Raw genomic sequence first — 112,184 nt, 5'->3', positions numbered from 1 at the left:
GCCCCGGCCCGGGCCGCTGTCGCGTCCCGTCCGGGGCTTCACCTGCACGCGCACCCCACCCGCCGAAGCGCGATCGAATTCTCCCCTCTCCCGCTTGCGGGAGAGGGGCCGGGGGAGAGGGCAGCCGAGGCATGCGCCGGCCTGCGTCGAAACGCCACACAGCCGAGTGAGCCAGGCCTCAGCATTGGTGACCGCTGCCGCGGCCGGGTTGAGAAGTGTCCCACGTTAGATCCTTCGGCCCGCGACGTACAGCGGAGAGGCGAGTACGGCGCGCCTGGGCCTCAGGATGACAGGCTATCGTGTGGCGGGAAATTGGGGACGCGCGCCGGACTAGCTCCCTTCCCCCGCGCAGTTTGCGGGGGAAGGGCTGGGGATGGGGGGCGGCCGAGGCATGGGCCAACCACGTCGAAATGCAACACAGCCTTGATGACAGGCGGTGGTGTGGCGGGAAATTGGGGACGCGCACCGGACTGGCTCCCTTCCCCCGCGCGGTTTGCGGGGGAAGGGCTGGGGATGGGGGGCGGCCGAGGCATGCGCCAGACCCACCCTCACGCGATCTCAGTTCTCCCCTCTCCGCACAGCAGTATCGTGCGGGGAGGGGCCGGGGGGTGGGGCGCCCTACAACGGCGGCTCGCGGTGCACCCGCGGCGCCTCCTTGGGCGGAACGCCGAGGAGAAAGTGAAGCTCGCGGCGCAGCCGGCGGGCCCAGGCGCGCTCGTTGTGCCTGCCCCCCATCTCCACCACGAACATCAGGTCGCGCCCCTCCACGTATCCCTTGCGGGTGAGCAGGTCCTTCATCCGCCGCACGTCGTGCATCTCCTCGCCGCCCTCGGCGGTGCCCACGTCCAGGTACAGCCGCCCGGGCACGTACTGCCGGTCCTGCATCCAGCCGTACACCTGCCGTCCGCCGAACCACAGCGCCGGGCTCATCACCCCCGCGAAGCCGAACACGTGGGAGTGCTTGAAGAACGCGTACAGGCTGATCAATCCTCCCATCGACGAGCCCGCGATGCCCGTGGACTCGCGCCCGGGGCGCGTGCGGAAATCGCGGTCGATGATGGGCTTGATGGTGTCGATGACGAAGCGCAGGTACGAATCGCCCTTGCCCCCCGCCTGGTGCTTGTGCTCGTGCCAGGGGCCGTACTCGTTCAATCGCTCCGGGCCGATGTTGGGGATGCCCACCACGATGGCCTCCAGCCCCTCGTCCGCCGCCTGCTCCAGCGTCTGGTCCACCTCCCACTCGTCGCCGAAGCTCGTGGCGCGGTCGAACAGGTTCTGCCCGTCGTGCATGTAGATGACGGGATAGCGCCGGGCGGACTCGTGGTAGCGGGGCGGCAGGTACACCAGGATGTCGCGCGCATTGCCCAGCTGCGGGCTGTGCAGGCCGTGCAGCACCTTGATGGTGCCCACGGCCGTGTGCTGCTGGCCGTCGTCGGTGAAGTAGTCCTTCCAGTCGCCCCCCTCCGGTGCCGCCTGGTCCGGGGCGTGCTCCGCCGCCGCCGTCTGCTCGTCCGTCATCCCGATCGCCGCTTCCGTCTGCTGTGTAGTGTGCGCGCCAAGCGCCCCGCCGTTGCGGAACTCGTGCCGCCGGGGGTGCGCAAAGTTATCCCGCCGACAGGCCAAAGACTACGGGGCGGTGGCGCGTTGTGCTTGCCACCGCCGCCCGCTAGCGTTCGAATGTCGAAGACCGGGCGAGCGGCCCGCGCCTCGCGGGTTCACGGCCTCGCCTCCCACGTTCTCTCGGACACCCACATGCTGACGAATCCACATTCCGTCGCCACTCTTCTCATCGTGCTTGCCGCCTGTGCTCCCACGGGCACGCAGGGCGGAGCACCGCAGGTACTTCCAGCGCCCGGCGGACGTGCGGAAGCTGAAGAGCTGCTGGACCTCGGACGCCGGGACCAAGGGATCCGGGATGAGTTGTCGGCAGCGTTTCAGGTGGCGGGGGGGCAGGTAGACACGGTGGCTATGTCGCGCCTCGTGGCCCGGATGGACTCCGCCGACCGGGTGCACTCCGCCCGCCTCAGGGAACTTGTCCAGCGCCATGGATGGCCCACCGCCCGGCGCGTGGGAGCAGAGGCCGCCGAGGCCGCTTTTCTCGTCGTACAGCACGCGAGCCACGACCGTCCCCTGCAGCGCGATTTTCTGGCGCACCTCGAACGGAGCTACGCCGAGGGAGAGGGTGATGGCCAGGCCGTGGCGCTCCTGACGGACCGGCTGCGCCTGGCTGACGGGCGGCCGCAGTTGTACGGCACGCAAGCCAGCATCGAGAACGGGCAGGTGGTGATCGAGCCGATCGAGGACGAAGCCGGGGTGGACGCCCGGCGCGCGCGGCTGGGCATGCCGCCCATGGCCGAGTACATCCGCATGATGCGACAGCACTACGGCCTTCCCGAGTGAATCGTCCCGCGCCAGCCGGGGCGCGCAAGCCCATCCAGCCGAGGCGCTGACTGCTGGAACGAGAAAGGCCCCGCGCGCGGCGGGGCCTTTCTACTGCGACGTGCGTCACGTCCCCGTCACGGGCTGCGCGGATCGCCGATCAGGCCCACGAACAGGATGGTGCCGCTGTGCCGCTCGCGGATGGCCACCAGGAAGGGCCGGTTGGCGATGAAGGTGGGCGGCCCGCTGGTCACCCCCATTTCCACCGAGGTGGCCGCCGCGGCCTCGGTGCCCTTCTCGTTCACCTCGAGGAAGGTCTTCTGCTTGACGTTGGTGATGAACAGGTCTGCCCCCAGGGGCGACATCCCGCCGAAGTCCGCCGCCCCCTCGTCGAACGCCGTGCCCATCCCCAGCGCCTGGAGCGTCTTGTTCAGCACCTCGTCGTACTCCAGGCGAAAGCGCGGCAGCAGAACATCCATCTCCGTGTCGCGCAGCTGGGCCACCCACGTCTGCCACTTCTCGTCTGTCACCCCCGCCGCCCACTGCCGCAGGGGCTGCCCGTTGGGGGGCAGAACCAGCGTCATGGAAAAGGCGCCGCGTCCGTAGGCCAGGTCCACCATCTGCACCTGGTCGTTCATTACGCTGCGCACCTTGGCGTCGCGCAAGAACATCATCTGCACCGAGTGCTGCCCGCCGTCCGCGCGGTGGAACGGGGCCGGGCTGGTGCGCGCCGGATCGAACTCCTGCGTCCAGCTTCCCTTGAAGTACACGGCGTTGATCAGGTACATCACCACTCCGGCGTCGATGCCATCGATGATCGTCTTGATCTTGCCGTTGGTGCCCTGGTCCACCCACCCGTTGATGGTGTTCGCCGAGGCGGGGTTGGCGAAGTCGAGCGCGGTGACGCGCGCGTCGAAATGCTGCAGGCTCGACTCGACGAACGCGGGGTGCAGCGGAAAGCGCTGGTCCACCCAGATGCTGTTGGCCAGGCGCATGTCGACGTTGCCGTCCAGCCCCAGCAGCAGGTCGATCAGGCTGCGGTACGAGGCGTTGATCTGCGCCGGCTCCATGGCGCCGAAGCCCAGCGTGGAGCGCATGCCCGTGAAGGTTTCGCCGCGTGCCCCGTTCATCGTCATCCCCAGCGCCATCGATGCGCTCAGCGGGGAGAGGAAGATGTTGGACGACGAGTCGCGCGCGCTCACCTCGCGAAGCAGGTTGAACCCGAATCGGTTGCTGGCGACGATCAGGTCCTGCTCAGACTGGGTGAGGGCGCGCGGCAGGCGGGTGATGGGCTCCTCGTCTCCGCTTCCGAAGATGGATTCGCATCCGGCCAGCGTCGTCGCGAGGGCGAGTGGTGTGAGCGGCTTCGACCAGCGCATGGGGATTCTCCTGGAGGAACAGGTCGCGGACAGGTTCGCGGGAGAACGCACGAGCCGGCCCGGTTCGGACGGCCATGGGAGCGGGATGCAGGCACGGCATCGCTTCGCGCTACGGCGCCGATGGGTGCGCCGACGCTTTGTAGACGTTGAACTTGATTCCTGTTACAGTGTTCAAAATGGGGAACGCGTTGCATTTTGAACGTGGGTGGCAAATTCACGTCCTTCTGAGAGACGACTAGGTATGTTCAAGGATCGCATCACGATCGATCAAGGCATCTGCCACGGATCGCCAACCGTGCGTGGGCTCCGGTACCCGGTCGATATGATTCTCGACCTGCTCAGCTCCGGAATGACGGTGCCTGAGATACTGGCCGACTACGAAGATCTGGAGCACGATGACATTCTGGCCGTACTGGCGTACGCAGCTCGGCTGAGTCGGGTGAAACGGCTCGAGCCGCTGACGGCATGAAGTTCCTCGTAGACGCGCAACTCCCCCGACGCATCGCCGTGTGGCTGTGCGAGCACGGCCACGATGCGCTTCATACGCTCGATCTGCCGGATGCAAACCGGACGAGTGACGCCGAAATTATCAGGAGGGCTGATCAGGAAGGGCGGGTGGTTGTAACCAAGGACGCAGACTTCGTCGACTCGTTCACGCTGCATCACAAACCCGAAAAGCTGTTGCTGATCTCCACCGGTAACATCTCGAACCGGGAGCTGGAGCGGATTCTCCTGCCTAACATCGGCGTCATCGTCCGTGCATTCGAAACCACAGACTATATTGAGGTCACCCGGTTCGGGGTCATGGCGCACGAGTGACCGACAGCGTGCCACGCGATCTGTCGATTGACGGGGAGCCGGAAGTGGTTTAGGATTACGGCCGGGAGTCGCGTCCCTTGGAACGGCGGATGCCGGGTGAAACCTTCACCCGTGCCCGTACGTCGATCCGGGGTGGCGACTCCTTTTTTCGTGCGCCGCATGGCGCAAAGGCCGACCACACAGTTGCGGCGAGGTGCATCATGAACCAGAACGCGCCCCGCTGAGCGCCGCCCTCCGGGGTGCCGCGCCGGCGGAGACGACATCGTCCACCCAACGGCAATCAGCACCCAGGAGAACCCATGAGCAGCACCGGACGGTACTTCATCCGAGACCACAGGTCGGGCCGCGTGTTCTGCGTGGAGCCCATCAACCGCCGAGACCAGAAGCTCGACGAGCAGACCTGGTCCAATGGCGGCATCGACCAGGTTCGCGGCGGCGCCATTCCCGAGGAGGAGTCCATCATCACTCCCGAGAACGGCTTTCGCGACATCACCTGGCTGCCGCCCGGCACCAGCCCCGACGGCTTCATCGATATGCTGCTGAAGCGGGAGGAGTTGGGGGGCCAGGGCTGATGACAATGGCGCCGCGGGGATCGTGTCCCGCGGCGCCGGTTCGTCGTTCGTCCTATCGGGCCACGCCCATGGACCGGGTCAGCTTACCTCGGTCGGGGGCGGGTTGAACTTCGTCGACATGAACGTGCCGGTCACGGTGATGCGGGGCGTGCCCTCGACGTCCTGCCAACGCCGGGCGCACTCCGGCGCCTCGTCGTGGGTGCGCTCCTGCCTCATGCAGTACCGAAAGGCGGTGATGGTGAACGTGCCCGAGACTTCGTTTTCATCCGAGCGTGTAATCTCCACGAAGCCGCTGTCGGCCACGAACTGCTCCATCCGCCCGTTCACCTGGCGGAAGTACTGGATGGTGAGCCCCTTGATGAAGCGGTAGTCATGCTGGTCGCCCAGGTCTACCAGGGCCACGGGGTAGCGCCCCTCGGTCATACGGCCGCCGTCCCACCGCGTCATTGCGAACTGGTCGGCGTCGCTGTCCGTAGCCATCCCGACCGAAACCATCTGGAACGACTGCTGGCCCGGGCCGGGGCCGCCCACGTGCCACTCGGCGTTTCCGCGGTACTCTTCGGCGACGGCGCCGCTCAGCGAGGCGCGCAGGTACGAGGGGCCGCCGTCCGGCTCTTCGCAGGCGGCGAGCGGCAGGGCGAGAAGTGCGACGTAGACGGCGAGCTTGCGGTTCATGATCAGGTCCTCGAAATCATCGGGAGATCGTGGGTGGTTCCGTCCCGTAAACGCACGATTCCTCCGCACCGTGACACCCGCCGCCACCACCGGTCCACCCCCCAGCCCCCCCCGGCCTGGGCCTGACGATGTTCTCCGCGTGCACGGCGAGCACAGCGGCGACGGCCACTCCACCGATCCCGCGCCGCGCGCTCATCCACCCCTCAGAGCTGGCGCGCCCGGGCAGACTCGTCCGTCCACAGCGCGGTCCGGAAGACCACCGGGCGCGCGCCGGCCTCGTCCAGCAGCGCCAGCGCCTCCCGTGTGAACACCGTGCCCACCGCCAGGATGCCGTCCGGCGCCGGGTTTTCCAGCCGGCGCAGCGCCTTGCGGACGGGCGGCGAGGGCACCACGTCGCGCTCCGCGTGGTCGAACAGGAGCAGCGAGTATTCCCCGTCGGGCCGCGTGTCCTTTACTACGGCGTCGCGGTAGGCCGGCGGCACCATGTCGCGCAGCCGGGCGCCCGGCACCCGGCCGTGGATGGTGGCTTTCATTGTGTGCCGCTACCGGAGGACGTAGGAGGCGAGCACGGTCTGCAGCTCGTAGATGCTCAGCTTCTTGTTGAAGCGCTTGGCGATGTGGGCTCCGCCCGTGATGAAGATCTTGAGCTCGGCGTCGAGGTCGAAGGTGCCGGACGTTTCGATGCTGAAGTGGGTGATCGCCCGGTAGGGGATGGAGTGGTACTCGGTCTTGGAGCCCGTCATCCCCTGCACGTCCGTCAGGATCAGGCGCTTGTCCGTGAACACGAACGAGTCGCGGATCAGCTGATACGCCTTTTCCACGCGCTCCCCGGGAATGAGCAGCTGCGCGAAATCTGCCTGCGCCTTGCCTGCCTCGATCTCCGAGGCGTTGCCGAGCACTCCGCTGAGCAGTCCCATTTCTTCGTATCCTGTGGCGAGGGGCGAGTGCAATCGTGTTCGTCCCGAAGCTACTCGGACGGCGTGGTTCCGCGCCATGGCCTGCCGCTGATTGGGGCAAGTGAAGCGGATTGACCCGCACGGAATCCCACAATATCTTGCCGGGATAAGCGCTCCGCCCTTTGATGTGCTCCACCTTTGATCGCGAGACCCCTTCATGCGCACCCCCTCCCAGGCCGTGGCACGGCTGTGGGCCGTCCTGGCCCTCGTCCTCAGCTTCGCCGCTCCACTCGCCAGCCAGTCGGGCACCCGCTACACCACCACCACGCTGCGGCTGCGCGCCCAGGCGTCGACCGATGCCGCGCCCCTGCTCACCATGCCGCGCGGGGCCACCGTCGCCGTCGCACGCTGCGCGGACCGATGGTGCCAGGTGGAGTACCGCGGCCGCAGCGGCTACGCGGCCCGGCGCTACCTCTCGCAGACGCGCCCCTCCGCCCGTTCCACCCCGAACGTCTCGCGTAACCGTCCGTCCGCGCGCTCCAACTCGGATTGCGGCTCGGGGGGATACGTGAACTCGCGTGGACGGTGGGTGCCCTCGCCCTGCAGCAGCCCGAGCGGTCCGCCCGCCGGCGCATCGGCCCGGTGCCGCGACGGCACCTACAGCTTCAGCCAGTCCCGCCGCGGGACGTGTTCGAGGCATGGCGGGGTGTCGCGATGGCTTTGATGTATGAGCGCGAGCGCAGTCGCAGAGTCCCCGGGCCAACGCGAAAACGAGAGCGCCCCCCACCAATGATGAACAGCGCGCTTCTTGTGAAAAGCTTCGGACAGAAGTCGCGGGTTATTGCACAGTCTGTCGACCGATGCTTCCCGGTCTGTCCCAAGCGAGCAGCATCGTTATCAACCACATTTCAGGCCGTAGACGCACACGGGGCGCGGCCTCTACAATAGGCGCCTATTGTCGCGCCTGTGTTGGGCCGCGACGTGTACCCCGCGCCGCGCCTCCCATGTCCCCCGTCCGACACCGCAGCCGCGCCGAGCTGCCCTCCTCCCCCATCGAGTTCGCCTACCCGATCGCCGTTCCCGACGGGACCGTTTTCGGTACGGTAATCGTTCAGGAGGTTCCTCACACCTTTGCGCTCCAGGTCTTTCAGGCGCTACGGATGACGATGGCCTGGGCCGCGGGCCCGGAGGCGTCGGGAATCGAGTTCGACACGATGAACCTGACGGAGTGGGAGCTCGAGGTTCTGCAGACGAAGGGTGTCGACGAAGCATTGTGGGCTCCCGTCGCGGTGATCGCCGGCGAGTTGACGCGTCCCGCGATGCTGGAGCCGGAGCGCCTTTCGCACGCCTGCCTCGCGGTGATGGACTGGGCCCTCGGCGCCGATGCGCACGGCACGGCGCTGCTCTTCGCCGAGGCCGCGGCCGTGGTGTGGCCCAGCAACGCACGCCTGGCCTGGATCTGCGGCAAGGCGCATCGCGAACGCCACGACTTCGCCCGGGCCGAGACGTGGCTGCGGCGGGCGAAGCGGGTGGCCGTGTGGACGGGAGATTGGGAGATGCAGTCCTTGGCAATCAACAGCCTGGGCAACATCAGGATGTGGATGGGCGACCTGGAGGCCGCACGGGAACTGCTCCTCCAGGCAGGGCGTATCGCGAAGGCGCGGCGGCTTCGTGAGCGGCACGCGAAGGTGCTTCACGACCTGTTCCTGGTCTGCATCTACTCCGGGGAATGGAAAGAAGCCGAACGCTACGCGGAGCAGGCTTTCGCGGCGTACGGTCCGGATCACCCGAACATCACGGCTCTGACCTTCGACTTGGCGCTCCTTGCCACTCACCAGGGCCAGTTCGCCCGGGCGCTCGAGGTGCTCAACCAACTCCGCGACCAATTCACGGATGATGATCGGCGCTTGCGCGTATACGCGATGATCGGGCGTGCGGCCGGCGCGGCGGGCGATGCCGAGACGTTTCAGAGTGCATGGACTGAATCGTGGGCCCTGATCGACGGGAACACGGTGGACCACCTGCGTGCGGATGCCGCGCTGGAACTCGGGTTGGGCGCGATTGGCCTTGGATTTCGCGACCACGCGATCCATGCTCTTGTGATTGCAAAGGAAGCGGCGGAGGAACTGGGCGAGCGGGATACGCTCCAGAACGCGGAATCCGCGCTCGGCAAGCTGGAGTACCACGAGGCTGCCGCCGTCGCGGCGCGCAACCGGCCCGCGGTGCGCACCCGTGCCGCGGAACTTGCTGCGAAGTACATCCTGGTGGTGCAGGCGCCCACCGGAGGAAACGCCGCCAACTAGGACCCTCGTGGATGTGACGCTCCCATCAAAACAAGCATCGAGGCAGGCTCACCCCCAGCGCACGCTGCTCGTGCTGGCATCGGACTTTCCCGGGGCGCCGGAGGCCGTGGATGGATACGCGGTGCAGGCGGCCGAGGGCTGGGCGGAGCTGGCGGAGCGCGTGCGGACCGCGGCGCCTTCCAGCGTGGCCGTGGTGCGGGTGGAAGCCGGCGGGGACGCGGAGGAGATGCGCGGGCTGATGCGCAGGACGCCGTCCGTGCCGGTGATCGCGGCCGTGAGCTTCCGCCAGGCGGGCGCCGCGCAGGTGGGCGCGCTGCTGGCGGCCGGCATCGCGGAAATCGTGAACCTGGATATGCTGCCGGTGCTGGCGGGAATGGTCCCCACGCTGCGCCGCGCGCACGCCCGTCCGCTCAAGCGGCGCCTGGAGGCGGGACTGCCGGTGTTGGTGCCGGAAGAAGCACGCACGCTTCTGCGCGCGGCGGCGGAAACGGTGGTAGATCGGGGCGGGCGCCCGAGGTTCGCGGGAATCTTCGGCGTCTACGTGCGCACGGTGGCCATCAAGAGCCGGGAGCTGAACCTGCCCCCGCCGCGGCGGCTTCTGGCGTGGGTGCGCGTGCTGCTGGCGCTGTCGCTGCTGGAAGAAGCGGAGCGGACGGTGATCAACGTGGCGCACGTCTGCGGATACCGCGACAACAGCTCGCTCAAGCGCGCGATCGAGAACTTCACCGGCACCCCCGCCCTCACCTCCATCCGCGACCAGAGCTTCGCCGCCGCCTTCGACCGCTTTGCCGGCGAGCTGCGCGACCTGCGGCTGGGCACCCACAGCCGCGGAGCCGCCGCGCGCCCCTGACGCCAGCGCCCTCCGCGTCGTCGTCACGCACCCGGGAGAACGCAGGTTGACGTACAGCAGCGGCGTTGCTCGAAGGAGCCACGCCGCTTTCAGTTACGGTTGGCCCGCGCGATGGCCGGCCAGCCCGTGTCACCGGCTGCGCCGCGGCTCCGGGAGCGGCTTGGCGCACGACGGGTCGGAGGGGAACCGCTCCCTGCACCAGCCTAGTACCTCGGCCGCGTCGGCGGCGAGGCCGTCGCCCGCCAGCTTCTCCGCGAGCGCGCGCAGCGACTGCGGCCACAGTGTGAACGCCTCGGGGCGAGCGGCCATCTCGGCTGTCGACGAGCGGTACGTGGCGCGCGCGGAATCCATTCCCCCGGCGGCGTGCGCCTGCAGCACCAGCCCCGGAATGCCCCGCGGATACTTCCACGTCGTGCCGTTCACGGCCGCGGCAATCTTCCGGAAGGGGAAGTCCTGCTCGTTGGAGTTGGCGAGTTGAACGATGATGGTGCGCGTGGACGGCTGAACGTAGATGCGCTGGCCCAGCGAGCCGTCGGCGTAGAAGTCGCCCTGTGGCGCCACCATGGGATGCCACCAGTACAGCGTGTGCTGCATTCCCCACCACGTCACCACTTCGGGAGCGGAGCGCGTGGGATCGTAGCCCACCGATGCGGCTACCCATTCGGCGGGGACGATCTGCCGCCCGTTCCAGCGTCCTCCCTCCAGGAAGAGCCTGCCGAACTTGGCGAAGTCACGCGCCGACGCGTTCCATCCGGTGGACGTCTTCTCCTGTCCGCCGCGGTGGTCGAGGCTCCAGGAGGCGTCGTGCTCGGCGCCGATGGGCTTCCACAGCACCTCCTCCATGTACTCGGCCACGGTACGCCCGGTGGCGCTCGCCAGAACCCATCCCAGCACCTCGGTATCGGTGTCCTTGTAGCGCCAGCGCGTTCCCGCCGGCTCCTCCCTGCCCACGCTCCGCAGCAGCCCGCGAAGGTCCGGCGTGTAGTAGGTGCGCGCCTCGGTGGAAGTCGCCTGCTGCAGGAAGTTGCCCCGCGCGTCGCCCCACGCGGTGCCGGAGCTCATCTGCAGCAGTTGGCGGATGGTTACGCCGCCGTACGCTCGCCCGCGGAGCTCAGGCACGTACACGCCCACCGAATCGTCGAGCGCGCGGATCTCCCCCCTCGCCAGGGCGATGCCCACCAGCGCGGAGGTGGCGGACTTGGCCATGGAGAAGGAGCTGGACGTCTTCGCCGAGTCGTGCCCAAAGGCGTAGCGCTCGTACACGATGGTGTCGTTGCGGATCACCAGGAACGCATGGGCGCGCACATCCACCAGGTGCTGGGAAAGCGGAACCAGCCGGCCGGTGCGCGGGTCGCGGACGCTCACCGTATCCACGTCGGTGCGCTGCCGTTCCGCCTTCCAGAAGCGGAAGGGCGTGGCGGAGGCCCGCATTGCGCGGTGCGCGAACATCGACAGGTCGCGCGCGTCCGGCTGGCCGTAGCGCACGGTGCGGGCAAGGGTGCACCCCGCCGCCGAGACGGCGAGCACGGCGGCGGCGAGCACGACGGCGGCCGCCGTGCGGCGGGGGAACGGGTGGCGAGAGTTACGCTTGGCCATGGCACTCGGGTGTGGCGGGTTCGGTGTCGCGTTGCACCGGGGGGTTCGCTCCCCGGGCCGCGCCACCAAGAAAACCCCTGCCCGTTACCATCGAGTGCAGCCAGCGTTATCATTGTGCTGCACGCCAACCATTTTGCCTTGCCGCTGCATCCTGCTCCCAGGCCAGGCCCGGCGCCGACCCGTTTCCCCGCCCGCCGACCAATGCTCAAACTCACCACACTGGGCACCATCTGCGTGGAGCGCGACGGGGTGCCCGTGCCGGTTCCGCAGCCCAAGCGCGTTGCGCTGCTTGCGTACCTGGCACTGGCGCGCCCGCGGGGACTGCACCGGCGCGACACCCTGCTCGCGATGTTCTGGCCGGAGCTGCCGCAGGAGCGTGCCCGCAACGCGCTGCGCCAGGCGCTGCACCAGCTTCGCTCCGCGTGCGGCGACGGAGTGATCGTGACGCGTGGGATGCACGAGGTGGGCATAGACCCCGCGCACCTTTCCTGCGACGCACACCTGGTGGACGCCGCGGCCGCGCGCGGAGACGCGGCCGAGGTCGCGGAGGCGTACGCGGGCGACCTGCTGCCTGGGCTGCACGCCGCGGGGGCGGGCGACTGGGAAGACTGGCTGGCGCGCGAGCGCATGCGGCTGCGCGCCGCCGCATGCGCCGCGGGAAGGGCGCTGGCGCTCGCCGCGCGCGAGGCGGGCGACCCGGCCGCGGCCGCACGCTGGGCGCGCTGGACGTGCGCGGTGGATCCGCTCGACGAAACGTCGGTTTGCTGGGCGATGAAGCTCCTCGTGGAGTGCGGCCTGCGCGGCGCGGCGCTGGAGCTGTTCGAACAATTCTCCGCGCAGTTGCGCCGCGAACTGGGAGTGGAGCCCGGCAGCGAGGCCGCCGCCCTGGCACGGGCGGCGCGCTCTGCCGAGCCACACGCGGGCTCCGCGGCACCCCTCGTGGCGCCGGCGCAACCCGTCGCCATCGCATCGCCTGCGCCCGGCCCGGCGCCGACTGGCTTCCGTCCGGATGTGGGGCGAGCCGCCCCGCGCCAGCGGCTGCGGTGGGTCGTCGCGGCGTGCCTGATGGTGGTCGGCGGGGTAATCGCCGCCGCACCTAGGGCGCACGGCACCCAGCCGCGGCGCGACCGCGTGGCCGTGCTGGCGTTCCGTGCGGGCGACGGCGCAGCCGCGAGCGCCGCCCTCGCCCGGGAGACGACGGAGCGGGTCCGGGCGGCCCTGGCCGCCTCCGGGATGGAGGTCGCCTCGCCGGGCGCGGTGGGCCGCATCGCCGCGGGGGCGGGAACCGTGGTGACCGGCGCACTCTACCCTCGCGGCGATGCGGTAGAAGTGCGCGTGGTCGTGTCGGATGAAGTCGCGGAACGGGAGGTGGCGTCGCTGTCCGCGGTGCTCCTCCCGAGTGACACGGCGGCCGCCGCCGCCCTCACCGATCGCGTGCTCGCCGCCGTCGCCAGCCACGCCGATCCCGCGTTCGGCTGGGTAGGCTCCACAAGCCGGCCAACGGGGTCCCCGGGACACCGCCTGTTCGTGGAGGGGCTGCGCGCGTTGCGCGACGAGCGGGCCGACGCCGCCGCGGCAGCCTTTCGCGACGCGGCCAGGGCAGACACCGGGTTCACGCTGGCGTGGCTGATGGGCGCCGCAATCGACGCCGAACAGGGCCGCACGGCGGCGGCAGACACGGTGGCACGCCGGCTCGCGGCGCGGCAGTCCACGCTGGCGCCCGCGGACCGGCTGCTGCTCCTGTGGCTGCAGCGCTCGGTGTCGGGCGACCGCGCGGGCGCCCTCGCCGCGATGGAGGAGCTCACGGCCAGCGCGCCGGAGCTGGAGATGGGGCACTTTCAAGCGGCGCTCGAGGCGGTCCGCTACAACCGGCCGGCAGACGCGCTGCGCCACCTCGAGGTGATCCACCCGGAGCGCGGGTTCAGCCGGGGATGGGCCTCGTATTGGGCAACCCGCGCCGATGCGCTCCACATGCTCGGCCGCCACGCCGACGAGCTCGCGCACATCCGGCGCGGGCTGACGCTGTACCCCCACCTGGGAGTGCTTCGCGACTACGAGCTGCGCGCGCTCGCCGCGCTGGGCCGCACGGGCGAGGTGCTGCGCCGGATGGAGGCCTATGCCGTGATCCCCGCCAGCGGGGGGTGGGAGCCTCTGGCGGCCACCCTTCACGGCGCGTACGAGCTGCAGGCGCACGGCCACGCCTCTGCGGCGCGGGTGTCGTTCACCCGGGCGGTCGATCTCGCACGCGCTCGCTTCGCTCGAAACCCCGAGGATGCCAGCTCACGCGCAGTGCTCGCAACGACGCTATACGCGGCGGGAATGGACGCGGAGGCGCGGCGCGTGCTCGGCCAGTGGGCGGAGGAGCGCCCCCGCTGCCGAGGGTGCGTGGGGGCGCTGGGCGTGCTTTCCGCCCGCGGCGGCGACCGCCCCGCCGCGGTCGCGGCCGATCGGGCACTGGCCGCGGGGCCACGCACCGTCCTCGTGCTCCTGTGGCGCGCGCGCATCGCCAGCACGCTCGGCGACGGCGCCGGTGCCGCCAGCCTGGTGCGGGAAGCGGTCGCGCTGGGCTATGCCTACGACGGAACGACGCACACCGACCGGGAGCTGGGCCCCCTGTTCCCCTGACGCCCGCTCAGTACCCGGCGGAATCGGTCCCGGCCGAGTCCGCGGGCGGCGCCGTCGCGCGGGTGGTGTCGCGCAGGCCCGGGAGCTTGGGGCGCCCGTCGGTGCAGTACGTCTGGATCACCGGCACCACGAGTCCGCAGTTCGTGTCGCCGCTGCAGCGGGCCGTCTGCCACGTGACCGAGCGGCGGATGGCGGTCGGCGGCGGCACGTTGTCGCAGTAGCCCGGCGATTCGCGGCTGGATTCCAGGCAGGCGCGGAAAAAGGCCCCGATCTCCATCTGCCCGCCGAACGAGCGGGCCTCGCCGGCGCGCCGCTTGGCTTCCGTCTCGCACCCGGCCTCGTCGGTGCCGGGGCCGAATCGCTGTCCCTCGGCTTTGCCCTTGTGCACCCCGGCGCTCAGCTCTTCCTTGTTGCCGTTCAGCCAGAAGAACGAAGCCACCATCCCGAGGACCACCAGCACCACCAGCGCGCCGCACCCGATGCCCGCGAACTTCAGGCACCCGCTGCGAGACGTGGACGAGGGAGGCGGAGGAGGAAGATTGATGCTCACGGGCGGATCAGGGCCAGGGTGACGAAAGGGGCGACGGCGGACAAAAGGCGAGATGCCGGGCCGTTTGTCCAGCCCGGGAAACGGATCGGTGTCGGCGCGCTACTCCTCGTACGACTGGAGCATGCGCTTTTCTTCGCGCCGGGCGATGTCGCGCAGGGCGGCCTCCCAGCTGATGCGCTCCATCATGGCGGCGGCCTGCGCCTCGATCCAGATCTCGCGGAGGACCACGTCGCTCAGCCCCACGGCCTGTCCCTCGCGGGTGCGGCGCAGCTCGGCGGCGCGCCGGGCCAGGACGATCAGGTCGTCGGGGATGTCGGATTCGGGATCCAGGTACGCGCGGCCGGCCGTCTCGTCGCTGCGGCCGTCCGTGGGGTCGTCCGGCTTGGGCGGGCGCGGCTGCCACCGGCGCGGGTCCGACGACACGCGCACGGCCAGGCTTCCCTCGGCGAACGGCTGCCACCACTCGATCAGGCCGCCCTTCAGCTCATCGAGCAGCTTTTCCATCGCGGCGCGGATGGGGCCCTTTCGCCCGCCCACGCGGCGGGCGCGCTCCACGATCAGCAGCAGGTCGGCGCCAGGCTGCTCGTGGGCGTGGCTCTGGATCCAGCGCAGCGCCCGCTGCCGCGCCGTCTCGGGGCCCTCGTTCTGAAGGTCCAGCCGGCGCATGGGCGGGTACCGCTGCGCCTCGTACTGCCGGGCAAGCTCGTTCAGCCGCATCGCCCCTGCGTCCCTCCGTAAAGGTGGCTCCGGGCGCGGGTTACGCATGGACGGGGCCGCAGGGCGATCAGTGTCTGGGCTGTCGGCGGCGGGAACAACGCGGCGCGCCAGCGCGTTGACGATGGCGCGCGTGGTCATGTGGCGCGCGTCCGGCTATCGCAGGTGGCGGCCGAAGTGGGCCGTGGTCCGCACCCAGGCATCGCCGGCCACGTCGGCCTTGTAGGACTGGCCCGACGGGTTGGCGAAAGCATGGCCGGCGCCGGGATAGATCTGGATGATGGCGTCCTTGCCCAGGTCGCGCAGCGTCGCCTCCATCTGCCGCACCTGGGCCACGGGAATGCCCTGGTCCGCCTCGCCGAACAGGCCCAGGAGGGGTGCGCGCAGGCGGTCCAGCTGCTCGCGGTCGGTCACCATGCGGCCGTAGTACATCACGGCCGCGTCGAACTTGTCGGGCAGGTTCAGCGCGCCCTGCAGTGCCCACGCCCCGCCGAAGCACCACCCCATGATGCCGATGCGCTGCGCCCCGGTGCGCTCCTCGAGCGAGCGGACGGCGCCCGCCAGGTGGGCGATACCGCGCGCGGGGTTCTGCATCACCCCCTGCGTCAGCGTGCGCGCCTGCTCCGGCGACTGCGCCACCTGCCCCTCGTACATGTCGACGGCGAACACGCGATAGCCCTCGCCCGCCAGCCGCCGCGCCATCATGCGGACGTTGTCGTTCAGCCCCCACCACTCGTGGATGACGACGACGGACGGCAGGGACGCGTTCGCCGCGGCGCCGGCGGGTCGCGCCTCGTAGCCGCGGACGCGCGTGCCATCCACCGAGTACTCCACCTCCTGCGCCACCACGGGGGTCCGCGGGTCCATGGTGGCCTCGTTGGCCACGGGCGTGTGCCCGGCGTGCTCGCGCGCCATGGCATCCACGTGCGCCTGGCCGCCCGCGGTGCCTTCCGTCGCCTGCCGGGTAGCGCACGCGCTCAGCACCACGGCCGAAACCAGGATCGAAAACCTGCCCAGCATCGCATTCCTCCCAAGGATCGGTCTCACGACATCACGCCGCACCTGCCTCGCGAGAATCATACGAGACTTGCGTCGCGAGAAACGTACGGGGCCGGCTCGGCAGCGGCTGTCATCCTGAGGCCCGGGCGCACCGTGCTGGCCCGCAGTACACGCGTCGCGGGCCGAAGGATCTAGCCCGGGGCGCGTACAAGCTTGGGCGCGGCAGCGGTCTCCGTAGCCGAGGCCTCGGCTGCCGTGCGGCCCTCACCCGGCCGCGCTGACACGCGTGCCACCCTCTCCCACAAACAGCGTGGGAGAGGGGATACACACCATACTTCCGAACATGGGCCAGGCGAGACGCAATCGAATTCTCCCCTCTCCCGCTTGCGGGAGAGGGGCCGGGGGAGAGGGCAGCCGCGGCATGCGCCGGCCTCTCTCCAAACGCACCGGAGCTCGTGCGGGTGTGCGGGGGAAGGGCTGGGGATGCGGCGCGCGCGTCGCATGCGCCCGAGCCGGCCCCACCACGATCGAAGTTCTCCCCTCTCCGCACGCAGTTTGTGCGGGGAGGGGCCGGGGGAGGGGCACCCGAGGCCCAAGGCTCCGTGCCGCTGCCGCGCCCAGGCTGAGATGCGTCCGAAGTTAGATCCCACGGCGCGCACGGTTTGGCGTGCGGGCGGGTTCGGTGCGCTCGCGCCTCTGGATGACAGACCGCGCCCGCCCCGGCTGCCGACCCGCACTCCCGCACTCCCGCACTCCCGCACTCCCGCACTCCCGCACTAACGCACTAACGCACTCCCCACCCTCCCCGCACTGGCCGGGAGATTGCGACTGGCTGCCTGCAAACACCGGGCACCGCCCCGGCACGGATGATGAAGGACTCGCAACGTCTATGGAATACGCACGCGACGACTACCTGTTTCCGCTCTGGACGGAGCCTCACTCCCGGTGGGAGCGGTCCGGCCTCAAGCCACAGCAGGAGCGGCTCTTCAACCGCGTCGCCACGCTGCTGGTGGGGCTGTTCCTGACCGGGTGGGTGTACACCATCGGCTTTGCGCCGCGCGCGGACCTAGACCTGAACCAGCCCGCGGTGGCCAGCATCACCTCGCAGATCCTGCGGAGCCCGCTGGCCTCGGATGCCGCGCCCGAGCCCGCGTTCCTGGTGGACGAGTTCGTCCGCTCCTTCGAGGCGGACTTCCAGGAACAGGTGGGCGGCCTGAGCGGCGCGGTGAAGGTGGAGATCCTGGCCCCCGGCGAAACGCTGCAGGTGCCCGGGGCCGACACCCTTCCGGAAGGCGCCCAGATCGTGCTTCGTCCCACCGACGGCGCGGGAGGAACGGGCGCCGCGTCGGAGGTGCCGGCCAGCCAGGCGCCCGGCGAGTCCGGCATCTGGAACCTGGCGCTGCGGGTGCGCGACGCCATCCGCCCCGCTTCCACCGTGAGCGTCATCACGCTGGTGCCCCTGTCGCGCAAGCAGGGCGGGCGCATCGGCAACTACCGCATCGGCAACTGGCCCAACGAGCAGGGGGGCGCCACCAACCCCATCTACCGCCCGCCGGCGGGGATGATCGAGGTGACGCAGGCGAACAAGGAAACCTGGCTTTCGGAGCACATCCAGCTCAAGGACTTCATCACCAAGGGCCAGGAAGGGGTGTGGCCCAAGTACGTGGTGGTGCAGCCGCCCATCCTCGACAAGATCGAGCTGGTGGTGCAGGAGCTGGAAAGCATGGGGCACCCGGTGAAGAACATCTTCGCCGTCAGCGGCTTCCGCACGCCGGCGTACAACGCGGGCGGCGGCAACACGGCGGGGCGCGGCAAGCTTTCGCGCCACATGTACGGCGACGCCATGGACATCGCCATCGACAACGACGAAAACGGCATCATGGACGACCTGAACGGCGACGGCCGCATCAACCTGGCCGACGCACGGGTGATCGGGCAGGCCGTCGACCGGGTGGAGCGCAAGTACCCCAACCTGGTGGGAGGGATGCACTACTATCCGCCCACCGGGGGGCACCAGGGCATGGTGCACATCGACACGCGGGGCTATCGCGCCCGCTGGTGAACGGGCGACCGGCGCCCGGATCCTCGTGACCTCAGGAGCCAACGGTGGTGGACGACGGACGTAACGCGGGACTCCACACGGAGCGGCGCGATGCGCGCGATGAAGACGAGGGCGCGCGCACGCCTCAGATGGACGTGCGCGATGAAGACCTGGAGCCGCATGCCGGGCTCCGGTACATCGCGCGGATGTTCAAGATCCTGGCGCTGCTGCTGATCCTGCTGCTGGCGGCGGAGGTCGTCATCGGCCTGGTGCAGCAGGGCAACGCCGCCATCCCGCGGCTGCTGATCGAGGCCACCCGGCTGATCGTGTTCGCCGGCCTGCTCTGGGGCGCGGCCGACATGGGGCTGATGCTCATCGAGAGCAACCACGACCTGCGCGCCACCCGCATCCTGGTGGGGCGGCTGAACAACCGGGTGCAGAAGATGGAGCAGATCGCCCACACGCTGCAGCGCGGCATGGGCCCGCAGACCCCGCCGCCGGGCGGCCAGCGCCCGCCGCCGCCGCCACCAGCACCGCGCGGTGACCCGCGTCTCTGACGGAACGCTTCCAGCGGCGCACGCTCCGCAACAAGCGGACATGCTTGACGGAGACGGCTGATCAGATTAGTATTCAGGCACACGTTGAAGCGCAGCCGGGAGTGGGCACCGCACTGGTGGAGCCCCAAGCGAAAGCCCCGGCTGCGCACGTGTATTCTAGGGCCAGATGCGGCCCCTCCAGACCTGCTTCTCCACCGTGGCCCAGAGGCGCTTCACTGCGAGCGCCTGCTGGGCATTCTTGTCTTTGTCCCGCTGGTACCGCTGGCAAAGGAACGCGCAATTGTCCGCGAGTTGCAGCAGGCGGCTGTTGTGCGATTTCACCCAGTGCACGTTGTCGATGATCCGGGTGAGGTCGACGGGCTGATAGCCGAAGCCGGTACCCAGCTGCTTGTATCTCGGCAGGTCCTCGATCACCTGCTGTTCCACCGACTTCTCCTCGTCCGAGACCAACAGGCCGTACTTGCGCTTGACGCGGAGGAAGCGCTCCACGTCCTCCGCAAAGAAGAGGAACGCCAGCTTGTGCGGGTGAATAGGCTTGGGATACCGAGCCGCCAGCGCGGGCTTGTGGATGCCGTGCCAGATCACCTGCACACCGAAGCGCGGCAGCAGATCGACCATGCACTGGTACAGCGCGATCCGATCGGCCGGCTTCATCGCCGCGCAGGGGCCCTCGCCGCGATACATGTCACTGCCCTTGCACTCGAAGCCGGACGCGTGGCACGCAGAGCCGAACCGCTCTTCAAGAGTTGCGGTCACGGCATCTTCGAGAGGGCGCGCATGGTCGCTGTGGATCGCGAGCCCGACCAGGTAGTTGATCGTAATCGTGGGGTGCGTCAGGTCCGCCCCGGTGTTACCACTTCCGTCGAAGAAGAACAGGTACATGGCGCCCTCGTCTGGTTACGCGGGCGCACACGATAGCTCGAGGAAATGGCATGGCGCAAAGGGCGCTTAAGCCGCCAACACGCGGAGCGGTAGAGCCGCGGAGAGCACGAATGCCCTCCGCGGCTCTCTCTTTCCCCAAGTCCGGCGGGTGACGTTCTACCGCGCTCCGTGCGCGATCAGGCGCATGATGGCGGCTTCGGCGACGCGATCCACGTCGCGGGAGCTGAGGGTGTGGTGGTTCATCAGGATGGAGAACACCATGGGCTCGCCGGCGGCGGTGGTGACGTAGCCGGATAGAGCGCGGACGCCAGACAGGGTGCCCGTCTTGGCGCGGAGATTCCCCTCCGCCGGGGTGCCGCGCATGCGGCTGGACAGGGTGCCGTCGCGCCCTGCGACCGGGAGCGAGGCCGTGAATATCTGCGCGTGCGGGCTGCGCGACTCGCGCTCCAGCAGCGTGACCAGAAAGGCGGGTGCCACCAGGTTGTAGCGCGACAGCCCCGAGCCGTCCGCCTGCGCAAGCAGCCGCGGCGGCATTCCCCACGCGCGGGCCAGGCTGTCGACCACCGCCACCCCCGCCCGCGCCGATCCGGTCCCCCGCAGCTCCGCGCCCAGCGTCTTCAGCAGCACCTCGCCGATCTGGTTCTGGCTGGGCTTCATGAACGCTGCCAGGATCTCCGCCATCGGCGGGGAGGTGTGGGTGAAGAGCACGGTGTGCGTGGGCGCCGCCCCTTCCCGCTGGTCCGCGTCGTACGCGCCGCCGTCCACGCGAATGCCCGCCTCCACCAGCGCCTGACGCAGCGCCGCCGCGAAGAACGCCGTGTTGTTGCGGATGGCGATCGCTTCTTCCACGAACGCCGTGTCCGCGGGGATGGAGCCCGACACCGTCAGCGCGCCGCCGTCCGCGCGAACGACGCCGAAGGTGGCCGGCGAGTCCGCCGCGCCGACCGCCACCGTTCCCGCCACGTCCACCCATCCCTGCGCCGCCGGGCGAACCGTCACCCGCGCCGTCTGCCCACCGGCGGGCTCTGCGCGCACCGTGACGAAGCCCTCGTTCATCATCAGGCCGCCGACCTCGGCCGAGTAGGGCGCGTCCATGTCGTCCCAGGCCCACCCCCGGCCGTAGGGCACGTCGTCGAACACGTCGTCGTTGCCCAGCACGCTTCCCGTCACCCGCGTGACGCCGTGCGCGCGCAGCGAATCGGCCCAGGCACGGAAGACCGTGCGCACGTCGCCCATCATGTGCTCCGAAATGCTGGGATCGCCCGCGCCCAGCACCACCAGGTCGCCGCGAAGCACGCCGCCGCTCACCGGGCCCGCCGCGGCCACCCGCGTGCGGTAGCGGTACTCGGGGCCCAGCGCCTCCAGCGCGGCCGCGGCGGTGACGATCTTCATGTTGGACGCCGGAACGAACATCCGCCCCGCGTTGCGCGCGTACACCGTCTCGCCGGTGCGCAGGGACTTCACCAGCACGCCCCAGTGCGCATTGGCGAACAGCGCGTCGTCGAAGATGCTGTCCAGCGCCGCGGCGATGGGCGTCTGCGCGCGAACGGCGGTCGAGCTCGCCGCGGGGGTCGGGGCCAGCGCCGGCTGGGCGGGCGCGCAGGCGGCGGCCAGAAGCGCGAGAACGACGGCAGCGGAACGGCGGATGGGCATCATCGGCGAAGGTGCTGAGGGTTGTGCGGCGCGGATCGACGTACCCGGCACGCCGTCAGAGCATGGATTCCAGGCGCGCCTTCACCGACGGCCAGTCGTCGTCCACGATGCCGAAGTAGACGGTGTCGCGGATGCGGCCGGTCTCGGTGATGGCGTGTTTCCGCAAGATCCCCTCCTCCCGCGCGCCGATGCGCAGGATGGCGCGCCGCGACCGCTCGTTCAGCACGTCGGTCTTCAGCTCCACGCGAATGCAGCCCAGCGTCTCGAACGCGTGGCGCAGCATCAGGTACTTGGCCTCGGTGTTCACCGCGGTGCGCTGCCAGGGCGCGGCGATCCACGTCCAGCCGATCTCCACGCGCCGGTGCGCCGCCTCGATGTTGCCGAACCGCGTGCTGCCGATCACCCGCTCGCCCAACGCGTCCAGGGTGACGAAGGGCAGCGCCGTGCCTCGAGCCTGCGCGTCGAGCGCCGCCTGCACGTACCGGCGCATGTCGGCTTCCGCGTGCACCTGCGACGTCGTGAGCCGCCACAGCTCGGGGTCGCTCGCCTCCCACAGCGCGGGGACGTGGTCCAGCGTCATCGGCACCAGGCGCACGTGCCGGCCCTGCAGCACCACGGGCTCCAGTTTCACGATCTTGAACGGGTTCGGGGATACCGTGAACGCGAACCCTCTCCCGCGGCGGCGCGGAAGAGGGCGCTGCGGATCGTCGCAGCGGACGCCCCTTGCCTACTCCGCCCGTACCGGCGCGGGGTCCGACTGGCGGAGCTTGTCCAGGTACGCGCGGATGCGCCTGGCGTTGGCGCCCACGTCGCTCCCCCCCACCCGCGACTTGCTGCGCACGTCCACCCGCGAGATGCCGGACGCGGAGCTGACGCGGATCACCACGTCGTCCTTGAAGCCCATGAACGGCGTGGTGGCCGTGGCCTCGATGCGGCCGTCGCGCCGGTTCTGGTCCACCAGCTCCCATCCCATGTCGCGGGCCGTCGTCAGCGCCGCTGTGAACGCCGAGTCCACGGGCATGGCCAGCATCAGCGGCTTGATGTCGGGATAGGCCTTCAGCTGCTGCCGCGCGATGGAGTCGCCCGCGTACTCGGGGGGGTTCGGCGCGTCCTTCCGCAGCGGGGCAATGGCCACGAAGGCGGGCGGGTTCTGCGTGTCGGTGGTGATGTCGTGGATCGGTGGCACCGAGTACGCCTGGTTTCGCCAGCTCCACGGCAGGTACAGCATCAGCGCCCCGATCACCAGCCCCGCCGCGGCCAGCGCGCGCCCCCGCCCGCGCGCCAGCGCCAGGCCGGCGATGGAGACGAGCGCCGCCGCACCCCCGGCGTAGGCCGCCCAGCCCATCATCTTGAACGCCGTGCGGAAGTGCCAGAACCCCATCCGCGTCCCGGGGCCGCTCAGGAACAGCAGGAGGGCGGCGAGGAGCGCCAGCATCAGCCCGGCCAGGGCTACGGGGTGCACGCGGCGATGAGTGGGGCGGTCCAGGTCAACCATTCTTTTCCTTGGGTTTACGGGTGCGCCGCCGCTTCCACGCGATGGGCGCCAGGCTCAGCACGCCGAGCATCGCCAGCGCCATCAGCGTCTGTCCGCTGACCAGGTCGCGGGCGCTCTCGATTTCGGCCAGTGACTCGCCCACGTTCACGAACACGAAGCTGCCGGGAAGGATACCGATCGCCGTCGCCGCGAAAAAGGTGCGCACCTTCACCGGGGTGAACGCGGGCACCAGGTTCATCAGCCAGAAGGGAAAGGCGGGGACCAGCCGGGTGAAGAGGATGTAGTTGAAGCCGTCCTCCTCGAACCTGCGCGCCATCCGCTTCAGCCGCGGCCCCATCCGGCGCCGCACCGCGTCGGCGAACAGGTAGCGGGCGGAGAGAAAGGCCAGCGTGGCGCCGATGCTGGCCGCCACCACCACCAGCGCCGTGCCGATCCACCGGCCGAAGAGGAAGCCGACGGCGAACGACATCAGGATGCCGCCGGGAAAGCTGAGCGCCGTCGCCACCACGTACACCACGAACGCCAGCAGCAGCATGGTGGCGAAGTTCCGCTCGGTGTACGCCAGGAGGATCGCGCGGTTCTCCTTGAGCGACTCCAGCGTCAGGTAGCGGTGGCCGCCCAGAGCGATGAACGCCGCCAGGCTGCCCAGCATCACCGTGGCCAGGACGACCTTCTTCCACCGGCTCCCACGCCGGCGGCGGGGGGGCGGTGGTGAGGAGGCGGGTACGGGGGCGGCGTTCACCCCTGCGCCGCCGGGCCGCGGGCCAGGTCCACCACGCGCGGCCGCTCATCCAGCGCGGGGCCCTGCACGCTGTCGGCCCGCAGCAGCTCGAACATCCGGCTGCCCAAGGTGGAAAGCTCGCGCACGCTGGCGGCCACGCTTTCCAGCGAGGCCAACTGCTGCTCCGTGGCGGCCGCCGTCTCCTCGGCCGCGGCGGCGTTCTGCTCGCTGATCTCCGTGGCGCGCGTCACCGCCTGGGCGATGGTCTCGTTCTGCCCCTGCGCCCCGTCCATCAGCGCCGCCACCCCGGCGATCTCCTCGCGCAGCCGCGCCACGCCGGTGATGCTTTCATCCAGCGCCACCGACGCGCGGTCGGCCCCCTCGGCGCCCTGGGCAATGTCGCCCTGCGCGCCGGCGATGGCCTCGGCCACACGGGCGATTTCGCCGCGCACCTGCTGCACCAGGTCGCTGATGCGCTCGGCCGACGCGGCGCTGCTTTCCGCCAGCTTGCGCACCTCGTCGGCGACCACGGCGAAGCCGCGCCCGTGCTCCCCTGCCCGGGCCGCCTCGATGGCGGCGTTCAGCGCCAGCAGGTTGGTCTGCTCGGCCACCTCGCCGATGGCGGTGGAGATGGAGCCGATCTCCACGCTTCGCTCGCGAAGCGAGGCCACCTCGTCCGTCACCGTCCCCAGCCGCGCCGCGCCCTCCTTCACCCGGGCGACCAGCATCCCCACGTCCTCGCCTGCCCGCCGCGACCGCTCCAGGGTTTCGCCCCCGAAGCGGTCGGCGCTGGCCAGCCGCTCGGCCACTTCGCGGCTGGCGGCGCGCAGCCGCTGGATGGAATCGGCCACGCGGCGGAAGTCCTCCGTCTGCTGCATGGACCCCTCGCTGACCTCCTGCACCGCGGCGGTCACGCTCTCGCCCGTCACGCGCAGCTCGGCGGCGACGGTGTCCACCTCGCGGGCCAGCGCGGTGAGCTCCTCGGCCGAAACCCGCACCCGGTCGTCCACGCGGCGCAGGTGAAGCGCCATCGCCAGCTGCCGGTGGATACGGCCCAGGTATCCCAGGTGCCCTTCCTCGAACGGCTCGGCCTCGTCCCGTTCCAGCCACAGGACGGCTTCCACCGCGTCGCCGTACCGCAGGGGAAAGACGAGCACGTGCGGGGGCGTGTCGTAGGATTGGTCGTTCAGCGCCCGCTCCAGCAGCTCGGGGCCGCCCGCGCCCGCGTCGCCGCCCATCTGCACGGGAAGCCCGGCATCGTCCAGCGCCCACACGGCGGCGGCGCGCAGGTCGAAGTCGTGATGCAGGGCCTCCACCGCCAGCCGCACCACCTGGTCCACGTTGCCGGCCTGCAGCAGCGCCAGCGAAATCTCCTGGGCGCGGGCGTTCAGCCGGCCCGTGTCGAACAGGTTGTAGCGGATGATGGCGAACGCGAACCCCGCCGGCATCAGCAGCCAGAAGAGCGCCGACGCGGGAAGGCCGGGGATGGCCTCGGTGCGGAGCGCGTCACCGACGCCGGGGAGGGCGGAGAGCCAGCCCGGCCCCATCCCCAGCGCCACGCCCGCCGCGGCCCAGCCCAGCTGCGTCCTCATCCGCGCGGACCGCGTCAGGGCGATCCCCAGCGCCAGGATCACGAGCGAGCCGGCGAAGGCGGCAAAGTCCAGCACGTCGTCGCGGATCACCCCGTCCAGCAGCCCGGGGATGGACGTGTTGCCGGCGAACGCGGCCGCCACCGAGGCCAGCCACATCCCCAGCATCACCGTGTAGAAAACGGCGAACGCGGGGAGCAGCGCGTGGCTGCGGCGGGGAAAGGCCAGCGCCGTGGCGAAGTGGAGCAGCGACGGCGCGTGGAGGAAGGCGCCCAGCGCGAACAGCGCGTAGGCAAGCGTCGGCTCGGCGCGCCCGCCGGTGACCGCGTACACGGGCAGGTACAGCGCCCACGAGCAGGCGTGGATCATGAACGCCGGCCCCGCGGCCACGGTGCTGGCGCGGCGGTAGGCCCAGAAGCCCACCCACCAGAAGCCGTACGCCATTGCCGCGTAGGCCATCACCGCCGGCCGCTGCTGCTCGCCCGCATCCAGGAACGCCCAGACGGCCAGGCCCACCAGCGCCACCAGGCTCAGGGCGGCCAGCGTCTTGGCGGCGGCGTTGAAGAAGGCTTTCATGCTGCGCACGGTACTGGAAAGGCCGGGGGTGCCCTCAATCTACCGCCCCCCGAACGCGCCGCAACGTTCGCCGTGCCAGGATGCGGATGCGGTGGCGCCACGATTGCCACAGTGGCGCGCCCATGACGGCCTGACCTGAACGGACTCTGACGATGACGACGGAAAGCAGCGAGCGGCACCACCGGCTGGCGGACGATCGCGGGCCGGTGCCGGTGGGGATCGTGACAGTGAGCGATTCGCGGACGGAGGAAACCGATACCAACGGCGCCTGGCTCAAGGAGGCCATCGCGGCGGGGGGCCACACCCTGGCGGACTACCGGCTGATCCGCGACGATCCCGACGAGGTGGATGCGGCGCTGCTCGCGATGGCGTTCGGGGGCTCGCGCATCATCGTGTTCAACGGCGGCACCGGCATCGCGCCGCGCGACACGACGTACGACGTGCTGGCGGGCCGGATGGAGAAGCCGATCCCCGGCTTCGGCGAGCTGTTCCGGATGTTGAGCTGGGACCAGGTGGGTGCCGCCGCCATGCTTTCGCGCGCGACGGCGGGGGTGTACCGCGGGAGGGTGGTGTTTTCGCTTCCCGGCTCGCCCGCCGCAGTGCGGCTCGCCTGGGAAAAGCTGATCGAGCCGGAGATCCGGCACCTGGCGTGGCTGGTGGAGGGATAGAGAAGTGCGTGAGTGCGTGAGTGCGTGAGTGCGTGTCGGCAGCCGGAGCGCGCGCGCTGTCATCCTGAGGCCCAGGCGCACGGAACCCGCTCGCAGCACACCCCCCGCGGGCCGAAGGATCTAGCAGAGGACACTTCTCAGCCCGGGCGCGGCAGCGTCACCGGAGCAGAGGCCTCGGCTGGTCTGGAGCGTGTGGCGTTTCGAAGGCGGCGGGGCAGTCCCCCAGCTGCCCTCCCCCGGCCCCTCTCCCGCAAGCGGGCGAGGGGAGAATTCGATCGCGCTTCGGCTGGCCGGGCGCACTCGGCTTCGCGTGCAGTCCGCGAAGGCGGACCTTGGGCCTTTGTTGCCGCGACTTCAGTCGCCCCAGCGGGGCTGAGGCGTCCCCCTCACGAAACCGCGCCCGCAATCTCCTGCAGTTGCTCGGCGTTCAGCCGATAGGTGTACCACTCGGTCATCCGGCGGGCGCCCAGCTTGTCGTAGAACCCGATCGCGAGCTCGTTCCAGTCCAGCACCACCCACTCCATCCGCCCGCATCCGCGACGCACCGCCTCACCCGCCAGGAAGCGGAAGAACGCGCCCCCGATGCCGTGGCGCCGCGCGTCGGGCGTCACGAACAGGTCTTCCAGGTACAGCGTGGGGAGCGCCAGGAACGACGAGTACGTCTCCAGCACGATCGCGTACGACACCGCCGTCCCGTCCAGCTCGCCCAGAAAGACGCTGATCCGCTGCCGCGGCCCGAACGCGTCGGCCACCAGCCGGCCGCGCGCCTCGGGCGAGGGGCGGTCGAGCTTCTCGTAGTCGGCCAGCTGGTCCACCAGGCCCAGGAACGTGTCCGCGTCGTCCGGCGTGGCGGAGCGGATAGTGATGCGGTCGCTCATTCGGCGGCGGCGGACGCGTCCTGCGGGAAGGGCCGCGCACGGTAAAAGGTGAGCGCGGTGTTGTCGTCGATCTCCACCCGCTTGCCCCCGGCGGGCAGCTCGTGGTCGATCGCGTGCTCCACGGCCAGGATCGAGGCGAACGGCGTCTGCTGCCACGTCTCGATCAGCCGATCCAGCATCTTGGACCCGTACGGCGGATCGGCGAACGCGATGTCGTAGGCGAACGGCTCCAGCGCCTCGGCGAAGGGCAGCGCGTCCTTCTTGAACAGCCGGCTGCGCTCGCGCACGTGAAGCGCGGCGATGTTGGCCTTGAGGGCGTGGACGCTGGCGGGCCGCGTCTCCACGAAGTCGGCGGTCGCGGCGCCGCGCGACATGGCCTCCAGCCCCAGCGCGCCGGTGCCGGCGAACAGGTCGATCACGCGGGCGCCCTTCAGCTTGGGCTCCAGCAGCCGAAGCCACTCCTGCCGCACGTGTTCCGCCGTGGGGCGAACACGCTTGTCCGGCGGCGACATCAGGTGACGCCCCGCCCACTTTCCCCCGATGATCCTCATCCGGCGCTCACGGCGTGGTCCACTGCTTCCATTTCGCTTCGTCCCAGCCCACGGTCAATTGGTTGCCGGCGCGCACCAGCGGCGTCACCAGCAGCATCGGGTCGTCCACCAGCAGAGGCAGGATCCTGGCCTCGGGCACGTGCGCCACGTGCAGCCCGCGCTCGCGAAAGCGCTTGCCCTGCCGGTCCAGCAGCGCCTCCGCGCCGAAGCGCTCCGCGAAGCGCTTGAGCTCGCCGGTTGCCGCCGCGCGCTCCTTCAGGTCGACGAAGTGCGTCTTGATGCGGCGCTCCTTGAAGAAGCGCAGCGCCTTCTTGCTCTCGTTGCAGCTCTTGGTGCCGAATACCTGTACTTCCATCGTGATCCACGAACTCGGTTTTTCCGGAATCGGGAGGCCGACCACGCGCGGGCCGCGGCAACCCTGGCGAGCCCTGGTGCGGCTCGATCGCTCCGGCGCATTCCCCGGCTGCCCTCTCCCCCGGCCCCTCTCCCGCAAGCAGGAGAGGGGAGAATTCGATTGCACTTCGGCTGGCTTCGTGCACTCGACCGGCCCGCCCAGTCCGGCGCAGGCGGACTTCGTGCCGTTGTAGCCGCGACTTCAGTCGCCCCAGCGGGGGCAGCGGCCGCCTACCGAACCGCGTGCCCGCTCCGCGTCAGCCTGCGCACCGTCCACGCCAGCGCCAGGTTGATGGGCATCGCCAGCGCGATCATCTGCGCGTTGCGCTGGTCCAGCCAGGGAAGCACCTGCGCCACGAACCCGAACACCGAGAGCGCCGCCACCGCCGCAGTCAGCACCCACGCCGGGCGCGCCGCCCATCGTACGCCATACGCCACGCACGGCACCAGCAGGATCAGCGGCAGCGCCAGCGGCGAAAGCTGCAGCATGTTCTCGTTGCCGTAGGCGATGCGGTGGTTGGTGAACGACCACAGGTACACCAGCACGAACCCGCCTACGCCCGCGAACAGCAGCCACAGCGCGCTCACCGCGCCAAAGCCCATCCGCGCCAGCCCCGAGCGCGGCGCCGCGCGGCCCATGGCCACCAGCGCACCCCCGATCAGCAACCCCGCCACCAGGAACCACGGCGTCCACGTCGGCGGCTTGGGCAGCGGGGCGGGGCGGCCCTGCGCCTCTACCAGCGTCCACTCGCGCTTCACCAGCGGCACCTCGCGCCCGGCCTCGTCCAGCACCGTCGCCTCGCGGAACCGCTCCTGCACCTTGAAGGGCAGGAACATCTCTTCCCACCGGGAGATCCTGTGGTCGGCCGCGGGCCCCAGCCCTCCCGTGATGCCGGTGTACGAGACCGGGTCGCCCGCGATCAGCCGCTCGCTGTGCCACCGGTACGTCGTGTTGGTGGGCACCTTTTCCGTCGCCGCCCGCAGCCGCCCGCCGATCACCCTGTCGACCACGTCGCGGATGCGCGTGGAGCAGTTGTCGCGGTAATAGTCGTACAGGTAGTCCTTGTTCTGCGGCAGCGCGTTCACCTCCAGCAGCCGCTGCAGTTCGCGCTTCTGCGCGGCCGTCAGGTTCAGCTCCTGTCCCCACACGGCGCGGTTGAAGTACTGGTACTGGAACAGCGTGTTCTGGATGTCGGACACGCCCAGCTCGTACAGCAGGTTGCCCGCGATGAACCGGCTCATGAACCCCGGCGAGGCGAAGTCGAACACCCCGTAGTTGTACACGCGGTCCGTTCCCGCCGCCGGATCGTGGATCCAGATGGCGTCGTGGCCGAACTTTTCCCACACCATCTTTCCCTGCCCCATCACCAGGTGCACCACCGTGAGTCCCGTGTCGGGGACCATGGTGGCCTGGGCGCGCAGGGCGGGGGCGGCGAAAACGGCCAGCAGGGCGGCCAGCAGCGGGGCGCGCCAGGAACGGGGGATGGGCATCGGTGCTCGGGATGTGCCGTGAAAGCGGTTGCCGGGGCGAAATTTAGCGCCCCCGCACGCCGCCGCGCCATGCCGGGCGGGCTTTCGCGCCGTAACGCCGGGGGATAGTGTCACCCCAGGCAGCGAGGGCGGCACGCACACCACGGCGAGCGAGGGCACGTGTTCCGGGACGATCTCTTGGCGGGCAAGACGGTGCTGGTGACGGGTGGCGGGTCGGGGCTGGGGCTTTCGATGTCCCGCAAGTTCGCCGCGCTGGGCGCCAACGTGGCGATCACCGGCCGCAGCGCCGAGCGGCTGGCGGACGCCGCGGGGCAGATCAGCCCCGGCGGCGAGCGCATCTTCACGCAGCCCTGCGACGTGCGCGACTTCGCCCAGGTAGAGGCGATGGCCGCGGCGGTGGCCGAGCGGTTCGGCGGCATCGACGTGCTGGTGAACAACGCCGCGGGCAACTTCCTTTCCGCCACGGAAGACCTTTCGCCCAACGGCTTCAACGCCATCGTACAGACGGTGCTGAACGGAACGTTTCACGCCACGCTCGCCGTCGGCCGCAGGATGATCGAGGCCGGCCGCGGGGGAAGCATCCTGAACATCGTCACCACCTACGCGTGGACCGGGTCGGCGTTCGTCGTTCCCTCCGCGGCGGCAAAGGCGGGCGTGCTGGCGATGACGCGGTCGCTGGCCGTGGAGTGGGCCACCTACAAGATCCGCAGCAACGCCATCGCCCCCGGCCCGTTCCCGACAGAGGGCGCATGGAACGCGCTGATGCCCACGCCTGAGCTGGAGGCCGAGGCGAAGGCGCGCATCCCCATGAACCGCTTCGGCGAGCACGATGAGTTGGCGAACCTGGCCGCGTTCCTGGTTTCGGACGGGGCGCCGTTCATCAACGGCGAGGTGGTGACCATCGACGGGGGCGAGTGGATCGGCTCCGGCGGCGAGTTCAACGGGCTCACCCGCATGCCCCGCGACATGGTCAAGGGCGCCCTCAAGGCGATGCGCGGCAAGTGAGGGCCGCCTTTCTCGCCATCGGCGACGAGATCGTCGGCGGGCTCACGACGGACACCAATTCCGGCTTCCTGGCCACGGAGCTGAAGCCGCTGGGCGTGCAGCCCGTCGCGGGCTTCTCGGTGGCGGACGACGAAGACGACATCATCCGCGCACTCCGCCGCGCGCTGGAAGAGGCCGAGCTGGTGGTGTGCACCGGCGGGCTGGGCCCCACCGCCGACGACCTGACGACGGCGTGCGTGGCCAAGCTCGCCGGGCGCGCGCTGGTGCTGGACGAGCCGTCGCTGCGGGCCATCGAGGAGCGGTTCCGGGCGCGCGCGCTGGAGATGTCGCCCAACAACCGGAAGCAGGCCCTCTTCCCCGAGGGCTCCACCATCTTTCCCAACCCCAACGGCACCGCGGCCGGCTTCGTCTGTCCGGTGGAGGTGAACGGCGCCACCCGCCACGTCGCGTGCTTTCCCGGCGTGCCGCGCGAAACGCGGGAGATGGTGCCCGCGTCGCTCGTGCCGTGGGTGGCGGCCCGCACGCCGGACCAGAAGTTCGCCTCGCGCTCCTTCAGCACCTTCGGCCTGGCGGAGAGCAAGCTCGACGAGCTGCTGGAGGGCGCCATCGATCCATCCGAGGCGCGGCTGGCGTTCCGAGCGGCGTTCCCGCGCATGCAGGTGCGGGTGACGGTCTTTGGACGGCCCGACGAAGACCTGGAGCCGCGCCTGGACGAGCTGGAGGCGCGCATCCGCGAGCGGCTGGGCAGCGCCATCTACGCCGTGGGCGACGAGGGGATGGAGGAAACGGTCGGCCGGCTGCTGCGCGAGCGCGGGCTGACGCTGGCGGTCGCCGAGTCGTGCACGGGCGGCAAGATCGGCGACCGGGTGACGGACGTGCCGGGGAGCTCCGAATATTTCCTGCTCGGCGTGGCCACGTACGCCAACGCGGCCAAGGTGCGTGTGCTCGGCGTGTCGGAACGCACCATTGCGGAGCACGGCGCCGTGAGCACTCAGACCGCCGAGGAGATGGCGGTGGGCGTGCGCAAGCTGGCGGGTGCGGACCTGGGAATCGCCACGACGGGAATCGCCGGCCCGGGCGGCGGCACGCCCGACAAGCCGGTGGGTACGCTGTGCATCGGGCTGGCGTGGGAAGGCGGGCAGTGGTCGCGCCGCTACGACGTGGGCAACCGCGGCCGCGAGTGGCTGAAGGGAATGGCCGCCCAGATCGCGCTCGACCGCGTCCGCCAGTGGTTGCTGGGCGTGGCGGATTGAGTTTGGGGCTTGAACCAGTTGTTCTGTTCGTCTAACTTGATGGGCGGGTGCCCGAGCAGGAGAACGCCGATGAGCGCGGATCGAATGGATGTTTCGCAGGTGCGCGAGAAGTTGGCCGAGGTGCTGAAGCGCGTTGAAGAGACACGCCGGCCCGTGGTGCTTGAATGCGCCGGCCGCGAGGTTGGCGCGCTCGTGCCCATGCACACGTATCGCGTCCTGATCGAGGCCCGTGAGGCGCGCTTTGACGCGCTCGCCGCGGCCGTTGCTCAGCAGCCCCAATATCCCGAAGAAGAACTCGAACGCGAGATCGCCGAAGTTCTCGCCGAGATACGAGGGAGACGTGCGACGAGTCGTATTTGATTCATCGGTTCTCGTCAGCGTTGCGCTGTCGGAACATGGAGTGCCCGCTCAGGCCTGGAAGGCTGGGCGGGCACTTCGATTTTATCCTTTCACGACACAGGCGATTATCGACGAGGTCAGAACTACGTTGGATTCTCCACGCATACGGAAGCGGCACGACTGCGCCCGGGCCGCCGCAGCTTTGATCGACAGCCTGACGTTCGATGTTTTCCATGTGGCTGGCATAGCATTCGTCGAAGTATTCGTTCGCGATCCCAACGACTACATGATCCTAGCCGCCGCCGCCGATGCAGAGGCAGATGTGCTGGTGACGAGCGACCACGATCTTCTCGTGCTTCGGTCCTTTCGCAGCACGCTCATTCTCACTCCACGGCAGTTCCTCGACTGGCTGGACGAGACGGAACCTGATCAAGGAGAGCGCTGATGAACGCGGAGCGGCTGGACATCTCACGCGCGCATCTACCCGAGGTGCTGAGGCGGGTCGAGACAAGTGGCCGCCCCGTCGTATTGGAGGATGGAGCTCGCGAGGTCGGCGCGCTTGTCCCAATGCATACCTACCACACGCTGATCGAGGAGCGCGAAGCCCTGTTCGAGGTTTTCGAACGTGGTGGGCAGAGGATGCCGGACTATTCAGAGGAGGAGTTGGAACCGATCATCGCCCGTGCTGTCGCCGAGGCGCGGGGGAAACGCTCCCCATCCTGATTGTCTCTGCGCGTATGCACCCGTGGGGAGCCTTCGGACCGTTGCTTGCGCGTAGGTGCTCCCGAACCGTGGACTGGAGACGACGATGGCGGGTGGCGACGGGTTGGTGGAGCAGGCGCTGAACGCGGCACGCGAAGAGTTCGGGGTGCGCGCGGAGTTTCCGCGGGAGGTGACGGATGCCGCGGCCGACGCGGCCAGTCGAGTCGCGTCCCCCGGGAACGGCCGTGAAGACCGGCGCGACCTGCCGCTGGTGACCATCGACCCGCCTGGCAGCCGCGACCTGGACCAGGCCGTGGGGATCCGCGCCGAGCCGGACGGCGGATTTCGCCTGTGGTACGCCATCGCCGATGTCGGCTTCTTCGTAGATCGTGGCGGCCCCATCGAGGCCGAGGCGTTCAAGCGTGGCGTGACGTTCTACGCGCCGGACCACAAGGTGTCGCTCTATCCTCCCGCCATCAGCGAGAACGCGGGCAGCCTGCTTCCCGGCGTGGATCGCCCGTGCATCCTCTTCGACTTTGCGCTCGACGACCGCGCGGAGGTCAGGGAGCTCACCGTCGCGCCCGCGGTGGTGCGCAGCCGCGCGCAACTGACGTATGCGCAGGTGGTGGAGCACGTGTGCGAGGGCGGAACGGCGTTCCGCGGTGAGGAATGGGTGGGAACGCTGGACGGCATGCGCCGCTTCGGGGAGCTACGCGAAAAGATCGAGGCGGAGCGCGGCGGCGTGTCGCTGCCGCTGGTGTCGCAGCACGTAACGCAGATGGCCGCGCGAAACCTGGGGTACACGCTGGAGTTCGAGCAGCCGATGCCCTCGGAAGAGTGGAACGAGCAGGTGTCGCTGCTGGTGGGGCACTGGGCCGCGCGGCGAATGCTGGAGGCCGGTGTCGGCATGCTGCGGACCATGCCGGGGCCCAATCCCGAGGCCCTCGCGGACTTCCGGCAGTCCGCCCGCGCGCTGGGCTTCCAGTGGCCGGACGGGATGAGCTACCCGAATTTCATCCGCTCGCTGGACGTGAAGCATCCCCGCATTACGCCACTGGTGTGGCAGGCGCGGCCAGTGATGCGCGGCGCGGACTACGTATCGTTCGACGGGGAGCCGCCCGAAAACCCGCTGCACCACGCGTTGGCGATGCCGTACGCGCATGCCACGGCGCCGCTCCGCCGCCTGGGTGACCGCTACGTGCTGGACCTCCTCGTCACGCTCGCCGCCGGCGCCCGTCCCACGCCGGAAGAGGTGGACACGCTCAAGCGCCTGCCCACGGTGATGAACGACGCCGATTCGCGCGCGGCCAAGCTGGAGCGACGAGCTGTCGACGTCGCCGAAGCGTGGATGCTTCGCGACCGCGTGGGCGAGTCGTTCTCGGCGACGGTGCTGGGCGTGCGCGGGGGCGACGTCGAGTTGCAGATCGAGGATCCGCCCATCCGCGCCGCCGCCAACAAGGGCGGCGCCCGTTACGATCCCGGCCAGCCGCTGACCGTAGTCCTGGAGAGCGTGTCGGTGCAGGATGGACGCGTGGAGTTTCGCGCGGGCAGTTGAGGGCAGCGCCGTCGCACGGAGTCGGGCGGACCGACGAGAAAGTCGGGGCCGTTTCAACTTGGCCCGGTGCATCCGCGGCCGCCCCCCATCCCCAACCCTTCCCCCGCAAACCCCGCGGGGGAAGGGAGCCAGTGCCGTGCGTCAGACCCGCCTCATCGCGAGATCTGTCAGCGAGGAAGCCTGCCGAAGCGCAGTTCAGGTCTCCCCCTCCCCTGCGCAGCGGGGGACGGGGGCCAGGGGGAGGGGGCTCCCGCGGCATGCATCAGCCGCCCAGTCGAACCCCGATTGAAGTTCTCCCCTCTCCCGGCGCAGTTTGCCGGGGGAGGGGCCACCCGCGGCCTTGCGCCCGCAGCCAGCTCATCCGGTGTGAAGTCCCCCGCCAGCGTGCAGCGGCTCGGGTTGCCGTGCCGCTGCCGCACCCACGCTGAAAGGCGTCCGCGGCTGGATCCGACGGCGCGCGCCGTATGGCGTACGGGCCAGTGCGGCGCGCTCGCGCCTCTGGATGACAGATGAGCGCGCGTCGGCTGTGGTACGCACCCCGGCACTCCGCCCCCCGCACTCCCGCACTCCCGCACTCCCGCACTCCCGCACCCGGCCTACCCCGCGCATGGCCCACCGCTTGCTGCCCGCGCGGCGAAACGAACGCCACCCGACCACCAAGAGAGACTGATGCCGGAGAGGATCGACGCCAGCCGCAAGGTCGTCATCGAACACGTGTATCCCGAGCTGGACTGCGGGCGCTACGCCGTCAAGCGCGAGGTGGGCGACACCGTTTCGGTAGAGGCCGACATCTTCAAGGAAGGCCACGACGCCCTCTCCGCCGCCATCTGGTACCGCCCCGAGGACGACGAGACGTGGCGGGAGTCGCGCATGAAGTTCTGGGACAACGACCGCTGGCGCGGCTCGTTCACCCCCGACCGCAACTGCCGCTGGTACTTCACCGTGGTCGCGTGGACCGACGTCTTCGGCACCTGGCAGAGCGATCTGCGCAAGAAGTACGACGCGGGGCAGGAGGTGCTGCTGGAACTGTTCGAGGGCGCCCAGCTGATCGCCAGCGCCGCCGCCCCGCTGGCCGACGGCCCGGACCGCGCGCGGATGATGGAGTACCTGGCCGAGGTGGTGGGCGACGAGAAGCTGGCGTCGGGCGGGCTGATCCCCACGTCGGCGTGGGAAACGTTCCGCGACGACGTGGAATCGGGCTCGCACCTGACGGTGGCGGAACGGGTGGCGGCCGCGCTGGACCCCGGGCTGCTGGAACTGATGGAGCGCTATCCGTTGCGCGAAGACCTGACGCGGTACGAGCACGTGCTTCCCGTGCAGGTGGACCGCGTGGCCGCCCGCTTCGCCGCCTGGTACGAGCTGTTCCCGCGCTCCATGAGCGACGACGAGAGCCGCCACGGCACCTTCGACGACGTGATCGCCAAGCTGCCGTACGTGCGCGACATGGGCTTCGACGTGCTGTACTTTCCGCCCATCCACCCCATCGGCTTCAAGTTCCGCAAGGGCAAGAACAACACGCTGAACCCCGGCCCCGACGAGCCGGGCGTGCCCTACGCCGTAGGGTCGGACGCGGGCGGGCACAAGGACGTGCATCCGGACCTGGGCACGCTCGAGGACTTCCGCCGGCTGGTGGAGGCCGCGCGCGAGCACGGGCTGGAGATCGCCCTGGACTTCGCCATCCAGGTGTCGCCCGACCACCCGTACGCAAAGGAGCACCCGGGCTGGTTCTACATCCGCCCGGACGGCACCATCATGTACGCTGAGAACCCGCCCAAGAAGTACCAGGACATCTATCCGCTGAACTTTTACGGAGATGACTGGGAAGCGCAGTGGGCCGAGTGGCGCGACGTGATCCTGCACTGGGTGGAGCAGGGCGTGAACATCTTCCGCGTCGACAACCCGCACACCAAGCCCGTGCAGTTCTGGCAGTGGATGATCCGCGAGGTGCAGCAGCAGCACCCGCAGGTGATCTTTCTCTCGGAGGCGTTCACGCGGCCCAAGATGATGCGCGCGCTGGCCAAGGCGGGCTTTACGCAGGGCTACACGTACTTCACCTGGCGCAACTTCAAGGGCGAGCTCACGGAATACTTCACGGAGCTCACGCAGGGCCCCATGAACGAGTACTTCCGGGGCAACCTGTTCCCCAACACGCCCGACATCAACCCCGAGTTCCTTCAGCGTGGCGGGCGTCCAGCGCACATGATCCGCGCGGTGCTGGCCACCACGCTGTCGTCGGTCTACGGCATCTACAGCGGCTTCGAACTGTGCGAGGCCACGCCGCTGGCGCCCGGCAAGGAAGAGTACCTGGACAGCGAGAAGTACCAGCTGAAGGCGTGGGATTGGGACCGCCCCGGCAACATCCGCCCGCTGATCACGCGGCTGAACGAGATCCGCCGGCAGAACCGCGCGCTGCACGGGTACGACAACCTGCGCTTCTACCCGGCTGACAACGACAACGTGCTGTTCTACGGCAAGATGACGCCGGACCGCACGTCGATGGTGTTCGTGGCCGTGAACCTGGACCCGTTCGCTGGCCATGAAACCATGCTCCACTTTCCGCTCCCCGACATGGGCATCGGCTGGCACGACCCGTGGGAGGTGGAGGAGCTGCTCACCGGCCAGCGCTTCTTCTGGCACGGCGGCTCACAGTCGCTGCGCCTGGAGCCCGACGCCCCCGCGCGCATCTTCCGCATCCGTGCGTGGCGGAGTTCGGAGCACGGGTTCGATTATTTCATGGAACCGACGATCGTGTGACGAGCGCGTGCGTGCTGATGGTGAGCGGGGCCCCGGGCGCAAATGCGTCCGGGGCCTTGTCGTGCCTGGCCGAGGCGGCCCCCGCACGGCTGCTGGCGCAATGGTAACGTTCGTCCAGATCCTTGTGTGGGCGGGGCCATAAGTATACATTGTGAACAGCCGCCAACCAGCCGAGGAGAACCTATGCCGAAGCCCACGCGCAAGCCGCGCCTGCGCACCATCCAGCCGCCGCACCCGAGCGACAAGTTCACGCTTGAAGAAGTGATGGAAGCGTGGCGCCAGGTGGAAGAACGCCTTGCGGCCCGTAAGAGAGCCGAGGAGACCGGGCCGTCCCACCAGGCGCGCGATGGAGCGGTGGGCGAATGACGCGTACCTACGAGAACAGCGTTTTCATCAACTGCCCGTTCGACCCCGCGTACCGGCCTCTCCTGGAGGCCGCCGCGTTTGCGACCTACGACTGTGGGTTCTTCCCGCGCGCCTCGCTGGAGGTCGACGACAGCAGCCAGGTGCGGATAGAAAAGATCACGACGATCATCCGGGAATGCCGCCTGGCCATCCACGACATCTCGCGCACCGAACTTGATGCGGCGACGCAGCTTCCGAGGTTCAACATGCCACTGGAGCTGGGGATCTTCCTGGGCGCGAAGTCGTTCGGAGCGAAGCTGCACCGGCGCAAGGCGGCCATCGTCCTCGATACCGAGCCGTATCGGTACCAGAAGTTCATCTCGGACATCGCCGGACAGGACATCCGGTCGCACGGCAGCCAAACCACGGAGGTGATCCGGCAGGTGCGCGACTTCCTGGCGACGCACTGCGACCCGGAGATCGTGCTCCCCGGCGGGGACAAGATCGCGGAACGGTACACGGCGTTCCGGGAAGGCGCGCGGCTCACGTGCTCGAAATTCCACCTGGATGCCGATCACCTCACGTTCCGGGATCTCACCATGGTGATCGTCGGGTGGCTGCGCCGGCACCCGCTCTCCATGCCCCCCGCAATCCCGTCGGAGGTAGCCGCATAAACCGTGTTCTCGCAGTGACTTGCAAATGCCGCGGCCCGGTCCCTGCATAGGAGGCGGAAACACGAGCGACGACAACCCGGACTGGATGACGGAAAAGATGCGGAACTATCGATTGATCCCGACCCTCGCGCTGATGGCCGCGATGTCGGTGCTGGCTTGCGGGGAAAGCGGCGGCGGAACGAAGGCGCAGGGCGGCGACGCCGACAACCAGGCGGCGGGCTACGCGCCCGAGCAGGAGCAGGGGACGGCGGTGAACGACACCTCGCCCCACCGCCCCGCCACGCCCGGCCAGCAGCCCTGACCCACGCGGCACGCCTCCGTCCTGACGCATCCACCCCCTGGCACGTTGCCCGTGCCAGGGGGTGGCGAGCGTCTGGCGGTGATGCGCCACAGCCTTTGCGGCGGGGGAGCACAGCCCGTATAATCCGCCGCGACGGAGCGTTAGTTCACCTCATATCGCCAGAAGAACCATGGCCGACGCCGCACGCGGGACCGTTCTCCCCGTCCGCCACCAGCCCCCGCTGCCGCGCGAGCGGCTGATCGTTTCCGACGCCCCCGACGCCGAGGCGATCGAGATGGACGTCGTCATCGTCGGCGGCGGGCCGGCCGGGCTGGCGTGCGCCATCGAGCTGGCGCGGCTGGTTCAAAAGGACGGCGAAACGGGCGGCAGCCTGGGCGAAACGCAGATCGCCGTGCTCGACAAGGCCTCGGCGCTGGGCGAGCACAACCTGTCGGGCGCCGTCATCAATCCGCGCGCCTTCCGCGAGCTCTTTCCCGACCTGAAGGATGAGGACTTTCCCTTCCGCGACGCGGTGAGTAACGAGGCGGTGTACCTGCTGACGGAAACGGGGCAGTTCCGCATCCCCACGCCCCCGCCCATGCACAACCAGGGGAACTACACGGCCTCCATCTCCGAGGTCTGCCGCTGGCTGGGCGAGCAGGCCGAGGGGCTGGGCGTGAACATGCTCCCCGGCTTTCCCGTGGATTCGCTGCTGGTCGAGGGGCAGGCCGTCCGCGGCGTGCGCACCACGCCGGCGGGGCTCAAGCGCGACGGCACCCCCGGCCCCGGCGCGGAGCCCCCTACCGACGTCACGGCGCGCGTCACCGTGCTGGCCGAGGGCACGCGCGGGCCGCTGGGCCAGGCCTGGCGCGAGTGGCAGGGCGTGGCGTCCGAGAACCCTCAGATTTTTGCGCTCGGCGTAAAGGAGCTGTGGGAAACCAAGGTTCCGCTGGATCGCATCGTCCACACGCTGGGCTGGCCGCTGCCGCGCGACGCGTTCGGCGGCAGCTTCATGTATCCGCTGGAGCCCAACCTCGTGGCCATCGGCCTTGTGGTGGGGCTGGACTACAAGCAGACCACGCTCGACGTGCACGAGATGCTGCAGCGGATGAAGCTTCACCCGTTCTTCCGGAAGTACCTGGAAGGAGGCGAGATGGTGGAGTGGGGCGCCAAGACCATCCCCGAAGGTGGCTTCTTCGGGCTGCCGGGGCGGCTGCACGGCGACGGGCTGGTGGTGGTGGGCGACACGGCGGGCTTCGTGGACGTGCCCTCGCTGAAGGGCATCCACTACGCCATGCAGACCGGCATGTTCGCCGCGCGCGCCATCTTCGAGGGGCTGAAGAAGGGAGACACGTCGTCGTCCGCGCTGTCGTCGTACGACACGATGGTGCATGGCAGCTACGTGCGCGACGACCTGTACAAGAGCCGCAACCAGCGGCTGGCGTTCAAGGACGGCTTCTTCGTCGGCGGCGCCAAGGCGGCGCTGATGACGGTGACCGGCGGGCGCTTCCCCGGCGGCAAGATCAGCATGCACTCCGACGCTGAGGCGCCGCGCCAGGTGACGCCCGAGCAGCCGTTCACCCCCGACGGCAAGCTTACGTTCAGCAAGGTGGACGCGGTGTTCAAGGCGGGAAACCAGACCCGCGACGACATCCCCTCGCACCTGATCGTGGGGCAGGACATCAGCCCCGAGGTGGCGCAGCTGTACGTGCACCTGTGCCCCGCGGGCGTGTACGAGCTGAACGGCGACAAGCTGGTGGTGAACGCCCCCAACTGCATCGACTGCAAGGCCACCGACGTCATCGGCCCGCGCTGGACGCCGCGCGAGGGCGGAAGCGGCCCGGCGTACAAGAAGATGTGACCGTGGCGCCCAGTCGGTAGAGGAGCAAGCAGGCCGGAGTCTCTTCGCGAGACTCCGGCCTGCGTCGTCAGGGGAGCCACGTTCCGATCCGGGGACGCGCCACCCAGTCATCCCGCGACACCACAAGCCAGGGTCCGCGAAGGCGGATTTCGTGTGGTTGTTGCAGCGACTTCAGTCGCCCTCGCCCACGAGCCCGACCTCCATGCCCGACTCTCTCTCCAGTTCGATCCGCGGCGAGTACGACGGCGCCGCAACGGAGTACGACCGGCGCTGGGCCCGCTACAACCGCGCGAGCCTGGCATTGCTGCGCCCGTGGATTGCAGGACGCAAGCTCGGGCGGGTGCTGGACGTCGGCTGTGGGACGGGAAACCTGGCGGGCGCGCTCGCCGAGTGGGGCGCAGCAGTGGATGCGTACGTGGGGGTAGACCTGTCGCCAGCGATGCTGGACATCGCGGCGCCGAAGCTCGGGGCGGGCGGATGGCCGGGCGCCGCCGCCGCGGGAAGTGCGCTCGCCCTGCCGGTCGCGACGGCGTCGTTCGACACGGCCGTGTGCGCGTCGAACCTGCACTACTGGCCCGGTACCGGCGCTGGGCTTTCGGAAATCCGGCGAGTGCTCAGGCCAGGCGGCCGCCTGCTGCTGGTGGACTGGGACCGCGCGCCGCTCCGGATGCGCGTCTTGAACCTGTGGATGCGCCGGGCACTCCGGGTCGAGTACCAGCGCATGTACTCACGCCAGGAGATCCGCGCGTTGCTGCACGACACAGGCTTCCGGGTAGATCACGAAGCGCGCGGCGCGGCAGGGGTGATCTGGCGCCTTGCCGCGTTCGAAGCCGCGTCCATCCACTGAACGGCGAAAGCCTAAGACCTCACGCCGCTGACTTCCCGGGCTCACCCGGCTTCTGTGCCGCCAAGGCCTGCTGTTCGGGGGTCAGAATCAGTCGATCCGCAAATTGCTTCTCGTACCCGCTCAGGTACGCCCCGAGCTTCACGGGATCGTTGTCGAATTCTGCCCATAGCTGGCGGCGAATCGCGCGGACCTCCTCGAGCGCGTCGTCGACTTCCGTCCCCTCGTCAGACATCGTCCTCTCTCAGCATCAGGTGCTTCGGCGTTACAAGCTCAGGCACGTGCAATGTAAGGATCGTGTTGATTCGTCGAATGTGCAAGGCCTTTCTCGGATTGGCCAAGTGCCGCAAATCCCAAGTCACCATGAAGTCGCACCCGTGGTATGATGCCGCCGCGAGATGATAGGCGTCATCGGGGGGATTGGCCGGCATGAGCCTGTGCCGGATGTAGAACGACACGATCGCGGGTACGGGCGGACCGACGGACAGCAGGGGAAGATCCTTCAACAGCGACTTGCGCCGCGCTACCCGATCTCCAGTACCCCGGTCCAGTTCGGCTAGCACCTTGCTGCTCGTCACCAGTTGGTACTTGTCTGCCGCATCTGCCCACCACGCGTGCGTCCATGCCTGCCGCTCCACCATCTCGGGCGAGGTCCTGGTTTCGTAGTAGACGTTGGGAATCGTCGTTTCGACGTAGACGCGCGGCTTCGGCATGGCGCGAAGCTAACAGCGTCCAGATTGCCTCCGGAAGACCAAGCATGAAAGCGGCCACGTGGGTAGCGCGGTGTCCACCTGTGGCGCAAAACGGGCAGTATCGGCCAGCCCGCGACCTTTTTGGCGGAGCCGGGGTATGGAGCAATCGTAACGGACGGCGGGACTCTTCCCGAGCCCCGCCGTCTTCTTTGCCGTCCGGCACCATCGGGCGGCCTGACCGGATCCACGGAACGCATGTCCTTCGACAATCTCGGCCTTCACGCGACCCTTCTCCGCGCCGTCTCGGAGCTGGGCTACACTCGCGCCACACCCATCCAGGAACAGTCCATCCCATCCGCCCTGCAGGGGCGCGACGTGCTGGCCTGCGCCATGACGGGGAGCGGCAAGACGGCCGCGTTTGCTCTTCCGGTGATCCAGCGCCTGATGGACGGCCCGCGCCGCAAGACCCGCGCGCTGGTGCTGAGCCCCACGCGCGAGCTGGCGGCGCAGATCCACGAGCAGTTCGTGGCCCTGGGCAAGCACACCGGCATCCGCGCGGCCGCCGTGTTCGGCGGCGTGGGGATGAAGCCGCAGGAGCAGGCCTTTCGCGACGGCGTAGAAGTGATCGTCGCCACGCCGGGGCGCCTGCTTGACCACCTTCAGTACCCCTACGCGCGGCTGGACGGCGTGGAGATCCTGGTGCTGGACGAGGCCGACCGCATGCTGGACATGGGGTTCCTTCCCGACATCCGCCGCGTCCTGAAGCACGTGCCCACGCAGCGGCAGACGCTGTTCTTCAGCGCCACCATGCCGCCGCCCATCCACGCGCTTTCGCGTGACATGCTCAAGCAGCCCGCCACGGTGGACCTGCAGCGCAAGGCGGCGCCGGCCACGGGCATCAAGCAGGCCGTGTACCCCGTCTCGCAGGAGATGAAGGCGCACCTGTTCCTCGAGCTTCTGAAGCGCGGCGAGGTGGGCAGCGTGATCGTGTTCTGCCGCACCAAGCACCGCTCCAACCGGCTGTCGGACTTCCTGGACAAGCATGGCGTGCCCAACGCCCGCATCCACGGAAACCGCAGCCAGACGGCGCGTACCGACGCGCTGGCGGGCTTCAAGCAGGGCCGCTACCGCGTGCTGGTGGCCACCGACATCGTGGCCCGCGGCATCGACGTCGAGGCGCTGGAGCACGTGGTGAACTTCGACGTGCCGCACGTGCCCGAAGACTACGTGCACCGCGTGGGCCGCACCGCCCGCGCCGACGCCACGGGCGATGCGTACACCTTCGTCTCGCCCGAGGAGGAGAGCGACCTGCGCGACATCGAGCGCGCCATCGGCAAGCAGCTGCCGCGCTTCACGGTCGAGGGCTTCGACTACCGCGCCAAGCCGGCCGAGCGCTTCGAGGTGCCCATCGCCGAGCGCATCGCCGAGATCCGCAAGCGCAAGTCCGAAGAGCGTGCCCGCGCCAAGGAAAAGGCCGAGCGCAAGGCGCAGCGCGAAGTGCAGGAAGCGTCGCGCGGGCCGGCCAGGAGCCCCGCCCGCCCCTCCGGCGACCGTGCCCCCCGCTCCGAGGGTGGACGCCCGTCGCAGCCGTCGCGCGGCGGAATGGCCGGCGTAGGCGGAGGCGGGGGCCGTCCCCAGGGCGGCCGCTCGCAGGGCGGACGCGGCGGCGGGCCTGGCCGTGGCGCACCTCGCCAGGGCTGAACTTCAGTGCGTTAGTGCGTGGAGTGCGTGAGTGCGGAATTTCTAACTGCATTTCACGCAGAGGACGCAGAGAACAGAAGGAGGACGCAGAGAAAAGATGGTTTTTTCTCTGCGTCCTCTATTTTTACTCTGCGACCTCTGCGTGAAACTCTTTCAGGTCTTACGGCTGCAGCACACCCTGGTACAGCTCCAGGTCTTCCAGCACGCGGGCGGCGCCGCGGACCACGCAGGTGAGGGGCTGCTCGTCCAGGTGGATGGGCAGCCCCGTTTCGCGCTGCAGCAGCCGGCCCAGGCCGCGCAGCTGCGCGCCGCCACCCGTCATCACGATTCCCGCGTCGATGATGTCGGACGACAGCTCAGGGGGCGTGCTTTCCAGCGCGCGGCGTACCGCGGCGACGATGGCGGCGACGGGCTCCTGGATGCACTCGCGGATTTCCACCGAGTTCACCCGCACCGACTTGGGGATGCCGTTCACCAGGTCGCGCCCGGTGACGTCCATCTCGCGCTCCTCGTCCAGCGGGAACGCCGAGCCGATCTGGATCTTCACACCTTCCGCCGTGGCCTCGCCGATCAGCAGGTTCCGGCTCTTGCGCACGTAGCCCATGATGGCTTCGTCCAGCTCGTTGCCGGCCACGCGGATGGACGCGTCGGCGACGATGCCCGAAAGGGCGATCACCCCGATCTCGCTGGTGCCGCCGCCCACGTTCACCACCATCGACCCGCGCGGCGACGTTACCGGCAGCCCCACGCCGATCGCCGCCGCCATGGGCTCGGAGATCAGGTTCACCTGGCGCGCTCCCGCCGCCAGCACCGCGGCCCGCACGGCGCGCTTTTCCATCTCGGTGATGCCGGACGGCACGCCGATCACCACGCGCGGCTTTACCCGGAAGAACCCGCGCGGCAGCACGCGCTCCAAAAAGTGGCGCAGCATCAGGTCGGCCATGTTCACGTCGGCGATCACGCCGTCGCGCATCGGCCGCACGGCCACGATGCCCTCCGGCGTGCGCCCCAGCATGCGCTTGGCCTCGAGCCCGATGGCGCGCACCTTTCGGGTGTCGCGGTCCACCGCCACCACCGAAGGCTCGTTCACCACCAGCCCCACGCCCTTCACCTCGATCAGCGTGTTCGCCGTTCCAAGGTCGATCGCGATGTCCGCCACTGCTGCTCCCCTGTGCGTCCCCGAACCGGGCGCGGCTCCCGCGCGGCCCCCTCCTCCGTACAATGTACCACGCGGAGAACGCTGGGGCGATAAGCTGCACCCGCATCAGTGCATATCCGGCACAATCCGGCGTGCGGCTTGCAACGAAGGTGGCGCCCTGGGATCGATGGTGGACGGATTCTCACGCGGGAGATGCACGATGACGGCGACGATGGAGCGGGTGTCGGGGAAGGAGCTGGAAAGGACGGAGTACCCGTCGTCGGGCAGGGCGCGCGAGGTGACGCCCGACCTGGCGTACCTGCGCACCGCGATCGTCAACGTGTTCCTGGCCGGCCCGCGCGGCGCGGGCGACCGCGGATGGACGCTGGTGGATACGGGCATCTACGGCTCGGCATCCGCCATTGCTACGGCGGCGGCGGAGCGCTTTGGACCCGACGCCCGGCCGCGCGCCATCATCCTTACGCACGGCCACTTCGACCACGTGGGCGCCGTTCGCGAGCTGGCGGAAACGTGGGACTGCGTCGTCTACGCGCATCCGCTGGAGATGCCCTACCTGACGGGCGACTCGCCGTATCCGCCGCCCGATCCCACGGTGGGCGGCGGCGCCATGGCGGCCATGTCGTTCCTGTATCCGCGCAAGCCCATCGACCTGGGTGGGCGGGTGCGCACGCTGCCGGCGGACGGGTCGGTGCCCGGGATGCCCGGCTGGCGATGTATCCACACGCCGGGGCACACCGCCGGCCACGTGTCGCTCTTCCGCGACGCCGACCGCACGCTGATCGCCGGCGACGCCTTCGTCACCACGCGGCAGGAGGCGCTGACGTACGTGATGGAGCAGACGCCCGAGGTGAACGGCCCCCCGATGTACTACACGCCCGACTGGCCGCGGGCGGAGCATTCCGTGCGCCTGCTGGCGGCGCTGGAGCCGGAGATCGCCGCGACGGGGCACGGCATTCCCCTGGGTGGGGCGCAGCTTCGCGACGAGCTGCGCACCCTGGCCGCCGACTTCCGCAACCGCGCCATGCCGGCCCGGGGCCGCTACGTAAACGAGCCGGCGGTGACGGACGAGCGCGGCCTGGTGTCGGTGCCGCCCCGGGCGATCGACGCGGACAAGGTGATGATCGCCGCGGGCGTGGCGTTCGGCCTGGGCATCCTGCTGGCCCGCGCCGCCCGCTCGCGCCGTGGCCGTCCGCGGCCCGCCGAGTACGACGGGTACGACGGGTACGAGGAGCCGGTGATCCTGTAGCGCGTCGGCAGATGTGACGATGCCCGCCTGCTCGGCCGAGCGGGCGGGCATCTCGCTTTCGTCTGGACGGCCGCTATCTTCAGCCCCTCGCTCGTCGTATCCCATCCGTTCCGCCACCCGATGCATCCTCCCGCCGACCTGGTCATCCGATCGAGCCGCGTGGTCCTGCCCGACGGCATGCGTCCCGCGGCGGTTCGCGTCTCCGCCAGCATCATCGCGTCCGTCGATGGCTATGACGATGCGCAGGGGGGGACGGTGGTGGACGTGGGGGACTCCATCGTCATGCCCGGGCTGGTGGACACGCACGTCCACGTGAACGAGCCGGGCCGGACGGAGTGGGAGGGATGGGAGACGGCGACGCGCGCGGCCGCGGCCGGCGGCGTGACGACGCTCGTCGAGATGCCGCTGAACAGCATCCCGGCGACCACCACCGTTCCAGCACTGACCGCAAAGGTGGCCGAGGCGTGGGGCAAGTGCAGCGTGGACGTGGGATTCTGGGGCGGCGTGGTGCCCGGCAACGTGGCGGACCTTCCCGCGCTGTGGGAGGCGGGTGTCTTCGGCTTCAAGTGCTTTCTCGCGCCTTCCGGCGTGGACGAGTTCCACCACGTCGAAGAGGCGGACCTTCGGCAGGCCATGCCGGTGCTGGCGGAGCTGGGGGCGCCGCTGCTGGTGCACGCGGAGCTTCCCGCCCCGCTCGAGCGCGCCGCGGCGTCCGTCGCCGGGATGGACCCGCGCAGCTATGCGACGTACGTCCGCTCGCGCCCGCCCGAGGCGGAGGTGGATGCGATCAAGCTGGTCATCCGCCTCTGTCGCGAGTTCGGGACGCGCGTCCACGTGGTGCACCTCGCGACGGCCGAGGCGCTCCCCCTGCTGCGGGCCGCTCGGTCGGAGGGGCTGCCGGTGACGGTGGAGACCTGTCCGCACTACCTGCACTTCGCGGACGACGACATCGCCGACGGGGCGACGGAGTTCAAGTGCGCGCCACCCATCCGGGATCGGCGAAACCAGCAGGGGCTGTGGGATGCGCTCGCGGCGGGCGACATCGACCTGGTGGCGTCCGACCACTCCCCCTGCCCACCGGAGATGAAGGGATACGAGGCGGGCGACTGGTTTACGGCCTGGGGCGGCATCGCCTCGCTGCAGCTGGGGCTTCCGGTGATGTGGAGCGCGGCCAGGGAGCGCGGAATGGGGCCGGAGCACATCGCCCGGTGGATGAGCGCGGCGCCGGCGCGGCTCGCGGGGCTGCAGGCGCGGAAGGGCGCCATCGCCCCCGGGCTGGATGCCGACCTGGTGGTGTGGGATCCGGACGGCCAGGTGCGGGTGAGCCCGGAGATGCTTCATCATCGGCACAAGCTGACGCCGTACGCGGGCGGCCTCTTTTCCGGCGAGGTGCTGGCGACGTACGTTCGTGGAGCCCGGGTGTACCACCGCGGCCGGTTCACCGCCGCACCCGCCGGGCGCCTTCTCCTTAGCGGCGACGCATGACGGATTTCCAGGACCTGCCCGATCTTGCCGCCGAGCGCCTGGGCGGCGCCGTGCTGCTGGCCAACGACGAGTTCTTCGCGCCCAAGGAAGGGCTGCTGAAGCCGGGCGCACCCGAGTGGCGCGAAGGCGAGTACACGGAGCGCGGCAAGTGGATGGACGGCTGGGAAACGCGCCGCCACTCACCCAGCCACGACTGGTGCATCGTTCGTCTGGGCACGCCGGGCATCGTCCGCGGCGTGGTGGTGGACACCAGCTTCTTCCGCGGCAACTACCCCGAGCACTGCTCCATCGAGGTGTGCGCCATCCACGGAACGCCATCACCCGAACACCTGGCGAGTGCAGCGGAGTGGACGGAGATCGTGCCGAAGTCGGCGCTGCAGGGCGACAGCCGCAACACCTTCCCGGTGTCGCACGAGGGGCTGGTCACGCACCTGCGGCTGAACATTTACCCGGACGGCGGTGTGGCGCGGCTGCGCGTCCATGGCGAGGTCGTTCCCCAGTGGACGAAGTTCGTGCGGCAGGGCGGAGAGGTGGACCTGGCGGCGCTGGAGAACGGCGGATGGGTGACGTCGTGCAGCGACATGTTCTTCGGCCACCGTCAGAACCTGATCCTTCCCGGGCGCTCGCTGTTCATGGGCGATGGATGGGAAACGCGCCGGCGCCGCGGCCCGGGATACGACTGGAGCATCATCCGCCTGGCCGCGCCCGGGCCTGTCCACCGGGTGGAGATCGACACCGACCACTTCAAGGGCAACCCGCCGGAGCGCTGCTGGATGGAAGGCATCCACCTCCCCGACGCGAATGCCGACGAGTTGGCCGATGCGTCCGCGCCCTGGACGATGCTGCTGCCCGAAACCAGGCTTCAGCCCCACGCCCGCTTCCGCTTCGAGGACCTGGACCCCATCGGCCCGGTGACGCACGTGCGGCTGAACATCGCCCCGGACGGGGGCATTGCCCGGCTGCGGGTGTTCGGCACCCTGGCCGACGCCCCGCGGTGACCCACCTGACGCGCCTGAACGAGCTGCCGCCCGCCGAAGCCGAGCGCGAGCTGCTCACCTGCTGCGGGTCGCGCGAGTGGGCGCGCCGCGTGGCAGGGTGCCGGCCGTACGCCGACGCCGCGGACCTCATGGAGAACGCGGACGGCGTGTGGCGCGCCTTGGACGAGGCAGACTGGCGCGAGGCGTTCCGCGCGCACCCCCGCATCGGCGAGAAGAAGGCGGATGCGGGGCAGACGGACCGCGAAAAGGCCTGGTCCGCCGGTGAGCAGGCGGGGATGGACGCCGCGGCGGCGCAGACACAGCAGGCGCTGGCGGAGGGTAACCGCCGCTACGAGGAGCGCTTCGGCTACATCTACATCGTCTGCGCCACCGGCAGGACGGCGGACGAGATGCTGAACCTGCTGACGGAGCGGCTTTCCAACGATCCCGCGGCGGAAATCCTCGTCGCCGCTGAGGAGCAGCGGAAGATCACCCGCATCCGCCTGGAAAAGCTGCTCTCCGATTGATCCGCTGACCCTTTCGCTTTCCTGAGATGAGCGCGATCACTACGCACGTCCTGGATACCGCCCGAGGCCGCCCCGCCGTCGGCGTGTCCATCCGCCTGGAACGCGGCTCCGAAGTGCTGGGCCGCGGCGAAACGGACGCGGACGGGCGCTTGCGCACGCTGCTCCCGGTTGACGCGGCGCTAAACGCGGGCGCCTACCGCCTGGTGTTCGACACCGGCGCCTGGTTCGCCGCGCAGGGGGTGGACGCGTTCTATCCTGAGGTCGCGGTGGACTTCACAGTCCAGGACGGTGCCCAGCACTACCACGTTCCGCTCCTCCTGAGCCCGTTCGGCTACTCCACCTACCGCGGCAGCTGACCGCATCCTTCCCATGAGCCCGCCCGTGCGCGAACTGCTGGACCTGGTGTTTCGTTGGATGCACCTGATCGCCGGGATCATGTGGATCGGCAACTCCCTGCTGTGGAACTGGCTCGACCGCAACCTGGAGCCCTCGAAGACGGGCAAGGAGGGGATTGCCGGCGAGATCTGGCTGCTGCACAGCGGCGCGTTCTACTTCATGGAAAAGGACCTGCGCGGGTGGGACCGCGACCGGCCGCTGCACTGGTTCAAGTGGCAGGCGTACACCACCTGGCTCACCGGCGCGGCGCTACTGGTGGTGGTCTACTACGCCAGCGGCGGCGCCCTGCTGATCGACCCCACCGTGCGCGAACTGTCGCCCGCGGCGGCCATCGGCATCGGCGCGGGGACCATCGTGGGCGGGTGGCTGGCGTACGACCTGTTCCTGGGCAGTGCGGTTTCGCGGATGGGGCGAATGGGCGCCGTCGCGGGGCTGGCGCTGGTGCTGGCCGTCGCCTTCGGGCTGACGCAGCTGTTCAGCGGGCGCGCGGCGTTCCTGCACGTGGGCGCGCTGCTGGGCACGCTGATGGCGGGCAACGTGTTCCGCGTGATCATGCCGGCGCAGCGGGTGCTGGTGAGCGCGGTGGAGCGCGGCGAGCGGCCGGACCCGGAGCCCGCCAAGCGCGCCAAGGACCGGTCCATCCACAACAACTACATGACGTTTCCGGTGCTGGTGCTGATGCTCAGCAGCCACTTTCCCGCCCTGTACGGGCACCGGTGGAACTGGCTGGTGCTGGGCATCCTGGTCGTCACCGGGGCCACGGTGCGCCATATCCTGAACATCCGCTTCGGCTGGCCCCGCTGGAAGCCCGCGCTCGCCGCCACCTTCGCCACGTCCCTCGGCCTCCTGGCCCTGCTGACCGCGCGCCCCGCGCAGAGCCGCGCATCCGCCAGTGCGGACGGCGGGCAGGTGAGCTTCGCGGAGGCGAACGCCGTCATCCAGAAGCGCTGCGCCGTCTGCCACTCGGCCGACGCGGCGGACCGCACCTTCGGCGTGGCGCCGGCGGGCGTGGCGTTCGATACCCCCGAGCAAATCCGGTCGCGCATGGACCGCATCCGCGCCCGGGCGGTGGAGACGCAGACTATGCCGCCCGCCAACAAGACGCACATGACGGCCGAGGAACGCGCCCTGCTCGGCCGCTGGATCGCCCAGGGCGGCCGGATCGACTGATCGAAAGCCCCCTGTTCATGTAGCCACACTGCAACTACGGTGAAAGGCCATGCGACGTAACCTGTACGCGGCGCTCGCCGCCATCGTTCTCACCGCCTGCGGCGACCCCTCTGGCAGCGGCGACCAGCAGGGACTTCTCCGGTTCAACTACACGGGAGCGCTCACCGGCAGCTACGTGGCGGAGGCGCCGGCGCAGGACACGTCCGGCACCGGCCCGTACGCGCTCGCGCGCCCGCACCTGGTTGGCTATGAGATCGAATCACGCAGCGCCTCCCCCATGGTGCGCGTCGGGATGATCACCGACCAGCGGGCAACCGGCGTCTACGAAGTTCAGCTAATCTGTGATATTTCGGACACGCGGCGGTGCGCCGCCGGCGCGATCGAGTTCCCCGCCGATCCGGCGACAGGCGTGCGGCAGCGATACGTCATGGTGGCGGGCACGGTGACCATCACCTCTGCGAACGCGCGCCGAATCCGCGGCACCTTCAGCGGCACCGCGGAACTGAACGTCGCGCGGCAGATCCAGGTCCAGAACGGCGAGTTCGACCTTCCCGTCCTCGGGCCATGAGCGGCAGCCGCTAACGCCTCACGACGTAACACGATGATTGACTCGCGGGCCGGTTCCACCCGCGCCTGGCTTCGGTGGCTGGCACTGATGCTCGCCGTCGGCGCGGCTCCGGGCGTGCACGCCCAAGTGCGTGGCCGGATCATCGACGAGGTGGCGCGGCCGGTCGCCGGGGCGAGCATCGAGCTCTGGGCCGCGAGGGAGCGCATATCCGGCGCAGAGTCGGATGCTGGAGGCGCGTTCAGCGTTGGGGCTCCAGCCGCAGAGGGCGCGCTGACCCTGACCGTGCGCCGGATCGGCTTCCGGACGCGGGTGATCGACCTCGCCTCGGCAGACACAATGCTGGTCGTCAGGATGGAGGCCGCGCCCGTGACGCTCGCGCCCGTCACGGCCACGGCGCGCCGGCGGATCTGCCCGCATCGCGACGACCCGCGCGCCCGCGCAGTGTGGGAGCGCATGCGGAGCCGCTACTGGCAAGAGGGCGCTGACTCGCTCCAGATCTTCGGCTTGATGGAAACGCACCGGGACACCGTTGCTCGCGCTGACATCGGAAGGCCCGGCCGCACGAGCATCGGCTGGACGTACGGATCCCTGCCGTGGGGGGCTGATCGATTCCTTCCCATCCAGGGCTACGCTCACCGAAGCAGCGGGTCGTTGGGCGATCGCACAACATTCTGGTGGTACATGCACCTGGATGCGGGCGACGCCCAGCACTTCACGCAGACGATGTTCGCGCGGATGCACACGCTGGCGTTCGTGCCGGGTGCGGCGGGCGAGACGGTGATCGGCTTCTGCCCGCGCGAGCGGCTGGGCGAAAAGGGGCAGATCGAGGGCACGCTGACGCTGCGCCCGGACACCACGCTGGCGCGCGCCCAATGGGTTTTCCGCACCCGCGAGCCGGTGGAAGACGCCGGCGGCGAGGCCAGCTATCTCCCGCCCGATCCCCACTTCCACTCCATCCTGCTCGCCGAAACCGCGCTCTTCTGGCGGAAGATTCCGCGCGGCGAGTACTACGTCGAGCACGAGCGGTACAGCGGCTATCGGTTCCTGGATGGCACCTTCTCGCCGCGCGCCGTCGTCGACACGGCACAGCGTCAGCACACGCCCTGACCGTCTCAATCGCTTCGCCGGTGAGGAAGGAAGGTTACGAGTGATGGAGCGAATCGAAGTACATGAAAGCAGTGGAAATGTCTTCACCGATCTAGGACTGCCGGATGCCGAGGAGCGTTACGCCAAAGCCCTGATCTCTCGCACGATCGCAAAGGAGATCGACGCGCGCGGACTTACACAGGCGGAAGCTGCGGAGTTGCTTGGAACCACCCAGCCGAAAGTGTCCGCCGTGGTGCGGGGACAGCTTTCTGGCTTCTCGATGGACCGCCTGTTTCGATTCCTGACTGCGCTCGGAATGGATGTGCGCGTAGAAGTGCAACCTGCCGAAACCAACACCCAGGGCCATCTCCTCGTCTCGACGCGATAGGCCCATGCAGATCTGCCTGACCCGAGCGCCGGCACGAGCGCAACGCCAGCCGCGAGCACGCGTCCGTGATGGATGTTGAAATCTCAGAGGAGCCGATCGCCAGCCTCGGAGACTACGCCAGCGTCCCCATCGCGTTCGAGGTCGACTCGGCATTCCAGGTGCATCGCGAAGGCGAGCGCTTCGTGCTCTCCGAGGTGCCTGTTTCCTCCCCGTACATCAAGGACTACGACGCCATTCCGGGCGAGCATCCGTCCGAATGGGCGAGGCGATTCGATGTGTCGCGGTGGGGCGTGCTCGCTGCGCGGGCCGGCGGCAGGCGCGTGGGCGGAGCGGTGATCGCGTTCGACACGCCCGGCGTCGACATGCTGGAGGCGCGGCGCAACCTGGCCGTGCTCTGGGACATTCGCGTTGCCCCGGAAGCGCGCGGCAGCGGCGTGGGCGCGGCGCTCTTCCGGGCTGCGGAGGCGTGGGCGCAGGCGAGGGAGTGCCGCCAGCTCAAGGTGGAGACGCAGAACGTGAACGTGCCCGCGTGCAGGTTCTACGCGCGGCAGGGCTGCGTCCTCGCCGCGGTTGACCTCTCTGCCTATCCCGGGCTCCCCGGCGAAATCCAGCTGCTCTGGTACAAGGACCTCTCGCCCACTACGCACTTTTCGTAGGCTCGCACGTGCCCACCTGATGGTGTCCAGGCACGCCTGACTACCCCTGGATATTGCGTCCGAAAAGATGTGCGCGTATCCTTCCGAAGCCTGCCGCTCGTCCGGTGCGCGCGAAGCCGTTCGTGCGTGCGCCTCACCCCAAACCGAAGCGTTCCGGATGCGCAAGCTGAAGCTCGACCTGGATCAACTCACAGTGGCCACCTTCGAGACGAGTGAGGAGGCCGATCACCGTGGCACGGTGCTGGGCAACAAGACGCCCATTCCCAGCGAGCAATCATGCGACGACTTCTGCACGTACACGTGGGATGGCTACGACACCTGCGCCCACTCGTGGTGTGCGCAATCGTGCCACAACGGATGCGGCACGCTGCAGACGAATGAGTGCGGCGGCTGCCAGGTAGGGTAGCCGCTCTGCTCACCCTTAAGAAACGGAGCCCACCATGCGTAAGCTTAAGCTGAACCTGAACGAATTGTCCGTCGCGTCCTTCGAAACCGGTGAGGAAATTACCCACGGTGGCACTGTCATGGGCAACAAGACTCCGCCACCCACTGACGTTACGTGCTACACGCACGACGGCGGCTACTCGTGTGCGTACACCTGCAACTGCACGGGAGGATCGATGTGCGTGTCCCAACGGACGGACGCGTGTGGCGGCTGCGCGCCCGAAGATCCGTACTAACGCCCCGTGCTGATGAAAAAGCCCCGCTGGAGCGTGCTCCGGCGGGGCTTCGTCGTGTTCGGAAGCGGCGATCAGTGGTGGCCGATGATGTGGTGGAACGATCGGCTGGCCAGGTCGTCCGCGGACAGGCTGGTGCGCTCCCTGACCTCCGCCTCGTCGAAGGCGCCGCAGGCGATGCCGCGCAGGAAGTAGTTGAGCAGGCCCTGCCCGGCGTGGGGATCGTCGAAGCTCTCGCCGGCCTGGGCGGCTTTCGCCAGGAACCCGCGCAGGCGCGCCGCGGCGGCATCGCGGCCGGCCAGGAAGAAGGCGAACACGGCGGCGTAGCGCGTCGGCAGCTGCGCGGGATGAAGGTCCCACCCCTGGTAGAAGCCGTGCACCAGCGAGTGCTGCACGTCTTCGAAGTGCATCCGCCAGGCGCGGTGCACGGCGTCGCGGTTCTCGCGCGCCTGCCCGGGCGTGAGTGTGCCGCCCTCGTGCGCGGGGACGGGGAGCACGGCGGTGGATCCATCCGAAAGCCAGATCCCCGTGCCGGCGAACGCCACCTGCATGGTGTGGCGCGCAAAATCGCACGCCTTGTGGCGCATCCCCTGGTACGCGGCGGTGATCCCCACCCCCGACGTGTAGTCGTAGGTGCCGAAGTGCGCCCCGGTCAGCCGTCCGCGCGCGGCAGCCAGGAAGCCGGGAAGCGGGCTGCGCCCGTCCGCGCCAATGACGGCCTGCGGCACCTCGACCATCAGCTCAAACTTCAGCGCTCCCTCCGCCAATCCCAGGCGCGGCTCCAGCAGGTCCAGCACGTCGCAGAAGAACGCCGCCTGCTCGGGGATGGTCACCTTGGGCACCGTCAGTACGAAGCCGGCGGGGAGCCGCCCTCCGCTCGCCTGCAGCAGCGTGGTCAGGAACAGGTCCAGCGTTCGGATGGCGCGGCCGCGCAGCTCCTCGTTCGGCGGCTTCAAACGCAGGCCCACGTACGCGGGGAGCGTCCTGGCATCCATCCCGCGCGCCATCTCGCGTGCCGTGGTGACGGCGGTCTCGTCCTCCTCGGCGTCGGGGCGGCTGCCGTAGCCGTCCTCGAAGTCCAGCCGGAAGTCCTCCACCGGCTCGCGCTTCAGCTTATCGACCACACGCGAGTACAGCGCCTCCGCAAGCTCGTCCGCGGGCAGGCCGAGCGCACCCGCGAGCTCGGCCGCCGTGGGCGCGTACTCCTCCAGCGCGCACAGAGCCAAGCGGCCGTGCTCTACCGCGCTGTCATGGCGAAAGAACTGGGCGCCCGAGTAGACGGTGTGCACCGGCTGGCGGGCGCTCGTCTCGCCCGGGTAGCGCGCGGCGAACTCCAGGTTCGCCGGGCGCAGGCGAGCCTCGGCGGCCTCGAGGTCGGCAGGCCGGAGGGAGCCGTTCACGTACGCACTCCCGCACTAACGCACTCACGCACTGCAGTTACCCGTTGTAGATGATGCCCTTGCTCGTGCGATAGAGCTCGAGCACGGCGTTGGCCTCTTCGCGCAGAACGCCGTGGATGATCTCGATGCCGCGCGCCTCCAGGTACTGGTGCGATTCGGGAAAGACGGGGCCCTCCTCGAAGTTCAGCCGCCGGGCGTCGTCGCGGTGGGCGCCGCAGAGCACGCGGCGCACGCCGCTCCACAGCGTCGCGCCCAGGCACATGGCGCAGGGCTCGCACGAGGTCACCAGCTCGTACACGGGGCCATCGTCCGAGCGCAAGGTGAACGACGCCAGCCGCGCCTGCGCCATCATGAACGCCACCATCTCGCCATGGAGCGTGCAGTTGTTCAGGCGCACCACGCTGTTCATCCCCACGGCCACCAGCGCGCCCGTGTCCCGCTCGAAGATCGCCGCGCCGAAGGGCCCGCCCGTCTGCCGCACGACGTTCTCGCGCGAAACCTCGATGGCGAGCCGCATCTTGTCCTCGTCCGACGTGTAGCGGCGGTTCCAGTCGATCAGCGACTCTACCCAGTCGGGGTAGGAGATCTGGATGGGCGGGATGGTCATTCCGGCGCGTCGGGAAAGTGGAGGAGCGGTCGATGGCGTCATCCGTACCATAGCCGATGCCGGAAGTCAGGACAAGGAAAAGAAGGCCAGACCGCGGTTCGCGGTTGCGCTCGCATCGAAAACGCGTATTCGTTCCAGATGCACCTCAACTCATCCCCACCGCAGCAGGCCCGCATGACCCCAGCCGTCGGCCGGAGCGTATCGCGCAAGGATGGAATGGCCAAGACCCTGGGCACGGCCAAATACATCGACGACCTGAGCTTTCCGGGAATGCTGTACGGCCGGACCATCCGCGCCACCATCCCCAAGGGCCGCGTGCGCGCCATCCACCTGGACTTCGACCCGGCCGGGTTCACCATCGTCGACTACCGCGACATTCCCGGCCCGCAGTGCAACTTCGTCGCGCTGATCGAGGCCGACCAGCCGTTCCTGGTGTCGGACGAAATCAACCACGTCGCCGAGCCCATCCTGCTGCTGGCCCACGAGGACCGAGACGCGCTTCTCGCGGCCGAAGTGCGCATCGAGTACGACGAGGCCGAGCCCGTGCTGGACCCCGAGCAGTCTCCCACCGTCTTCAAGCACCTGCGCATCCGCAAGGGCGACCCGGAGGCGGCGATGGCCACGGCGGACGTCATCGTCGAGGGCACCTACCGCACCGGCCACCAGGAGCACGTCTACATCGAGACCAACGGCGTGATCGCCGTCCCCGAGAACAACGGGATCACGGTGTACGGCTCCATGCAGTGCCCGTACTACGTGCACAAGGCGCTCAAGGCCCTGCTGGTGCTCCCCGACGAGCGCGTGCGCGTGGTGCAGACCGAGACGGGCGGCGGTTTCGGCGGCAAGGAAGAGTATCCCAACATCCTGGCGGGGCACGCCTCGCTGCTGGCCCGGAAGTCCGGCCGGCCGGTGAAGATGGTGTACGACCGCGTGGAAGACATGATCGCCACCACCAAGCGGCACCCATCCATCATCCGCCATCGCACGGGGGTTATGAAGGACGGCCGGCTCGTCGCGATGGAAATCGACGTGCTGATGGACGGCGGCGCGTACGTCACGCTGAGCCCCGTGGTCCTGTCGCGCGGATGCATACACGCCGCCGGGCCGTACCGCTGCGACCACACGAGGATCGACGGGCGCGCGGTGATGACCAACACGCCGCCCAACGGCGCCTTCCGCGGTTTCGGCGCGCCGCAGACGCAGTTCGCCACCGAGGTGCACATGGACCGCATCGCCGAGACGCTGGGGATGGACCCCGCGGCGCTCCGCGAGCTGAACGCGCTGCGCCCCGGCGACACCAGCGCGACGGGCCAGGTGATGGGTGAGGACTGCAGCGCGGTGGAGGCCCTGCGCGCCGGGGTGGAGCGGTCAGACTACCACCGCAAGCGCGCCGAATACGCCGGATCCAACCGGGGCATCGGCCTGTCCCTCTTCTTCCACGGCTCGGGCTTCACCGGCAGCGGCGAGATCTACCTGGCATCGAAGGCGACGCTCGAGGCGACGGAGACGGGCGCCCGCATCCGCGTGGCCAGCGTGGAGATGGGCCAGGGCACGCGGACGATGCACGCGCAGATCGTCGCCGACGCGCTGGGCATTCCGTACGAGAACGTGGAGATCGTGCAGCCCGACACGCACCAGGTGCCCGACAGCGGCCCCACGGTGGCGTCGCGCACCTGCATGGTGGTGGGCAAGATCCTGCAGCGCTGCGCCGAGGAGATGCGCGAGCGGCTGGGCGAGATGACGCCCGGCGAGTACGTGCGCGAGCACGGCCCCCTTTCCATCACCAAGCAGTTCGAGAAGCCGGAAGAGATCTCCTGGGACGACACCGAGTACACGGGCGACGCCTACGCCGCGTACGGCTGGGGGTGCGACGTGGCCGAGGTGGAGCTGGACCCTGTCACCTACGAGGTGAAGCCGCTTCACCTGACCATCGTGCACGAGATCGGCAAGGCCATCCACCCGTCCATGGTAGTCGGGCAGATCGAGGGGGGCTCGGCGCAGGGCGTGGGCTGGGCGCTGAACGAGAACGTGGTGATGAAGAACGGGGGGATGGCCAACCCCACGCTGACCAACTACACCATCCCCACCACGCTCGACGCGCCGCGAATGGACGTCATCGTCCTCGAAAATCCGAGTGGATACGGGCCGTTCGGCGCCAAGGGCGTGGGCGAGATGCCCATCGACGGGCCCGCGCCCGCCGTCGTCAACGCCATCCGCCACCTGGGGCTGGACGTGCGCTCCATCCCCGCGATTCCCGAAACCATCATGGAGGTGGCATGCACTTCACGCTGAACGGCGCCGAGACGGAGGTCGACGCGCACCCCATGAAGCGCCTGCTGGACGTGCTGCGCGAGGAGTGCGGGCTGACGGGCACCAAGGAGGGGTGCGGCGAGGGGGAGTGCGGCGCCTGCACGGTGCTGGTGGACGGGCTTCCCGTCGTCTCCTGCCTCGTCCCCTTCGCCCAGGCGGCGGACGCGGAGGTGACGACCATCGAGGGGCTGGGCGGAACGCATCCCTACCAGCACGCCTTTGCCGAGTTCAGCGGCGCGCAGTGCGGCATCTGCACGCCGGGGATGATCCTGGCCGCCATCGCCCTGGGTCCTGACCCGTCGCTGGACGACATCCGCACCGGCCTGGCGGGAAACCTGTGCCGCTGCACCGGTTACGAAGCCATCTACCGGGCCATCCAGAACGCATGAAGACGGCGACCACCACGCTGGACCTGCGTCCAGCCCGCACGCTCGACGAGGCGCTTCGCATTCTTGCGGACGACGGGCCGCGCGTGCCCCTCGCGGGCTGCACCGACGTCTTCGTGAACCTGCACTTCGGCACCACGAGCGATCACCGGTTCATCAACATCTGGGGGCTGGACGAGCTGCGCGGGATCAGCGCGGACGGTGGCGTGCTGCGGCTGGGCGCGCTGACCACGTACACGGAGATGATCCGCTCCGACGTCGTCCGTGAGTGGCTTCCCGCGATGGTGGCGGCGTCGCGCGAGGTGGGCGGCGTGCAGATCCAGAACCGGGGGACGCTGGCCGGCAACATCGCCAACGGCTCCCCCGCCGCCGACAGCCTTCCCGTGCTCGCCGTGGCGGATGCCGTCGTGATCCTGCGCAGCTTGGACGGCGAGCGGCGGGTGCCGGTGAACGAGCTCTACACGGGCTACCGCGCGACCGTCATCCGCCCGGACGAGCTGATCCTGGCCGTCGAGGTGCCGCGGGTGGAGGGCACGCAGTGGTTCCGGAAGGTGGGGACGCGGGCGGCGCAGGCCATCAGCAAGGTGGTGATGGCGGCGGTGCGCGGGCCCGAGCCGCGCATCGCCTTCGGCAGCGTGGCGGCCACGGTGGTGCGGGTGCCGGAGACGGAGCGGTGCCTGGCGGCGGGCGGGTCCATCGACGAGGCGCAGCGGGTGCTGGAGGGCGAGATCACGCCCATCGACGACGTCCGCTCCACCGCCGCGTACCGCCTGCGCGTCGCCGGCAACCTGCTGCGCCAGTGGTGGCGCGAGACGGAGTGAGTGTCACTTTCGGCGGGGGAAAAACGTTCATGGGGCGTGTGTACGACGCAGATGAACACTTCTCCACCGACCGGCCATGAAGAACACATCCTCCCTGATCCTGATCTCCGCCCTGCTCGCCGGCGCCGCGTGCAACCGGCTGGACAACTTCTTCCCCGAGCCCGAGGCGGGGCGTCACGTGGGCATCGTAGAATGGTCCGCCAGCAACGTGCAGACCTTTGCGGATCCGGCGATGGGCGTGATCACCGCGCCCGACACGGTCACCGCCGGCGAGCCCTTCCAGGTGACGATCACCACCACGGGACCCAACGGGTGCTGGCGATCGGCCGGGGCGGAAAAGGCGGTGCTGGGCAACCTGGCTACCATCACCCCGTTCGACCGCGTGGAGGGCGAGGTCTGCACCCAGGCGCTCGTCAGGCTTCCCCGCTCCGTCGAGGTACGCTTCGATGTGCGCGGAGAGGCGGCGATCCGCGCGTACGGACGACGGGTGCTGGACGGCAACCTGAACGCCGCGACGGAGCGCACGGTCGAAAAGCGGATCATCGTCCGCTGATCCCCGGCCCCTCGGCTCCGTCCAGGAACGGCAGTTTCACGCAGAGGTCGCAGAGGGAAAAGAGAGGACGCAGAGGCTTGGGTCAGCCCTCTGCGTCCTCTCTGTCTTCTCTGCGTCCTCTGCGTGATACTCGTTCGGTTTTCCCGATCGACAGATTCAGCGCGGACCCGAACGGGGCTCGCTTCCGGGGGCTCCGGTGGGGCCTTCGCCCGGGCCACCACGCTCGGCCGACCGCTCGCGGCGCATGTTGCCGCCGTCCGGCGCGTTCATGCGGGCAGACATGCGGCCCAGGAGCACGCGGCCGGCGCGCACGTCGTGGCCCACGTCGATCAGCAGCAGCGTCAGGTCGCCCGCGCCCCACAGCATCGCCGAGAGCACGCCGCCCTGAATGACCTCGGCCAGCAGGTTCAGCGCCAGCTCCGGCCAGGCGGGCGCCTCGGACGACGCCTCGAACATCAACCCGGCCACCACCTCGGCGATGATGGCCACCAGCACGATCATCGCCACGATCTTGAACAGCCGCGCGATGTACTGCAGTCCGATGTACGGCTCGGTGTCTTCGGCGCGGATGGCGCCCGGGTCGCGCCGCAGCGCCGTGGGATCGCTGGGCTTCACCGCCGGGCGCGACACAAGGTCGTCATCACTCGGCACGTGCCCGCCCGTCAGGAAGTGCCCGTCGTTGGGCCCCCCCGCCGGAGATCCGCCCCCCGCCGCCCCGTGCCCCGTGGGTCCGCCGCCGATGGGCCCGCCCGCCTCGTCGTCTCGCATCGTCCCTCTCCCCGTGTGGTCTTCGTCAGCCCGCGTATCGATCAGAACCCCTGGTGCCCCATCAACGCCGCCGCTCGGCGACGAACAGCTGCGCCTCGCCAAAGCCCGCCCGCCGCGCCGCGTCGGCGGCCCACTCCAGCCGGGCTACCTGCTTCTCGGTGTGCCCGTCGCTTCCCAGCGAGAACCGCACCCCGGCCTGCGCCGCCTTGCGCAGTAGCCGGTCGTGCGGCAGACGGTAGCGGTTGCTGATCTCCAGCGCCACCCCGCTTTCCGCCAGCGCCTCCACGTACCGGTCTTCCCGCTCGTCCGTCCACCACGCCCCCACGTCGGCCTCTAGCTCGTACAGCGCCGGCGGCGTGAGCGTGCTGTGCGCCGCGATGTGGATGGGCATGGTGCGCACCATCCGGCACAGCTCGCTCACCATCACGTCCATCAACTCCTGCGGCTGCCGGTTCCACGGCTCGGGAAGGGTCTGCCACCAGGGCGAGCCCATCCCCCCGCCCGGAAGCGGAAAGCCGTGGTTGCTGCCGATGCGGTAGTCGAAGCGGTCCAGCAGCTCCTGGGGAAGCTCCTGGATGAAGTCGTCGCACCAGCAGAACTCGCCCGAGCGGAACACCGGCACGTCTTCCAGCGCGTCCTGGTAGCGCCGCAGCGCCGCCTCCGTGGCCACGAAGCGTTCGGTGTTGCGCCGCGAGATGTGGTCGGCGATGCCGATCTGCACGCCCCGCTCCCGCGCCAGCTCCACGACGCGCTCCAGCGGCAGGTCGCCATCGGAGAACGTGGTGTGCGAATGGAGGTCCTGCGTGCCGATCAGCGAATGGCCCATGTCCCCCGGCATTCAGTTCCCCCGCGCCGTGCGCGTGCGATAGCGGGCGCGGTACGCCTGCTCCGCTCCCTGGATGGCCAGCCACCCGGCCTGACCCTCGGGCCCCAGCCGCTCGCGCGGCACCCGCCGGGTGGGCCACGGCGTGGTCACCTCGTCCAGCGAGCCGTGCCACATCTCCATCGTCGCCTCCACGATGGCTTCCGCGGCGCGGTCGCGCTCCGCGGCGCCGATGCGGTTGAGGCTCACCGTCACCCGCAGCGACCCGCGCGAGAACGCGTCCGCCAAAAAGGTGGCGTACTCCTCGCGCCGCGCCTCGTTTCGCGACGCCCCGGCGCGCGACAGCAGCCCGCGCAGCGCCACCGCGTCCTCCGCCAGGCCGCGGCCCAGCAGCGTGTGCGCCGTGAACGCCCAGGCCGAGGCCGTGTCCGACGATGCCGCCAGCTCGCGGTCCAGCCGCGCCAGCAGGTTGGCGGTCGACACCCGGGCCAGCGGGTTGGCGGCGGGACGGGTGCGGCGCGCTGCGCGGGTGAACGCCGCCACGCTGTCGGGCTGCTCGCCCAGCACCGGCGCCGTTCCCACGATCACCACCGGAGTGCCCACCTGCACGTTGTGGTACAGGCGCAGCGCGTTGGCGTTGCTCAGGCGGATGCAGCCGTGCGAGACCCGGCGGCCCAGCAGCTCGGGCTTGTCGGTGCCGTGGATGGCCAGCTCGTTGCCCAGGTACACCGCCGCCGCGCCCAGGCCGCCCTCCTGCCGCCGCTCGGGCGAGTCCAGGGGCGGCACCGGGCGCTTGTTCTCGATGAACCACCAGTCCGGGATGAACCAGGTGGGGTTCTGCTCCTTGAACTGCACGTACATGGTGCCGCTGGGCGTGTCGAACTGGTACTCGCGGCTCCCCGTCGTCAGCCGGAACCCCGTGCCCGTGCCCACGGGCGCCTTCCACAGCACCCGCTCGCCATCCATGAAGCGCAGCTCGTTGAGGTCCACGTCCACGACCACGTACTTCAGGTCGCGCCGCACCGGCGGCTGGTCGGGCGGGGGCGCGGCGACGCGCGGGTCTTCGGGCGCCGGGCGCTCGGCCCGTGGCACGCCGAACGCGGAGCAGCCGGCCAGCAGCACCGTCGCGAGCGGAACCGCCACGCGCGACAGGAGGGAAACACTCATGCCTCAATCACCTGATCGTTCTTGCACATGCTTTGGCCCGCATGCGGCGGGCGCAATCGGGCCGGCAGGTTGCAACCCCTGCGCCACCGTGCGCGGCGTGGCGGATCGCACCGGCGGGGCTGAATGCACGAGGAGCCAGCGGAGGCGATCCCCCGCTGGCTCCGTCCACCGGCGTCCGCCGCTACTTGCCGGCGCCGAAGTCCACCGTGGGCGTCTGGTCGGCGTTGGCGGGGGCCGTGTAGGGCTCCTTGCGCTGCGCGCCGCTCATCCGCGCGGTGATCACCGTGGGAAACTTGCGGATGTACGTGTTGTACGTCTGCACCGACTGGTTGTAGTCGCGCCGCGCGACGGCGATCTGGTTCTCGCTCTCGGCCAGCTGGTCCTGCAGCGCCTGGAAGTTCTGCGTGGCGCGCAGCTGCGGATACGCCTCGACCGCGATGTTCAGGTACGTGCCGATGCTGCGGGTGACCGCCGCGTCGGCCGCCTCGATCTGCTTGACGTTGCCCCCCTGCACGGCCTGGGAAAGCTGCTGGCGCGACTGCGTCAGCTGCTGCTCCGTGCCGGCGATGCGCTGCTGTCCCGCGCGGGCCGCCGCCACGTCGCTGAAGGTGCCCCGCTCGAACTCGGCGGCGCCCTTCACGGTAGCCACCAGGTTGGGGATCAGCTGGTTGCGGTTCTGCAGCGCCACGCCGATGTCGGCCTTGGCGCGCTCGGTGGATTCGTCGAGCTCCTGGATGCGGTTGTATCCGCAGCCGCCCAGCGACAGGGCAAGGCCCAACACCATCGCCGTCTTCATCACCCTCATGACTATCCTCCGGAAAGCGGGGTCGGTTCTCGATGTTTCGTCAGGCACGGGCGCCATCGCCGTGCACCAGCCGGTCCACGTGGTTCACCACGCGCGACACGGCGTCCAGGTATCCCACCACCAGCGGTGAGTCGGCCTCGGCGCGCAGCTTTCCGCCGCTCGTCCGGGCCCGGTGGATCTCCAGCAGCGGGCCCGGGCTGAAGCCCACCTGGTCCGCCACCCGCTGCACCACCGTTTCCGCGTCGCGCACGCCGGGCTCGCCGCTCAGCCGCAGCACCGTGCGGAACAGCACCAGGAAGGTGCTGAACGACCGCATCACCACGTCGGCCAGCTCGTTCGGGTCGTCCGCCAGGAGCAGGTAGCGTTCCCGCAACTGGATCTGCTTGCCCTTCAGCTCGCGCTCGCACTGCAGGCGCAGGTCTTCGGGGCGGATGGTGATCCCCTCGAACGGGTCCGCGCCGGAGAGCCGGATGTTGGCGTCCTGGATGTCGGCCAGCTCGATGGCCCACACGTCGGCCGACCGGCGCCACTCGTCCACCGACATCACCAGCGGCGGCGGATTGCGCTCCGCCACCCATGCGCGCGCCGCCTGCGACGCACGCCGCAGCGTGGCCGGCGACACGTCGCGCAGCAGCACCAGCACGTTCAGGTCCGACACGCCGGGACGGTACTCGCCCCGCGCCGCCGAGCCGTACAGCACCGCCGACACCAGGTCGGCCTCGAAAATCGCCTCCAGCTGCCACGCCAGCTCCTGCGCGCGCCGCAGCTCCGGCGGCATCTGTCCCGCGTCGTTCGTCACCAGTCTCCTCCCGCGCCGCCGCCCCCGAATCCACCCCCACCGCCGAATCCACCGAATCCTCCCCCACCCCCCCCGCCGAAGCCGCCACCGCCGCCCCATCCCCCGCCGCCCATGGGAAACGGAATGATCACCGGCATCCCGAAGCCGCCCCTGCGCCGCCGGCCGCCCCCTCCGCCCCCGCGGCTGGCGAGGATGAAGAAGACGATGATGATCATGATGATGAAGAAGCCGCCTCCCCCGCCCTGCCGCCGCCCGGTCTGGCGCTCCTGGGGGTACGCCTGCTGCGGCGGCGCGGGCGGGGCGCCGCCCGTCAGCTGGAAATTGAACGCCTCGGCGTACTCCTGCGCCACCCCGCGCACGGCGAGCAGCACGCCCTCGCCCACGTTGCCGGCCTGCAGCTGGGGCACCATCAGGTCGCGCCCGATGCGTCCCGCCTCGGCCGCCGTGATGAAGGTGTTGGTGCCCAGCCCCGTCTCCACCCGCCACTTGCGGTCCTGGATGGATACGAGCACCACGGCGCCGGTGTTTCGGCCGCGGTCGCCGGGCTCGCCCTTGGCGCCGATGCGCCACTCGCGGCCGATCTGCAGCCCCACCTCGGCCGCGGTGCGGCCCTGCAGCGAGGGGAGGGTGACGACCACGATCTCGCCGCCGGACCGGGCGCGCACCTCGTCGATGACGGCGGCGATTCGCTCCTCGTCCTGCGCCGGGATGGCGTTGGCGAAGTCGTTGACGTAGCCCACCGGACGGGGCAGCTGCAGCTGCGCGGCGGCGGGTCCGCAGACGAGGACCAGCGCCCATGCGAGCAGCAGCGTGACGATCCGGCGCGGCGCTTGCGCACGCTGTCGTTGCCGGACACGCAGGCGGGGCCTACGTTCCAGCGCGTTCCTGAGCCGTCCCATTCCTCCCGGAGCCCGTGGATGAAACGTGCGCTGCTGTTTCTGGCCGTCTGCGTGACGGCCGCCGGATGCAGCGATTCGAAGGTGGTCGTCCGCGCGGCGCTCGCCGAAGGCGGCGAGCCGATCGTGGACATGCCCGTGTACCTGCTGCCGTACGACCGCAAGGCCCTGATGGATTCATTGGCCCGCGCGTCCGACGAGCCCGAGCCCACCATCCCGGCGGACCTCGTACAGCAACTTGAGCGCCTGAACGCCGCGCCGGTGGTTCCGGGCGACTCCGCGTCGGGCGCAAACGTGGCGCTGCGGACGGTGCTGCGGGCGCGGATCGACAGCATCCGCGCCGCGCGGGCCCAGTGGAGGCAGCGCGTGTTCGCGCCGTTCGACAGCGTGGCGCGCATGAAGGAAAGCGAGCTGGCCGAGACCGCCGCCTCCGACACGACGGACGCGCGGGGGCTCGCGGCCATCCCGGCCGACGAGGGGCGGTTCTGGATCTACGCCACCTACGTGCTCCCCGAGACCACGCTGGAGTGGAACCTGCCCGTTTCCGTGCGCGGCGACAGCGTGGTGGTGCCCCTGACGCGCAAGAACGCCAAGGAGCAGCGGTTCTTCTGAGGGGGCGCCCCTCCCCCGGCCCCTCCCCGCACGGTACTGCTGTGCGGAGAGGGGAGGAACCACGCTCGTTCCTCCCGCCCACACGTCCGCACCCTGTCATCCTGAGGCCCGGGTGGCACGTCCGGGTCTCGCGCCGGCAATGGTGGTGCGGCATGGGCCGGTGCCCGACCGCCGGTGTGTGGCGGATGGTCCCCAGCCGCGCGAAACGCTCCTGCTGGAGTCGCTGGGCGAGCTGGAGTGCGCCATCGAGGAGCTCCGCGTTGATCCCTCAGTCGCTGCCGGCTGGGGTGCGCGGGAGGGTTCACCGGGGCCGCTCCATCGGGATGACATCGTGAGGCGAAGGATGGTCCCGGGCTTGGCTCGGCACATCCCGGCGCGAACCTCCCGGGCCTGCGTGGGTACATCGTCGCGCCCACGCGTGGAGCCGTCCGAATCTCCAGATCTACCTGACCGAATGTCTCGCAAGTCGCTGATCCCGGCACTCCTGATCCTGCCGTTCGCCGCCGCGTGCGGGGGAGGCGCCAGCGCCAACGAGCCGGCGGCGCGCGAAGACGGCCTGGCCGTGCTGCGCGAGCCTCCGCCGGCCCGGCCGGCGGAGGCGGCCCGGCTGGGAAGTGCCGTGCAGGAGGCCCGGCGCACCGCCATCGTGGCCGCGGCCGAGCGCGTGGCGCCGGCGGTGGTGAGCGTGAACGTGCTGCGGCGCGAGCGCGTGGTGCCGCGCAGCATGTGGGAAGAAATGATGATTCCGCCCGGCGCCGAGCGCGAGGTGGCGGGGCTGGGATCGGGGTTCATCATCACCCCCGAGGGGCTGGTGATCACCAACGAGCACGTGGTGCGCGCCGCCTCCGAGGTGATGGTCACGCTTCCCGATGGCCGCGAGTTCGACGCCGACGTGGTGGGCGCCGACGAGGTGAACGACCTGGCGCTGCTGCGCATCCGCGGCGGGCGCGGGCTGCCCGTGGCGCCGCTGGGCAACAGCGACGGGCTGATGATCGGCGAGTGGGTGATCGCCATCGGCAACCCGTTCGGGTTCCTGCTCAGCAACCCGGAGCCCTCCGTCAGCGCGGGGGTGGTGAGCGCGGTGGGGCGCAACATCGGCGGTGCCGGCGGGCAGCGCAGCGTGTCGCTGGACCTCATCCAGACCGACGCCTCCATCAACCCCGGCAACTCGGGCGGGGCGCTGGTGAACGCGCTGGGCGAGGTGGTGGGCGTGAACTCCTCGATCCTTTCCAGCACGGGGGGCAGCGAGGGGCTGGGCTTCGCCATTCCCATCAACCGCGCGCGCCGGATCGCGCTGGACCTGGCGGACGACGGCCGCTACCGCCGCGCCTGGATCGGCGCCGACGTGGAGGCCGTGCGCGCCGAGGGGCCGCGCCGCCTGGCCGAGGTGCGCATTTCCCAGGTGGTCGGGGGCTCGCCCGCCGAGCGCGCCGGGCTGCGGCGGGGGATGCGCGTGGTGTCCATCGGCGCCAAGCGCATCCGCACCCCGCTGGACTGGCAGGCGGGGCTGCTGAACGCCGCGTACGGCGAGCCGCTGGAGGTGCGGGTGATGGAAGGCGGGCGCGAGCGCACCATCCGCGTGCAGCCGGGAGACCTGCCGTCGATGGGCGCGGAGCGCATCCAGGCGCTGCGCGACTTCCAGCTGGTGACGCTCACCCCCGCCATCCGCGCCGAGCGCGGCCTGCAGAGCGAGCAGGGCGCGCTGATCGTGGGCCTTTCCGACGCCGCGCGGCAGTTGGGATTGAGGGAAGGCGACCTGATCCTGCAGATCAACCGCGTGCGCGTGTCCAGCGCCGAAGAGGCCGCGCGGATGCTGGGGCAGCTGACGGGAACCGGCGTGGTGATGTACGTGGAGCGCGAAGGCAGGCTCGCCGCCACGCAATTCATGCTGGGGAGCTGAGAGACGGGGCTGGTCAATTGCTGGGGCCTCGGCTCCGTCCCGTGGGTGCGGTGTTCCGATCGCACGCGGGCGAGGTGGGGTGAGGGTCGGCTGGTCCGGCGCAGTCCCCCGGCTGCCCTCTCCCCCGGCCCCTCTCCCGCAAGCGGGAGAGGGGAGAATTCGATCGCGCTTCGGCTGGTTCGGACGCGTGATGTTGAAGCCCCGAACGGGACGCGCCAGCGGCCCGTGTCGGGGCTTACCGCTTTTCCAGCGGCGGGTTGACCCGCTCAGGAGGGGTGCGCGCCGCGGTTCGGTGCCCATCGATGCCCTTCGATGCCACTGGCGACCAAAAGGCGCGTTGCGGAAGGTGCCTGCGCATGCCCCGGGGTTGCCCCTCCCCCGGCCCCTCCCCACATGCTGCGCATGCGGAGAGGGGAGAATTCGCTCACCCGCTCCCACCCCGGCTTGAAAATCCCGCACTCCCGCACTCCCGCACTCCCGCACTCCCGCACTTCCGCACTCCCGCACTCACGCACTTCCTGTGTTGCTGCCGGAACCGCCCTTGCGTTCAAACGGCGCAAACCCTGACCGAGACGCGCCGTGAAGCTCAAGCTGCAGCACCTGATCGAAACGTTGCGCTCCACCTACTGGTTCATCCCCACGATCATGGCCGTGATCGCGGGGGTCGGGGCGGTTCTCCTGGTGCAGGTGGACCGCTTCCTGTCTGCACGGTTCGTCGACCAGATGGGGTGGATCTACTCCGGCGGGCCCGAAGGCGCGCGGGCCATGCTCAGCGTGGTGGCGGGATCGGTGATGGGCACCGCGGGGGTGACGTTCTCCATCACCATCGCCGCACTGTCGCTGGCCAGCACGCAGCTGGGGCCGCGCATCCTGTACAACTTCATGCGCGATACGGGCAACCAGTTCGTGCTGGGCACCTTCATCGCCACGTTCGTCTTCTGCGTGCTCATCCTGCGCACCATCCGCGGCGCGGACGAGGCGGGGCGCTTCGTTCCCGCCATCTCCATTACCGTGGGGCTGGCGCTGGGGCTGCTGAGCATGGGCGTGCTGATCTACTTCATCCACCACGTGGCCGTTTCCATCCAGGCGCCGAACGTGGTGGCCGTGATCGGGCGCGACCTGGCCGACGAGGTGGAGCGCGAGTTCGCGCCGGAGAACGGCATTCCGCCCGAAAAGCGCACGCCCGGGTTGCCGGACGAGTTCGACCGCGACGCCGCCGTGGTGGAAAGCACCGTCGACGGGTACGTGCAGGCGCTGGACGAGGACGCGCTGGTGGAGATCGCCCAGCGGGCCGACCTGCTGCTGGTGATCGAGCGGCGGCCGGGCAAGTTCGTATCCGAGGGGCTGCCGCTGGTGCGCGCATGGCCCGCGGAGCGCATGAACCTGGGATGGGAAAGCGACATCCGCAGCCGCTTCGTCCTGGGCTGGCAGCGGACGTCGGAGCAGGACGTGGAGTTTGCCGCCGACCAGCTGAGCGAGGTCGCCATCCGCGCGCTGTCGCCCGCCATCAACGACCCGTTCACCGCCATGGGGTGCCTGGACTGGCTGGGCGCGGCCCTGTGCCGCGCCGCCCGCGGGCGCACCCCCGACCCCGTGCGCGTCGACGACGAGGGCCGCGTACGGGTGGTCTACCGCCACCCCATCACCTTTTCCGGCCTGGCCGACGCGGCCTTCGTGCAGATCCGCCAGTTCGGCGCCCGCAGCCCGGCGGTGATGCTTCGCATGCTGGAGGTGATCACCACCGTCATCCGCAGCACCCGCGGCGACCGCGACGAGATCCAGGTCCTGCTGCAGCACGCCGAAACCATCCGCCGCGCGGCGCTGGACAACGTCGAGGAGCCGCGCGACCGCAACGACATCGAGGAACGCTACCAGACCCTTCTCCGGGCCGCCGAGTTGATGCTGGGCGAGGCCGCGCGAGCGTGACCTTCCGCCCGCGGCGCGGGCCGGGCCCGACCGTTGCAACGCGCCGGGGCCTTCACACGAAACCGGCAGGAGAGCGGATGGCGTACGGATTGATCCAGTTCACCGAGGCGGGGCGGCGCGTGGCGGCCCTGGTGAGGACCGAGCACGGCCAGCCCACCGGCGCCGATGGGGTGATGGACCGGCTGGCGGCGTTCATCGAGGAAACCTCGCCCACGCTCATCCGGCAGGGCTCGCCGGGGGCGCTGTACATGGCCGAGCTGTTCACCGCGCGCGAGGTACAGGCCGGGCGCGCCATCCGGGTGGTGGGCGGGCAGGGCGAGCTGGGCATCGGGCGCGACGAGGTGGCGGCGCTGCAGGGCCCGGGCTACCTGTACGACTTCATCGTGGGCCCCGAGGGCGACCGCAGCCCGCCCATGGTGCACGTGACCCCCGTCCACGAGTCGCCGCGGGTGGAGTAAGCGGGCGTCGCGCGCGCGCAAACGAAAACGGGCTCCCTCGCGGGAGCCCGTCGCGTTTCCGTCCGCGCTGGCTGCGCGCTCAGCCGTGCAGAGAGGGCGCGACCCTGCGGTCTGTCTCCAGAAAGCCCTGCACCCGCTCCCCGTTGTGGAGAGAGCGCAGCATCCGGTACGCCAGCGCCACCATCACCGCGTACAGGGTCGCCTTCGCGAAGTGGATGTGGTACCTCATCGGCACCCACTGCCCGGCGAAGTCGATCCGCGAGAGCGCGGCGAACCAGAGTACGCTCACGGCGAGGACGAACGCGTTGATCCCCAGGCAAAACCAGAGCACACGGTCCATCCGCCCCGACGTGAGCCCGACGAAGAGGACGATGAGCATGGCCAGGAGCTCCATCACGTCCCACAACGCCACGGCCGTGTAGTGGGAAATCCCTGAAAACTCGGGTTCCAGCCATCCCACGAAACCCCCAATCGCCATTCCCGCGAACAGGATGGGGGTGGTGTTCCGCCACGGCCACGCACCGCGCCCCGCTCCACTCTGCACCAGCCGCGCGGTCAGGACCAGGCAGAAGGTGGTGAGCAGGAATGTGCGGCTGTGGTTAAGGATCGGATGCCACCAGATCACCGCCGACCACGCCCACGAATCGGGGCCGCCCGTGAAGCCCGCGATCGCGAACGCGTCGTGCGCGGCCGAGTTGATCCCCTGGATGAGGAACGCGGAACCGGTCAGCGCCCATCCGAAGCGAAAGCCCGCCGGGTCGTCGGGAAGGGTCCCCGCGATCCTGTACGCTACGACGGCAAACACCAGCAGCCATACCGAGATGGCGGCTTGGGACATCAGCGTGATCACGGGCTCGCCCCTTTCGGCTCAGATCGGCGCGGTGTCGTCGCAGTGCGGCGGGCACGTCTTGGCGTTGTTCTCTACCGTAAAGACGTCGCTGTACTCGCCCTCCTCGCCCGGAACGCGGTCATCGTGGTACAACCGGATCTGCAGGCTGGCGATGTTGTGGTTGGGGTCGTCGATGGTGATGGTGACGTCGCGCTTGTTGTTCTTGCCCTTCAGCTTGATCGTGTGCTTCTTGGGATGTCCTTTTCCCCTGCAGTCCACGGGCTTGCTCTCGTCCTGCCGGTACAGCGTTTCGGCCGTGCCGCCCACGGGCTCGATGACGCACGAACTGGCGAACGCGGGATGAAAGCTGACGTCGTAGTTGTCGCTGGAAACGGTCTTGTGGTCGTCCACTTGTGCCTCCGGAAATGGATACGGCGGGGGGGGGGAGAAACTGCAGTCGATCTACAAAGTGCACTTCGATGAACCGACGGGCAAGTGCGTCTGTTTCCATCCGTTGCAGTGCGGACGCCTCAGCTTTCCGCGGGGCGTCGGAGGGCATGGAGCCGTTCGAAAAGCGCCGGCACGTGCCGGTTCTCGATGGCGCGGCGCAGGCGGACCTGGGCCAGCAGCGAGGTGACGATGCCTACCCCGACATTGATCCAGTAGAACATCATGGCGGCTTCCATGGCCCGGCCGCGTTCCGACCACGCCAGGATGGCCATCAGGCTCACCACCAGGGTTTCCTTGATGGCATGTGCGGCCACGGCCACCCACAGCAGCAGGTCCATCCCGTCGTTCATCACGCCCAGGAGTAGGGCCAGCAGCAGCGCCAGGACCGCGGCGGTGGCAAGCACCGCCATGGCCGTCATCTGGGTGTGGGTGTCGATGGTTCCATACAGGGCGGCGGCCGTCGTTCCTGCCACGATGGACCCGCCGATCACCCACAGGGCGCCGATGGCCACCTGGCGCACCCGCTCCGGCCGCGCGGCAAGCAGGGTGGCGAGCATCACGCCGTACGCCGCGACGCCCACCTCCCGCCCGATGTTGCCAGCGGGGCTCCATTCGAGGAACGTGCGGTACAACGGCGAGCCGGGGCCCGCCCGCATGGCGGCCGTGGCCACCAGCGTATGCACGGCCCCGAACACGCCGACGCACACGAAGCAGGCGCCCGTCAGCAGCCAGCCCGCTTCCAGCTTGCGCCACCGGGCAGCACCCAGGCGACGCCATGTCAGCATCGCCAGGATCCCGAACAGCAGCGTAAGCGTGGTGTTCACCGTCTGGAGCGTGGCGATCATCTGCCCGTACTATGGTCTGCAGAGGGGTGGGCAGAGGACAGTCGCCTCCGACACCGTCACCGTCTCGTCCTCACCTTCGGGGGTCGCGACGGGCCCGATTCCCACCTGCGTCCCCTTCGGCTTCAGCCGGATCTCGATGCTGGCGATCTCGTGCAGCGGATCGTTGATCACCAGGCTGAAGTCGCGCGCGTTGGGGCCGCCGCGAAACTCGAACTCGCTGCTGTCCCACGGCAGCACGGCCCCCGCGGGAAGCACGAACGGCCCGGCCTGCGTGTACAGGTCGACAGCCGTTCCTTCCCGCTGCACCGTCACGTTGCGGACGAAGCCCGGGTAGAAGGCCGACGTGTACCCGTCTACCGAAACTTCCACGCGCGAGGGCGAGGGGGGGTTGACCTGGACGTAGTCGGAGTTGGTCTGGCCGGTGCCGCCGCCGTCTGTTTCGCTCATCAAGCCTCCAATGGATTGTCGCTCCAAGCCTGCATCCTTCCTTCATGATGGCCGCGGAGCGTGCCGTTGCGCAAGGACTTTCATGTTCGGGTTCCGCCGCCCCGCGGGAAGTGCCCATGGTCCCGCCAGCCACGCGCCACCGGGCGTACCGATTGCATGGCCGAACGGCAATCGAACCCGGATGCCGTTCCCGAGACCGCTCGCTCCCCAATGATGATCTCCACTCCCCGCGCCACGGTCCGTGCGGCATGGCTGGCCCTGGCTGCCGCCGCGTGCACGCCCGCGCCGCCGGCCACCGCTCCCGCGCCCGATGCGGCGCCGAAACGGGTGCGGATCGTCCACACCAACGACTTCCATGGCCGGCTGCTCCCCCAGGCGGTCTCGCAGCGCGCGGCGGGCGGGTCGGCGGTGCTGGCTGCGCACTTCGACAGCGCCGCCGCGCGCTTCGCCGGGCCCACGGTGATCCTTTCCGCCGGCGACGACATGCAGGGGACGGCCATCAGCAATCTCAGCGGCGGGCGGGCCACCATCGAAGCGCACAACGCGGCGGGATACGACGCGGCGGCCTTCGGCAACCACGAGTTCGACTGGGGACAGGACACCTTGGCGGCCCGGGTGCGCGACAGCCGCTTTCCCTGGCTGGCGGCCAACCTGTTCGTCGCGGGCACGCGCGGGCACCCGGCTTGGGTGCGGCCGTGGGTGATGGTGGAGCGCGGCGGCGTGCGCACGGCCGTCATCGGGGTGGCGCTGCAGACCACCCCCGAGATCGTGCTGGAGGGGCGCACGGCGGGGCTGGAGTTCGGCCCCGAGGCGCCGGCCGTGGACGCGGCGGCGCGCGAGGCGCGCGCCGCCGGGGCCGACTTCGTGGTGGTGACCGCACACCTGGGCGCCGCCTGCGAAAGCGCCGGCAGCGAGCCGGAGGAGCCGTCGGCCGGGTGCTCGGGCGAGGCGCTGGAGATGGCGCGCGCGCTCACGGAGCCGGTGGACCTGGTGGTGGGCGGCCACTCCCACCGCCGCGTGCTGACGATGGCGGGTTCGGTTCCCTTCGCGGAGGCCGCTTCCTACTCCACGGCCTACAGCGTCACCGACCTGGAGCGCCGGGGCGGGCGGACCGCCGTCACCCACCGCTCCATCCAGGTGCCGTGGGCCGACCAGGTGACGCCCGACACGCAGGTGGCGCGCATCGTCGCTGCGTGGGAGGCGCGGGTGAAGCCGGTGACCGGGCGCACCGTCGCCACCTCGGCCGTCGCCTTCGCCGGGCGCGGCCGCGGCGAGTATCCGCTAGGCAACCTGATGGCCGACGCGCACCGGGTGCAGACGGGGGCAGACGCCAGCCTGGTGAACAACGGCGCCATCCGCCGCGACCTTCCGGCCGGGCCCCTCAGCTGGGGGACGATGTTCGAGCTGCAGCCCTTCCAGAACGCCCTGGTCACCCTGCGCGTCTCGGGCGCGCAGCTGAAGTCGGCGCTGGAGAACGCCGTGCTGGGCGCCGCGCCCGACGCGCACATCTCGGGAATGGCGGTGACGTGGGACCCCGCCGCGCCCGCCGGCCGCCGGGTGCGCGAGATCCGGCTGTCGGACGGCCGCGTGGTGGCGGATGCGGACACCATCACCCTGGCGGTGACGGAGTTCCTGGCCGGCGGCGGCGACCGCTTCACCTCGCTGATGGAGGCGCCGCGGACCGCCACGTCGTGGATCGACGTAGACGCGCTGATCGCCTACCTGCAGTCGCTGCCGCAGCCGGTGGCGGCGCCCGCGGTCGGGCGGTGGAGAACGGTCCCGTAGCAACGATGCGGCCCTGGTGCAGGTGCATCGCATCGAACGAAGCCGCTGAACTGGCTCCGTTCCGGTTCCGGCACCCGGCTTGCGCGTGTCGCTCCGTTTCCAGGTGAACGAATCGGATCCGAGGGGGAGGAAGCGATGGCGTGCCCTACCGTAACGCTGACGGGAATCACGGCCGAGGTGTGGGAGTGCTGCCGGCGCGAGGCACGCCGGCTGGGGGTGAACTTTCCCGACGACGACAGCGGCACCGCCTACCACCCCGACGCCGACGCGGGCTACGTGTGGAGCCGGGGCGACGGCACCCTGCAGGTGACGTTCACGCGCATCCCGTCGTACATCCGGTGCGAGATGATCGCGGCGCGGCTTCGGGAGGGCGCACGTCTCTGCGGCGCGCGGTAGCTCGCATCCGGCGGCACGGCACCAGGGCGGCTCCCGACCGGGGCCGCCCTCGTTCGTCCTCGTGCGAAACTCCTTGGGGCCCAAGCACGTACACGCCCCGTCCACTCCATGTTTCCTGAAAACGAGAGGCTTCATCGATGGCTGCACTGAGCCCCGAAATCGGCCGCTGCCCCAACTGCAGCACCCCCATCCGCCAGAACCATCCGTACGCTTGGTGCAGCGAGTGCGGCAACGGCCTCCCCGAGGCGCTCCGCCCCAAGTCCCCGGTGGGTGCCGCGGCGGAGCGCCCGGCCGACTCCGGCGCGCCGCGGGTGATGGTTCGCCACTTCGGGAGCTCGTTCAAGTCGTGGGACGCGCTGTTCGCCGAGGCCGCGGCCTTCGCGACGCAGGTGGGGCGAGGCCGCCTCGTTTCCATCTCGCACTCCGAAGACGAAGCCAAGGGGGTCGTCGCGGTGTGGTTCTGGTCGGCCTGAGCGCCCGTCAGGGCTCGCCGATACGGAAGCGGTGGCGCGCTTCGCCCGCTCCGTCGGGCGTGGCGGAGCGCTCCACGAACGTCACCTCGCCCTCACGGCCAATGGTGAGCACGGTGGACGCGCGGGTGCCGTAGACGTCGGAGGCGATGAAGGGCGCCGACAGCAGCCGCTCGAGATCGGCGCCCACGCCGGTGTCGGGAAGATGGCCGTCGGCGGCGATCACGCGGTCGCCCAGCATCTCCCACAGCCCGCTCTCCCACCCGTCCGCCTCCGGGGACGAAACGGCGGACCGCATGGCGGCCCTGGCGCGGAGCACCTTGGGCCAGGGCGTGTCGAGCAGCGCGTTGCTCAGCCCGTACACGCCGGGTTGCAGCCGGTGGACGCCCTCCGCGCGGTTGGAAACGTAGAACACGCCGTCTTCATCCCCGACGAGCAGGTTGAAGCCGTTGTACGCCGCCCCGCGCGCCGCCACCTCTTCCGCGTACGCCCGCGCCTCCATCGTCCCGCGCAGGAAGCCGGCGACCAGGGCGCCGCGCGAGGGGGCGCCGGGACGGGGTGGGGCCGTCTCGCGGTAGTTGGTGATGGCGGCGAAGCGGCCGGCGCGGGTGACGCCCATCCAGGTGCCGCCCTCCTGCAGGTCGCGCCCGGCGAGGACGCCGGGCGCGTCGCTCCACCATCTCGCGGGGGTGGTGGGGCGGGCGTAGAACTCGTCGCGGTTGGCGGCTACCACCAGCCTGTGGCGCGGGTGCGCGTCGAGGGCCAGGACGATCAGGCACATGGGGTGCTGTAGGCAAGGTCCCCGCGCGAACGCAACCGGGGGATCGGAGTATCAGAGGCGCCTCCCACGGGCAGGCGCCATCCCGCAACTTACCACGCAGGGCCCAGCGATGCTCCACTACCGCAAGCACATGCTTTCACCCGACCACGAGTGGGTGGTGTTCGTGCACGGCGCCGGGGGCAGCTCGTCCATCTGGTACCGCCAAGTGCGGGAGTTCCGCAAGAACTTCAACGTGCTGCTGGTGGACCTGCGCGGCCATGGCGATTCGCAGCCGCCCATGCTCAAGGCGTTCGAGGGGGAGTACACCTTCAACGACCTGGTGGGCGAGATCGTCGAGGTGCTGGACGACGCCGGGATCCAGCAGGCGCACTTCGTGGGGATCTCGCTGGGGTGCATCCTCATCCGCATCCTGGGCGAGATGGCGCCGGAGCGGGTGAAGAGCATGATCATGGGCGGCGCCATCATCCGCCTGAACCTGCGCTCGCGAGTGCTGGTGGGGCTGGGCAACGCCTTCAAGCGGGTGATCCCCTTCATGTGGCTGTACCGGCTGTTCGCCTGGGTCATCATGCCGCGGCGGCGCCACCGCGAAAGCCGCTCCCTCTTCGTCAGCCAGGCCAAGAAGCTGTGCCAGAAGGAATTCATCCGCTGGTTCCGGCTGACGTACGGCGTAAACCCGCTGCTGCGCCTGTTCGAGGACAAGGAGCTGCCCATCCCCACGCTGTACCTGATGGGCGACGAGGACTACATGTTCCTCCCCCCGGTGCAGCGGATGGTGCAGCGGCAGACCCGGTTCACTCGGCTGGAGATCATCCCCGAGTCCGGGCACGTGGTGAACGTGGACCGCCCGGAGCTGTTCAACGAGCTGTCCATCGGCTTCATCCGCCAGGCCGCGCTTCTGCCGGCCGCGTGATGCCCCCGCTGCCGCCGCTTCGTCTCTCCTGCGCCGCGGCCCTGGTTGCCGCGGCGTTGCTGTTGGCGGCGTGCGGGCGCGGCGGCGATGGGCGCGGCAGGGACGATACGTCGCTCGCAGCGGCGGGGGACATCGCGGGGTGCTTCTGGCGGGGCGACGAGGCGACGGCGCGGCTGCTGGACGGCATGGGCGGCGTGGTGGCGCCCCTGGGCGACGTGGTGTACCCGCACGGGACGGACGCCGAGTTCCGGCGCTGCTACCATCCCACCTGGGGCCGGCACCTGGACCGCACGCGGCCGGCGGTCGGAAACCACGAGTACAAGACGAAGGACGCGGGGGGATACTTCCGCTACTTCGGCGCGCGGGCCGGCCAGGCGGGAAAGGGATGGTACAGCTACCAGCACGACGGCTGGCACGTGGTGGTGCTGAACAGCGAAGAGCCGCTGGAGCCCGCATCGGAGCAGGTACGCTGGCTGGATGCGGACCTGAAGGCGCATCCCTCGCGCTGCACGCTGGCGTACTTCCATCACCCGCGGTTCAGCTCCGGCCGGCACGGCGGCAAGGGGCGCGTGGCCGACGCCTTCCGGGTGATGTACGACCACGGCGTGGACGTGGTGCTGAGCGGCCACGACCACCACTACGAGCGCTTCGCTCCGCAGGACCCGGACGGGCGCGAGGACCGCGAGCGCGGCATCCGCCAGTTCGTCGTCGGAACGGGCGGCGCGCCCTCGTACCGGCTGCGCAACAAGCCGGTGCGCAACAGCGAGGCGCTTTCCAACAACGTCCGCGGCGTGCTGCGCCTGGTGTTTCACACCGACGGGTACGAGTGGGAGTTCGTCCCCATCCCGGGCCGGCGCTTCGAGGACCGGGGCCGCGGCGACTGCCACTGAGGAGTGCGCGTTCCAAGGGGCTTGAACATCGGGCCGTCGACGTATTACTGTCTCTTTTAGCCTGTAACGGAGCTTACGATGATCGTCAAGGTCACGCCGACCGGTATCATGGTCCCGCGCCACCTGCTCCCCGACGTCGATGAGGTCGATGTGCGGATGGAGGGCGGCGTAGTTGTCATTGCCGCGGCGCGGCGGGACAATGATCCGATCCTGGCTCTGGGCACTGCTCCCGTGGATTGCGGAATCGCGGACGGCGCCGAGAACCACGACGCGTATCTCTACGGCGGCACGTGAACGCCGTCTTCATAGACACGGGCTATCTCGTTGCTCTTGAGAGCGCGGCAGACCAGCATCACGCCAGCGCTGTCTCTCATTGGCTGGCATCCGCCAAGTCACTTCCCCTCCTCGTTACGACGTCATTCGTCTTTGACGAGGTGGTCACGTTCCTCAACAGCCGGGGCCAGCATGCGAAAGCCGTGGAGCTTGGCACGCGGCTGATGACCAGCCCCTCGCTTCGGCTCATCCATGTCGACAACTAGCTTTCTCGTGCCTTCTCAACCCGCGTGAAACTCACCTCGCCAGCCCGGCGTAGGACCAATCGTACACTTTCACGAACCGCTGCTTTCCTTCGCAATGCCTGCTCCTCCTCTACCCATACAGCCTCCAGCACTGCCCGGGGTTCCCGGCCAGGCTTCATCTCCGGCCGTCCGGACCCGCGCACATCCGCTGGCGCAGATTGGGCCGCGGGCGTGGATGGCGGTGGCCGGGATCAGCGTCGTTGGCGCGGCCATGGGGGCTGGCATGGGCCTGGGATGGCATCAGTCCGAGTTCTTCCTGTGGCTTGTCGTCGCCCTCGTGCTGGTGTCCGCGGGCCCTGTGGGGTGGCGGGTGCTGCGCGGGGGCCGCGCTACCGGGCACCTCCGGCGCCGCACCCGCTCGATGGTGCAGCAGCTGGGGGGCGGAGCCTACGGCGTGGTGGGGCTGGCGACCTGGCTCTACCTGGAGGCTCAGACCCTCGCCGACGACGTGGGCAAAGCCACGGGGCTGATGGACTTCATCGAGCAGAAGTCCTTTTCGTGGCTGATCGGGTTCAGCGTGGACTCGGTGATGAACGCGGTGTGGGCGGGGATCTGGCCCATCTACTGGTTCAAGGACCATCCACTGGTGATGGGGCTGGTGTTCGCGCTGGCGTGGGGCGGCTCCGGGCTGGCGAGCCGCTGGATGGGCAAGCCAGCCGCCGAGCCCCGGGTAGACCCGTCGCACCCGGCGACTCCGGCGGCGTAGCCTCGCCTTCCGGGCGGCAGGAAGCCCCGGCGGCGCGGGTGCGCCACCGGGGCCTCGGGGATCGCGTCGGGCCGAGGAGCGCAGATCAGGGGGTGATGACCACCTCGGAGGTGAGCCCCGCGGCCTTGAGCTGGTCGCCGTCGTATATCCGCAGGTTGTGCGGCCTGTCGAGCACGTCTATGGAGAGCTTCCATGTTCCCGCCGCCGTGTTGGCGGGAACGGTAACGGAGCACGTGAACGTGCCCGCCTGCACCCCCTCGCCCTCCACCGGCGCACCGCCGCACGTGAAGCTGGTCCCTGACACCGGCGGCCGCAGCCCCACGTACCCCCGCCACAGCCCCGCTCCCGCGTCCGTCGCCGTGAACGTGAGCTCCACGACCTGCGCGCCCGCCGCGAGGTTCACGCTGGCCGGCTTCACCGAGATGGAGGTGACCACCGGGGCCGTGAGGTCTTCGTTGTGGTTCTGCACCTGGATGCTGGCGGGCATCCCCGCCGCCGCCAGCTGCGCGTCGCTGTAGCCCGTTCCCTTGCCCGCGCTGTCCGCCACCGAAACGTTCTTCACCTTCCATGCTCCGCTGATGGACCCCCGGGGCATGACGATGCTGCACTTCCAGGTTCCCGCCCGCGAGGTGCCGGTGGCCGGCGCCACGGGGGTGAAGCAGCTGTGGAACTGCTGGTTGATGTCGCCGTTGCGCACCGACTCCAGGTGAACGCTCATCATCTGCATCCCCGCGTCCACGCGAGCGGTGGCCGAGAACTCCACCGTCGCGTCGGCCGTGCTGACGTCCACCTGCGCGGGAGAGATGGCGAAGCCGGTCACCGCCGGGGGGGCCGCCACCACCGTGACGGGCACCGCCTGGCTGAGGCCTTCGCTGCTCGCCGTGATGGTCGCCGCGCCCCGTCCCACCCCCGTCAGCAGGCCGGTGGCGCCGACGGAAACGATGTCGGGCGCGGAGCTGGACCAGGTGACCGCGCGGCCGCCCAGGGCATTTCCGGAGGCGTCGTATGCGACGGCGGCGACGCGAAGGGTGTCTCCCCGCACTACCACCGGCTGCGCGGGCGAAACGGAGAGCGAGGCCACGGGGTCCGGCGTGGAAGGAGCTTCGCCGCACGCCGCCATGACGGCGAGCAGGGCCGGGGCGGCGAGGTGCCAGCGTGGACGGTTCATCGGTTGGGGCCGGGGCTGGTGGACGGGCGGGGCGAAGCGGCGCCAGGGAGGGGATTGTGTACTATACCCGCCGTGGTGCAAAAGGCCAAGGGGCAGGAACGAGAGCGGGACGGCGCCGGCGCCGTCCCGCTCTCATCGTGTCGATCTCCGGCCGTGGCCTCGCTCAGAAGCGGAAGCGCGCGCCCAGCCCCAGGGAGATGTAGTTGAAGTCGCCGATGGTGCGGTAGCGCACCTCGGGGGTCACCGAGAGGTTGTAGCTGACCGCGTAGTCCGCGCCCAGGCCGGCCTCCAGCCCCGTTTCGTCCTCGTGGAAGAGGGCGCCCAGCATGGCGTACGGGTTGGCGACCCCGCCGCCGGTGCCCAGCCCCACGCGCCCGCCCAGCTCGAAGCCCTCCAGCTCCACCTCGCTGCCGCCGAGGATCGGGCCGTCGTCGTAGTCGAAGCTGAACTGCGAGTAGCCGCCGTAGAGGGCGAACGTGGGCGCCAGGTCCAGCGAGGCGCGCACTCCGAAGCCCACGCCGGCGTCCACCTCGTCGGCGGCGTCGCCGGTGGGGATGCCCGCGTCCAGGCGAAGCTCTACGCTCAGGGGAACCTGCGCCACCGCGGGAGCGGCCACGGCCAGGGAAGAGGCGACGAGCAGAAGTGCCAGTGTCTTTTTCATGTCCTGCCGATCCGTTGATAGGTGGTCAAGGTGGCGCCGGGCAGTCGGCGCACCCGCATGGAACCACGGAATGCCCCCCGAGGTTCCCTCGCTGCATCGTTGAGAAGCGCGAAGGCCCGCCACGGTTGCGGTGGGCCTTCGCGCGTATGGGCACTCCACCGGTTGCTACTGGGTGGCGACAACCTCGTGGGGGAGGCCGGCGGCCTGCAGCTGGGCGGAGGAAAACCGCCAGCGGTTGCGCGCCCTGTCGACCAGCTCGATCTCCAGCAGGTACGTTCCCGCGCCCGAGTTCGCCGGAATGAATCGGGAGCACGTGAACGCGGAGGTCTGCGCCCCCACGCCCGCCGAGGGCGCGCTCCCGCAGTCCATGGTGCCCGGGCCGGGACCCGGGCTCAGGCCGGATGCCCCGCTGAACAGGCCGGTGCCGGCATCGCTCGCGGTGAAGGTGATCTGCACCGTCTGCCCGCTCGTGCCGAGCTTCACGGCCGGGGGCTGCAACACCACCGACGTCAGCACCGGCGGGGCCAGGTCCTCGTTCGCGCTCTCCACCTCGAAGCTCCGGGCAAGCCCCGCCGCCGCCAGCCCGGTGGCGATCAGGCTGCTCTCGTGGTACGCGGTGGTCTTGCCCAGGCTGTCGGTGACGGAAAGGCTCTTGAGGTTCCAGGTGCCCGCGGCCGATCCCCGCGGAACCAGGATGGTGCACTGCCAGGTGCCGGCCCGCGAGGTGCCCGAGGCGGGCGCCGCCGGCGCGGAGCACGCGTGCGACTGCGGCGCCGAGACTCCCCGGCGCACCGCTTCCACCGTCAGGCCAAGCGCCGCGACGCCCCGGTCCGCCTGCACGGCGACCAGGAAGTGCTGCGCGGCATCCCCGGCATCGACGTTCACCTGGCTGGAGGAGAGCGCGATGCCTGTAACCGCCGGCGGCCGCGGCCCGACCGTGACGGCGACCCAGGCGGTCTGCCCTCCGTCGGTGGCGGTGATCTTCGCCGTGCCCCACCCGTGCGCCCGCAGCACCCCCGCCCCGTTGACGGAGACGATCTCCGGCGCCGAGCTGGACCAGGTCACCGGGCGAAAGGGGAGCACGGTGCCCGCCGCGTCACGATGAACGGCGGTCACTTTCGCCGAGTCTCCGAACGTCACGACCGGATCGGCGGGCGTGATGGCGAGCGTTCCCCCGGCCTGCACCGTGGCGGGGGAGTCGCAAGCCGCCATCGCCGCGGCAAGCAGCAGGGGCAAGAATCGCCAGCGCAGGAGGTTCATGGGACCAGGCGGGCGGAACAGGGGCGGAAGGATGCAGCTGTACAGTGGCGGGAAATCACGTGCGAGACAAGGGCCGGCGCGAAGGGGGACACGTCCGGCCACCCCCTTCGCCGAATCCTCGGGTCAGCTGGCGACCCGCTGCAGCACGCGGTACAGGTACTCCGTGGCCCAGCCCAGCGCGCCGACGGGCACGCGCTCGTTGTCGCCGTGCATGCGCAGCTCGTCCTCGATGGGCATGGGCATCGGCAGGATCCCGTAGGTGGGAATGCCGATGACCCGCAGCGCCGCGCCGTCCGTGGCGCCGGTGGACATGAAGGGAAGCACCGTCGCCCCGGGCGCCATCGTCCGCGCGGACTGCTCCATCGCCTGGAAGAGCTCGGTGGATACGGGCGATGGAGGCGGCGCCTGCGCGGGCTCGCCGTCCAGCGCAAAGGTGACGCTCGGCTCGCCGCCGGCCTGGTTCATCATCCGCACCACCTCGGTGATGTCTTCGCCGGGAAGGATGCGCACGTTGAACGTCGCCCGCCCCTCCGAGGGGATCACGTTCGTGCGGAATCCGCCGTTCAGCAGCGTAAGCGAGGTGCCGGTGCGCAGGACCGCGTTGTGGAGCGGGTCGCGCGACAGCACGGCGGCGGCCCGGTCGATCTGCTCGCGCGAGGCGCCCTCGGCCGAGATCTCCTGCATCGCCCGCTTCACGTCGGGGTTCTGCTCGATGGTGGCCAGGCGCTGAAAGTACAGCCGCGTGGTCTCGATCAGCCGCACGGGGGCGCGCCACTCGTGCACGCGGGTGATGGCGCGGGCCAGCGCGGCCAGGGCGTTGCCGGCGAGCGGAACGCTGCCGTGCCCGCTGGGGCCGGTAGCGCGTGCCACCACGTTGTAGGCCACCTTCTCGGTCGTCTGGATGTTGACGGTGCGGATCTGCCCGTCCATCACCCGGATGCGCCCGCCCTCGTTCAGCGCGAACTCGGCGTCCCCGATCAGCGCGCGGTGGTGCTCGATCACCCAGTCAACGCCCACGGGCGGCCCGCCCTCCTCGCCCGCCGTGCCGATGAAGATGATGTCGCGGTCCAGCCGGTCGCGCTGCGCGGCAAGCTGAACGAAGGCCGTCAGCGTGGCGGCCAGCATCCCCTTGTCGTCGATGGCGCCGCGTCCGTACAGGTAGCCGTCGCGGAAGGTGGGCTCGAAGGGGTCCGTTTCCCACTTGCTGGTATCGGCGCCCACCACGTCCATGTGGCCCATCACCAGCACCGGCTTTTGCCGCGCGTTCCGGGCGCGGAGGCGCGCGACGAAGTTGGCGCGTGTGCTGTCGGTGGGAACGCGGAGCACGTGCGTCTCCACCCCCGGAACGCGGCTGAGCACCGAATCGAAGTACAGCGCCGTCGCCAGCTCGTTGCCGGGCGGATTCTGCGTGTTGATGCGGATGAGGTTCTGCAGGTGCGCCAGCGTGGAGGCCTGCGCCTGCGCGCGGCTGAGCCCCGCGGGCGCGGCGGCGCGCACCGCGTACGTGGGGTCCTGCGCGGCGGCGGCGCCCGTCGCCAGGACGACAGCGGCGAGGGCGCACACCAATTTGCGAATGATCATTCGGTTACTTTCGTCCACTCGGGTGGCTTCGGCTACTGCGTGCAGACCGGGGCCTGGTGCTCCAGCACGCGGTCCAGGAAGCGCGCGATGCGCTGGTACGCCGTCACGCGGTTGGCCAGCTTGGCGATGCCGTGGCCCTCGTCGGGAAAGCGCAGGTACTCCACGTCGCCGCTCCGGCGGCGCACGGCGCGGACGATCTGGTCTGCCTCGGCGACGGGGACGCGCGGGTCGTTGGCGCCGTGCACCACCATCAGCGGGCTGCGGATGCGCTCGGCATAGCTCAGCGGCGAGATCTGGCGGAAGAACTCGCGGTCCGCCGCGTCGTCGATGTTGCCGTACTCGATGCGGTCGCTGTTCTTGAGCGACGGAGACGCGTCCTCCAGCCCGCTGATCCAGTTGGCCACGCCCACGAAGGGCACGCCGGCGCGGAAGAACTCCGGAAGCTGCGCCACGGCGGCGTACGTCATGTATCCGCCGTAGCTTCCGCCCATGGCCGCCACGCGGTTTCCATCCACCCCCGGAAGCGCGCGCAGCCACTCCACGGCGGCCTGCATGTCGCGAACGGCGTTGGGCCGCAGGCGCTTGTTGTCCAGCTGCGTGAACCGCTGGCCGTAGCCGGTGGAGCCGCGGAAGTTCAGGTCGAGCACCGCGTAGCCGCGCGCCAGCAGGTACTGCTTGACGGGATCGAACCCCGGCCGCGCCTGCGAGGTGGGCCCGCCGTGCAGCATCATCACCACCGGCGGGCGCGCGCCGGCCGCGGCGCGGGGCGAGTACAGCAGCCCGTGGATGGTTTCGCCGTCGAAGCTGGGGAACTGCACCGGCCGCGGGGTGACGAAGCCGGTGGGGTCCAGCCCGGCCAGCGTGCTTTCCGTCGCGCGGGCCAGCGTCTGCGCGGCCGCGTCGTACACCCACACGTCGCCGGGCGTCCCCGGCCCCGAAACGCCGATGGCCAGCCGCGGCGCGGCCTCGGCCCACTCCAGCGAGCCGACCACGCCACCCGGAAGGCTGGCGACGGGCAGGTCGCGCTGGCCGGGGAGGTCGCGGATCACCAGGCGCGAGAATCCGCCCTCGTTGACGGTGTACGCCAGGAACTTTCCGTCGGGCGAGAGCGCCACCTGCTCCACGTCCCAGCGGGGCTGCTGCATCCAGTGCAGCTGGCGGTCGGGGAGATGGTAGTGCGCCAGCCCGGCGAAGTCGCGCTCGTGGTTGGTGGCCACGAAGAAGCCCTGTCCGTCCGGCGTCCACTGGATGGAGCGGTAGCTGGACATCTGCGCCGGGGCGAACAGCGTGTCGAGCTTCTGCGTGCGCAGGTCCAGCAGCATCAGGTCGTTGTCCGCCTCGCCGCGCCCCTGGCTCAGCACCATGGCCTCGCCGTCGGGCCGCCACGCCTCCACCTGCAGGTTGCCGGCGCCCCGCAGCACCATGCGCGCGGGGCCCGCCGGGCGGCCGTCCGCGGCCAGGTCCAGCAGGTAGAGGTCGAAGTCGCGGCCGTTGCGCTCGGTGGAAACGTAGGCGATGCGGCTTCCGCGCGGCGACCACCCCGCGAAGTCGCGGAAGTGCTCGTCGGACGGGGTCAGCTCGCGCTCGCGGGTGCCGTCGGGGGAGAGCAGAAAGAACTGCGTCCGCTCGTTGCCGCCGCGGTCGGTGCCGTAGGCGATCCACCGGCCGTCGGGGCTCCACCGGGCGAACTGCACGCGGTTGGCGCCGAAGGTGACCTGCCGCGCCGCCGCCGGGCCCTCGCCCCGCACCGGCGCCACCCACAGCTGCGGCATGCCGGTGGTGGACGTCAGGTACAGCAGCTCGCGGCCGTCGGGCGAAAGCTGCGCGCCCGAGGCGCTGCGGACGTTCAGGTAGCGCGCCACGCCCTGGCACTCCGCCCCGGCCAGTGTGAGCGCGGCGGGCTCCAGCTGCGGCACGTCCACCGGGGCGGGCGTGGGAATGGTGTCCTGGGCGGCGGCCGGCGCGGCGGCGGCGAGCGCCCCGGCCAGCAGCAGGCGGATGGATCCGTTCATCTCGATCGGGAGCAGAGGGTCAGTCGGAGCGGGTCTGGCGCACCAGGCGAATCTGAACGTCTTCGAACCCGGATCCGCGCAGGACGGCGTTCATGGTGTCGCGCTGCGCCTGGCGGGTTTCCATGGTCACCGGGTGGTATCCCTCGCCCTCCAGCCGCAGCACGTACTCGGGGTAGTCCCACTGCCCCTCGACGGACACCTCTGCCCGGGTGGATACGATGGTGTCGGTAAAGGCGTTCGACGTGCGCACCGCCAGGCCGCGCAGCTCGCCGCTGCCCGTCACCCGGTTCTCGTCGTCGTGCTCGAAGCTCAGCGACAGCTCGTACGGAAAGCTGCGTCCCACCCACGTGCCGTCCAGGCGAAAGACGCCGGCGCGCAGCGGGTCGTCGCCGCAGGCGGCGGCGAGCGCGGCCAGGGGCAGCAGGGCGAAGTAGCGAAGGCGAAAGCGCATGGCGTTCGGGCGAGCGGGGTTGCGTCACGTCGATGAAGCACAGAATAGCCGGATACCCGACGCGGCGGCAATCGGGTCCGCTGGGGGCGCGGCGGCAGCGAACTTGCCCCGCGCGCAGGGCATGTTGAAACGGCAGATCCACCAGACCACGCATTCCGACAACGCGGTGCCCGCGGGGCGGCGCATCGTGCTGGACTTCCGCGCGGGGGGCGAGGCCATCCCCGGCATCCTGCTGCTGCCGCGCGACCCCGTTCCGGCGCCGGGGGTGGTGCTGCTGCACGGCTACTCGTCGCGCAAGGAGCACATGGCCGAGGGGGTGGGCGGCTCGCTGATGCGGCACGGCATCGCCAGCCTGGCCATCGACCTTCCGCTGCACGGCACCCGCGGCGATCCACTGCAGGCGCAGGCCGCGCGCAACCCGCTGGCGCTGGTGGGGCTGTGGCGGCAGGCGCTGAAGGAGGCCAGGCTGGCGCTGCGCTACCTGTCGGCGCGTCCGGAGGTGAACGCCGGGTGCCTGGGCATCGCGGGCTACTCGCTGGGCTCGTTCCTGGCCGTGCTGACCGCGGCGGACGAGCCGTCGGTCCGCGCCGTGGTCCTGGCGGCGGGGGGAGACCTTCCCGCGGGCACGCCGCTGGCCGCCATCGCGCGCACGGTGGCGGACCCGCTGCGCGCGGTGCGCAAGCTCGACGGCCGGCCGCTGCTGATGGTGAACGGCACCGCCGACCGCACGGTGCGCCCCGATCAGGCGGAGCGCCTGTTCGCCGCGGCGCAGGAGCCCAAGGAGCTCAAGTGGTGGAACGCGGGGCACATCCTGCCGCCGGCGGCGATCGACTACGCGGCGGAGTGGCTGCGGGCGAAGATGCGGGGAGGCGAGGGGGAGCGGAGGTAGCAGGTGGGGCGTTTCGAATGGCGCCGGCGCATGCTGAACGCGCCCCCCATCCCCATCCCTTCCCCCGCAAACCCCGCGGGGGAAGGGAGCCAGTGCCGTGCGTTACACCGGCCTTTCCGCATAATGTGTCATCCTGAGCCCCAAGCGCACCTTGCCAGCCCGTACCTCATCCCTCGCGGGGCGAAGGATCTAGCCGCGGACACGTACAAGCCCGGGCGCGGCAGCGGTCACGGATGCGTGGGCCTCGGTTTCGTCGCGGTTTGCGGACGGCGGGGCGTTTCGATTGGCGCCGGCGCATTTCCCGGCTGCCCTCTCCCCCGGCCCCTCTCCCGCAAGCGGGAGAGGGGAGAATTCGACTGCGCTTCGGCGGGGTGCCGGTGCATGCCGCGGGAGCCCCCTCCCCCCGGCCCCCGTCCCCGCTGCGCAGGGGAGGGGGAGACCTGAAGTGCGCCTGGATTGGCCTCACGCACCCAACTGGCTCCCTTCCCCCGCGCAGTTTGCGGGGGAAGGGTTGGGGATGGGGGGCGCCAGCCGACGCGCAGAATCCGCCTCCCCGGATCGAAGTTCTCCCCTCTCCGCACGCAGTTTGTGCGGGGAGGGGCCGGGGGAGGGGCACACCCGGCGCCGCGCCGAGGCCAAAGGCTCCGTGCCGCTGCCGCGCCCCGGCTAAAATGCGTCCGCGGCTGGATCCCACGGCGCGCACGGTTCGGCGTGCGGGCTGGTTCGGTGCGCTCGCGCCTCTGGATGACAACCCGCCCTTGCCCCGAAGTGCCTCCCGCACTCCCGCACTCCCGCACTCCCGCACTCCCGCACTCCCGCACTCCCGCACTCCCGCACTCCCGCACCTAACGCACTAACGCACTCACGCACTAACGCACTAACGCACTCACGCCCGTCCGCCCGCCCGCTCGCCCGTCTGCACCCGCCAGAGCGCCGCGTACATCCCGCCCGCGCGCAGCAGGTCATCGTGCGTCCCCTGCTCCACGATTCGCCCGCCGTCCATCACGTAGATGCGGTTCGCGTTGCGGACGGTGGAAAGGCGATGCGCAATGGCGATCGTCGTGCGGTCGCGGCTGATGTGCTCCAGGCTGCGCTGGATGGCGGCCTCGGTCTCGTTGTCCACCGCCGACGTGGCCTCGTCCAGCACCAGCACCGGCGGGTCCTTGAGGATGGCGCGGGCGACGGCGATGCGCTGCCGCTGCCCGCCCGAAAGCTTCTGCCCCCGCTCCCCCACCAGCGTGTCGTACCCCTGCGGCAGGGCCATGACGAAGTCGTGCGCCTCGGCCAGGCGGGCGGCGCGCTCCACCTGCTCGGGCGTGGCGTCGAACGATCCGTAGGCGATGTTCTCGCGCACCGTCCCGTCGAACAGGAACACGTCCTGGCTCACCAGGCCAATGGCGCGCCGCAGGTCTGCCAGCCGGATCTCGCGGATGTCGATTCCGTCCAGGGTGATGGAGCCCGCGCTCAGCTCGTACAGCCGCAGCAGCAGCTTGACCAGGGTGCTCTTTCCCGCCCCCGTCGGGCCGACGACGGCGACGGTTTCGCCCGGCTGGATGTGGAGCGAAAAGTCGGTCAGCAGGGGGTCGCGGCCGCGGTAGGCGAAGGTGGCGCCGCGCATCTCCACCGCGCCGCGCACGGAGGCCGTGGGGAGCGCGCGGTCGCCGGGGTGCGCCTCGATGGGCGCGTCGAGCACGTCGAAGATGCGGTTGGTGGAGGCCATGGCGCGCTGGTACTGGTCCAGCGTTTCGCCCAGGCGCGTCAGCGGCCACAGCATGCGCTGGGTGATGTACACCAGGAAGCTGTACGTGCCCACCGCCAGCTCGCCGTTCAGCGCCTGCAATCCCCCGAACACCAGCGTACCCATGAAGCCGAGCAGGACCAGGATGCGGATCAGCGGGACGAAGGCGGCGCTGTAGGCGATCGCGCGGCGGTTGGCCTCGCGGTAGGCCTGGCTTTCCTCGGCCACGCGGCGGCTCTCGTGCCCCTCGGCCGCGTACGCCTTGATGGTGGTGATGCCGCTGAGGTTGTTGGCCAGCCGCGCGTTGAGGGCCCCGGCGCGCTCGCGGACGGCGGCGTACAGCGGCTCCAGCCGGGGCTGATAGCGGAGGGAGCCCCAGACCACGAACGGCATGGGGAGCATGGACATCCACGCCACCTCGGGCGCCATCACGAAGAACGTGGTGCCCACCACGACCAGCGTGGTCACCATCTGGATGATCCCATTGGCCCCCGTGTCCAGGAACCGCTCCAGCTGGTTGACGTCGTCGCCCAGCACCGACATCAGCCCGCCGGTGCTGCGCTCCTCGAAGTACGCCAGATCCAGGTCCTGCAGGTGCGCGTACCCCTGGTGCCGCAGCTCGTGCTGAATGGTCTGCCCCAGGTTGCGCCACAGCACGCCGTACAGGTACTGAAAGGTCGACTCCAGCACCCACACCACGAAGGTGATGGCCGCGAGGACGACGAGCTGGTCGCGCGGGTCGGGAAAGCCCAGGCTGGCGATCAGGGACTGCCGCCCGCGCACCACCACGTCCACCGCCACGCCGATCAGCGCCTCGGGGGCCAGGTCGAAGAGCTTGTTGAGCACGGAGCAGAGCGTGGCCAGCCACACCGTGCGGCGGTGCGGCCGCGCGTAGCGGATCAGGCGGCGGAGCGGCTTCTTCGATTCCACAAGCAGCCAAGCAGAAAGAAAAAACGTTTCACGCAGAGGACGCGGAGAGAAAAGAGAGGACGCAGAGGAATTCCTGCTGTTCCTCTGCGTCCTCTCCGTTTCCTCTGCGTCCTCTGCGTGATACCGAAGTTCAGACCGTCAGGAAATTGCGCACGTACCAGTCGATCAGCGCCTGGCCCCACGGCTCGGTGATCGCCGCGCCGATTGCGAGGAAGATGCCAAAGGGCACCAGCTTGCCGGTACGCATGCTGATGGGCGCAAAGATCAGCGTGCCGAACAGCGCGCCCATGAACAGGGTCAGCAGCACGCCCCAGGGACCCAGGAACGCGCCCACCATCATCATCATCTTGATGTCGCCGCCCCCCATGGCCGGCTTGCGGAACACCTTCTCCCCCACGACCGCAATCAGCCACAGCAGCCCGAACCCCACGGCGGCACCCAGCAGCGACCGCTGCCAGGTGATGCCGCCCGGCGCGAACGAGAGCGCCAGCCCGATCACCGTTCCCCCCAGGGTGAACTGGTCGGGGATGATGTAGGTGCGCGCGTCGGCCAGGGCGATGCCCAGCAGGATGGTGAAGAACAGCGCCGTGCCCAGCGCCTGCCACGACAGCCCGAAGCGCAGCACCGCCATCACCCACAGCGCCGCCGTCACCAGCTCCACCAGCGGATACTGGATGCTCACCCTGGCGCCGCACGCCCGGCACCGCCCGCGGAGCAGCACCCAGCCCAGCACGGGGATGTTGTCGCGCCAGCGGATGGGCGTGCCGCACGAGCCGCAGCGCGAGGGCGGGCGCACCACGGACAGGTCCGCGGGCCAGCGGTACACGCACACGTTCAGGAACGAGCCCACGCAGGCACCCACCAGGGCCGCGTAGGCAGCGAGAAAGATCTGCAGGTTCAGCACGGTTACCGGAGAAGCTCGTACAGCAGGATGGCCCCCGCGGCCGCCACGTTCAGCGACTCGGCGCGGCCGCGAAGGGGAATGCCGACCACCAGGTCGGCGCGGGCGCGGGTCTCGCCGGAGATGCCCGCCCCCTCGTTGCCCACGACCAGCGCCGCCCGCGCGGGGGCGGGACGCGGAACCGGATCGCCCCCCGCGGCGGAGGCCAGCGTCCGGAAGCCGTGCTCCGCCAGCCACGCCCCCGCCTCCTCCCACCCCGCCTCGGCCACCGGCAGGCGAAAGGTGCTGCCCATGGCGGCGCGCACGCACTTGGGGTTCCACGGGTCCACCGTCCCCGTCAGCGCCACCACGCCGGCCGCGCCCAGCGCCTCGGCCGTGCGGGCCAGCGTGCCGAAGTTGCCGGGGTCCTGCACGGCGTCCAGCACCAGCACCACGGTGCGGCCCGAGACGCGGATGCGGCCGAGCCCGCCGGGCGGGATCTCGGCGACGGCCAGGATGCCCTGGGGCGTCCCGGTGCCGGCGAGCTCGCGCAGGGCAGCGTCGCCCACCTCACGCAAGTCGATGCCCCGCTTGTGGATGGCCTCGGCCAGAGACTGTCCCCGCGGGGTGTCGCCCAGCGAGGACGACGCGGCCGCGAACCGTACCTCCAGGGGGGAGTGCAGCAGCAGGTCTTCCACCGCGCGCACCCCCTCCGCCACGAAAAGGCCCTCGGCTTCGCGGTGCTTTCGCAGGCGCAGCGAGCGCAGGAGCCGCTCTTCGCGGCGGCTCAGCACGCGCCCCGCCGCCGGCGCCGCGCATGGTCCGCGTTTTGCCTTTCCATCGGGCCCAAAGCTTCAACCGTCAGCATGGAGAATCAAATGTCGCTTGCACTTACGCGCCCGCTGCGGCACGCCGCCGTGGCAGTGTGCATGGCCGGGGCCGGCACCGCGGCCGGCTGCGCTCCGCAGGTGTCTACGCAGCAGGAAGTTGCGCTGGGCGCCGACTACTCGCGGCAGATCAACCAGCAGCTGCCGCTGGTGAACGACGCGGCGACCAACCAGTTCGTCAACCAGCTGGGCCGGCAGATCGCGGCCGGCGCCGACCAGCGCGGCATCCGGTACAACTTCTACGTCGTGAACTCCGACGTTGTCAACGCCTTCGCCATCCCCGGCGGGCACATCTACATCAACCGGGGGCTGATCGAGCGCACCGACAACCTGGCCGAGCTGGCCGGCGTGCTGGCCCACGAGATCGGGCACGTGGCCGAGCGGCACGGCATCGAGCAGATGCAGAAGGCGCAGAACGCCAACACCGCACTCTCCGTCGTCTACGGGGTGCTGCTGGGCCGCCAGCCGACGGGCGTAGAGCAGACCGTGGTGCAGGTGGGCGGCGGCGCGGTGTTCGCCAGCTACGGGCGCCAGGCCGAGCGCGAGGCCGACGCGGTGGCCGTGGGCTACCTGGTGCGCAGCGGCATCAACCCGGCGGGGCTGCCCAGCTTCTTCCAGAAGCTGCTGGCCATGCAGCAGCGCAACCCCAGCCGCGTGGAGCAGTGGTTCAGCACCCACCCCACCACGCAGGAGCGGGTGGCGGCCACGCAGGCCATGATCCAGCAGACGCCCGGGGCGCAGGGCGGCAACCTGACCACCGACACGCGCGCGTACCAGAGCTTCAAGGCCCGGGTGGCCGCCCTGCAGCCGGTCCCGCAGGACCGACGCGGGCGCTGATGCCGGGGGGCACGCCGCGGCGGGGCCGGCTCGCGGGCCGGCCCTTTCGTGCCGGGCTGCTGGCGTGCCTCGTGGCGCTGCCGTTGGCCGGGTGCATCAACGAGAACCGCGAGATCGCCATCGGCGAGCAGATCGCCTCGCAGGTGAACTCGCAGGTGCCGCTGGTGCGCGACGTTCCGCTGAACCTGTACGTGAACGACCTGGGCAGGCTGATCGCCAGGCGCAGCGCCCGGCCGGAGCTGCAGTACCACTTCTACATCGTCAACACGCCGGGCATCAACGCCTTTGCGCTCCCCGGCGGGCACATCTACGTGAACCGCGGGCTCATCGAGCGCACCGGCAACGTGTCGGAGCTGGCGGGGATCCTGGCGCACGAGATCGGGCACGTGGCCGCGCGGCACGGCGCCGAGAACCTGCAGCGCCACATGCGCACCCGGTCGGTGGCGGCGGTGATGTACCAGCTGGTGCTGGACCGCGAGCCCCTGCTGGACCAGGAGGCGCTGCGGCTGGGGGGCGAGCTGTGGGCCAGCAGCCACTCGCGCGCCGACGAGGCCGAGGCCGACCGGCTGGCGGTGAACTACCTGGTGGCCACCGGGGTGGACCCGCGGGGGATGCTCAGCTTGTTCAGCGCGCTGCTGGAAGAGGAGGCGCAGGACCCGCAGGCCATGGCGGCGGCGGATTCGTGGTTCAGCACGCACCCGGCGACGGCTGCGCGGATGGATGCCACCCGCGCGCACATCCGGGAGGTGATGGCCACGCCGCTGGAGCGGGAGCTGGCGCGCAACAGCGAGTCGTACGCCGCGTTCCTGCGCCGCCTGAGCGCGCTGCCCCCGCCCATTCTGGGGATGCAGCTGCCGATGGGGCACCCGCTCAGGAAGGGCGCGGACGGGGAGTAGGAATCGGGTTCGGGGATGGATCGATGAGGACCGCCTGGTGAGGGCGGTCCTTCTTTGTTTGCCACGAGATCGTGGCGAACCCTGGCGAGCTTGGGTGCGCTTCGGTGGGTCGGGGCGGGCCCCTGGCAGCCCTCTCTCCCCGGCCCTCTCCCCCGCAAGCGGGGGAAAGGGAGAATTCGTGTGCGCTTCGGTCGATGCGGTGCGCGGGCCGGCGCCCCCCCATCCCCAGCCCTTCCCCCGCAAACCCCGCGGGGGAAGGGAGCCAGTGCCGTGCGTCTCGATCGGTGTCCATGCATGCGTCCACGGCGCGCGCAAGCATCCGACCGTACTCCGACCCACACCGCGACCTGTCATCCAGAGGCCCAGGCGCACCATACTCGCCCGTAGCACACCCCTCGCGGGCCGAAGGATCTTGCCGAGGACGCCACGAAGGTCGGGCGCGGCAGCGGTCACCGTCGTCCCGGCCTCGGTCTCTCCGGCCCGCGAGGCGCATCGAGGCGTCCGCGCGCGTGCAGGTGAAGCCCCGAATGGGACGCGAGAGCGACGCATGTAAGGGCTTTCCGCCTTCCCCGCGGCGGGTTCCACGGCTCTTGGGCGGGCCAGGCCACAAAACCTCAGAGCGTTTCGATGAAGGTCGGTGCATGCCGCGAGAGCCCGGCGGACTCCGTTGCCGCCTTCATTCAGCCGCAGATGCCATGGAAGCAAAGCCGATGAAGTGCCCACACGGCTCGCGGACAACGATCTCGGTTGCTCCATAGGAGGTCGTCCGGCGCGGCACGATCACCTCCGCGCCTTCCAGCGCACGATCGACTGCATCGAAGTCGGAGACCTCGATGTAGAGGTGCGTCGGACCACCGAAGGGAAACTCCTCCATCCCGGGTGCGCTCGCGACGGCACTGGAGCGCGTCTGGACCATCACCTCGACGCCGTCCTTCTCGAGCGCAACAAAGCCGAGCCGATCGTCTTCGGGTACTTCGATCGTCCGGGTGAACCCGAGCCGGTCCACCCAGAACGGAAGGCATGGTTCGATCGCATCGACTACGAGGACGGGGGTGAGCTTCTTCATGGTTGGATTCTTCGGAGTGGGTGCGAAGGCGAAGGAGCCGAGTACGGTGATCACAACGCCCAGGATAGCAGCGAGCCGCATGAGAGCCTCGGAGGTTCGGATGAGCGTTGCCGGACGAGAGGTAATATAAATGAGACTACATACCCGTCAAGGGACTTGCTCGGTCTGTCGGGTCCCGGCATACTCCTGTCCATGATCCGATCCACTGCCCCCGAGCTGACAACCCCCGACCTCGTGGTGCTGAGCCTCTTGGCCGAGGCCCCGATGCACGGATACGAACTCAATCAGGAGTTGGAGAGGCGCGAGGTTCGGGATTGGGCCGGAATCTCTCGCCCGCAGGTCTACTACTCGCTCAGAAAACTCGAGAAGGCCGCCTACATCAGCCCCCTCGCAACGGAACAGTCCACCGCCAGGGGGCCGGATCGCAGGGTCTACGGCCCAACCCCTGAGGGGGAACGCGCGCTGGCGGATTCCTTGGCGCGAGAAGACTGGGCAATCCAGCGCACGCTCCCTCCCTTTCTCACCTGGCTGGCTCTCTCCAGTCATGCCCGGCCAGGCGAGTTGAGGCGGCAGGTCGGGCGGCGGCGCCGCTTCCTGGAACATGAACTGGCAAAGGAGCGGAGTACGCTCCAGGGGATCCGACAGGACTCAGGCCCAATGGTTGGGGCCGCCGAACTGATGGTTGATCTGACGATTCGGCAATTCGAGGCCGAGCTGGAGTGGCTCGAAGCGGTAGAGCGGCGCCTGATCTGATCTCCTGCATCACTGTGCCGCGACTTCAGTGCCCCCAGCAGCGGGGACCTCCGCCACCATGCTCCTCGCCGCACCGCAACCCGAAGTGTACCCCCTCTCCCACGCTGTTTGTGGGAGAGGGTGGACGAGCATGAGCGAGGACGGGTGAGGGCCCCACGGCAGCCGAGGCCTCGGTGACCGTGACCGCTGCCGCGCCCTGGCTGGTACGTGTCCGCGGCAGGATCCTTCGCCCCGCGTGGACTGGATCGCGGGCCGGTTCGGTGCGCTTGGGGCTCAGGATGACAGAGTCTGAGGCTTCCGTAAATCGAGAGCGTGACGCACGTTACAGGAACGGGCGCCCTGGCGGGCGCCCGTTCCGTTTTCGTGCTGATCCCAGCGCTCGATCCCTACAGGGCGGCGTCCAGGTACAGGTCCAGCCGCCAGCCGGTGGGGGTGCGCAGGGCGCGGGACAGGTCCATGCGGATCAGCCCGTCCAGGAAGCTGGCGCCCACCCCGGCCGAGAGCAGCCGCGGGTCCCTGGACCACGCGCCGCGCGAGCCCGCCCACGCCGCGTCACCGAAGACGACCAGCCGCGCGGCGGGGGTGGGCGTCGCCAGCTCGGCGCGGGCGCGCCAGAAGGCCGTGCCCCCCAGCAGCGCACCCTCGTAGCCGCGCGCGCTCTGCGTTCCGCCCACGTACCACGCGCCCTGGATGGGCACGTCGCCCGTGGTGGTGCCCGCGGCGCCTTCCAGCGCGAACGCCAGGCGGCTGGTGAACGGCGCCGTCATGCGGGCGAACACCGATCCGCGGCCGTAGTCGAAGGTGCCCGTCTGCCCCTCGGCGCCCACGCGGGTGAGCAGCTGCACGGGTGAGCGGTCGGTGCCGAACTCGCGGCGCAGCGTCAGCCCGGCGCCGGCCTGGTCCGCGCGGTTCGCGGGGCGGTTGGAGCGGAACACGTCGCTGCCCTCCCACACGCGGGCCAGCGACAGGTCGGTGTTCTTGCTCACCCCGTGCTGGTGCTCGCCGAAGAGCCGCCACGTGTACGTCCACCCGGCGGCCCGCAGCGGCTCGCCCGTGATCTCGGCACCCGTGGCGCGAAAGTAGTCGGCCTCGTCGCGCCCCAGCAGCAGCGCCGCCACCGAGGCGCCGAAGCCCAGCGCCCGCGACTCGCGGTCGAACGGGGTCAGCCGCCGGTAGCCGGCCAGCCGCGTGCGCCAGAACATCGTCTGCCGCGCCACGCCCAGCTCCACGTTGGGCTCCAGGTCCGCCAGCCCCAGGCGCACCATGCCGTCGGCCCGCAGCGGCCCGTACGTCATCTCCGCGGCGGCGCCCAGCGACAGCCCCTCCACCCGGTTGAAGCGCATGTTCCGCAGGCTCAGCAGGCTGACGTCCATCTCCGGCGCCAGGTCGCCCAGCCGCGGGGTGAGCACGCGGGCCAGCGACTCCACCTCTTCGCCGGTGATCAGCTTGCCCGCCCCCTGCGCCAGCGGCTCCGGCAGGTCGGCGCTGGCCAGCAGCGCCGCCGTGTCGGTCGGCACCTCCACGCGCCACACGCGGCACCCGCCGTTGGCGCAGTGGCACGACAGCCCGGGCGTGGCCTTGGCCTCGTCGGTGCACGCGCGCACCACCGCGGTGTCGGTCTGCGTCCTGCCGGCATAGGCCGCGCTCTGCGGCACGGGCGACGCGGTGACCTCGTAATCGGAATAGCTGCGCTCGAAGCGCACCGGCAGCCCCGCCAGCATTCCCATGCTCATTTGCGCGTCCACCGCCGTCAGGCGCGGCAGCCAGAAGCGGTTCTGCCACAGGGCGTACTCCACCGTCACGTAGCGGATGGCGAAGCGCACGGGGCCGGCGGCGGTGATGGCGGCCGGGATGTCTTCGGCGTCCTCGCGCAGGTCGAAGGGCCGCGCGGTGGTCATCACGCTCCGCACCACGCCGCCCGTGGCCGCGTCGATCCACAGCGTGCCGCGCAGCAGCCGGAACTCGCGGCGGCGGGGGATCACCTCCAGCTGGATCATCCGCAGCTGCCCCCCGTCCTGCATGCGCACCGTGGTGGTGTCGCCCGAGCGGAAGCGGTAGTGGGCCTCGCTTCCCTGCGCCAGCGGATCGATGGGCGTCATGTCGACCTCCACCTCCACCTCGTGCCTGGCTTCCGTGCTGTCCTTCTTTTCGTCGGTGCGCACCTGCGCGCTGCCGCCGAAGCTGAACAGGCTGAGCTGCAGCCGGTCGGGGTCGAACGCCGGGTCGGCCGCGTCGCTCAGCAGGTCGCCGGGAAGGCTGATGCCGCTGCTGGTGGCGGGCGAGGCTTCGCGCGCGCCCAGGACGCGGACGCTGCTCTGCCCCTCGCGGCGCCAGTCGATGCGCACCGCCGACTCGCGGCCGAACAGGGTGCGGTTGCGGCTGAGCGCCTCGACCGAGGCGTGCATGCGCTCGCGGGCGGTAACGCTGTACGCGTCGATGGTGCGTTCCACGCGGGCGCGGCGCTCGCGGGCGGCGGTGACCAGCGCGCGGGTGCCGGGGTCGGCGTACGCGGCCGAGGTGTCGCGGGGTGCCGGCGCGGGCGCGGCGCCGGGGGTGCCCTGGAGCAGCGCGGCCAGGACGGAGGCGAGGAGCATGTAGGAATCTCCGAAAGTGCGGTCGGGTTGACGAGGCGGGTACGGGGCTGGGCGCCGGCGGGTTTCAGCGGGGCGCCCGCATGGCCTGCAAGGGCAACCGCCGCACCGCGCGGCCGAAAACGCCTAAGCCGATGCGCGGCATCCCCTTGGCTTCCAGCGGAGCGCGCCCGGAAAGCGCGCATCGTACACGGGCCGGGACGTACGCGTCCCGTGGGGAGGACACGCGCCCTTCCGTCGCACCCGTCCGGCGGGGTTCGGGCACACCCGTTGCCCCGGACGATCCGGCGGAAGGGCTCGGGCGACGGGAAACATAACGGGAAGCCGTATCGATGAGGAACCTGCTGGGCGAGCGGACGTCGCGGGCCGGCGTGGTGATCGGGGTCGGGATGGGCGGATTCGTGGACGGCATCGTGCTGCACCAGGTCCTTCACTGGCACAACATGGGATCTGCCGTGGTGCCGCCCACGACCCTGGAGGCCATGCAGCGCAACATGGTGTGGGACGGCCTGTTCCACGCCGGGACGTGGCTGATCACCTTCGTGGGCGTGTGGATGCTGTTCGGTGCGGCGGAGGCGCGCACGCTGCCGTCCCGCCGCGCCTTCGCCGGGCAGATGCTGATGGGCTGGGGGCTGTTCAACCTGGTGGAGGGCGTCATCGACCACCACCTGCTGAACCTTCACCACGTGCGCGACCTTCCCGCGCACGTCCCGGCGTACGACTGGGCGTTCCTGGCGGTGGCCGGCGTGGGCTTTACCGTCGCCGGCCGGCTGCTGTCGCGGAAGCCTCGCGGCTGGGGCACGTGACGAGCGATCGGTGCGACGGCACGGCTTGAGCACAAGGCACGCTGCGAACGGCCGCTCCGGTGGAAGATCCGCCGGGGCGGCCCTTGCGTCTACGAAGAAAGAAGTTCGATGAATCGCATCTCCACTCTCCTCGGCGCCCTGGCGCTGCTCGTGGCGGGCGCCGTTTCCCGTGCGTCGGCGCAGCAGGCGGAGGCGCCCACGCGCGCGGCGGGCGTGCGCGAAGCCGCGGCGCACGCGTCGGGGCGCAGGATCGTCGTTTCCGTCGCGGACCGGCGGCTGTGGTGGATGAACGGGCGCGACACGCTCTTCGCCGCGCCCATCGCGGTGGGGACGGGCGACACCCTGCGGTACCGGGGGCGCGCGTGGCGGTTCGAGACCCCCCGGGGAGTGCGGCGGGTGATCCGGAAAGAGGCGAACCCCGTGTGGACGCCCCCCGACTGGCATTACGTGGAACTGGCGCGCGACAGCGGATGGTCGATGGTGCGGCTGGACCCCGGCCCCGGCGTGATGCTGGCGGACAGCACCCGGCTGGTGGTGCGGGGAGACCGCGTGGGACGGGTGCTGCGGGACGGGACCTTCGACCCCGTGCCGCCGGACGAGGAGGTGATCTTCGGATTGACGCTGTACGTGCCGCCCATCGGCACGGCGAACCGCCGGATCGCGGGGGAGCTGGGGCCGTACAAGCTGGAGCTGGGCGACGGGTACATGCTGCACGGCACGCCGCACCAGGATTCCATCGGCCAGGCGGCCACGCATGGGTGCATCCGCCTGTCGGACGAGGCGATCACCCACCTGTATCGCCACGTCCCCCTCGGCACGCCGGTGTACATCTACTGAGGAACCGCGGGTAACTCCGGCGAGCGCCAAGACCTGTCATCCAGAAGCGCGAGCGCAGCGGACCGGCCCGTGCGCCACGCTTCGCGCGCCGTGGGATCCAGCCGCGGACGCCTCTCAGCCAGGGCGCGGCAGCGAGGACGGACGGCGAGGCCCCCGCTGTGCTGGCGCGACTGAAGTCGCGGCAGATTCAGCCTTTAGCACCATGAACGAACAAGATGCACGGAAACGGCGAAAATACTAGATGTGCGCGCGCAACCCGCACTCATTAGACCGCCGAAACGTGCATCCTGTCCGACCAACGGACAGCGCAACGGACAGAATCGCCCGCCGGGAGTCGCCCGGCGGGTGTCGTTTATTTCGTCGGATGTACGGAGCGGCGGCCGTTCGCGTACCCTGCCACTCAACCAGCCTTGTCCTTATCGTTGAACATTCACCACACCCCCCATCAGCAAGCACGAAAGCGCATGAGACAACACCCGCTAGAACTGACTTGCGTGCCTCAAAAAGTTGACCGCGTAGTCAAGACCTTCTGCGCTGACGTGGCGGCGGGAATGCGGCCCGTCTACGTACCGGTCCAAGTTGAACCCGACGCTCAACCGCTGGAGTGCTACGGAAACGTAGCGTCTCTCATCACTCGGGCGAGCGGAGAGGCTGTGCACGGCTGGGCGATCTGGACCATTCCGCAGGTCTTAATCGAAGCTGAGCACCACTCGGTCTGGCGGTCCCCTTCGGGCACCCTCATTGATCCTACGCCACACGACCCGCCGTCTAACTCTATTCTGTTTCTGCCTGATCCTGCCACCGTATTCACGGGACAGTCCATCGACCGGCGGCGGAAGGCGCTAACCCCTGATCCGCTTGTCGCGCATCTGATCGCGCGTGCGGAAGCGCGGGCACGCATTGTGGCGTCGATACTTCCTGGGCAGGAGATTTCCATTCCGAAGCAGCTCTATGCCGACTTGTGGATTGGCGATCCGGATTTTGGACGAGCATTCATTGAACTCGCACTGATGCTTCGGGGCTACAGCGATCCTTGCGTTTGCGGCAGTGATCGAAAGTACGGGCAGTGCTGTAAGGGGCGGATTGGCATCGGGTGATGGGCCGATCTGCGCAAAAGTCGCGTAGGCGGGCTCGGGGGGGGACAAGCCCCCCACTCGCCCGCCGCAAACGGTCAAACTTGAAACGCCGCCGTACCGAAGGGGCTCCGCCCGCCGCCTCTCATGCAAGCGGGGTTGCTGGGCGACGCGTTGAACCCACGCAGTCGCGAATTATCTCCGGGCGTGCACCGCTACGCAACGCGCCGCTTGTCGGATGGCGAATCCTTGCGCCGGATCCTCGGTGAGACGGGCCATTGCTGCACGCGCCCGCTCGCGATAGTCCGAAGGAAGGGGTGACACTTCTTCGACCTCGTGGTGCGATCCCGGCCCCGTCCCGAAACACACCCTTCGCGCGGTGGGACCGCGTGTCAGGTCGTCGTAGGTCAACGTTGTTCCGGGGGAGAGACTTTGCACCAGCACCTTCATAGAGTAAACACGGGCTGTGGTGCTCGCGGCTGGATTTCCTGAGAGGCGTAGGGCAGCGTCGAAAATACCTGCGTCTCGTACGTAGAACCCAGGTGTGGTCAGCTTCTCCCACTCCGCACGATCCGTTTCAGCAGCAGCAGCTAGCATCGCTTGGGCGACCGCTGCGGCACCTTCCTTTCCGCACAGGCGCACGTGTTCGTAAGCCCAGTCCGTGTGCGGCTCGGGATTTCCTGTCGTGATGATCTGGACTGCCAACCGGCAGCGATTGCGAACGTGTACAGAATCGCTCGTGCCCGCCATCTGCGCTGACGCGCAGCTTGGCATAACGAGACCCAGAGCGACTGCAAGCACAACTTTACGCATTGTTCCCCTTTTCTTCATCCGTGATAGACGTTAGAACCGCAGACGACACGGAACCACCGGGAAAGCTACTAGACCTGGCGGGTTGTCCGTCGTGTGCTTCTGATCCGGGTCTTGGAAAGCAGGGTCTGCCACCTTAAGGATGTACTCATGGGTGAGCTTGTCTGAGAAGGTCCAATCTGATGTGAACTCCTCGTCTCTACCAGTAACCGCTTCCATGAAATCCTGGGGCGCATTAGTCCGAAACCATTGTTGATATACTTCGACGTGCGAGGTGAGCGCAGACGGGACCAAGCCCTCATGCTCCCTAGCTCCGCGTTCAACGGCGGCGACTTGCCACCTGGCGCAGAATGGATCTCCGGTGGCCGGATCGGTTCCCGAGTGCTGCTGTGCATAGAAGGCCGAGCCGGGCCGGAAACCAGCGCTGATGTGCACGTTGGCCGTGACCGTTTGGATTGGGTCCTTCAGATACCACATTCCGGCGTTTGGCCCTCTTGATACCCGCGCCGTGACGTAGGGCTGCATAGGATAGGGGGCATGCGTGTCTGCTAACTGGCCGTATCTCGTCGGCGCCGCTGGCAAGTGCCCGTTCCCGGAATCAGCGGCGACAACATTGATCAGTGGCCACCCACGCGCCCTGACGACGATGACCGTGTCATCTGCCACTGGAGACCCATTTAGTCTCGCAGCGACCGCGATTTTGCCGCTCACGACCATCTCACCAGTCCATGAAGCCGCGCCGCTACTATCGCGAACAGTGTTGCCAGCGTCGTCTCTAAACTCCCATCTGATGCTGTCGAGCGTGCCGGAAGGGACTGCCGCTGCGGAGCAGTTGAGGGTTGCCCCCCGCTCCAACCGGTCCTGGTCGCACGTAAACTGCAACTGCTGGTGCTGTACCCGCACGATTTCGCTCGCCTCGACGTACGCGCCCTCCACCCACGTCGCCACGCTCATGCGCCCTCCGGCAGCGCCCGGTGTGAACGTGCACTCTTTCCCGGTGCAGGCTAGGCGCTGCCCGCTGATGACGGGGTTGCGCACCGCCGCCGTGTCTCCCGGAAACCATCGCCACTCCACGTCCGCCGTGTCGATGGCGATTATCTGTGGATGCCGGAGCCGCAGGCCGCCCCACGTTTGTACGTTCATCGTGGCGGGCTGGCCGGGGGCGACGGATTCAGGCCCATCCAGATTCAGCGGTTCGGGGATAGCCGTAGCCGTTACGGTGTTGGATTCCGCGACGTGGTACGCCTCGATCTCCTTACGATCCGCCCACATCACCCCCGCCTCGACTTCAGTCGGGCTTGGGCTGCACCAGGGCGTAGCAATGCACCAGCCCTGCGTTGCTGTGATGAGGTACCCCCCCAGGTCACGGCCCGTCCAGAGCTCGTCGGGTACGTCGCCAGTACGCACCAGCACGATGCGGTCCTGCCCGTCCGGCGCGGGCGCAAACCGGGGCTCGTACCCTCCCGAGGGCGGTGCGTTCGCCGAGCCGCCGCGAATCCAGACTCGCGTCCGCGCCCGCGAAGTGGCCTCGGTGGTCTGCACCGCCGTGTAGGTGGCAATCGGCTGCGGTGGCCCAGGCCACCACGGCCCGGACACCAGCCGCACTCGCCCCGAAACCCGGAGCAGCACGTAGGAGTTGGCCGGGATCGGCATGGCAAGTCGGGCGGGCTGGTACGTCGTCACTACACTGTGCCGGTCTGCAACTTCAATCGGTGTGCTGTACTCCCCCAGAATCACGGGGACGGCCTCGGCGCGAGGGGCGGGTCCGCGCGGGACCGTGACGGGATTGGGCGCGGCTATCTCCCGCAGGTCGCATCCGGCAAGGAAGAACACCAGCAGCCCGGCCGACCAACGCCCTACCCCTCTCAGCAGCGGGCGCGATGGTGGCGTCCGGTCCCTCCTGAAAGACGACATTCTCATGAATCAGCCTTTGAAGGTTGTGGGGAAACGAGCTTTCTGGTTTCCGCCCCGCTTGTCGCGGAAGGCGTCGGTGCCAGTCGCCGTGAGATGGGACGTATTAGGCGGGCTGGATCAAGCTACCCCACCGCAGGGCGTCCGGTCAATTGAGGTCAAACCGGCGGCGGAGCCGGGCCAGAGCGGCCGAGCAGGGCGAACGCAGATGGACGCTGGACAGTGTCACCTCACTCCCTGTCCAGCTCTTTATCTGCCGGTCTATCGCGTCCTTGCGCACCCCTAGCCGCCGCTGATCGCCGACCGCGCTTCGCACTGCCATTCTGGACGAGGCACGCCCGCTCGCTCGTGTAACCGTTCCACCACCGCCGAGACTTCGCGGCGGGATTCCTCCATCCGATCGGCCGGCATCCCAGCCAGCAGCACGTGCAACGCGCTCCCGACCGCTCTTCGCAACTCATCCTGTGTGCGTTCATTCATGCCACGCCGGGATGAAGTGGTGGTGGGTGCTGCCCATGGATTGTACGTGCCGTCAGTCCGGCGGCAGCGTCATTGTTGGCGGAGTGGATCACCGCACGTGCAGCCGCCAGCAGGCGTTCGCGGAGTGTGGTTTCGGGCGGAACTTCGCCGCGTGTCGCTTCGGCATGAGCGAACGCCAACGGGGCGCGCCGAGCCGCGTCCCATGGAGAAAGTCCCAACCGCTCCAGTTCAACGCGTACCAAATCTCTGAATCGGGTAAACACTCTCCCTGAGATTGGGCCCGTTCCGGACACTCCCTCGATCAACCACCGCCTTAGTAATTCATCGTCAGAGAGCGTCCCACCGGGCGGTAGGAATGATTCCACCATAAATGCATTCCCATTTTCTGAAGCCTGAGTAGGACCGGGCTTCGGGAGCGCCGATCCAAGCTCCGCGATTTCCCACGGCCTCGCGCTACGGCGGATGGAGCTGAACGCCGGTACTCACGCTGCGCATCCTTCCGCCGTCGGCTTCGCCTCAGCTTCTTCCGCGCGCAACCGAGCGATTTCGAGTCTCAACGCTGGATACTCGGATTCCGGTACGAGCCCCGTCAGCACTGCGATTGACCGCGCCACCGCCTCCCGGTCCCTGCGCGAGCGGGCGGCGTGCGCCAGATCGAGAGCAGCGGTACAGCGCACCGGCCGGGGAATTTCTTCGTCGCGCAGCAGACCCCACGCATCCTGGGCCGCGGTGGCGGCGTCTACCGGGAGAGCGCCGGATGAATCAACGCGCGGGCGGACGCGCAGCCGCGCAAACACCCTTGCAATCAACGCTGTCGCCGCGAGGCGGTCCGACGGGCTGAGTGATGCGCCCAAAGGGAAAAGCCGGTGCAGCGCTCCGCGCGCCTTACCCATCTCGCCCTCATCCGTCCAGAGCCGCGCCAGGTCCAGGAGTAGGGCCTGAGCGCCCTCTGCATCCGCGTGAAAGGCAGCTTGTGCTTGCAAGGCACACCGCCGGGCTGCTTCGTCGTCGCGGCGCACGCGCGCAACTCTGAGCAGGCCGTGGGCGGCACGCATGCGTACGCCCAGTTCGGAGTACCGTCGACCGGCCCGGAAGGCGAGTTGATAGAAGTGTAGGGCGCGGTCAGTGGCTCCGTGCTGCTCGCAGAGGGTGCCCAACTCGACAAGGGCAGCAACGTACGTGGACTTATCTCTCTCGCGCCGAGCCAAGCCGACAGCCCGGTGCAGCCACGTTCCCGCGCGTACGCCCTGACCTGCAGCCGCCGCGAAGACGCCGGCGTGGAGGGCAGCTTCCGCGCGTTCTGGCGAGGTCAACGCCGCCGCCTGCGCGAAGTCTATGGCCGTCCTCAGCAACCCCGCCCCCCGCGCCCAGGCTGCTACTTGCAGGCAGCACAGCGAGAGTGCGCCCGCATCTACGTTATCCGGCGTGGCCAGGGCGGAGTTGATCGTGTCCAGCGATGCGGTGATGGGAGCCGGAATTTCCGCATCCGTAAGCCGGGCCAAGCGCCTCGCGTCACTTCCGGGGGCGAACAGACCCGTACGCGCGGGCGGGGGCGTTGACGTCCACAAAGCGATGTCTGCGGAAGTGCGCCAGAGTAGCACGCCGAGTTCGCCGTCGTTTTCCGCGAGAATGCCAGCTCCCTGCATCGTCTCGCCTGGTTCGCACAGCACCGCGGGGGGAATGCACCAGCGCCGGGACGGCCCATTCTTACGGGCCCGCGCCGATCCCCGTTTGTTCTTTTGCCGCATCAGAGGCTGTCTCTCGGTTCCATGTCACCGGCTCGGGTGCTGGCCGTGGAGGGTCCGTCTGGCCGCCGGGCGGCCTGCATCAGCATATCCGAAGGCGGGAAGGGGTAGTTAGGGCGGGGTTTGTCGGGAGTAGCGGTTGAGCGGCGTGGCGGGATAAGTAGTGGAGCTTTCTGGCGGGTCGTGTACGGATGGGGTTATTTTCGCCTTGCTGCGTGTGTTTTCTATCCCTTTTCAGGAGTTCAAACCAATGACCACCTTCCAAATTCGTTTCGGCACGCTCTGCGTCGCTGCGGTTCTCCTTACCGCGTGCGGTGAACAGTCTAGGAGCGTCACTGCCCCCGAGAACCCCACCTACAACGGCGGGTTTACGTTTGGTGGAGGTAATCGCTCGGCTGATAGCACCTCAACGCCGACGACCGCGTCCTCGGGCGAGGGCGCGGCCGTCGATTCTACTGGGCAAACCTTGGGGAGCGGAAACGGGGTGCTCGTCGGTTCCGGGCACTGAGCGCCACTTATAACCGGCGGCGCTCCCGGTCAGCGGCGTTCGTCGCGGTTGTGTTGGCTTCGGTTCCACGTCGATCCGGAGCCAACCAGCGCCGCAAGCGAATTGAGAACATCTTGTCGATGGTCGCTACGGCGTGAGGGAACGGAGCCGGGTTTTCCCGTTCCGGGGGTATACGCGCCGCTATCTCTACTTGGACTTCAGAGGCCACACGTTCAACCTCAGCATCCCGAAGGTCACGGGCCATTTGTTCCGCACGGCGGACGTACTCTGCTGCCGAATCCCACTCCCCGGCGTAGCGGAGGGCTTGGGCGAGATGGACGTAGCTGGCGTGCGCGTACTCCGGGTAAATTTTGCCTGTCTCTAACGCGTACTGCGCTGCGGCGCGGGAATGTTCAAAGCGACCAACGGCAGCTGCGGCACGTGCAATAGCGCTTTGTACGAGCACGCGTTCTTCCGGCTTCGTAATCGCGGGGGCGAGTTTTTCGAGCAGGGCCAATGCAGCGGAGAAATATCGGTGCCGCATCAGCAGGAAGGCATAGTCATGCGCCAGGTACGGAACCCGACGGTCGTAGATTGGATATAGGTTTAGTGCCTCACGAACGGCATCGAGCCCTTCATCAAACGAACCGCGTTCCGCTTCCAAAGCAAAGATGTAGTGACGGGCAACGGCGGCCTGTCGCCGCCTGCCCGTATTGACAGCGCGGCGGGTCGCGCGGTCGTAAAATTCCCGAGCCTCCTCGGTGCGTCCTAAGTCCTTATACACAGCTCCACGGCCAAGCAGAGCGCGAACTACTTCGTGGCGGTTCTTGAAGCCTATTGCAAGACCGAATGCCCGCTGGTACCACACCCCCGCGCGCTCGTACAGCGAGCAGCGGCGACACGCCCAGCCGGCATCATTCGCGTATGAGGCGTTGTCGGAGTGCAAGTATGCAGCGACTTCTGCATAGTGGGCCGCAGTGCCGAGTAGCGATTCACCTTCTGCCCAACTCCACACCCTGTAACACGCAGCGCCTAGCTCGGTTGCTGGAACACTCATCGGATCAGCCCGCAGCCGGATAAAGACTCGCAAAGCCGGAGTTAGCGCCGGAGCTATGCGCATCACGCGAAGCATTCGTGCGCGAGTCTTGTGGGTCCGATTTCCGAAAAGCCTCTCCCGGCGCGCTGTGCTCATCCATTGCTGGAGATCCCGCAGTATCATCCACAGACAAGCGCACACATCTTCGGCTCCGTCGGGGAACGGGTCCGTTAATATCTCCCACCCGTCAGGAACCACCCCGTCTCCGCATCGACGATTCGGCGGCGGCGGAACTGGGCGTATGCGAGGTGTCGTACGCACCAATACAGATACTCCAGAAACGACTCAGAAGGAGAATGTGCGGCCCAACCGGACAAAATACGAGGTTAATCCGGATCGCGCCATGCCGTGCGAACGATAGCTTTTTTCCGTTGAATGGGAGAGTGGCGGGGCGCAGTGGACGACAGAGAGAGGCACGATTCCGGTCGGAATCGCGCCGTCAGAGTGGTAGGGGTAAGCTCCCGAGGCTCATACTCAGGACGGCGTGCGGATCACGGCGACAGCGTGTCTGCGTCGTTCAATCGGTCCCACTCAAACAGGGACCGCGCGTCAGGCGCCGCCGTTGGTTGCCCGACTGGAAACAGAGCCAACCTCCGGCCATCGCAGGCGCAACAGCGGTCCGCCCCTCCTTCGCGCTCGGATAGACCGCCCAAACTTCTCAGGTTTCCCCGCCCGAGTCTCGGAACTCCCGCATCACCGCTCGCTTCACCTTCCGCCCGTCACACACGCACTCGAAGCAGCGCGCCGTTACCCGGACGTTCGGGCGCGGTTAGGCTGCACGGTTTGTACCGGGCAACGCAGAACGCTTTTGGCTGTGTCGCGGTATCTCGTTGTGAGGCGGCGAACACCGAGAGCGAGCAAGGGGGGAATAGGCCCCTCTCCCGGTTCGCTTCGCTCCCGAGAGGGGCCATTCCCCCGGCTCGCCTTTTCGCTTCGCTCAAAGGGCAGAAGGGACCCGCGACGAACGATGCCGCGCAGGACCGTCCGAAAGCCAACGCGCTGGCTCCCCGACGAATGGGAGGCCATCACCGAGGCCGCGCGCCCGCTTGGGATTCCCGCGCTCCGTTTCGTGCGCGAGGCCGCGCTGGAGAAAGCCGCAACGGGCAAACGGCCCGCACCCCCAAGAGGCAGCGCCCGGCCGACGACCTGGTGCACCAGCTCGCGCGCATCCTGAATAACCTGCGGCAGCTGGAGCACCTGGCCGAGGATGATGGCCTCGCCGACGCCGCCGCGCTCATCGCTGCCACGGCTGACGCCGCCGAGGCGGCGATCCGCGCGGCGCCCGGCGCGGCGCGCGCGGCGGCGCCGCTGCTGCCGCCCGCGCCGGTCCGGCGCCTGCGTTCGGTGGCGTGATTCGCTAACGGACAGCGCCAACTGACAGCAGGCCCCGACGGACAGCGGTAAAGTGTTGTAGAACGCGCACTTACCGTCGGATGGCTGAATACGCGGCAACAACGGCCCAAAGTCCGCCTTCGCGGACTGCACGCGCAGTCGAGTGCGCCAGGCAGGCCGGAGCGCGAGTCAGGTCTCCCCGTCCCCTGCGGAGCGGGGGACGGGGGCCGGGGGGAGGGGGGTGCCGCGGCATGCACCGGCAGCCGGCCCAATCCGGTGTGAATTCTCCCCCTCTCCCGCTGCGGGAGAGGGGGCCGGGAGAGGGGGCAGCCGGGGAATGCGCCGGCCCCGATCGAAACGCGCAGTTTGTGCGGGGAGGGAGCGGGGAGGGGCATCGACGCATGGAAAGAGGCCGGCCCCGCGCTACCGGGGCCGGCCTCCTCGTCTACCGTGATTAGCGTTGTGACGTTGGGGACCGCCCTTACCCGCCATTCCGCAGCGCCGACAGGTTGCGGCGGATGAGCACCGCGGCCAGGTCGCCCGCGCGCGACGAGGAGAACGAGGGCGACACCGGCGCCAGCAGCCGCATGGAGCGCTTGAGCTTCTGCTGCGCGGCGCGGGTCAGCAGCACGGGCTCGGTGGGGTCCAGCGCCTCCACCGCCGCCACGTCGTCGGCCAGCACCACGTTCAGGCGCTCGCCGCCCGCCATGCACCGCAGCCGCTCGCCGTAGCGCGGGTCGGTGACGACCGCCGTCAGCGGGCCCTCGCGCAGCCGCTCTTCGGCGGCGGCCACGATCTCCCGGCTGGCCTCCAGCACCACCACCGGCACGCCGGCGGCACGCGCGGCAGACTCCACCGAGGCCACGTGGAACGGCGTGGTCACCACCAGGTCGGCCTCGCGCAGCGCCGTCAGCAGGTCGTCGCGGCGTGGTCCGTCTGCCGCGTTCAGCCGGCGCGTCTCGAAGCCCCACTGGCCGCCCAGCTCGGCGGTGAGCGAGGCCAGGCCGTCCTCGGTGCCGTCCACGCACAGGCAGCGCACCGCGGCGGCGGCCGTCCACTTGCGCACCAGGTCCGGCAGGTGCGGCACCTTCACCTGCACGTCGGCGGCCTGGCCGATCACCCCGGCCAGCCACGCGGCCGTCTCGTTCTCCGGCGCCTCGGCGGGCTGCGGCCCGCTCCCCACCACCACGCCGTGGCGGGTGCGGATCTCCACCACGCCCTCCGTGGCCAGGCGGCGGTACGCGGCCGAGACGTAGCGGTGGTCGTGCCCCGTGTGCCGCGTGACCTCGCGGATGCTGGGCAGGCGGTCGCCCGGACGCAGGTGGCCCAGGTACACGCCGGCGGCGATCCCCTGCCGCAGCGCCTCGACCAGGTCGCCGCCCTGGGGCACCGACAGCAGCACCCGGCGCGCCTCGGCCTCGCTCCACGACGACCGCTGCCCGGGCACCGGCTGCGCGGCCTGCGCCTCGGGCACCGCGGCCGCGGCGGCGGGCACGATCTCCTCGTCCGCCGCACCGGCCGCGGCAAGGTGAAGCACCGTGCCACGGGCCGTTCCCGCCGGGCCCGCCAGCGGCGACACCTTCACCTCCAGGTCCAGCTCGGCGCCGTCCCTGGTGCGCGCCCGCACCGGCACAACGGCCGCCTCGCCGCCGTTCTTCTGCGCCGCCACGCGCTCGATCACCCGCTCGGCGAACTCGTCGAAGGCGGGGACGCGGGCGCCGGCCACCTCGGCCTCCGTCCATCCCAGCAGGCACTCGGCGGCGGGGGTCCACAGCATCACCGTGCCGTCCACGTCCAGCAGCACCGTCGCGCGGTCGGAGGCGTTCAGGGCCAGCTTCAGCGTTTCCACCGCTTCGGCGCGCGACTGGTCGGCCGCGCGGCGGCTCGTGACGTCGCGAAGCGTCCAGTGCAGCCCGCCCGCCGCGGTGCGCGGGGCAAAGGGCGCCACGCGCGCCTCTACCCAGCGGGGTGCCTGGCCGCGCGCCGCGATCTCCATCTCCCACTCCATCGGCTCGCCCGACTTGCCGGCCCGGTCCAGCCGCATGCGGAACTCGCGGCGCTGGTCGTCCGGAACGAACACCGCCAGCGGCTTACCGCGCAGGTGCTCGGGGCGCACGCCGAACAGCACGCCCGCCGCGCGGTTCACGTCACGGATCAGCCCGCCCGGGTCCGTGGCCAGCATGCACTCGGCCGCGCCCTCGAACAGGTCGCGGTTCCACTCGCTGGTGGATTCGGCCGCCTGCCACGCCTCGGCCAGCAGCCCCTGGTGCTGCCGAAGCTCCTCTTCGGTAACACGCAGCTCCTCGATGGCGCATTCCAGCTCGCCCAGCGACTCCAGCAGGAGCGTCTCGCGCGGCTGGGGACCGCCGGCTTCAATGCGCAGCTGCGAAAAGCGCGGAAGCAGCGAGTCGGCCAGCAGCGGGTTCGAATGATGATCGGGCATCCGATTTCAATCCTGGAAGGAGCGCGGGAAAGGACTCGAAGCCGGCGGCGTCCGCCGATCGCTCGCGACAAGTGCACGAAGTAATCGCGGGACGCGTGCCGGATGATACCTGCTGTTGAAGCTTTGTGCACTACTCGCGCCGCGCGTGATGGCCGGAAACGACGGAGAACACGCGCGATCGCCGCACGCCCGGTGGCGCGCGGCGATCGTTGCGGGTACCTGGCCGAAGCGGCGCAACACGCTACGCCGAGGCCGCGGCGGAAACCACGGATTCGTCGCCGCGGCGTGCCTCCGTGCCGTCAGTCGCCGGAGAAATCGTCAGGTGGCGGGTGGCATCCATGCGCGCGTACAGGTCGCGGCGTCGCGCCTCGAGCGCCACCGAGCGCTCGTAGATCCGCTGCGCGCGCGCCTCGGCGGCGGCGCGCATGGCGGCCAGTCGGTCGAAGATGAGATCGTCCATGAGTCCGCGTGAAGGGCCGTAAACGGGCCGCCGGGGGGGCGGGCCTGGGAACCAGAAGTTTGGCGGGCGCATCGTATCGCGCTGCGTATCAACTGGTTACAGTTTACGGCAACCGCGGGGGAGGGAGTATCGGGAGGAGGGGGAACACGTGTCGGGAGATTCCCGGACACGCCCAGGCGTCAAACGATCAGCTCTCGGAGAGCCACCCCTGCTGAAGGGCGTAGCGCACCATCTCGGTGCGGCTACGCAGGCCAAGCTTGTCGGTAATGCGGGCCTTGTAGGTTTCCACGGTCTTGGTGCTGATTTCCAGCTCCGCCGCGATCTGCTTGTTGCTCTGTCCCCAGGCAATGCGGCGCAGCACCTCTTCTTCGCGCCCGCTCAGCGACTCGGGTGAGGGCACGTCGCCCGTGCCGCGCGCCGTGGAGCCCGTGCGGAGCATGCGCCCGGCGAGCGTGGGATCCACGTACGTGCCCCCCGCCGCCACCACGCGGATGGCGCGCACCAGCTCGTCGGCGGCGGCGCGCTTCAGCACGTAGCCCGCGGCGCCGGCCTGCAGCATGCGCGTCAGGTGGGCGCGGTCGTCGTGCATGGTCA

Annotated in this window: 111 protein-coding genes (1 of these 111 running past the window's edge); 59 read left to right on the top strand and 52 right to left on the bottom strand. The window is 69.6% G+C overall.

Translation table 11 applies throughout. From position 1 onward, the window contains the following. Positions 1-618: 618 nt before the first annotated feature. Positions 619-1,518: an alpha/beta hydrolase gene (locus tag VGB24_RS23180; protein WP_331075301.1), complete on the bottom strand. Its 900-nt coding sequence runs from the start codon at positions 1,516-1,518 to the stop codon at positions 619-621. A 159-nt stretch (positions 1,519-1,677) separates the two neighbouring features. Between VGB24_RS23180 and VGB24_RS23175 the strand changes: the two genes are divergently transcribed. Continuing rightward, entirely contained in the window at positions 1,678-2,400 is a 723-nt protein-coding gene (locus tag VGB24_RS23175; RefSeq protein ID WP_331075300.1) for a DUF6624 domain-containing protein, read from the top strand. Positions 2,401-2,516: 116 nt separating this feature from the next. Here the strand turns inward: VGB24_RS23175 and VGB24_RS23170 are convergent, their stop codons facing one another. After that, positions 2,517-3,758, bottom strand: a complete 1,242-nt coding sequence (locus VGB24_RS23170) for a serpin family protein (protein ID WP_331075299.1) — start codon at positions 3,756-3,758, stop codon at positions 2,517-2,519. 241 nt (positions 3,759-3,999) lie between these two features. Between VGB24_RS23170 and VGB24_RS23165 the strand changes: the two genes are divergently transcribed. The 3 genes from VGB24_RS23165 to VGB24_RS23155 all read left to right on the top strand — a co-directional run bounded on the left by VGB24_RS23165 (position 4,000) and on the right by VGB24_RS23155 (position 5,149). Then, positions 4,000-4,227, top strand: coding sequence for a DUF433 domain-containing protein (locus tag VGB24_RS23165; protein WP_331075298.1), 228 nt, complete (start codon positions 4,000-4,002; stop codon positions 4,225-4,227). Next, positions 4,224-4,577, top strand: coding sequence for a DUF5615 family PIN-like protein (locus tag VGB24_RS23160; RefSeq protein WP_331075297.1), 354 nt, complete (start codon positions 4,224-4,226; stop codon positions 4,575-4,577). The genes VGB24_RS23165 and VGB24_RS23160 overlap by 4 nt, the downstream gene beginning before the upstream one ends. Before the next feature lie 299 nt (positions 4,578-4,876). After that, entirely contained in the window at positions 4,877-5,149 is a 273-nt protein-coding gene (locus VGB24_RS23155) for a hypothetical protein (RefSeq protein ID WP_331075296.1), read from the top strand. Positions 5,150-5,227: 78 nt separating this feature from the next. On the opposite strand, the gene VGB24_RS23150 is transcribed toward VGB24_RS23155, so the two are convergent. From VGB24_RS23150 to VGB24_RS23140, 3 genes are all read right to left on the bottom strand, one after another. Further along, complete coding sequence (locus VGB24_RS23150) at positions 5,228-5,824, bottom strand: hypothetical protein (protein ID WP_331075295.1); 597 nt, start codon at positions 5,822-5,824, stop codon at positions 5,228-5,230. Between the two features lie 203 nt (positions 5,825-6,027). Beyond that, positions 6,028-6,357: a hypothetical protein gene (locus VGB24_RS23145; RefSeq protein WP_331075294.1), complete on the bottom strand. Its 330-nt coding sequence runs from the start codon at positions 6,355-6,357 to the stop codon at positions 6,028-6,030. Between the two features lie 9 nt (positions 6,358-6,366). Further along, positions 6,367-6,741: a PH domain-containing protein gene (locus VGB24_RS23140; protein WP_331075293.1), complete on the bottom strand. Its 375-nt coding sequence runs from the start codon at positions 6,739-6,741 to the stop codon at positions 6,367-6,369. 196 nt (positions 6,742-6,937) lie between these two features. Here VGB24_RS23140 and VGB24_RS23135 point away from each other — a divergent pair, with 196 nt between their 5' ends. The 3 genes from VGB24_RS23135 to VGB24_RS23125 all read left to right on the top strand — a co-directional run bounded on the left by VGB24_RS23135 (position 6,938) and on the right by VGB24_RS23125 (position 9,873). Beyond that, the gene (locus tag VGB24_RS23135) at positions 6,938-7,444 is read left to right on the top strand and encodes a DUF3761 domain-containing protein (protein WP_331075292.1); all 507 of its coding nucleotides are present in this window, start codon (positions 6,938-6,940) and stop codon (positions 7,442-7,444) included. Positions 7,445-7,724: 280 nt separating this feature from the next. Then, positions 7,725-9,023, top strand: a complete 1,299-nt coding sequence (locus VGB24_RS23130) for a tetratricopeptide repeat protein (RefSeq protein ID WP_331075291.1) — start codon at positions 7,725-7,727, stop codon at positions 9,021-9,023. Positions 9,024-9,093: 70 nt separating this feature from the next. Next, complete coding sequence (locus VGB24_RS23125; protein WP_331075290.1) at positions 9,094-9,873, top strand: hypothetical protein; 780 nt, start codon at positions 9,094-9,096, stop codon at positions 9,871-9,873. A gap of 129 nt (positions 9,874-10,002) precedes the next feature. Here VGB24_RS23125 and VGB24_RS23120 read toward each other — a convergent pair whose 3' ends face one another. Beyond that, positions 10,003-11,469 carry a serine hydrolase gene (locus VGB24_RS23120; RefSeq protein ID WP_331075289.1) on the bottom strand — a complete coding sequence of 489 codons (1,467 nt, stop codon included), beginning with the start codon at positions 11,467-11,469 and terminating at the stop codon, positions 10,003-10,005. 201 nt (positions 11,470-11,670) lie between these two features. Between VGB24_RS23120 and VGB24_RS23115 the strand changes: the two genes are divergently transcribed. Further along, a complete protein-coding gene (locus tag VGB24_RS23115) occupies positions 11,671-14,094 on the top strand; it encodes a BTAD domain-containing putative transcriptional regulator (RefSeq protein WP_331075288.1) in 2,424 nt (807 codons plus the stop codon). Between the two features lie 7 nt (positions 14,095-14,101). Here the strand turns inward: VGB24_RS23115 and VGB24_RS23110 are convergent, their stop codons facing one another. From VGB24_RS23110 to VGB24_RS23100, 3 genes are all read right to left on the bottom strand, one after another. Continuing rightward, positions 14,102-14,644: a hypothetical protein gene (locus VGB24_RS23110; protein WP_331075287.1), complete on the bottom strand. Its 543-nt coding sequence runs from the start codon at positions 14,642-14,644 to the stop codon at positions 14,102-14,104. Between the two features lie 99 nt (positions 14,645-14,743). Further along, positions 14,744-15,361 (bottom strand): hypothetical protein, encoded by a 618-nt coding sequence (locus VGB24_RS23105; protein ID WP_331075286.1) that lies wholly within the window; start codon positions 15,359-15,361, stop codon positions 14,744-14,746. Positions 15,362-15,514: 153 nt separating this feature from the next. Beyond that, complete coding sequence (locus VGB24_RS23100) at positions 15,515-16,378, bottom strand: dienelactone hydrolase family protein (RefSeq protein ID WP_331075285.1); 864 nt, start codon at positions 16,376-16,378, stop codon at positions 15,515-15,517. 868 nt (positions 16,379-17,246) lie between these two features. Here VGB24_RS23100 and VGB24_RS23095 point away from each other — a divergent pair. Together VGB24_RS23095 and VGB24_RS23090 are read left to right on the top strand one after the other, a co-directional pair. Beyond that, positions 17,247-18,419 (top strand): hypothetical protein, encoded by a 1,173-nt coding sequence (locus VGB24_RS23095; protein WP_331075284.1) that lies wholly within the window; start codon positions 17,247-17,249, stop codon positions 18,417-18,419. Between the two features lie 47 nt (positions 18,420-18,466). Then, positions 18,467-18,955 (top strand): hypothetical protein, encoded by a 489-nt coding sequence (locus VGB24_RS23090; protein WP_331075283.1) that lies wholly within the window; start codon positions 18,467-18,469, stop codon positions 18,953-18,955. Positions 18,956-19,111: 156 nt separating this feature from the next. Here VGB24_RS23090 and VGB24_RS23085 read toward each other — a convergent pair whose 3' ends face one another. From VGB24_RS23085 to VGB24_RS23060, 6 genes are all read right to left on the bottom strand, one after another. After that, positions 19,112-19,837 carry a DUF3800 domain-containing protein gene (locus VGB24_RS23085; protein WP_331075282.1) on the bottom strand — a complete coding sequence of 242 codons (726 nt, stop codon included), beginning with the start codon at positions 19,835-19,837 and terminating at the stop codon, positions 19,112-19,114. A 156-nt stretch (positions 19,838-19,993) separates the two neighbouring features. Continuing rightward, positions 19,994-21,493, bottom strand: coding sequence for a D-alanyl-D-alanine carboxypeptidase/D-alanyl-D-alanine endopeptidase (gene dacB, locus VGB24_RS23080; RefSeq protein ID WP_331075281.1), 1,500 nt, complete (start codon positions 21,491-21,493; stop codon positions 19,994-19,996). 52 nt (positions 21,494-21,545) lie between these two features. Next, positions 21,546-22,121 carry a GNAT family protein gene (locus tag VGB24_RS23075; RefSeq protein WP_331075280.1) on the bottom strand — a complete coding sequence of 192 codons (576 nt, stop codon included), beginning with the start codon at positions 22,119-22,121 and terminating at the stop codon, positions 21,546-21,548. A 96-nt stretch (positions 22,122-22,217) separates the two neighbouring features. After that, a complete protein-coding gene (locus VGB24_RS23070; RefSeq protein ID WP_331075279.1) occupies positions 22,218-22,985 on the bottom strand; it encodes a DUF1499 domain-containing protein in 768 nt (255 codons plus the stop codon). Next, positions 22,978-23,637 (bottom strand): TVP38/TMEM64 family protein, encoded by a 660-nt coding sequence (locus VGB24_RS23065; protein ID WP_331075312.1) that lies wholly within the window; start codon positions 23,635-23,637, stop codon positions 22,978-22,980. Before VGB24_RS23065 ends, VGB24_RS23070 begins: the two co-directional genes overlap by 8 nt. An 86-nt stretch (positions 23,638-23,723) precedes the next feature. Continuing rightward, positions 23,724-25,871 carry a methyl-accepting chemotaxis protein gene (locus VGB24_RS23060; protein WP_331075278.1) on the bottom strand — a complete coding sequence of 716 codons (2,148 nt, stop codon included), beginning with the start codon at positions 25,869-25,871 and terminating at the stop codon, positions 23,724-23,726. 152 nt (positions 25,872-26,023) lie between these two features. Between VGB24_RS23060 and VGB24_RS23055 the strand changes: the two genes are divergently transcribed. Further along, the gene (locus tag VGB24_RS23055; protein WP_331075277.1) at positions 26,024-26,539 is read left to right on the top strand and encodes a molybdenum cofactor biosynthesis protein B; all 516 of its coding nucleotides are present in this window, start codon (positions 26,024-26,026) and stop codon (positions 26,537-26,539) included. A gap of 386 nt (positions 26,540-26,925) precedes the next feature. Here VGB24_RS23055 and VGB24_RS23050 read toward each other — a convergent pair whose 3' ends face one another. The 4 genes from VGB24_RS23050 to VGB24_RS23035 all read right to left on the bottom strand — a co-directional run bounded on the left by VGB24_RS23050 (position 26,926) and on the right by VGB24_RS23035 (position 29,852). After that, the gene (locus VGB24_RS23050; protein ID WP_331075276.1) at positions 26,926-27,417 is read right to left on the bottom strand and encodes a GNAT family N-acetyltransferase; all 492 of its coding nucleotides are present in this window, start codon (positions 27,415-27,417) and stop codon (positions 26,926-26,928) included. Next, positions 27,414-27,968 (bottom strand): RsmD family RNA methyltransferase, encoded by a 555-nt coding sequence (locus tag VGB24_RS23045; protein ID WP_331075275.1) that lies wholly within the window; start codon positions 27,966-27,968, stop codon positions 27,414-27,416. The genes VGB24_RS23050 and VGB24_RS23045 overlap by 4 nt, the downstream gene beginning before the upstream one ends. A gap of 7 nt (positions 27,969-27,975) precedes the next feature. Then, entirely contained in the window at positions 27,976-28,323 is a 348-nt protein-coding gene (locus VGB24_RS23040; RefSeq protein WP_331075274.1) for an arsenate reductase family protein, read from the bottom strand. A 269-nt stretch (positions 28,324-28,592) separates the two neighbouring features. Beyond that, positions 28,593-29,852, bottom strand: coding sequence for a DUF4105 domain-containing protein (locus VGB24_RS23035; protein WP_331075273.1), 1,260 nt, complete (start codon positions 29,850-29,852; stop codon positions 28,593-28,595). 159 nt (positions 29,853-30,011) lie between these two features. Here VGB24_RS23035 and VGB24_RS23030 point away from each other — a divergent pair, with 159 nt between their 5' ends. The 12 genes from VGB24_RS23030 to VGB24_RS22975 all read left to right on the top strand — a co-directional run bounded on the left by VGB24_RS23030 (position 30,012) and on the right by VGB24_RS22975 (position 41,467). Further along, positions 30,012-30,857, top strand: coding sequence for an SDR family oxidoreductase (locus VGB24_RS23030; protein WP_331075272.1), 846 nt, complete (start codon positions 30,012-30,014; stop codon positions 30,855-30,857). Continuing rightward, on the top strand, positions 30,854-32,110 hold the full coding sequence (locus tag VGB24_RS23025; protein WP_331075271.1) for a competence/damage-inducible protein A: 1,257 nt from the start codon (positions 30,854-30,856) through the stop codon (positions 32,108-32,110). Before VGB24_RS23030 ends, VGB24_RS23025 begins: the two co-directional genes overlap by 4 nt. A gap of 69 nt (positions 32,111-32,179) precedes the next feature. Then, positions 32,180-32,470 (top strand): type II toxin-antitoxin system prevent-host-death family antitoxin, encoded by a 291-nt coding sequence (locus tag VGB24_RS23020; RefSeq protein ID WP_331075270.1) that lies wholly within the window; start codon positions 32,180-32,182, stop codon positions 32,468-32,470. Next, on the top strand, positions 32,451-32,894 hold the full coding sequence (locus VGB24_RS23015) for a putative toxin-antitoxin system toxin component, PIN family (RefSeq protein WP_331075269.1): 444 nt from the start codon (positions 32,451-32,453) through the stop codon (positions 32,892-32,894). The genes VGB24_RS23020 and VGB24_RS23015 overlap by 20 nt, the downstream gene beginning before the upstream one ends. Continuing rightward, entirely contained in the window at positions 32,894-33,172 is a 279-nt protein-coding gene (locus VGB24_RS23010; RefSeq protein WP_331075268.1) for a hypothetical protein, read from the top strand. The genes VGB24_RS23015 and VGB24_RS23010 overlap by 1 nt, the downstream gene beginning before the upstream one ends. Before the next feature lie 85 nt (positions 33,173-33,257). After that, the gene (locus VGB24_RS23005) at positions 33,258-34,706 is read left to right on the top strand and encodes an RNB domain-containing ribonuclease (protein WP_331075267.1); all 1,449 of its coding nucleotides are present in this window, start codon (positions 33,258-33,260) and stop codon (positions 34,704-34,706) included. Between the two features lie 669 nt (positions 34,707-35,375). After that, positions 35,376-37,460: an alpha-1,4-glucan--maltose-1-phosphate maltosyltransferase gene (locus VGB24_RS23000; protein WP_331075266.1), complete on the top strand. Its 2,085-nt coding sequence runs from the start codon at positions 35,376-35,378 to the stop codon at positions 37,458-37,460. 183 nt (positions 37,461-37,643) lie between these two features. Next, on the top strand, positions 37,644-37,826 hold the full coding sequence (locus VGB24_RS22995) for a hypothetical protein (protein ID WP_331075265.1): 183 nt from the start codon (positions 37,644-37,646) through the stop codon (positions 37,824-37,826). Then, positions 37,823-38,479: a hypothetical protein gene (locus VGB24_RS22990; protein ID WP_331075264.1), complete on the top strand. Its 657-nt coding sequence runs from the start codon at positions 37,823-37,825 to the stop codon at positions 38,477-38,479. Before VGB24_RS22995 ends, VGB24_RS22990 begins: the two co-directional genes overlap by 4 nt. An 85-nt stretch (positions 38,480-38,564) precedes the next feature. Continuing rightward, the gene (locus VGB24_RS22985; RefSeq protein ID WP_331075263.1) at positions 38,565-38,780 is read left to right on the top strand and encodes a hypothetical protein; all 216 of its coding nucleotides are present in this window, start codon (positions 38,565-38,567) and stop codon (positions 38,778-38,780) included. Positions 38,781-38,949: 169 nt separating this feature from the next. Beyond that, a complete protein-coding gene (locus VGB24_RS22980; protein WP_331075262.1) occupies positions 38,950-40,620 on the top strand; it encodes an electron-transfer flavoprotein:ubiquinone oxidoreductase in 1,671 nt (556 codons plus the stop codon). Between the two features lie 202 nt (positions 40,621-40,822). After that, positions 40,823-41,467, top strand: a complete 645-nt coding sequence (locus tag VGB24_RS22975; protein ID WP_331075261.1) for a class I SAM-dependent methyltransferase — start codon at positions 40,823-40,825, stop codon at positions 41,465-41,467. 19 nt (positions 41,468-41,486) lie between these two features. Here the strand turns inward: VGB24_RS22975 and VGB24_RS22970 are convergent, their stop codons facing one another. Next, a complete protein-coding gene (locus VGB24_RS22970) occupies positions 41,487-41,699 on the bottom strand; it encodes a hypothetical protein (RefSeq protein WP_331075260.1) in 213 nt (70 codons plus the stop codon). Further along, positions 41,692-42,177, bottom strand: a complete 486-nt coding sequence (locus VGB24_RS22965; protein WP_331075259.1) for a type II toxin-antitoxin system VapC family toxin — start codon at positions 42,175-42,177, stop codon at positions 41,692-41,694. Before VGB24_RS22965 ends, VGB24_RS22970 begins: the two co-directional genes overlap by 8 nt. A 234-nt stretch (positions 42,178-42,411) precedes the next feature. On the opposite strand from VGB24_RS22965, the gene VGB24_RS22960 reads away from it, so the two are divergent. Beyond that, the gene (locus VGB24_RS22960) at positions 42,412-43,857 is read left to right on the top strand and encodes a DEAD/DEAH box helicase (RefSeq protein WP_331075258.1); all 1,446 of its coding nucleotides are present in this window, start codon (positions 42,412-42,414) and stop codon (positions 43,855-43,857) included. Between the two features lie 160 nt (positions 43,858-44,017). Here VGB24_RS22960 and VGB24_RS22955 read toward each other — a convergent pair whose 3' ends face one another. Then, on the bottom strand, positions 44,018-45,016 hold the full coding sequence (locus VGB24_RS22955; RefSeq protein WP_331075257.1) for a rod shape-determining protein: 999 nt from the start codon (positions 45,014-45,016) through the stop codon (positions 44,018-44,020). Between the two features lie 199 nt (positions 45,017-45,215). Here VGB24_RS22955 and VGB24_RS22950 point away from each other — a divergent pair, with 199 nt between their 5' ends. From VGB24_RS22950 to VGB24_RS22900, 11 genes are all read left to right on the top strand, one after another. Beyond that, on the top strand, positions 45,216-46,262 hold the full coding sequence (locus VGB24_RS22950; RefSeq protein WP_331075256.1) for an MBL fold metallo-hydrolase: 1,047 nt from the start codon (positions 45,216-45,218) through the stop codon (positions 46,260-46,262). 120 nt (positions 46,263-46,382) lie between these two features. Then, on the top strand, positions 46,383-47,747 hold the full coding sequence (allB, locus tag VGB24_RS22945; RefSeq protein WP_331075255.1) for an allantoinase AllB: 1,365 nt from the start codon (positions 46,383-46,385) through the stop codon (positions 47,745-47,747). Further along, the gene (gene alc, locus VGB24_RS22940; RefSeq protein ID WP_331075254.1) at positions 47,744-48,745 is read left to right on the top strand and encodes an allantoicase; all 1,002 of its coding nucleotides are present in this window, start codon (positions 47,744-47,746) and stop codon (positions 48,743-48,745) included. The genes allB and alc overlap by 4 nt, the downstream gene beginning before the upstream one ends. Beyond that, positions 48,742-49,251, top strand: coding sequence for a 2-oxo-4-hydroxy-4-carboxy-5-ureidoimidazoline decarboxylase (gene uraD / locus VGB24_RS22935; protein ID WP_331075253.1), 510 nt, complete (start codon positions 48,742-48,744; stop codon positions 49,249-49,251). Before alc ends, uraD begins: the two co-directional genes overlap by 4 nt. Before the next feature lie 26 nt (positions 49,252-49,277). Continuing rightward, positions 49,278-49,607, top strand: coding sequence for a hydroxyisourate hydrolase (uraH, locus tag VGB24_RS22930; protein WP_331075252.1), 330 nt, complete (start codon positions 49,278-49,280; stop codon positions 49,605-49,607). Between the two features lie 13 nt (positions 49,608-49,620). Then, complete coding sequence (locus VGB24_RS22925; protein ID WP_331075251.1) at positions 49,621-50,817, top strand: urate hydroxylase PuuD; 1,197 nt, start codon at positions 49,621-49,623, stop codon at positions 50,815-50,817. Between the two features lie 49 nt (positions 50,818-50,866). Then, the gene (locus VGB24_RS22920) at positions 50,867-51,385 is read left to right on the top strand and encodes a hypothetical protein (RefSeq protein WP_331075250.1); all 519 of its coding nucleotides are present in this window, start codon (positions 50,867-50,869) and stop codon (positions 51,383-51,385) included. A gap of 33 nt (positions 51,386-51,418) precedes the next feature. Beyond that, complete coding sequence (locus VGB24_RS22915; RefSeq protein WP_331075249.1) at positions 51,419-52,492, top strand: carboxypeptidase-like regulatory domain-containing protein; 1,074 nt, start codon at positions 51,419-51,421, stop codon at positions 52,490-52,492. A 43-nt stretch (positions 52,493-52,535) separates the two neighbouring features. Continuing rightward, on the top strand, positions 52,536-52,859 hold the full coding sequence (locus VGB24_RS22910) for a helix-turn-helix domain-containing protein (protein ID WP_331075248.1): 324 nt from the start codon (positions 52,536-52,538) through the stop codon (positions 52,857-52,859). Between the two features lie 68 nt (positions 52,860-52,927). Continuing rightward, positions 52,928-53,515 carry a GNAT family N-acetyltransferase gene (locus VGB24_RS22905; protein WP_331075247.1) on the top strand — a complete coding sequence of 196 codons (588 nt, stop codon included), beginning with the start codon at positions 52,928-52,930 and terminating at the stop codon, positions 53,513-53,515. Positions 53,516-53,672: 157 nt separating this feature from the next. After that, on the top strand, positions 53,673-53,921 hold the full coding sequence (locus tag VGB24_RS22900; RefSeq protein WP_331075246.1) for a hypothetical protein: 249 nt from the start codon (positions 53,673-53,675) through the stop codon (positions 53,919-53,921). 345 nt (positions 53,922-54,266) lie between these two features. On the opposite strand, the gene VGB24_RS22895 is transcribed toward VGB24_RS22900, so the two are convergent. Both VGB24_RS22895 and VGB24_RS22890 read right to left on the bottom strand, forming a co-directional pair. After that, positions 54,267-55,592, bottom strand: a complete 1,326-nt coding sequence (locus tag VGB24_RS22895; RefSeq protein ID WP_331075245.1) for a DUF6986 family protein — start codon at positions 55,590-55,592, stop codon at positions 54,267-54,269. Positions 55,593-55,629: 37 nt separating this feature from the next. Next, positions 55,630-56,199, bottom strand: a complete 570-nt coding sequence (locus tag VGB24_RS22890; protein ID WP_331075244.1) for a nucleoside deaminase — start codon at positions 56,197-56,199, stop codon at positions 55,630-55,632. 216 nt (positions 56,200-56,415) lie between these two features. Between VGB24_RS22890 and VGB24_RS22885 the strand changes: the two genes are divergently transcribed. From VGB24_RS22885 to VGB24_RS22870, 4 genes are all read left to right on the top strand, one after another. Then, positions 56,416-58,491: a xanthine dehydrogenase family protein molybdopterin-binding subunit gene (locus tag VGB24_RS22885; RefSeq protein ID WP_331075243.1), complete on the top strand. Its 2,076-nt coding sequence runs from the start codon at positions 56,416-56,418 to the stop codon at positions 58,489-58,491. Next, a complete protein-coding gene (locus VGB24_RS22880) occupies positions 58,476-58,898 on the top strand; it encodes a (2Fe-2S)-binding protein (RefSeq protein ID WP_331075242.1) in 423 nt (140 codons plus the stop codon). The genes VGB24_RS22885 and VGB24_RS22880 overlap by 16 nt, the downstream gene beginning before the upstream one ends. Beyond that, positions 58,895-59,716 (top strand): xanthine dehydrogenase family protein subunit M, encoded by an 822-nt coding sequence (locus VGB24_RS22875; protein ID WP_331075241.1) that lies wholly within the window; start codon positions 58,895-58,897, stop codon positions 59,714-59,716. Before VGB24_RS22880 ends, VGB24_RS22875 begins: the two co-directional genes overlap by 4 nt. Positions 59,717-59,792: 76 nt before the next feature. Then, positions 59,793-60,269 (top strand): hypothetical protein, encoded by a 477-nt coding sequence (locus VGB24_RS22870; protein ID WP_331075240.1) that lies wholly within the window; start codon positions 59,793-59,795, stop codon positions 60,267-60,269. Between the two features lie 156 nt (positions 60,270-60,425). Here VGB24_RS22870 and VGB24_RS22865 read toward each other — a convergent pair whose 3' ends face one another. The 6 genes from VGB24_RS22865 to VGB24_RS22840 form a co-directional block, all read right to left on the bottom strand. Further along, a complete protein-coding gene (locus VGB24_RS22865; RefSeq protein ID WP_331075239.1) occupies positions 60,426-61,037 on the bottom strand; it encodes a hypothetical protein in 612 nt (203 codons plus the stop codon). Positions 61,038-61,098: 61 nt separating this feature from the next. After that, positions 61,099-61,875 (bottom strand): hypothetical protein, encoded by a 777-nt coding sequence (locus VGB24_RS22860; protein ID WP_331075238.1) that lies wholly within the window; start codon positions 61,873-61,875, stop codon positions 61,099-61,101. Continuing rightward, positions 61,876-63,027, bottom strand: coding sequence for a L,D-transpeptidase (locus VGB24_RS22855; protein ID WP_331075237.1), 1,152 nt, complete (start codon positions 63,025-63,027; stop codon positions 61,876-61,878). 181 nt (positions 63,028-63,208) lie between these two features. Next, complete coding sequence (locus tag VGB24_RS22850; RefSeq protein ID WP_331075236.1) at positions 63,209-63,832, bottom strand: LemA family protein; 624 nt, start codon at positions 63,830-63,832, stop codon at positions 63,209-63,211. A 40-nt stretch (positions 63,833-63,872) separates the two neighbouring features. Further along, complete coding sequence (locus VGB24_RS22845) at positions 63,873-64,631, bottom strand: nucleotidyltransferase domain-containing protein (protein WP_331075235.1); 759 nt, start codon at positions 64,629-64,631, stop codon at positions 63,873-63,875. Beyond that, positions 64,628-65,530: a TPM domain-containing protein gene (locus tag VGB24_RS22840; protein WP_331075234.1), complete on the bottom strand. Its 903-nt coding sequence runs from the start codon at positions 65,528-65,530 to the stop codon at positions 64,628-64,630. The genes VGB24_RS22845 and VGB24_RS22840 overlap by 4 nt, the downstream gene beginning before the upstream one ends. Positions 65,531-65,548: 18 nt before the next feature. Between VGB24_RS22840 and VGB24_RS22835 the strand changes: the two genes are divergently transcribed. From VGB24_RS22835 to VGB24_RS22820, 4 genes are all read left to right on the top strand, one after another. After that, a complete protein-coding gene (locus VGB24_RS22835; RefSeq protein ID WP_331075233.1) occupies positions 65,549-66,139 on the top strand; it encodes a hypothetical protein in 591 nt (196 codons plus the stop codon). A gap of 454 nt (positions 66,140-66,593) precedes the next feature. Further along, positions 66,594-68,039: a trypsin-like peptidase domain-containing protein gene (locus tag VGB24_RS22830; protein ID WP_331075232.1), complete on the top strand. Its 1,446-nt coding sequence runs from the start codon at positions 66,594-66,596 to the stop codon at positions 68,037-68,039. Positions 68,040-68,618: 579 nt separating this feature from the next. After that, on the top strand, positions 68,619-69,965 hold the full coding sequence (locus tag VGB24_RS22825; RefSeq protein ID WP_331075231.1) for a DUF2254 domain-containing protein: 1,347 nt from the start codon (positions 68,619-68,621) through the stop codon (positions 69,963-69,965). A gap of 77 nt (positions 69,966-70,042) precedes the next feature. Next, a complete protein-coding gene (locus VGB24_RS22820; protein ID WP_331075230.1) occupies positions 70,043-70,423 on the top strand; it encodes a hypothetical protein in 381 nt (126 codons plus the stop codon). A gap of 79 nt (positions 70,424-70,502) precedes the next feature. Here the strand turns inward: VGB24_RS22820 and VGB24_RS22815 are convergent, their stop codons facing one another. The 4 genes from VGB24_RS22815 to VGB24_RS22800 all read right to left on the bottom strand — a co-directional run bounded on the left by VGB24_RS22815 (position 70,503) and on the right by VGB24_RS22800 (position 72,994). After that, on the bottom strand, positions 70,503-71,273 hold the full coding sequence (locus tag VGB24_RS22815; protein ID WP_331075229.1) for a hypothetical protein: 771 nt from the start codon (positions 71,271-71,273) through the stop codon (positions 70,503-70,505). 18 nt (positions 71,274-71,291) lie between these two features. Next, complete coding sequence (locus VGB24_RS22810; protein ID WP_331075228.1) at positions 71,292-71,663, bottom strand: hypothetical protein; 372 nt, start codon at positions 71,661-71,663, stop codon at positions 71,292-71,294. Between the two features lie 119 nt (positions 71,664-71,782). Next, positions 71,783-72,547, bottom strand: a complete 765-nt coding sequence (locus VGB24_RS22805; protein ID WP_331075227.1) for a hypothetical protein — start codon at positions 72,545-72,547, stop codon at positions 71,783-71,785. Between the two features lie 9 nt (positions 72,548-72,556). Continuing rightward, on the bottom strand, positions 72,557-72,994 hold the full coding sequence (locus VGB24_RS22800) for a hypothetical protein (RefSeq protein ID WP_331075226.1): 438 nt from the start codon (positions 72,992-72,994) through the stop codon (positions 72,557-72,559). Between the two features lie 210 nt (positions 72,995-73,204). On the opposite strand from VGB24_RS22800, the gene VGB24_RS22795 reads away from it, so the two are divergent. The 3 genes from VGB24_RS22795 (at position 73,205) to VGB24_RS22785 (ending at position 75,648) form a co-directional block, all read left to right on the top strand. Then, positions 73,205-74,779: a bifunctional metallophosphatase/5'-nucleotidase gene (locus VGB24_RS22795; RefSeq protein ID WP_331075225.1), complete on the top strand. Its 1,575-nt coding sequence runs from the start codon at positions 73,205-73,207 to the stop codon at positions 74,777-74,779. A 135-nt stretch (positions 74,780-74,914) separates the two neighbouring features. Then, positions 74,915-75,175 (top strand): hypothetical protein, encoded by a 261-nt coding sequence (locus VGB24_RS22790; protein ID WP_331075224.1) that lies wholly within the window; start codon positions 74,915-74,917, stop codon positions 75,173-75,175. A 137-nt stretch (positions 75,176-75,312) separates the two neighbouring features. Further along, complete coding sequence (locus VGB24_RS22785) at positions 75,313-75,648, top strand: hypothetical protein (protein ID WP_331075223.1); 336 nt, start codon at positions 75,313-75,315, stop codon at positions 75,646-75,648. Between the two features lie 7 nt (positions 75,649-75,655). Here the strand turns inward: VGB24_RS22785 and VGB24_RS22780 are convergent, their stop codons facing one another. After that, positions 75,656-76,426 carry an NRDE family protein gene (locus tag VGB24_RS22780; RefSeq protein ID WP_331075222.1) on the bottom strand — a complete coding sequence of 257 codons (771 nt, stop codon included), beginning with the start codon at positions 76,424-76,426 and terminating at the stop codon, positions 75,656-75,658. A 109-nt stretch (positions 76,427-76,535) separates the two neighbouring features. On the opposite strand from VGB24_RS22780, the gene VGB24_RS22775 reads away from it, so the two are divergent. The 5 genes from VGB24_RS22775 (at position 76,536) to VGB24_RS22755 (ending at position 79,510) form a co-directional block, all read left to right on the top strand. After that, a complete protein-coding gene (locus VGB24_RS22775) occupies positions 76,536-77,336 on the top strand; it encodes an alpha/beta hydrolase (RefSeq protein ID WP_331075221.1) in 801 nt (266 codons plus the stop codon). Next, positions 77,336-78,226, top strand: coding sequence for a metallophosphoesterase family protein (locus VGB24_RS22770; protein WP_331075220.1), 891 nt, complete (start codon positions 77,336-77,338; stop codon positions 78,224-78,226). Before VGB24_RS22775 ends, VGB24_RS22770 begins: the two co-directional genes overlap by 1 nt. Positions 78,227-78,304: 78 nt before the next feature. Next, a complete protein-coding gene (locus VGB24_RS22765) occupies positions 78,305-78,520 on the top strand; it encodes a hypothetical protein (protein WP_331075219.1) in 216 nt (71 codons plus the stop codon). Beyond that, entirely contained in the window at positions 78,517-78,765 is a 249-nt protein-coding gene (locus VGB24_RS22760; RefSeq protein WP_331075218.1) for a hypothetical protein, read from the top strand. Before VGB24_RS22765 ends, VGB24_RS22760 begins: the two co-directional genes overlap by 4 nt. A gap of 214 nt (positions 78,766-78,979) precedes the next feature. Then, complete coding sequence (locus tag VGB24_RS22755) at positions 78,980-79,510, top strand: hypothetical protein (protein WP_331075217.1); 531 nt, start codon at positions 78,980-78,982, stop codon at positions 79,508-79,510. Between the two features lie 85 nt (positions 79,511-79,595). On the opposite strand, the gene VGB24_RS22750 is transcribed toward VGB24_RS22755, so the two are convergent. The 6 genes from VGB24_RS22750 to VGB24_RS22725 form a co-directional block, all read right to left on the bottom strand. Continuing rightward, a complete protein-coding gene (locus VGB24_RS22750) occupies positions 79,596-80,678 on the bottom strand; it encodes an Ig-like domain-containing protein (RefSeq protein ID WP_331075216.1) in 1,083 nt (360 codons plus the stop codon). Positions 80,679-80,841: 163 nt separating this feature from the next. Further along, complete coding sequence (locus tag VGB24_RS22745; protein ID WP_331075215.1) at positions 80,842-81,339, bottom strand: outer membrane beta-barrel protein; 498 nt, start codon at positions 81,337-81,339, stop codon at positions 80,842-80,844. 165 nt (positions 81,340-81,504) lie between these two features. Then, entirely contained in the window at positions 81,505-82,599 is a 1,095-nt protein-coding gene (locus VGB24_RS22740) for an Ig-like domain-containing protein (protein WP_331075214.1), read from the bottom strand. 123 nt (positions 82,600-82,722) lie between these two features. Next, positions 82,723-84,180 carry a M20/M25/M40 family metallo-hydrolase gene (locus tag VGB24_RS22735; RefSeq protein ID WP_331075213.1) on the bottom strand — a complete coding sequence of 486 codons (1,458 nt, stop codon included), beginning with the start codon at positions 84,178-84,180 and terminating at the stop codon, positions 82,723-82,725. A 32-nt stretch (positions 84,181-84,212) separates the two neighbouring features. Continuing rightward, positions 84,213-86,192 carry a S9 family peptidase gene (locus VGB24_RS22730; RefSeq protein WP_331075212.1) on the bottom strand — a complete coding sequence of 660 codons (1,980 nt, stop codon included), beginning with the start codon at positions 86,190-86,192 and terminating at the stop codon, positions 84,213-84,215. Between the two features lie 19 nt (positions 86,193-86,211). Beyond that, complete coding sequence (locus tag VGB24_RS22725) at positions 86,212-86,643, bottom strand: hypothetical protein (RefSeq protein ID WP_331075211.1); 432 nt, start codon at positions 86,641-86,643, stop codon at positions 86,212-86,214. 121 nt (positions 86,644-86,764) lie between these two features. Between VGB24_RS22725 and VGB24_RS22720 the strand changes: the two genes are divergently transcribed. Further along, positions 86,765-87,532, top strand: coding sequence for an alpha/beta hydrolase (locus VGB24_RS22720; RefSeq protein WP_331075210.1), 768 nt, complete (start codon positions 86,765-86,767; stop codon positions 87,530-87,532). 886 nt (positions 87,533-88,418) lie between these two features. On the opposite strand, the gene VGB24_RS22715 is transcribed toward VGB24_RS22720, so the two are convergent. From VGB24_RS22715 to VGB24_RS22705, 3 genes are all read right to left on the bottom strand, one after another. Beyond that, on the bottom strand, positions 88,419-90,200 hold the full coding sequence (locus tag VGB24_RS22715; RefSeq protein ID WP_331075209.1) for an ABC transporter ATP-binding protein: 1,782 nt from the start codon (positions 90,198-90,200) through the stop codon (positions 88,419-88,421). 130 nt (positions 90,201-90,330) lie between these two features. Further along, positions 90,331-91,104: a prepilin peptidase gene (locus VGB24_RS22710; protein WP_331075208.1), complete on the bottom strand. Its 774-nt coding sequence runs from the start codon at positions 91,102-91,104 to the stop codon at positions 90,331-90,333. Between the two features lie 2 nt (positions 91,105-91,106). Beyond that, a complete protein-coding gene (locus VGB24_RS22705; protein ID WP_331075207.1) occupies positions 91,107-91,874 on the bottom strand; it encodes an RNA methyltransferase in 768 nt (255 codons plus the stop codon). Positions 91,875-92,009: 135 nt separating this feature from the next. On the opposite strand from VGB24_RS22705, the gene VGB24_RS22700 reads away from it, so the two are divergent. Together VGB24_RS22700 and VGB24_RS22695 are read left to right on the top strand one after the other, a co-directional pair. Continuing rightward, a complete protein-coding gene (locus tag VGB24_RS22700) occupies positions 92,010-92,804 on the top strand; it encodes a M48 family metallopeptidase (RefSeq protein ID WP_414676758.1) in 795 nt (264 codons plus the stop codon). Then, positions 92,804-93,700, top strand: a complete 897-nt coding sequence (locus tag VGB24_RS22695) for a M48 family metallopeptidase (protein ID WP_331075205.1) — start codon at positions 92,804-92,806, stop codon at positions 93,698-93,700. Before VGB24_RS22700 ends, VGB24_RS22695 begins: the two co-directional genes overlap by 1 nt. A 676-nt stretch (positions 93,701-94,376) precedes the next feature. On the opposite strand, the gene VGB24_RS22690 is transcribed toward VGB24_RS22695, so the two are convergent. Continuing rightward, positions 94,377-94,766, bottom strand: a complete 390-nt coding sequence (locus tag VGB24_RS22690; protein WP_331075204.1) for a VOC family protein — start codon at positions 94,764-94,766, stop codon at positions 94,377-94,379. A gap of 192 nt (positions 94,767-94,958) precedes the next feature. Here VGB24_RS22690 and VGB24_RS22685 point away from each other — a divergent pair, with 192 nt between their 5' ends. Continuing rightward, entirely contained in the window at positions 94,959-95,519 is a 561-nt protein-coding gene (locus VGB24_RS22685; RefSeq protein ID WP_331075203.1) for a PadR family transcriptional regulator, read from the top strand. Positions 95,520-95,905: 386 nt separating this feature from the next. Here VGB24_RS22685 and VGB24_RS22680 read toward each other — a convergent pair whose 3' ends face one another. Further along, positions 95,906-98,113, bottom strand: coding sequence for a BamA/TamA family outer membrane protein (locus tag VGB24_RS22680; protein WP_331075202.1), 2,208 nt, complete (start codon positions 98,111-98,113; stop codon positions 95,906-95,908). Positions 98,114-98,442: 329 nt separating this feature from the next. Here VGB24_RS22680 and VGB24_RS22675 point away from each other — a divergent pair, with 329 nt between their 5' ends. The 3 genes from VGB24_RS22675 (at position 98,443) to VGB24_RS22665 (ending at position 100,850) form a co-directional block, all read left to right on the top strand. Then, entirely contained in the window at positions 98,443-98,916 is a 474-nt protein-coding gene (locus VGB24_RS22675) for a DUF2243 domain-containing protein (RefSeq protein WP_331075201.1), read from the top strand. Between the two features lie 108 nt (positions 98,917-99,024). Next, positions 99,025-99,753 (top strand): L,D-transpeptidase, encoded by a 729-nt coding sequence (locus tag VGB24_RS22670; protein WP_331075200.1) that lies wholly within the window; start codon positions 99,025-99,027, stop codon positions 99,751-99,753. Positions 99,754-100,406: 653 nt separating this feature from the next. Next, positions 100,407-100,850, top strand: coding sequence for an SEC-C domain-containing protein (locus VGB24_RS22665; protein ID WP_331075199.1), 444 nt, complete (start codon positions 100,407-100,409; stop codon positions 100,848-100,850). Positions 100,851-101,669: 819 nt separating this feature from the next. On the opposite strand, the gene VGB24_RS22660 is transcribed toward VGB24_RS22665, so the two are convergent. From VGB24_RS22660 to VGB24_RS22650, 3 genes are all read right to left on the bottom strand, one after another. Then, on the bottom strand, positions 101,670-103,049 hold the full coding sequence (locus VGB24_RS22660) for a hypothetical protein (protein ID WP_331075198.1): 1,380 nt from the start codon (positions 103,047-103,049) through the stop codon (positions 101,670-101,672). Between the two features lie 1,460 nt (positions 103,050-104,509). Then, on the bottom strand, positions 104,510-105,529 hold the full coding sequence (locus VGB24_RS22655) for a hypothetical protein (RefSeq protein ID WP_331075197.1): 1,020 nt from the start codon (positions 105,527-105,529) through the stop codon (positions 104,510-104,512). Positions 105,530-106,287: 758 nt separating this feature from the next. Continuing rightward, entirely contained in the window at positions 106,288-107,043 is a 756-nt protein-coding gene (locus VGB24_RS22650; RefSeq protein ID WP_331075196.1) for a hypothetical protein, read from the bottom strand. Between the two features lie 1,461 nt (positions 107,044-108,504). On the opposite strand from VGB24_RS22650, the gene VGB24_RS22645 reads away from it, so the two are divergent. Continuing rightward, positions 108,505-108,708 carry a hypothetical protein gene (locus tag VGB24_RS22645; protein ID WP_331075195.1) on the top strand — a complete coding sequence of 68 codons (204 nt, stop codon included), beginning with the start codon at positions 108,505-108,507 and terminating at the stop codon, positions 108,706-108,708. A 460-nt stretch (positions 108,709-109,168) separates the two neighbouring features. Here the strand turns inward: VGB24_RS22645 and VGB24_RS22640 are convergent, their stop codons facing one another. From VGB24_RS22640 to VGB24_RS22630, 3 genes are all read right to left on the bottom strand, one after another. Continuing rightward, positions 109,169-111,130 (bottom strand): PAS domain S-box protein, encoded by a 1,962-nt coding sequence (locus VGB24_RS22640; protein ID WP_331075194.1) that lies wholly within the window; start codon positions 111,128-111,130, stop codon positions 109,169-109,171. A gap of 241 nt (positions 111,131-111,371) precedes the next feature. After that, positions 111,372-111,590, bottom strand: coding sequence for a hypothetical protein (locus VGB24_RS22635; RefSeq protein WP_331075193.1), 219 nt, complete (start codon positions 111,588-111,590; stop codon positions 111,372-111,374). Between the two features lie 187 nt (positions 111,591-111,777). Further along, positions 111,778-112,184, bottom strand: the 3' portion of a protein-coding gene (locus VGB24_RS22630) for a response regulator transcription factor (RefSeq protein WP_331075311.1). Its footprint extends 247 nt past the window's final position; 407 of the gene's 654 nt are visible here — the last part of the coding sequence; its start codon lies off the right edge, out of view; it ends in the stop codon at positions 111,778-111,780.

Origin of the sequence: Longimicrobium sp. (assembly GCF_036399935.1) — a bacterium.
Lineage (GTDB): Bacteria > Gemmatimonadota > Gemmatimonadetes > Longimicrobiales > Longimicrobiaceae > Longimicrobium.
This window is presented reverse-complemented; position numbering and strand designations above follow the sequence as displayed.

Coding starts and splice junctions, on each gene's coding strand:
- VGB24_RS22900 (WP_331075246.1), top strand. CDS start 53,673: ATGCGCAAGCTGAAGCTCGACCTGGATCAACTCACAGTGGCCACCTTC.
- VGB24_RS22790 (WP_331075224.1), top strand. CDS start 74,915: ATGGCGTGCCCTACCGTAACGCTGACGGGAATCACGGCCGAGGTGTGG.
- VGB24_RS23010 (WP_331075268.1), top strand. CDS start 32,894: ATGAACGCGGAGCGGCTGGACATCTCACGCGCGCATCTACCCGAGGTG.
- VGB24_RS23060 (WP_331075278.1), bottom strand. CDS start 25,871: ATGAAAGCCTTCTTCAACGCCGCCGCCAAGACGCTGGCCGCCCTGAGC.
- VGB24_RS22860 (WP_331075238.1), bottom strand. CDS start 61,875: ATGCCGGGGGACATGGGCCATTCGCTGATCGGCACGCAGGACCTCCAT.
- VGB24_RS22865 (WP_331075239.1), bottom strand. CDS start 61,037: ATGCGAGACGACGAGGCGGGCGGGCCCATCGGCGGCGGACCCACGGGG.
- VGB24_RS23135 (WP_331075292.1), top strand. CDS start 6,938: ATGCGCACCCCCTCCCAGGCCGTGGCACGGCTGTGGGCCGTCCTGGCC.
- VGB24_RS23055 (WP_331075277.1), top strand. CDS start 26,024: ATGACGACGGAAAGCAGCGAGCGGCACCACCGGCTGGCGGACGATCGC.
- VGB24_RS22855 (WP_331075237.1), bottom strand. CDS start 63,027: ATGAGTGTTTCCCTCCTGTCGCGCGTGGCGGTTCCGCTCGCGACGGTG.
- VGB24_RS22755 (WP_331075217.1), top strand. CDS start 78,980: ATGGCGGTGGCCGGGATCAGCGTCGTTGGCGCGGCCATGGGGGCTGGC.
- VGB24_RS22635 (WP_331075193.1), bottom strand. CDS start 111,590: ATGGACGATCTCATCTTCGACCGACTGGCCGCCATGCGCGCCGCCGCC.
- VGB24_RS23155 (WP_331075296.1), top strand. CDS start 4,877: ATGAGCAGCACCGGACGGTACTTCATCCGAGACCACAGGTCGGGCCGC.
- VGB24_RS23120 (WP_331075289.1), bottom strand. CDS start 11,469: ATGGCCAAGCGTAACTCTCGCCACCCGTTCCCCCGCCGCACGGCGGCC.
- VGB24_RS22765 (WP_331075219.1), top strand. CDS start 78,305: ATGATCGTCAAGGTCACGCCGACCGGTATCATGGTCCCGCGCCACCTG.
- VGB24_RS22985 (WP_331075263.1), top strand. CDS start 38,565: ATGACGGAAAAGATGCGGAACTATCGATTGATCCCGACCCTCGCGCTG.
- VGB24_RS22890 (WP_331075244.1), bottom strand. CDS start 56,199: ATGACCATCCCGCCCATCCAGATCTCCTACCCCGACTGGGTAGAGTCG.
- VGB24_RS22730 (WP_331075212.1), bottom strand. CDS start 86,192: ATGAACGGATCCATCCGCCTGCTGCTGGCCGGGGCGCTCGCCGCCGCC.
- VGB24_RS22975 (WP_331075261.1), top strand. CDS start 40,823: ATGCCCGACTCTCTCTCCAGTTCGATCCGCGGCGAGTACGACGGCGCC.
- VGB24_RS22725 (WP_331075211.1), bottom strand. CDS start 86,643: ATGCGCTTTCGCCTTCGCTACTTCGCCCTGCTGCCCCTGGCCGCGCTC.
- VGB24_RS22980 (WP_331075262.1), top strand. CDS start 38,950: ATGGCCGACGCCGCACGCGGGACCGTTCTCCCCGTCCGCCACCAGCCC.
- VGB24_RS23005 (WP_331075267.1), top strand. CDS start 33,258: ATGGCGGGTGGCGACGGGTTGGTGGAGCAGGCGCTGAACGCGGCACGC.
- VGB24_RS22685 (WP_331075203.1), top strand. CDS start 94,959: ATGATCCGATCCACTGCCCCCGAGCTGACAACCCCCGACCTCGTGGTG.
- uraH (WP_331075252.1), top strand. CDS start 49,278: ATGAGCGCGATCACTACGCACGTCCTGGATACCGCCCGAGGCCGCCCC.
- VGB24_RS23175 (WP_331075300.1), top strand. CDS start 1,678: ATGTCGAAGACCGGGCGAGCGGCCCGCGCCTCGCGGGTTCACGGCCTC.
- VGB24_RS22885 (WP_331075243.1), top strand. CDS start 56,416: ATGGCCAAGACCCTGGGCACGGCCAAATACATCGACGACCTGAGCTTT.
- VGB24_RS22700 (WP_414676758.1), top strand. CDS start 92,010: ATGGCCGGGGCCGGCACCGCGGCCGGCTGCGCTCCGCAGGTGTCTACG.
- VGB24_RS22820 (WP_331075230.1), top strand. CDS start 70,043: ATGGCGTACGGATTGATCCAGTTCACCGAGGCGGGGCGGCGCGTGGCG.
- VGB24_RS23180 (WP_331075301.1), bottom strand. CDS start 1,518: ATGACGGACGAGCAGACGGCGGCGGCGGAGCACGCCCCGGACCAGGCG.
- VGB24_RS22735 (WP_331075213.1), bottom strand. CDS start 84,180: ATGATCATTCGCAAATTGGTGTGCGCCCTCGCCGCTGTCGTCCTGGCG.
- VGB24_RS23095 (WP_331075284.1), top strand. CDS start 17,247: ATGGAATACGCACGCGACGACTACCTGTTTCCGCTCTGGACGGAGCCT.
- VGB24_RS23035 (WP_331075273.1), bottom strand. CDS start 29,852: ATGCCCATCCCCCGTTCCTGGCGCGCCCCGCTGCTGGCCGCCCTGCTG.
- VGB24_RS22720 (WP_331075210.1), top strand. CDS start 86,765: ATGTTGAAACGGCAGATCCACCAGACCACGCATTCCGACAACGCGGTG.
- VGB24_RS22875 (WP_331075241.1), top strand. CDS start 58,895: ATGAAGACGGCGACCACCACGCTGGACCTGCGTCCAGCCCGCACGCTC.
- VGB24_RS23040 (WP_331075274.1), bottom strand. CDS start 28,323: ATGGAAGTACAGGTATTCGGCACCAAGAGCTGCAACGAGAGCAAGAAG.
- VGB24_RS22995 (WP_331075265.1), top strand. CDS start 37,644: ATGCCGAAGCCCACGCGCAAGCCGCGCCTGCGCACCATCCAGCCGCCG.
- VGB24_RS22905 (WP_331075247.1), top strand. CDS start 52,928: ATGGATGTTGAAATCTCAGAGGAGCCGATCGCCAGCCTCGGAGACTAC.
- VGB24_RS22640 (WP_331075194.1), bottom strand. CDS start 111,130: ATGCCCGATCATCATTCGAACCCGCTGCTGGCCGACTCGCTGCTTCCG.
- VGB24_RS23045 (WP_331075275.1), bottom strand. CDS start 27,968: ATGAGGATCATCGGGGGAAAGTGGGCGGGGCGTCACCTGATGTCGCCG.
- VGB24_RS23170 (WP_331075299.1), bottom strand. CDS start 3,758: ATGCGCTGGTCGAAGCCGCTCACACCACTCGCCCTCGCGACGACGCTG.
- VGB24_RS23085 (WP_331075282.1), bottom strand. CDS start 19,837: ATGTACCTGTTCTTCTTCGACGGAAGTGGTAACACCGGGGCGGACCTG.
- VGB24_RS23105 (WP_331075286.1), bottom strand. CDS start 15,361: ATGCGGCTGAACGAGCTTGCCCGGCAGTACGAGGCGCAGCGGTACCCG.
- VGB24_RS22920 (WP_331075250.1), top strand. CDS start 50,867: ATGCGACGTAACCTGTACGCGGCGCTCGCCGCCATCGTTCTCACCGCC.
- VGB24_RS22870 (WP_331075240.1), top strand. CDS start 59,793: ATGAAGAACACATCCTCCCTGATCCTGATCTCCGCCCTGCTCGCCGGC.
- VGB24_RS22670 (WP_331075200.1), top strand. CDS start 99,025: ATGAATCGCATCTCCACTCTCCTCGGCGCCCTGGCGCTGCTCGTGGCG.
- VGB24_RS22950 (WP_331075256.1), top strand. CDS start 45,216: ATGACGGCGACGATGGAGCGGGTGTCGGGGAAGGAGCTGGAAAGGACG.
- VGB24_RS22745 (WP_331075215.1), bottom strand. CDS start 81,339: ATGAAAAAGACACTGGCACTTCTGCTCGTCGCCTCTTCCCTGGCCGTG.
- VGB24_RS22970 (WP_331075260.1), bottom strand. CDS start 41,699: ATGTCTGACGAGGGGACGGAAGTCGACGACGCGCTCGAGGAGGTCCGC.
- VGB24_RS23130 (WP_331075291.1), top strand. CDS start 7,725: ATGTCCCCCGTCCGACACCGCAGCCGCGCCGAGCTGCCCTCCTCCCCC.
- VGB24_RS22910 (WP_331075248.1), top strand. CDS start 52,536: ATGGAGCGAATCGAAGTACATGAAAGCAGTGGAAATGTCTTCACCGAT.
- VGB24_RS22800 (WP_331075226.1), bottom strand. CDS start 72,994: ATGAGCGAAACAGACGGCGGCGGCACCGGCCAGACCAACTCCGACTAC.
- VGB24_RS22690 (WP_331075204.1), bottom strand. CDS start 94,766: ATGAAGAAGCTCACCCCCGTCCTCGTAGTCGATGCGATCGAACCATGC.
- VGB24_RS22915 (WP_331075249.1), top strand. CDS start 51,419: ATGATTGACTCGCGGGCCGGTTCCACCCGCGCCTGGCTTCGGTGGCTG.
- VGB24_RS23160 (WP_331075297.1), top strand. CDS start 4,224: ATGAAGTTCCTCGTAGACGCGCAACTCCCCCGACGCATCGCCGTGTGG.
- VGB24_RS23140 (WP_331075293.1), bottom strand. CDS start 6,741: ATGGGACTGCTCAGCGGAGTGCTCGGCAACGCCTCGGAGATCGAGGCA.
- VGB24_RS22785 (WP_331075223.1), top strand. CDS start 75,313: ATGGCTGCACTGAGCCCCGAAATCGGCCGCTGCCCCAACTGCAGCACC.
- VGB24_RS22805 (WP_331075227.1), bottom strand. CDS start 72,547: ATGATCGCCACGCTCCAGACGGTGAACACCACGCTTACGCTGCTGTTC.
- VGB24_RS22750 (WP_331075216.1), bottom strand. CDS start 80,678: ATGAACCGTCCACGCTGGCACCTCGCCGCCCCGGCCCTGCTCGCCGTC.
- VGB24_RS23150 (WP_331075295.1), bottom strand. CDS start 5,824: ATGAACCGCAAGCTCGCCGTCTACGTCGCACTTCTCGCCCTGCCGCTC.
- VGB24_RS23050 (WP_331075276.1), bottom strand. CDS start 27,417: ATGAGCGACCGCATCACTATCCGCTCCGCCACGCCGGACGACGCGGAC.
- allB (WP_331075255.1), top strand. CDS start 46,383: ATGCATCCTCCCGCCGACCTGGTCATCCGATCGAGCCGCGTGGTCCTG.
- VGB24_RS23000 (WP_331075266.1), top strand. CDS start 35,376: ATGCCGGAGAGGATCGACGCCAGCCGCAAGGTCGTCATCGAACACGTG.
- VGB24_RS22795 (WP_331075225.1), top strand. CDS start 73,205: ATGATGATCTCCACTCCCCGCGCCACGGTCCGTGCGGCATGGCTGGCC.
- VGB24_RS23020 (WP_331075270.1), top strand. CDS start 32,180: ATGAGCGCGGATCGAATGGATGTTTCGCAGGTGCGCGAGAAGTTGGCC.
- VGB24_RS22925 (WP_331075251.1), top strand. CDS start 49,621: ATGAGCCCGCCCGTGCGCGAACTGCTGGACCTGGTGTTTCGTTGGATG.
- VGB24_RS22990 (WP_331075264.1), top strand. CDS start 37,823: ATGACGCGTACCTACGAGAACAGCGTTTTCATCAACTGCCCGTTCGAC.
- VGB24_RS23100 (WP_331075285.1), bottom strand. CDS start 16,378: ATGCTGGGCAGGTTTTCGATCCTGGTTTCGGCCGTGGTGCTGAGCGCG.
- VGB24_RS22965 (WP_331075259.1), bottom strand. CDS start 42,177: ATGCCGAAGCCGCGCGTCTACGTCGAAACGACGATTCCCAACGTCTAC.
- VGB24_RS23165 (WP_331075298.1), top strand. CDS start 4,000: ATGTTCAAGGATCGCATCACGATCGATCAAGGCATCTGCCACGGATCG.
- VGB24_RS22830 (WP_331075232.1), top strand. CDS start 66,594: ATGTCTCGCAAGTCGCTGATCCCGGCACTCCTGATCCTGCCGTTCGCC.
- VGB24_RS22880 (WP_331075242.1), top strand. CDS start 58,476: ATGCACTTCACGCTGAACGGCGCCGAGACGGAGGTCGACGCGCACCCC.
- VGB24_RS23065 (WP_331075312.1), bottom strand. CDS start 23,637: ATGCTGGGCAGCCTGGCGGCGTTCATCGCTCTGGGCGGCCACCGCTAC.
- VGB24_RS22675 (WP_331075201.1), top strand. CDS start 98,443: ATGAGGAACCTGCTGGGCGAGCGGACGTCGCGGGCCGGCGTGGTGATC.
- VGB24_RS22740 (WP_331075214.1), bottom strand. CDS start 82,599: ATGAACCTCCTGCGCTGGCGATTCTTGCCCCTGCTGCTTGCCGCGGCG.
- VGB24_RS23070 (WP_331075279.1), bottom strand. CDS start 22,985: ATGGTTGACCTGGACCGCCCCACTCATCGCCGCGTGCACCCCGTAGCC.
- VGB24_RS23145 (WP_331075294.1), bottom strand. CDS start 6,357: ATGAAAGCCACCATCCACGGCCGGGTGCCGGGCGCCCGGCTGCGCGAC.
- VGB24_RS22680 (WP_331075202.1), bottom strand. CDS start 98,113: ATGCTCCTCGCCTCCGTCCTGGCCGCGCTGCTCCAGGGCACCCCCGGC.
- VGB24_RS23115 (WP_331075288.1), top strand. CDS start 11,671: ATGCTCAAACTCACCACACTGGGCACCATCTGCGTGGAGCGCGACGGG.
- VGB24_RS22695 (WP_331075205.1), top strand. CDS start 92,804: ATGCCGGGGGGCACGCCGCGGCGGGGCCGGCTCGCGGGCCGGCCCTTT.
- VGB24_RS22770 (WP_331075220.1), top strand. CDS start 77,336: ATGCCCCCGCTGCCGCCGCTTCGTCTCTCCTGCGCCGCGGCCCTGGTT.
- VGB24_RS22835 (WP_331075233.1), top strand. CDS start 65,549: ATGAAACGTGCGCTGCTGTTTCTGGCCGTCTGCGTGACGGCCGCCGGA.
- dacB (WP_331075281.1), bottom strand. CDS start 21,493: ATGATGCCCATCCGCCGTTCCGCTGCCGTCGTTCTCGCGCTTCTGGCC.
- VGB24_RS22960 (WP_331075258.1), top strand. CDS start 42,412: ATGTCCTTCGACAATCTCGGCCTTCACGCGACCCTTCTCCGCGCCGTC.
- alc (WP_331075254.1), top strand. CDS start 47,744: ATGACGGATTTCCAGGACCTGCCCGATCTTGCCGCCGAGCGCCTGGGC.
- VGB24_RS22850 (WP_331075236.1), bottom strand. CDS start 63,832: ATGAGGGTGATGAAGACGGCGATGGTGTTGGGCCTTGCCCTGTCGCTG.
- VGB24_RS22775 (WP_331075221.1), top strand. CDS start 76,536: ATGCTCCACTACCGCAAGCACATGCTTTCACCCGACCACGAGTGGGTG.
- VGB24_RS22780 (WP_331075222.1), bottom strand. CDS start 76,426: ATGTGCCTGATCGTCCTGGCCCTCGACGCGCACCCGCGCCACAGGCTG.
- VGB24_RS22840 (WP_331075234.1), bottom strand. CDS start 65,530: ATGGGACGGCTCAGGAACGCGCTGGAACGTAGGCCCCGCCTGCGTGTC.